The following is a 98,591-nucleotide window of genomic DNA, read 5'->3' as shown; positions in this document are numbered from 1 at the left end:
CCTACCATAGAAATATGATAAGGCGCTGGGTGCTTAGCCTACACAAAGAAAGACTAATAATAGAACCTCTTACGAGATAAAAGAAAGATTTCACTTTGATAGTCAACATATAACATTGGTTTCTTGGGAACAACAATAGACCAACAAAAATCAATTACAAGGGCTAAATCCTGCATTTAGTTTTAGTTATCCAAGGTATAAGAAAACAGAAATCCCTCAATAATCAACTGATTATCAAGGGATTTTTCTGTGACCCCGGTGCGATTCAAACGCACGACCTTCAGAACCGGAATCTGACGCTCTATTCACTAAGCTACGGGGCCATTCTTTCTAAATGCGAGGACAAAAGTATAAAAAATCTTCTCATCTTCCTAATGATTCTCCTTTTTTTATAGTTCTTAAGGTACTTCCCTATATTAGAAGACTGTTATTTTGAAATGCTTTAGAGCATTTACTTTATCAAATTGACAATCTTTTAGAGAATATCCATTACATATATCAATTTTATTCCTATCTTTGCCGACAATTAACATTTAACAAACCTATGAGTTACTTGATAAAACCTAAGAACTATAAGCCGCTACTCGACCTCAAACAGACCGAGCTGGGAATCAAGCAAATAAAAGAGTTCTTCCAATTAAACTTGTCATCCGAACTACGCCTTAGACGTGTGACTGCCCCTCTTTTCGTATTGAAAGGAATGGGTATCAATGATGATTTGAATGGAATAGAACGACCTGTTTCTTTCCCAATCAAAGATCTGGGCGATGCGCAAGCCGAAGTGGTTCATTCATTGGCTAAATGGAAAAGGTTGACCTTAGCTGACTATCACATCGAACCGGGATATGGTATTTATACGGATATGAATGCTATTCGGTCAGACGAAGAACTGGGCAATCTGCATTCTCTCTACGTAGACCAGTGGGACTGGGAACGTGTTATCACCAATGAAGACCGGACTGTGAACTTCCTAAAGGAAATCGTCAACCGTATTTATGCGGCTATGATCCGTACAGAATATATGGTATATGAAATGTATCCGCAAATCAAACCTTGCCTGCCACAAAAGCTACATTTCATTCATTCAGAGGAATTGCGCCAGCTTTATCCGAACCTGGAACCTAAATGTCGCGAACATGCCATCTGTCAGAAATATGGAGCTGTGTTTATCATAGGAATAGGCTGTCAACTTGGTGATGGCAAGAAGCACGACGGACGTGCACCGGACTATGACGACTACACTACCAAAGGACTGAACGACCTGCCCGGACTAAACGGCGACCTCCTATTGTGGGACAATGTACTGCAACGCTCCATCGAATTATCATCGATGGGAATCCGTGTAGACAAAGAAGCCTTGCAACGTCAGTTAAAAGAAGAAAAAGAAGAAAAAAGACTGGAACTTTATTTCCACAAGCGATTGATGAATGACACCCTTCCCCTGTCTATCGGAGGAGGTATCGGACAATCCCGCTTGTGTATGTTCTACCTTCGCAAAGCTCACATCGGAGAAATACAAGCCAGCATCTGGCCCGAAGATATGCGCAAGGAATGTGAAGAACTTGAAATACACCTTATATAACAAACTATGAATGTACAAATTGAAGAAAGCTGGAAAGCACATTTAGAACCCGAATTCGAAAAAGACTACTTTCGCACACTGACCGATTTCGTCAAAAGCGAATATAGCCAGTATCAGATCTTCCCTCCGGGAAAACTGATCTTCAATGCTTTCAACCTTTGTCCTTTCGACAAAGTGAAAGTTGTAATTATAGGACAAGATCCTTACCATGGACCGGGACAAGCGCATGGTCTCTGTTTCTCTGTAAACGACGGAGTGCCTTTTCCCCCTTCATTAGTGAATATATTCAAAGAAATCAAAGCCGACATCGGCACAGATGCCCCTGCTACGGGAAATCTGACTCGCTGGGCAGAACAGGGAGTATTGTTGCTCAACGCTACGCTGACCGTACGTGCTCACCAAGCTGGTTCACACCAGAACCGTGGCTGGGAAACATTTACTGATGCTGCAATCCGTGCCCTGGCAGAAGAAAAAGAAAACCTGGTATTTATCCTGTGGGGATCATACGCTCAAAAGAAAGGAGCGTTTATCGACCGCAACAAACACTTGGTACTCACTTCCGCCCATCCCTCTCCTCTTTCTGCTTACAACGGCTTCTTCGGAAACAAACATTTCAGCCGTACAAACGACTACCTGAAAACCCATGGAAAAACAGAAATCGCATGGTAGTTGGAGAAGTTGAGAATGGAGAGTTGAGAGTTAAGAATAAAGAGTAAAGAGTAAAGAGTAAAGAGTAAAAAAAATGGCTGCACTATTCGTCGAATGATAGCGCAGCCATTTTTCTTTTCTATATTGTAGCAAAACAATTACACGTCCGAATTTCCACTCTCAACTCTCCACTCTCAACTTATCCTAGTACCACTGAATGTTACTTTGCGTTTGGCTTCTCTGCTCATACTTCAAGTCTTGCAGGATGCTTGCATTCGCACGGATGGTAACATTGTAATATTTCCAGCGTCCGAAAGGAGAAAGACTGGCGGACAGGTTGAAACAGTGCAAGTCACGGGAGATTGTACAAGAAGTCTGCGTAATCTCTTTTGCCTGAAAATCATAGCCCGAGTTGAACGAGAGCGACCAGTTATTAGAAATCTTTATATTTCCGTTTGCATTGATGTTATGCGTATACGTATAAGGATATCGCATGGAATAACGGTTAATAGGCTTAGACCTATCTTCACGGATATTAAACGAATAGCTAAGGCTCAACGACCAAGGCATCTTAAACACCTGATAACCATCCGGGTCTGCCTGTGCTTTCTCTACTTTCTTAGGTGTAGTACCATCTCCTTCCGTTCCGTCAGATTCTTCATCGTCACTATCCTCCGACTTCTTATCTTTTCCTTTTTCATCCTCCTCTTTCGGACCGAACCATTTCTTCCATGTGTCATTATTAAAGGTATAGTTGAAAGAAGAACCATATCCTTGGAAACGCCCAAAACGACCATACGACCATTCTGTACGGTTACTGGTCACTACATTACCGCTTTTATCGAATGTATAAGCATACGTAGCGAATTGGGCATTCATATTGAAAGTATAATTCTTGGTCAGTTTCAGACGGAGGTTCATACTTAAGTCACTCCACGGTCTTTCCTTTGCCGCCATATTATAGGACATATTGGCACTCAAATCATCAATAAGGCTAACTTTCTTGACTGTATCATTCTTTGCGTCATAATACTTCATCTCCAAGTTATTAGCTATCGAGAAACTAACCGTTCCCGACCCCTCACGAGAAGGCACGCCATAAGGCTGATTGGTAAAAGGAGAATAATATTGTGTATTACCATTATAATCGGTATATTCTTCCCAGTACTTGCCAAATCCCGGAGCACCACTCAAACTCACCTGCGGTGTGAATACGTGACGAATCTGTATCTCCTTCTTCTTCGCAAAGATCGGTTTATACATACCATACAATTTCGTACTTAGAGCCAAACTAGCCGAGTAATTGGATACACGATAAAAGCCGTTAAGAGAATCGCCCGGCAATGATTCCAGCCTGTGAGTATCTTCGTTATAATGCTGATTGATTTTACGGGTGTACCATCGTTCTGTATAATTCACAGAAGGATTGACCTGCAAATATTTGAACAGCGTAAAAGTAGCACTGATAGGAATGTTATGGTTCATCGCATTCTCCCATGAGCTTAGTCCGGCTTTGAACAAATGGTCATCTTTAGTACGGATACTGTTTGTCAGACGTCCCGTATAACCAATGGAAATCTTCTCGTACCAACGTTCGGCTCCTGCCGCTTTCTTGCGCTTGAACGGAAACAGACGGCTCAACGTAATATTCAAGTCAGGCAAAGTGACCGCAATAGAAGAGTCACGCATTGTCTGTGCGATATTGGTAGTTCCGGATAAGGTCAGACCGATATCGGGAAAACTACGAGAATAACTAATACTTGATGTTTTGGTATTTTGAGTCAACAACTGCGAATTATAAAGGTTGTTGATATTAGAACGTTCATAACTACTGGTCGAGAAGTTCACACTGGCAGAGAATGTAGTGTTCGGACTGGCTTTAGCATCCTGTCGATGGTTCCATACCACCTTAAAGTCCTTAGCAACTGTATAGTCCGGCATCCCTTTATCTCCAGTCTTGGTGACCTGATAGTCCGCTTGCAGCGTACCGGAATATTTATAGCGTTTATTATAGTTTGTCAATCCAGACAATCTCCATGAACCTTTCGTGAAGATATCTCCCGTTATTTTCAAGTCCATGATATCACTCATGGCAAAGTAATATCCTCCTTCTGCCAAACCGAAACCACGACTGGAGTCATCCATATAAGTCGGCATAATGAAACCGGAAGAGTAACTGCTGGAGAATGGGAAGAAGAAGAACGGCACAGCCAACGGCAGAGGCACATCTTCCACAACCAGATAGGCAGGTCCTGTCACTACATTCTTTTTAGGGCGCACCTTAGCTCTCGTCAGCTGCATATAGAAGTGGGGATGATCGTGATGATCGCAGGTTGTATAACGCCCATGCTCCATGAAAATTTCATCATTGGCCCCTTTCTTCGCCTTGCTTCCGGTCACATATCCTTCTCCCTGCTGGGTGACGATATCAGTAATTCCCGCTTTCTTGGTTTTGAAGTTATATCGGATTGTTTCCGTATCATACGAGGTTTCACCTTCTTTAAATACCGGTTTACCTTTTTCCACTCCGGTAGTATCCTTGATACCATAAGCATGCACAGTACTACTATCCAGATTCATCGAAATAACTTCCGCAGCCAGTTCGATGTTCTGATAATTCACTTTTCCGCTACCATAAAGTGTAGCGGCTCCTCCCAAAGTAAAGACAGTGGAGTCGTTGGATTCATAAACAACCGGTGCATCGAGTGGTTGTTTCTTCTTTACCGGTGCGATGGAATCAATGCGTACCGTTACCGTATCTGCTTTCAACGAATCATTTCCCTGAAGGGAATCCGTTTGTGCGGTATTGGAGGCAATCATTCCTCTTCTTCGACGCTGAGACGTAGCCTCATCGGGAAGCATCAGTAAGACAATCAGCAGTATGAATGATATAAGTATTTTTGCTTTCAATGGCGCCATTAACTAATAGTTTACGCTTGAAGTGGCAAAAGTACACAATCTTCACCAAATATGAGTTAGAATCTTCGTTATTTAATTATTTTTTAGTGCTATAAAAAGAGAGAACACCATCTATCAAAGCGGCTTAGGCCTTCTTCACCATATTTTGCAATACTTTGCCGCGCTTTTTCCACAGTTTTCTCTTCATCCAGATGGGTTTTAGAAAAGAATTTATCCGCAAAGCAAATCAATTGCTCTTCCAGGGTAATGGGCAGCATCTCACGATGAGGAACGGGGAGCTGCTGGGCAATGATATCTTCCAACGAGAGTCCGGCTCCCGTATGGCGTTCGCACACCAATGCGTGTTGGGGGAAACCTTCCGCCCGCAAGATTTCAGCTCCCAAATATCCGTGGGCGATATAAGGATGAGTGCCAAAGCACTGAATGGTGGGAGCATCGGTCTGAAAAATTCCAATATCATGCAACAGAGCAGCTTCTTTCACAAAACTCCGGTTTAAACGCAATTCGGGATGAGCATCCAGCATTTTCATTGCCTTTCCGGACACCGCCAGACTATGAATTACTAAGATTTGTCTCTGCTGCGTATTTTCCGGATAATATTTATCAATGATTTCGTATGGATTCATGTGCTTTATTTTTTGCTCTCTTGATGAGAAATTAATATTTTTGTGCAATATTACAAAAAAAATTACCGATATGCAAACTCGAGCTTCCTTCATTCTTATATTTCTATTCATTATGTTGTCACCAATGCGTGTAAGCAGTCAAATTGTCACGGGAGCAGAACAAATGGATCAATATATGCCGTTGCTGAAAGGAAAACGCATCGGAATGGTAGTCAACCACACTTCTGTCGTGGGAGCAAAGCGGGTTCATCTTCTCGATACCTTATTAAGGAGAGACGTCCGGGTAGTCAAAGCATTTGCCCCCGAACATGGTTTCCGCGGTAACGCGGATGCAGGTGAAACGGTGAAAGACGGAAAAGATTCCCGCACCAGTATTCCTATCGTATCGCTTTATGGTGATAACAAAAAGCCGTCTGCCACCCAACTAAAAGATGTTGACGTGATCTTATTCGACATTCAGGATGTAGGGGCACGCTTTTATACCTATATAAGCACGATGTATTATGTGATGGATGCTTGTGCAGAGAACAAGAAAGAAATGATTGTACTGGATCGCCCCAATCCGTGCGACTATGTGGATGGTCCGATACTCAAATCTGCTTACCGGAGCTTTGTCGGCATGCTTCCCATTCCTGTACTTCACGGATGTACTATCGGCGAACTGGCACAGATGATAAACGGGGAAGGATGGATTGCCAACAAGAAAAATCCTTGTTCATTAAAGGTAATTCCAATGACCGGGTGGAAACATGGAGAGCCTTATTCACTCCCCATCAAACCGTCGCCCAACCTCCCGAACGATCAGTCTATCCGATTGTATGCTTCACTCTGTCCTTTTGAAGCTACCCGCGTCAGCGTGGGACGGGGAACAACTTTTCCTTTCCAAGTATTAGGCGCACCTAATAAGAAATACGGAAGTTTCACTTTTACTCCCCGCTCCTTACCCGGTTTTGACAAAAACCCGATGCACAAAGGTATCACCTGCTATGGGGAAGACCTCCGGAATGTAACCGATGTGAACGGATTTACACTCCGCTACTTCTTGAACTTTTATCGCTTATCCGGTGAAAGCGCAGCCTTCTTCTCCCGTGCCCGATGGTTTGATTTGCTGATGGGAACTGACAGCGTACGCAAGGCTATCCTCAAAGGAGAATCGGAAGAGGCTATCCGGAATAGTTGGCAAAAGGAGTTACAGGATTACAAAGAGATTAGAAAAAAACATCTTCTCTATGAGTAAAAAACTAGTATCATACTCTCATTCATTTTTATAAACCACTTATAATTAAAAGAATAAGTATGATAGATACCCATATTTCATGAAGAAAGTATGATAGATACAAAATTTCAGAAACATCTATCATTCTTATTCATCAGATAATAACTATATTAGCAAAAAGAATGAGAGTTATGATAGTTATTTTCTACTCTAAGAACAATCAGTTAATAACACAATAATGAAAGATAAAACACAAAAAAGTTTCAGGGGAATAGTCCGGATATTACTTCTTGTTTTCTGTTATACCTTTGGTAGTCATGCTTTTGCATTGGCTTTAGAGCACGAACAAACAGTAGATATTTATAAAGTAACAGATGTCCCCAATCCGCGTAATGAAAGCTCTTCCAATTGGGTCAGCAATCCGAATCAGATATTGGATGAAAGTTATGTGTGGGAAATAAATAATATGTTGTCACAGTTAGAAGATTCATTGAGTATTGAAGTGACAGTTGTTGCACTCCCTTCTATCGGTGAAGATATTCCGGCAGAGTTTGCCCACAAGCTTTTTGAACACTGGGGCATCGGAAAGAAAGCGGACGACAACGGATTACTGATTCTTTTAGTGCTCGATCAACGTAAAGTCACTTTCGCAACCGGATACGGTTTGGAAGGAGTACTTCCCGACGCTTTATGCTTTCGCATTCAACAGAATGAAATGGTTCCGTGGTTTAGAAAAAACGACTTTGACAGAGGAATAACAGAGGGAGTCCGGGCTGTAACATTGGTGCTTTATGGAAGTGACTATGAGCCCGTTTCTCAAGGCACTTCTGATAATTACTGGAAAAGTGCCAGCAATACGTTGTGGAATTTTCTGGCAAATCAACCGCTCATGCTTTGGATATTCTTGATACTGGTAAATGTTCTCACTTATCGCATGAAAGTAAACAAAGCTCGCCCCAAAGACAGTTCAGCATTAGCAGCAATCAAAGTCCTGACACATTACAGCCCACTTGGATGTCTTGTATTGTTTTTTCCGGTCTGGCCTGCACTTATTGCGGCATCCTTATGGTACAAGTTCTACCAAAAACAACGTGTTATTTTGCAGAGTAAAACCTGCGATTCTTGCAAAGCTGTGGCTTTACAACTTTTACCCAATGAGCTTGCAACCCCTTTATTATCTGCTTCCGAACAAATGGAACACAAACTAGGTTCTGCTATCCACCGTATTTATCAATGTACTTCCTGCGGCTGGCTTTTACGGTATAAATCTATCACCATAAGCGAATATAGGATGTGTAATCAATGCCATACCATTGCTTCCAAGCGTATCAGCCCGTGGAAAACAATTAAAGAGCCCACATATTCCGATGCCGGATTGGAGGTTGCCGACTATCTTTGCCTGATGTGCGGAGATAAAAAGCAGACAACACAGAAGATCCCCCGCAAGACACCCCCCAATAGTGACAGTTCTAGTAATAGTCACAGTAGTAGTGGCAGAAGCAGTAGTAGAAGTAGTAGCGGCAGTTTTGGTGGTGGACATAGCGGTGGCGGTGGAGCGTCAAGTAGTTTTTAAGATCAACTATCCATCCGAAGAAGTCGACTAACCAAATAAAGGACATGAAAACACATCTCACCTGAATATTTTCATAGAAAGATGGTTGTCCACTCCCTTATTCTAACTATTTTTGCATAGATAACCGAACATAAAAAAGTGAAATGAATATAGAAGAATTTAGAGAATATTGTCTGTCTTTTAAAGGAGTTCACGAGAAGATGCCTTTTCCCAATGTACCCGACCAATATAGCCGTGACGTTCTATGCTTTTATGTTGCGGACAAATGGTTTTGTTTCGTTAACATTGAGATTTTCGATTTTTGTTGCATCAAATGTAACCCTGACGAATCTGGAGAACTGCAAACTGAATATGCCGGTATAAAACCAGGCTGGCACATGAATAAGAAATATTGGATCAGCGTTTATTTCAATCAAGACGTATCTGATGATAAGATCAAAGAACTCGTAAGCAAATCCTATGATATTGTAGTCAAAAGTCTGACAAAGAAAGAACGGGTTTCTGTTTGAGATTGCAAAAAGTCTTCCAGTGCTTTCAGGTCTTTTATTTCAAATATTCTTTCCATCGTTTTCATTTTCAGCTCCGATGTCTTGTGTTGGGGAATGTTTTACATTTTTCACAGCGTGCACTATTCAATTGCGCTCCCAGACAAGTTTTTTTTTGCCGTGTATAGGTAGGACACCCACCACAAAACACGCCACATGCCGGGACACGACCATTATAAATTTTCATCATACAAGGCTTTTGGCCATCCAATAGTTAGTAAGAGACAGCTGATTAGCCCTGCGTTTTTGCTCTACTTCTACTATATACCCTCGCTTTTCAAAAAATGGACGGGCTGTTATACTCACTTCAGAGGTAATCCGCGTAATCCCGGCTGCGACGGCATAACGTTCTATCTCATTCAACAATAGTGTAGCAACACCTTTGCCCTGAAAATCCTTATGAATAAACATTGAATGCAAATAGCCCTGAGGTGTAATGGATGAAAAACCGACGATTTCAGATTGCCGATTAACAGCAACAATAAAATAGTGAGTTTTTATCATACCCTCTATTTTAGAAGGATCATCTCCGCACGATGCCCAATCTTCAACCTCGGCCTGTGAATAGTCACGCCTGTTTATCACTAACACTGTGTTTCGATATAGAGACTGAATTTCCTCTATATCCGTATTTAAAGCTATCCTTATAGTAATCATATAATCCCTAATTATTCACTATTTTATCTCTTTCTCTTTTTCCACAACTGCCACGAATTGATTATATTCTGCCACAACACATACGAACCGGGAGCCACAGAAGACAATGGATTCAAATAAGTATGTGCCATCCAAATAGCCAGAATCGTATTCTTTTGTCCCAACGCCTGCCCGCCACTGATACGGTCATTATAAATTGAGCCGATTGTCTTCCCCAAAAAGAACTGCAAACAGCAGGCAATCAGTGCTCCGACAGCAATCATGATTTCCGTAAAACCATCCGCTGGGTCATTGAGCAAGGAATACAATGTCTGCGCTGTTACGATAGCTAAAGACACAGCCCACAAATAAAAAGCAAGTTCATGATAGCCCAATAACTTCTGATGCACTTTTGGCAAACACTTACTCAACAACCAGGCAGCCAAAAAAGGACAAATCAACAACGGAAATACCTTACCTAAAATAACAAGAAACGCCTCCCAAAAAGTGACATCAGGATGGACCTCCACCAAAGGAAAAAGAATGGGCACAGCAATAGCCGCTCCAATATTTGCTATCAATGTATAAGTAGTCAGACTGGCCGCACTCCCTCCCAACTTGGAAGTAATCACCGCAGCAGCCGTAGCCGTTGGACAAATAATGCAAACCATCACTCCTTCTGCTACAATTTTATCAAAGCGATAAAGCAACAGATAAGCAGCCAACGCTCCACCAATCTGAATCAATAACAACCACAAATGGAGAGGTTTAGGCTTCAAATCACGAGGAGATACCTTACAGAAGGTCAATAGCAACATCGTAAAAATAAGATAAGGAGTCAGAAAAGAAAGGCTGATAAACAGCGGATAACCTATAGCACCTACCAGCATAGCAATAGGTAACGTCCAATTCTTCAAAAACTTAAGCATCGTCGTACATTTTAACTTCGAAGCACAAAGTAACGGAGATTTCAGGAAAAAAGCTACCATTAAACCGAAAAAAACACAAAACTTAATGGCAAATAATGAGTTTTCTACAAATTTCTACTACATTTGCACCGTATTATAGATATGAAACTGAATAGACCGTACATATTATACATATTCATTTGCCTCTGGCTACTTTTTCTACCCTCATGTACTAACCACTTATGGGGGAAGGATTTTGTAGTAGTTATCGACGCAGGACATGGCGGACATGACCCGGGCGCCATCGGCAAAATCTCGAAAGAGAAAAATATCAATCTGAACGTTGCCCTGAAAGTGGGAAATCTGATTAAAAGGAATTGCGACGACGTCAAAGTGATTTACACTCGTAGCAAAGATGTATTCATCCCTTTAGACCGACGCGCAGAAATTGCCAACAACGCGAAGGCTGACCTCTTTATTTCCATTCACACCAACGCATTGGCTAACAACCGTACCGCAAAAGGTGCTTCAACCTGGACACTGGGTTTAGCCAAATCAGACGCTAATCTGGAAGTTGCCAAGCGAGAGAACTCCGTAATCCTCTACGAAAGTGACTACAAAACAAGATATGCCGGTTTCAACCCGAACTCTGCCGAGTCATATATTATATTTGAATTCATGCAAGATAAATATATGGAGCAGAGTGTACACCTGGCTTCGCTGATGCAGAAACAATTTCGCCAAACTTGTAGAAGGGCAGACCGTGGAGTGCATCAAGCCGGATTCCTTGTCTTAAAAGCGAGTGCCATGCCGAGCATTCTGATAGAACTAGGATTTATCTCTACGCCCGAAGAGGAGCGCTATCTGAATTCTGAAGAAGGGGCCGGCACCATGGCAAAAGGCATCTACCGTGCTTTCTTAAATTATAAGAGAGAACATGAACTGCGCCTAACGGGAGTCAGCAAAACGATCGTCCCAACCGAACAGGAAGAAGACAATGCCCCGGCAATTACCCAAAAGGATACCGAAAGCGTGAACACAGCTCCCCAACAGGAAAAGCTATTGGCCGAAGCAAAAACAAAACCTGCCGCGACAGCAAAAACAGCACCGAAACGCCCAATTGTAGTAGAGAGTGCAACCAATGACAGTGAAATTACGTTTAAGATACAGATACTTACTTCTTCCAAACCTCTCGCCAAAAACGACAAACGGCTGAAAGGACTGAAAGAGGTAGGTTATTATAAGGAAGGAGGAATATACAAATATACGTATGGAGCCTCCGCCGATTATAACAAGGTGTTGCGTACGAAGCGCACCATTACGGCACAATTCAAAGACGCCTTTATCATCGCTTTCCGGAACGGCGAGAAAATGAACGTCAATGAAGCAATTGCCGAATTCAAGAAAAGAAGAAATAAATAAAAAGATAAAATGAAGTACATTACAAAAGAAGTCAGAATAGGTATTGCAGGTATCGTTGCACTATGTGTGCTTATATACGGAATTAACTGGCTGAAAGGTATACACATGTTTCAACCTTCCAGCTATTTCTATGCCAAATTTGAAAACGTAAACGGACTCACCAAATCAAGCCCGGTATTTGCCGACGGTGTTCGTGTAGGTATCGTACGTGACATCTATTATGATTATGCCAAACCCGGAAATGTAATTGTCGAAGTGGAACTGGACACGGAACTACGGATTCCCAAAGGAAGTAGCGCCGAGCTTGTATCCGAACTTATGGGAGGCGTACGCATGAATATTCTTCTGGCAAACAACCCGCGCGAAAAATATGCCGTAGGAGATACGATCCCCGGCACACTGAACAACGGAATGATGGAAAGCGCGGCGAAACTGATCCCAAAGGTAGAAGAAATGCTTCCGAAACTGGATTCTATCCTCATCTCTCTGAACAATATATTAGGAGACAAGAGCATCCCTGCCACCCTGCACTCGATAGAGAAGACAACCGCCAACCTGGCAGTAGTCAGTTCGCAGGTAAAAGGGCTGATGAGTAATGACATACCTCAACTCACCAGCAAGCTGAACACCATCGGAGACAACTTTGTTGTCATCAGCGGAAATTTGAAAGAAGTAGACTATGCAGCCACTTTCAAAAAAATAGACGAAACGCTGGCTAACGTAAAAATACTTACAGAAAAATTAAACAGCAAAGATAACACTATCGGACTGCTCTTCAACGACCCGACTTTATACAATAATCTGAATGCAACAACTGAAAATGCAGCCAGCTTATTAGAAGACCTGAAAGAGCATCCGAAACGGTACGTTCACTTCTCATTATTCGGCAAGAAAGACAAGTAGCAAATTATCGTTATATAGATTTTATCTAAATAACGAAGGGCTTTCAAAAGAAAGTAGATTGCTCTTCAAATGTCTATCTACAAACCGAAATAATATTCCCGTACAAACGTACAAAAGTGAGAAAAAAGGCTAAAATTATATATATAAGACATTAACATACAGATACTTACAAAACTGCAAGAGAGGGTAAACAGAGTGTGTCCGACAACAAACGCATAAGTCATTGAAAGTAAACACATTATTGTTAGCATGAAAAAAACAAGAAAAAATAGATTTGTTTTTTCCGAATAAGATTCCCAATTTTGCAAACGTAGAAGTTTTGCTTAATTAATAAATGTATTAAAAGTTACTATGATTGAATCAAATCATGTCGTACTTTGGAACCGCTGTCTCGACGTTATTAAAGACAATGTTCCCGAGACGACATATAATACTTGGTTTGCCCCTATTGTTCCGTTGAAATATGAGGACAAAACGTTGATCTTACAGATCCCGAGCCAGTTTTTCTATGAAATACTGGAAGAGAGATTCGTAGATCTTATACGTAAGACATTATATAAGGTCATTGGCGAAGGAACCAAGTTGATGTACAATGTCATGGTGGACAAGACTTCGATTCCGAATCAAACCGTGAATCTCGAAGCAAGCAATCGTTCTACGGCTGTTACTCCCAAAAGCATAATCGGAGGAAACAAAGCTCCCAGCTTCCTACAGGCCCCTGCCGTTCAGGATTTGGACCCGCATTTGAATCCCAATTATAATTTTGAGAACTTCATTGAAGGATACAGCAATAAACTTTCAAGAAGTGTGGCGGAAGCCGTAGCACAAAAACCGGGAGGGACTGCTTTCAATCCGTTATTCCTTTATGGAGCATCCGGAGTAGGAAAGACGCACCTGGCAAACGCAATAGGCACGAAAATCAAAGAAATTTATCCAGAGAAAAGAGTATTGTACGTTTCGGCACATTTGTTCCAGGTACAATATACGGATTCTGTACGCAATAACACGACCAACGACTTTATTAATTTTTATCAGACGATCGATGTATTAATCATTGATGATATTCAGGAGTTTGCCGGTGTCACCAAGACGCAGAACAACTTCTTCCATATCTTCAATCATTTACACCAGAACGGCAAACAGCTTATATTAACTTCAGACCGTGCTCCTGTATTGTTGCAAGGTATTGAAGAACGCCTCCTGACCCGTTTCAAATGGGGTATGGTAGCCGAGCTTGAAAAGCCGACGGTAGAACTTCGCAAAAACATTCTACGCAACAAGATACACCGCGACGGGTTACAATTCCCGCCGGAAGTGATCGATTATATTGCCGAAAATGTGAATGAAAGTGTACGCGATCTGGAAGGTATCGTCATTGCTATCATGGCTCGTTCCACTATTTTCAACAAAGAAATAGATTTGGATCTGGCACAACACATTGTACATGGCGTGGTTCATAACGAAACGAAAGCGGTTACCATCGATGATATCCTCAAAGTGGTATGCAAGCATTTTGATCTGGAACCGTCTGCCATACATACAAAATCCAGAAAAAGGGAAGTCGTTCAAGCACGACAGATTGCCATGTATCTAGCTAAAAACCACACAGACTTTTCAACTTCTAAGATAGGTAAGTTTATCGGTAACAAAGACCATGCAACGGTACTTCACGCCTGCAAAACCGTAAAAGGACAATTGGAGGTAGACAAAAGCTTTAGTGCAGAAGTACAGGAAATAGAATCGTTACTGAAAAAGAGAAACTGAAATTAAGTATTAAGTATAAAGTATTACCCTGGTGCGAAACCGTATAATAAAGCCTGTCCGCATGGATAATACTTTATACTTAATACTTAATACTTAATACTTGAAAAATACTTAATACTTATTTCAAGAATCCTTGCTGGCGAAGTACTTTCAATAGATTTTCGGACATAAATTCGTTATCTTTCTTTGTGTAACGCACGTCCGTAAAGACTTGAGCCAATGTTTCTTTTTTATTTTCTTCGATAAACTGCTTGTTTTCCGGCAATGATTCTTTGTAGGCATAAAGTTTATCTATTTCTTCCGGTGTATAGTCGTGATATTTTTCATCGTGCACGGCAGCTTCCAAAGACAAACGATCTACTTGTGCGGGAATACCATCCGGATAGCCTACCGTTATTGTGGTGAGAGGGAATACCAGTTCGGGGAGTTGGAGGGTATCAATAATCATTTGAGGATTATAAGTGGTAGTTCCCAAATAACAAATGCCGAGTCCTGCTTCTTCCGCCAGTGTACAAAAAGTCTGTGCAACAAGCAAAGTATCCATAGACGCATTCATAAAAGACATTAAATTATCGTAGCCCGGCACTGCTTTCCGCTGTTCACACCATTTGCTGAAACGACGGAAATCAGCACAAAAAGTCAATACGACCGGAGCATTTTTTACCATCGGCTGATTGAAGTGAGCAGGCGAAAGTTTCTCCTTCATTTCCGCATCGCGAGTCACAATCACACTATAAAGTTGCATCCCACCCATCGTAGAAGCACGGAAAGAGGTTTCAAGCAAATCATTTAACAAACTCGGATTTATATCTTTAGGCAGATATTTCCGGATAGTTCTTCTGTTCTTTACGGTTTCAAACATATCTTTTTTTTGCAAAGATATAAAAAGAAAAAAATATTCCACCACACTAGCGAAATAGAATAGTTTTCTTTTTGGAGAACTTTAACCTTTGAACAAATTTCAATTCCAACTGTTTATCAAAGACTTAGCATAAACAAATGGAAAACTTGCAACCTGTTAATAAATTAATTCATTTTTATTTTGATAGATGAAAAAACATTCTTAGCTTTGCGCCTACATTTGTTAACGATAAGTAAACTTCTACATATTACTTATTAAAAACGAGATTTAACACAAATTGAATCGTGGAAAAACAGATTTATTCTTACGACGAAGCCTATGAAGAATCTTTACGATATTTTCAAGGCGACGAGCTTGCTGCAAGGGTTTGGGTAAACAAATACGCAGTAAAGGATTCTTTCGGTAACATCTATGAAAAATCCCCGGAAGACATGCATTGGAGAATTGCAAATGAAGTGGCACGCGTAGAATCAAAGTATCCGAATGCGTTGACAGCAAAAGAACTGTATGATTTATTAGATCACTTCAAGTACATCGTCCCCCAAGGTAGCCCGATGACAGGAATCGGTAACGACTATCAGGTTGCTTCACTATCCAATTGCTTCGTTATCGGAGTGGATGGCGCAGCCGACTCTTACGGTGCTATTATCAAAATCGACGAAGAACAGGTGCAGCTGATGAAAAGACGCGGTGGTGTAGGTCACGACTTATCACACATCCGTCCAAAAGGCTCTCCCGTTAAAAACTCGGCACTGACTTCTACCGGCCTTGTTCCGTTTATGGAGCGTTATTCGAATTCCACTCGTGAGGTAGCTCAAGACGGACGTCGTGGTGCACTGATGTTGAGTGTATCCATCAAGCATCCGGATTCCGAAGCATTTATTGACGCTAAAATGACTGAAGGTAAAGTGACTGGAGCCAATGTTTCTGTCAAGCTGGACGATGCTTTCATGCAGGCTGCCGTAGACGAAAAGCCGTATGTACAGCAATATCCTATTGACTCTGCCAACCCAACATTTACCAAAGAAATCAACGCTTCTACCTTGTGGAAGAAAATCGTTCATAATGCATGGAAATCGGCAGAACCGGGTGTTTTATTCTGGGATACGATTATCCGTGAGTCCGTGCCTGATTGTTATGCAGATCTGGGTTACAGAACTGTATCTACCAACCCATGCGGAGAAATCCCTCTATGTCCTTACGATTCATGTCGTCTATTGGCTATCAATCTATATTCCTATGTAGTGAATCCGTTCAAACCGGATGCATCTTTTGATTTTGACCTGTTCCAGAAACACGTGGCTCTTGCTCAACGTATCATGGACGATATCATTGACCTCGAACTTGAGAAGATCGAACGTATCATGACCAAGATTGACGAAGATCCGGAAAATGAAGAAGTAAAACATGCAGAACGCGCACTTTGGGAGAAAATCTACAAGAAGAGTGGACAAGGTCGCCGTACCGGTGTAGGTATCACTGCAGAAGGTGACATGCTTGCTGCATTGGGATTGCGTTACGGAACGGAAGAAGCGACAGAATTCTCTGAAAAAGTACACAAGACAGTCGCCCTCGGCGCATACCGTTCTTCAGTGGAAATGGCCAAAGAGCGTGGTGCTTTCGAAATATATAATAGTGAACGTGAACAGAACAATCCGTTCATCCAACGCCTGGCAGCAGCCGACCCGAAACTGTATGAGGATATGAAGAAATACGGTCGCCGTAACATTGCCTGCCTGACAATTGCTCCAACCGGAACGACCAGTTTGATGACACAGACTACTTCGGGTATCGAACCTGTATTCCTGCCTGTTTACAAACGCAGAAGAAAGGTAAACCCGAACGATACAAATGTACATGTAGATTTTGTAGACGAAACAGGAGATGCATTCGAAGAGTATATCGTATTCCATCACAAGTTTGTGACCTGGATGGAAGCTAACGGATACGATCCGGCCAGACGCTACTCTCAAGAAGAAATTGACGAACTGGTTGCCAAATCTCCTTATTATAAAGCAACTTCCAACGACGTCGACTGGTTGATGAAAGTGAAGATGCAGGGAAGAATCCAGAAATGGGTAGACCACTCCATCAGCGTAACGATCAATCTGCCGAATGATGTAGACGAGGATTTAGTAAACCGCCTGTATGTAGAAGCATGGAAATCCGGCTGTAAAGGCTGTACCGTATATCGCGACGGCTCACGCTCCGGAGTTTTGATTTCCACTAAATCGGATAAGGAAAAGAAAGAAGACCTTCCTCCTTGCAAACCGCCTACGGTTGTAGAGGTACGTCCGAGAATATTGGAAGCAGATGTTGTCCGTTTCCAGAACAACAAAGAAAAATGGGTGGCTTTTGTCGGATTATTAGATGGACACCCTTATGAAATATTCACAGGTTTGCAAGATGATGATGAAGGTATCTTGTTGCCTAAGAGCGTGACTTGCGGACGTATCATCAAAAATGTGGATGAAGACGGTACCAAACGTTACGACTTCCAATTCGAGAACAAACGCGGATATAAGACGACCATTGAAGGATTGTCAGAGAAGTTCAACAAAGAATACTGGAACTATGCAAAATTGATTTCCGGCGTACTTCGCTACCGGATGCCAATTGAACAGGTTATCAAACTGGTTGGCTCTCTCCAATTAAACAGTGAAAGTATCAACACTTGGAAAAACGGTGTGGAACGTGCATTGAAGAAGTATATTCAGGATGGAACAGAAGCTAAAGGTAAGAAATGCCCGAACTGCGGTAATGAGACATTGGTTTATCAGGAAGGCTGTCTGATTTGTACAACTTGCGGTGCTTCCAGGTGTGGATAATAGTCCTACGTATGTTAATTAATATATAAACAAAAGATTAAAAGGAGTCCGGTGCGGCTCCTTTTATTTTTTATTCAAAAAAATGTCTTATACTTGCAGTGTCTTACATATACAATTAAAATCTAATATATATGATTCTATCATTTAATATTGAATACCGCACCAACTGGGGAGAAGAAGTAAGGATTTCCGGCTTATTTCCGGAATCAATTCCTTTACACACCACCGATGGTATCTATTGGACGGCAGAAGTTGAACTTGAAATCCCTTATGAAGGGATGACTATCAATTATAACTATCAGATAGAACAAAACGGAATAGTTATCCGCAAGGAATGGGACAGTTTTCCGAGATCTATTTTCCTATCGGGCACTTCCAGGAAGATATACAGAATCAATGATTGCTGGAAAAACATCCCGGAACAATCGTATCTGTATAGTTCAGCTTTTACAGAAGTTTTATTGGCACATCCCGAGAGAGAGAGTATCCCGCAAAGTTATAAGAAGGGACTGGTTATCAAAGCCTATGCCCCACATATCAATAAAGATTATTGTCTGGCGATTTGTGGCAACCAGAAATCATTAGGGCACTGGGACCCGGAGAAAGCGGTTCTAATGAGTGATGCCAATTTCCCGGAGTGGCAGATAGAGTTGGATGCCAGCAAACTAAAATACCCGCTAGAATACAAATTCATCCTCTACAACAAACAAGAAAAGAAAGCGGACTGCTGGGAGAAAAACCCCAACCGTTATCTGGCAGACCCGGAACTGAAGACAAACGAAACGCTCGTAATCTCCGACCGGTATGCCTATTTCGACATTCCCGCCTGGAAAGGTGCGGGGATCGCTATACCTGTATTCTCCTTAAAATCGGAGAAAAGTTTTGGAGTAGGTGATTTTGGTGACTTGAAACGTATGATCGACTGGGCAGTGAGCACCCATCAGAAAGTTATTCAGATTTTACCGGTCAACGACACCACCATGACTCATGCGTGGATCGACTCTTACCCCTATAACAGTATTTCCATTTATGCCTTCCACCCGATGTATGCGGATATCAAGCAAATGGGAACTCTGAAAGATAAAGAAGCCGCATCAAAATTCAGCAAAAAGCAAAAGGAGCTGAACAGCCTGCCTGCCATTGACTACGAAGCAGTCAACCAGACTAAATGGGAGTTTTACAACTTACTATTCCGACAGGAAGGAGAAAAGATTTTGGCCTCCAAAGGTTTCAAAGACTTCTTTGAAGCCAACAAAGAATGGTTGCAACCCTATGCAGTCTTCAGTTATCTGCGCGACGCCTACAAAACGCCCAATTTCCGTAAATGGCCACGACACTCTGTTTATAATGCGGAAGATATAGAAAAAATGTGCCAGCCGGAAACTGTAGACTATCCTCATATCTCATTGTATTACTATATTCAGTATCACCTGCACCTGCAATTACTGTCTGCAACCGAATATGCCCGTCAACACGGTGTCGTATTAAAAGGAGATATTCCAATCGGTATCAGCCGCAACAGTGTAGAAGCCTGGACAGAGCCTCATTACTTCAATCTCAACGGACAAGCAGGTGCTCCACCTGATGATTTCTCCATCAACGGGCAAAACTGGGGATTTCCTACATACAACTGGGATGTCATGGAAAAAGACGGCTACCGCTGGTGGATGAAGCGTTTTCAGAAAATGGCAGAATACTTCGATGCCTACCGGATCGATCATATCCTCGGTTTTTTCCGTATCTGGGAAATACCGATGCACGCCGTACATGGATTGTTAGGTCAGTTCGATCCTTCCCTCCCTATGAGTCGGGAAGAAATCGAAAGTTATGGTTTCACGTTCCGGGATGAATACCTGCTCCCATCTATTCATGAATCTTTCCTTGGACAATTGTTCGGACCACATACCAATTTAGTAAAACAAGACTTTCTCCAATTAGTTGACGACTCCGGTACCTATCGGATGAAACCGGGATTCGAGACGCAAAGGGAAGTAGAACAATTCTTTGCCGGCAGGAACGATGAAGATAGTATCTGGATTCGGGAAGGGCTTTATTCATTAATCAGCAATGTTTTATTTGTTGCGGACAAAAAGGAGGAAGGGAAATACCATCCCCGCATCGGCGTACAGCGGGATTTTGTATTCCGATTGCTAAACGAAGAAGAAAAGAATGCTTTTAACAAACTATACGACCAGTATTATTATCACCGGCACAATGAGTTCTGGTATCAACAGGCCATGAAGAAATTGCCCCAACTGACACAATCAACCCGCATGTTGGTTTGTGGAGAAGATCTGGGGATGATACCTGCTTGTGTATCGTCAGTGATGAATGATCTCCGTATTCTCAGTTTGGAAATTCAGCGGATGCCCAAAAATCCGATGTATGAATTCGGGCATTTAAATGAGTACCCATACCGGTCTGTCTGCACAATCTCCACCCACGATATGTCTACCCTGCGTGGCTGGTGGGAAGAAGATTACCAACAGACCCAACGTTACTATAATGCAACATTAGGACACTACGGCACCGCACCAATCACTGCTACTCCGGAGTTGTGCGAGGAAATTGTACGCAATCATCTTAACAGTAATTCTATTCTCTGTATCTTATCTTTCCAAGATTGGTTATCAATAGACGAGAAATGGAGAAATCCGAATGTGGCGGAAGAACGGATTAATGTTCCATCAAATCCACGAAATTATTGGCGATACCGGATGCACCTCACATTGGAACAGTTGATGAAAGCAAAAACACTCAATGATAAGATTTGTGAACTGATAAAAAACACAGGAAGAGATCCGGATAAATAAGATAAAAGAAACTAACTCTTTTTAAAGGACATTTTCCGAACACTACTGACGCGGATAACACTAGATTAAGAACTCTAAAATCAATGTTATCGGCGTCATTCGTTTTTTAAAGATATATTGCCAATAGAGGTAAAATAAGGAATTTCAAAATACAGCCAACGTTTTTTTTCGCAATAACAGTATTACCTTATATCATACTTTTTCGCTTTGCGTATCATTCGTTTATTTTTTCAATCTTCCTCCTTTTATTCCAATTTATGAAGTATCTTTGCGCCGAAAAAGTGAAATTGAAAAGAGATAATGGAAGGCAACCAAAGCAGACGTATTGATTTCGTGGACTTAACCAAAGGAGTCTGCATCATCCTTGTAGTAATAGCGCACGTTGGAGGAGCCTTCGAACAGCTGGATACCAACTCCATGCTCTCCTGTTTTCGCATGCCGCTTTACTTCTTTATCTCCGGAGTATTTTTCAAATCATACGAAGGCTTGTTCGGATTTATCCTGCGAAAAATAAACAAGTTGATTATCCCTTTTCTTTTCTTCTACCTAAGCGCATTTCTAATGAAATATATCGTTTGGAAAATAGCACCCAGCGTATTTCAACTGCCTGTATCATGGAATGAGCTCCTGGTAGTGTTTCATGGACATGACCTTATCAAGTTCAATCCTCCGATTTGGTTTCTACTTGCACTATTCAACTGCAATATCCTGTTTTATCTGATCCACTTTCTGCGCGAGAAACACCTGCCTATCATGTTTGCTGTCTCACTCCTGATTGGTTGCACAGGATTTTGTCTCGGAAAGTTACAGATAGAGTTGCCTTTGTATATAGATGTTTCCATGACCGCCCTCCCTTTCTATGTAGCCGGTTTCTGGATTCGACGATATAACTTTTTTCTGTATCCCAGTCATCGTTTCGACAAGTTGATCCCGGTTTTCATTCTGTTGGCACTGGTAGTCATGTACTTTACCGCTACCACATTGGGTATGCGCACCAACAACTATGCGGGAAATATTTTTCAAGTATATATCGCTGCATTTGCAGGAATATTTATGATTATGTTACTTTGCAAAAAAGTGAAAAAAATAAAGGTTATCTCTTACTTAGGGCGATATTCGATCATCACCTTGAGTATTCATGGACCGATACTTCATTTTTTAGGTCCATTGGTCAGCCGTTATATTCACAATAGTTGGGCACAGGCAAGTGTACTTTTGCTTATAACACTAAGCATCTGCATTTTGCTCACCCCCGTCTTTCTAAAAGTGATTCCACAAATGGTTGCACAGAAAGACCTGTTAAAAATCAAACATGATCACACTAAAAAGACAGTATATGAAGATAAACAGTAGCTATATTCTTTTGAAAGAAATTCGTTGTTACGCCTATCACGGAGTTGCACCGCAAGAAAATCTGATTGGAAATGAATATATCATTGACCTGAAACTGAAAGTGGATATCAGCAAAGCTACCCGGACAGACGAAGTTGCCGACACCGTCAACTACGCCGAAGTACATCAAGTGATAAAAAATGAAATGGCCATTCCCTCAAAATTGCTGGAACACGTTAGCGGACGGATTATACAAAAACTCTTTGACCAATTCCCCTGTATTGAAGAAATCGAACTCCGGCTTTCCAAACGAAACCCACCGATGGGAGCAGATATAGAGTCTGCAGGAATTGAGCTACACTGCAGCAGGAAATAAGATAATCACAGCTGGAAATGAAACATAAATGACGAAATGCAGATAATACGATATTAATAAAGTAATCCGTATCATCTGCATTCCTTTTTAAGCAAGATCTGCTTCTATTTTCACAGCCGTAAACTACCGGCTTATTTTCTCTTCTTTTTTCTTCTATTTACCGATTCTACAGCCTCCGTCACCACGGGTTTATCCTGGAAACGTTTTGTATAGCTGGAATAGTCCGGATGAATGCGTTCGTAATCAGGATCCATAAATAACGGACTGGAAATTATATGGTCCGCCGTAGAACGGTTACAACAAAAAACAATATTTTCTACACCGGCCAAACGGGTTAATGCTTTTACATCCGTATCATGCGGTTGCAATGTCATAGGGTCTGTGAAGAAGAAGAGATAATCAATCTGCCCATCCACAATACGTGATCCCATCTGTTGGTCACCACCTAACGGACCTGATTTTAAAATCGTAAAATCCCACTCTTCATCAGGATGTTTCTCCTTCAATGCTTCCAATATCAAAGTACCCGTAGTACCTGTACAATAGAATTTATTACCCATCAACAGTTCCGAGTTCCACAGTACCCATTCGATGAGGTCTTTTTTCATTGCATCATGCGCTACCAGCCCGATGCCTCTTCTAACCTTTGATTCCATTTGCTATCCTTTTAAATCCGACAATTGAGAGAATCGTTTGCATCCCCTCGCATAAAACTGCCACAAGATACTACTTTTTGTCCGTTCAGGTATCGGATTCAAAGTTTTTTTTCTCATATTCTCTTCACGGGATAAAGAAAACGACGGACATAATCGTTTATACTCTTTCCGCGCACGCATCACAGCACTAGCATTATCCCAATGCCCTTGCAACAAGAAATTGAACGCCGCCAGATAATCGAGACAGGTCCGGATACGCATCACTTTATTTAACTCCTCCTGTGGAAGATTCTTATAGAGCATGACAAGATTATTACGGAAATTAAGAAAGGTTTTATGAGGATTCTCTTTTTTAAGAGTAGCTCCCCCCACATGATAGACAATGCTTTGAGGTATACAGACAATCTCACGATTCCGCGAACGGAGCCGCCAGCACAAATCTATTTCTTCCATGTGAGCAAAGAAACGTCCATCCAATCCTCCGACATTCACATAATCAGTGCGCCGGATAAACAACGCTGCCCCCGTGGCCCAGAAAACAGGAATTACCGTATCATACTGACCTTCGTCTTTCTCCACAACTCCCATGATACGCCCCCTACAAAAAGGATAACCGTATTTATCAATAAAGCCACCAGCTGCCCCGGCATATTCGAAATATTCTTTTTGCCGCTGGCTTCGTATCTTCGGCTGACAAGCAGCTACCTCCGGATGATTATCAAGATAAGCAATCATTGGTTCCAACCAATGCTCCGTCACCTCGACATCCGAATTCAAAAGAACTACATATTCTGCGTCGACCTGCTGCAATGCTAAATTATATCCATCCGCAAAGCCATAATTCTGGTCGAGAACAATCGTTCTGACAGAAGGAAATTCCTGTTGAAGCAAAGTAACGGAAGCGTCCGTAGAACCATTGTCAGCCACGCAGACCTCAATCCCCTCCCCTTCCGAATACCGGACGACGGACGGAAGAAAAGTACGGAGCATATCACATCCGTTCCAATTTAAAATTACAACTGAAACTTTCATTGTTATTCCTTCTTCTTGTTCAATTCTTTCTCTTCTAATCGGTCAGCTTCTTCACGAGTCATTTTCCAACGTTTATGAGACCACAACCAATATGCCGGTTCTTTACGAATCGTCTGTTCTAATCTATGAGCAAACATTTCCGTGATTTCTCCTTCTCTTGTTTCTTTCGGTGTTTCCGTCATCAACTTGAACTCCGCTTCACAGTATCCTCTGCACTTCTTACTAAGTTCACAATAGAAAACAGGGAAATTCATCATTTTGGCAATTCGCTCCGCACCATTCAGAAAAGCAGTTTCCTGTCCTAAAAAGGTAGTCCAATATTTATCATATCCACTGGGCCATTGATCAGTAATCAAACCGACTACCATCTTTTTTCCATCATGTTTGAGCTTAATAATTTCACGGGCTGTAGAATGTTTCGGAATATTATACCCCCCAAAACGAGAACGAATACGTTTAAACAACTCATCCAAATATTTATCCCTCAACGGTTTATAAACCTGCACGGGAACATCCCCCGGTTTCATGATTGCTCCCATACCTATCAACCACTCATAATTGGCATAATGAGGAATCATTACTATAATACCTCCATACTTTTCTGTCAGTTCAAGATATTGTTCCGTATTCTTATAAGTCATTCTCTCACAAAGTTCTTCGGCAGACATGTGCAACAATTTCAAATCTTCAAGCATATAATCCGACAAATAGCGATAAAACTTGCGTTCTATCTGTAATCTCTCCGCATCAGTTTTTTCCGGAAATGATCTCAATAGATTTCCCCGAACTACTTTCCGACGATATTTTCCAACACGATACATCAGCAGATAATTAAAATCCGAAAGCATATATAAAACCCGGAAAGGAAGAGCTGAAAACAGCCACATTCCACTGTATACCAACCAATAGATAAGTTTTGATCTCATAACTTATATCAAAATTGTACCTTTAAGTGCTGTCATCTCCTCATTAAACTCTCCCAGACGTACATTAACCACCTGATTATCCAGCGAGTCATCACTTTCCACCTCTACACGAATATAATTCTCCGTAAATCCATGCATCGGAGCACCAGCTTTCGATTTTTCCATCAACACCGGCATTGTCTGCCCGATATGACGTGCATAAAAAGCCTGTGTCTTTTGGTCCGATAGTGCCAACAGACGCTGACTACGCTGATGCTTCTCTTCCGGAGAAACCACATATTCTATTTTTAAGGCTTGCGTTCCGGGACGTTCGGAATAGCTAAACACATGTAACTGCGTCACATCCAGACCATCAATAAACTGATAAGCCTGTTCAAAGTATTCGGGTGTTTCTCCACGGGTTCCCACAATCACGTCCACTCCGATAAAAGCATCCGGCATCACCTCTTTTATCTTCTTCACTTTCGAAGCAAAAAGAGCAGTGTCATAACGACGGCGCATTAACTGCAAAACTTCATCGCAACCGGATTGCAAAGGGATATGAAAATGAGGCATAAAACTGCGGGAATGAGACACAAACTCAATAATCTCATCAGTCAACAGATTGGGTTCTATGGAAGAGATACGATAACGTTCGATTCCCTCTACCTGATCCAGCGCCTTTACCAGATCAAAGAAACTCTCTCCTGTTGTTTTACCAAAATCTCCGATATTCACTCCGGTCAGAACGATTTCTTTTCCACCTTCAGCAGCTGCCTGCCGGGCCTGCTCAACCATGGAAGCAATAGTCCCGTTACGACTTCGCCCGCGGGCAAAAGGAATCGTGCAATATGAACAGAAGTAATCGCATCCATCCTGCACCTTCAAGAAGAAACGGGTACGGTCTCCCCGTGAACACGAGGGAGAAAACGAACGGATATCTTTGGTTGTAGTGGTGATAGCCTCTCCTTTTTCATGCTTTTGGAGGTCGCCCAGATATTGAAGTAGTTCTCCCTTCTGTTCCGCTCCCAGCACTACATCTACTCCATCAATCTTTGCCACGTCGCCGGGCCTCAATTGCGCATAACATCCGGTCACCACCACAAAAGCACCGGGATGCTGCTTTACCAGACGATGAATGGCTTGCCGGCATTTTTTATCCGCCATCTCCGTCACCGAACAGGTATTTACCACACAGATATCTGCTTTCTCTCCTTTGCGCGCAGTCCGAACTCCTGCCTCACGCAGGATTTTACCGATAGTTGAAGTCTCTGAAAAATTTAATTTGCAGCCTAAAGTATAATAAACGGCTGTCTTATTTTGAAATACAGTGGTATCTATCATAAGCTGTTATAAACACATTAACTTTGCAAAGTTACACATTATTATCAGTAAAACACTTTAGGATACGAAAGTTTATTCCTATTTTTGCACAATTCACTAAAAAACGTGCAATGATTAAAGAGAATTTCATTAAACTATACGAAAATAGTTTTCGTGAGAATTGGGATCTGCCTTGTTATACTGATTATGGAGAAGATACCCAATACACATACGGTGAGGTAGCTGAAAAAATCGCCCGTTTACATCTGTTATTCAAACATTGTAGCCTTCGCAGAGGAGATAAGATTTCAGTTATCGGCAAAAATAACGCTCATTGGTGCATCGCCTATATGGCAACGATCACATACGGAGCGATCATTGTCCCTATCCTTCAAGATTTTACGCCTAATGACGTTCATCATATCGTCAATCATTCCGAATCTGTATTCCTGTTCACCAGCGACAGCATTTGGGAGAATCTGGAAGAGGAAAAATTAACGGGGCTACGGGGAGTATTCTCATTGACTGATTTCCGGTGTCTTTATCAACGCGACGGGGAAACCATACAGAAGTTTCTGAAAAATACCGATAAAGAGATGCATGCTTTGTATCCGAAAGGATTTACCCGTGAAGATGTTCAGTACACCACTTTATCCAATGACAAAGTGATGCTGTTAAATTACACTTCCGGAACCACCGGTTTCAGTAAGGGTGTGATGCTGACAGGAAACAATCTTGCCGGCAATGTCACTTTCGGTATTCGTACCGAACTCCTTAAAAAAGGGGATAAAGTGCTGTCTTTCCTTCCCCTCGCTCACGCATACGGTTGTGCATTTGACTTTCTGACAGCGACCGCTGTCGGCACTCACGTCACTCTGCTTGGTAAAACTCCTTCTCCGAAGATTATAATGAAGGCTTTTGAGGAAGTGAAACCCAACCTTATTATTACTGTCCCGCTAGTGATCGAAAAGATATATAAGAATATCATCCAGCCACTCATTAATAAAAAAGGTATGAAGTGGGCACTCAATATTCCGCTGCTCGACACACAGATCTACAACCAGATACGCAAAAGACTGATTGATGCACTGGGAGGTCGGTTTAAGGAAATCATTATCGGCGGCGCCGCTATGGACAAGGAAGTAGAAGAATTCTTCTACAAAATTAAATTCCCTTTTACTATAGGTTACGGTATGACGGAATGTGGGCCACTAATCAGCTATGCCCCTTGGGATGAGTTTGTACTAGGCTCTTCCGGAAAGATTCTGGATATAATGGAAGCACGTATCTATAAAGAAAACCCTGAAGCAGAAACCGGAGAAATCCAGGTTCGGGGAGAGAATGTGATGGTGGGCTATTACAAGAATCAGGAAGCAACGCAGGAAGTATTCACGCAGGACGGCTGGCTACGCACCGGTGATCTCGGTTCCATGGACAGCAACGGAAATATTTTCATCCGGGGACGCCTCAAGACCATGATCTTAAGTTCAAGCGGACAGAACATCTTCCCCGAAGAGTTGGAAACAAAACTGAATAACCTGCCTTTCATTCTTGAAAGTCTCGTTATCGAACGCAACAAAAAATTAGTAGCACTCGTTTATGCCGATTATGAAGCGTTGGATTCTCTCGGATTAAACAATCCGAATAACCTGAAAACAATCATGGATGAAAATCTTAAGAATCTGAACAGCAATGTAGCCGCTTATGAAAAAATCAGCAGAATCCAACTTTATCCTACGGAATTTGAAAAAACTCCCAAAAGAAGCATAAAAAGATACCTATATAACAGTATTGCTGTCGATTAGCATGTTCTAAAACATACGAAAAAGGGAGAAAAGTAGCTAGTTACAAAAAAAATTATAAAAAAAGTTGGTATTTCGAGAACAACATATTGAAAAAGTACATAACTTTGCAGCGTTTTAATAAAGCAATTGATTGTATTACGTTTTTAAAAAGCAAAGAAAATGAAAAAATTAGTTTTGATGGCCGTAGCTATCGTAGCAGTATCATTCGCATCATGTGGTAACAAAGCAGCTGACGCAGCAAAAGCAACTGCAGATTCTATCCGTATCGCTGACTCAATCGCAGCAGTAGAAGCAGCAGCTCTTGAAGCTGAACAAGCAGCAGCCGCAGCAGCAGATTCTTTGAATGCTGATAGCACTGCAACTGAAACTGTAGCTGAATAATTCAGAAACAGCTTAGAGAGAATTGAAAGTCTGCCATGCAAAAGCATGCACAGACTTTTTTTATGCTTCAATTTTAGCAATTCACACGCTATTTAGCGTATGAACTCTTCACAAAAGGAGCGTCCAACAAATAATCCAAGCTCACTTCCACACTCTCTTCTACCGGCATACTATAACCCTCGATTTCAGCAACGAGATAGTTAACACCTGCAGTTTTTGCATTCTTAAAGATAGCGTCAAAACCTACCATTCCGCTTTGTCCGATCTCTCTGTGATCCTTAACATGGAATATCTTGAAGCGGCCGGGATATTTATTAAAATAATCAACAGGACTGTTTTGTCCGCGAACTACCCAATAAAGGTCCATCTGGAAGAAGACATATTCAGGATTCGTATGTTCCAGCATATAATCATACATTACTTTATCTTCTACTTTCTGAAATTCATGAGCGTGATTATGATATCCAAATGACAAACCTTGTTGTTTGCAACGTTTGCCTATCTCATTAAAATAAGTGCAATATGTATTCAAATCTTTAAGCGTTTTTGGAACATCCATCCAAGGAGCTACGATGTACTTCATTCCTGCAGCTTTATGATCGGCAATACACTGATCCCACCATTGAAGAGACTCTGACAAGTCACCGGAAGCCAATTCTTCTTTGGACAATTGTCTGGTACAATGTGAAGACAAAACTTTTAATCCTGCCGATTCGACATCTTTCTTAAACTGTTGGGGAGTCCGGTCATAAAATTTACCGTTGTTATAATTGGCAGCTTCAACACCGGTATATCCCATGTTTGCCAATTTCTTCAGAAGAGCAGTATAAGTGGGGTCACACTTACCATTTTTATTGTCTACCTTATTCAATATATCTCTGACAGAATAGAGTTGAATAGCTACTTCTTTTTTAGCTTTCTTCTTAGTTTGTGCCGTCATTGCCTGTGGAATCATGAAAAGAGCAGCCAACGCACATAAATAAATTTTTGTTTTCATATAATAGATATCAGGGGATTACAATTATTAGATTTATATAGAAAAAACAGGCACGGATTACACAGACTTCACGGTTACTCTATGGCAATCGCCATTCAAAAAAACGTGAAATACGTGTAACCCGTGCCTTCTTATTACTATTTGATTAGTCCAAAACCTTCACACGGATGTTGCGGAACCAAACATCATCACCGTGATCTTGCAAACCGATGAAACCTTCGTGATTTTCGCCACCACAGTTATTCAGCAATTCAAATGCCAAAGGCCATTTATCTTCGCTGAACTTACTTGCCTGCAACATATCAGTCCATTGTTTTGTCCACAAATGATATTCAAGTACGTTTTCATCGTTTTGTCCATGAACCACTGTACCTTTATAAACCATAATCTTAGCCTTGTTCCATTCGCCAAACGGTTTAGAGTTTTGAGGAACTGCCGGAATCATGTCATACAAAGAAGCCGACTGACGATTGTTATCTTTACCCAATTTAGCATCCGGATGATTGGCATTATCCAGGATCTGATATTCAGGTGCGGAAATATAAATAGGTTCAAGCACATCATTACCATCTTTGTCTTTAGAAGTAACTTCCTGAGCTAAATACAGAATACCTGAATTGCTACCTTTAGCAACCTTCCATTCCAATTCCAACTCGAAGTTTTTAAATTTGTGAGCAAAGATCAAGTCACCACCATCACCGTCTTGAGCTTCACCGCCGCCAGAACCGTTGAATTTGATACAGCCATCTTCGATTGTCCATTTAGTAGGAACACGGTCTTTTCCATAACCACGCCATCCGTTAAATGTTTCACCATCAAAGATTGTGATATAACCATTTTCGTCAACAGGCAGATTCAAACTATCAGTTTCCGGTGCTTTCAATGATTTAGAGTAAGACAATGCAACTTTGCTCGGTTCTTCCTGAGCATTTGCTTTTTTCTGACCACCGCAAGAAGCAAAAACTCCTGCAGCAAGACAACAACAAGCTAATGGATAAAATACTTTTTTCATGATAATAACGATTTAATTTTTTATCTTTAATTTCTAATTTATCTCGGCATATCAGGCAGTCTCCAGCCGTCACGATAAGTATGTTTCACTAATTCAGCAGCAAACTGTTTCGCATTAATCGGATCAGTCCATGTCTTGTCAAATGTCGGATGACCATCATGAATCTTGAATCCGTCTTTGATAACGGTACGGATCGTTTCGTTATCACCGATATTCGTAAAGCACATGTTAGCTCCATCCCATTCAAGAGTCTTATTCAGCGCTTGCAAACGAATAGCCAATACACCCATTGCCACCATTTCATTCATTGGTCCGGCTTCTGAGAAATCAGACTTAGTCATGATACGGTTAGATTTATTTTCTTTACATGCACGTACCCAGTCCATCTCGTGACCACCGTTCATAGCATTGGGAACACGACGACAAACCTTTGGCGCATTTGGTTTACGACCAGAAAGCAACCAAGGATTCTGTCCATAACATCCGCAAATCAAAGTATCTTTCGTTCCGTGGAAAATAGTCAAACCACCACCACTCTGCATCAGTTGTTTTCCTTCCGGGAATCCTTTCGGACGTTCAGGCATCATACCGCCATCGTACCAATGTACTTCCACTTCAGGCATAGCTACTTTCGGCATATTTTCACGAGCAGGGAAAATCATTTTCACATGCTGTGCCTGCGGAGCACAAGCATTCAACAATAAAGTAGATGACCCTTCCACTTTAGTAGGATATTGCAATTTCAATGCTCTAAACGGCTGATGCAAAATATGGCAAGCCATATCGCCTAATGCACCTGTTCCATAATCCCACCATCCACGCCAGTTCCAAGGATGATAAATAGCATTGTAAGGATTCATTTTAGCAGGACCTGTAAACAAATCCCAATTCAATGTGCTAGGAATTTTATCAACCTTTTCAGGAACATTCAATCCTTGCGGCCAAATAGGACGGTCTGTCGCACATTCCACCTTAGTTATATCACCGATTTCACCATTCCAAATCCATTCGCATACCAAATCCGTACCTTCATCCGATGAACCCTGATTACCCATCTGAGTAACAACACCTGTTGAAGCAGCTAAATTTGTCAATAAACGAGATTCATAAACAGAGTGGGTCAACGGCTTCTGACAGTACACGTGCTTTCCCATTGTCATTGCATCAGCAGTGATGATAGCATGAGTATGATCGGCAGTTGCAATAATCACACCGTCGATAGATTTACCCATTTCTTCATACATCTTACGATAGTCCCAGTATTTTTTAGCCTTGGGGAATTCGTCGAACACACCTTTTGCATACTTCCAATCCACATCACAAAGAGCCACAATATTTTCAGTGCCCTTTACGTGATTAATATTGGCATGTCCCATACCACCAATACCCACGGCTGCAAGATTCAGTTTGTCAGTAGGCGAAATATGCCCGTGGCTCATACCTAAAATAGTACTGGGAGCAATAGTAATGCCGGCTAAAGCAGCAGCCCCCGTTTTGAGAAACTTTCTCCTCGAAATGTTTGACATGATTTTATTTATTTAAGGGTTAATAATCTTTGGAAGGTTGCCATGCAACAATCCATATCCATTTTTCATGTTTCTTCTTCGCTCGCGTATTTGCTCCAGAGTGCGCAAATTACCAATAGCAGGCAAATCGTGTTTGCGTGTGTCTTTCAAGAATGTCCACGCATATTCGGATGCAATGGCCGAATCGCGCATGGACGGTAAGCGGGAACTGCGTTTTCCGGTTTCTACCGAATCAGCAAACAGGTCGCACAATACGTCTATATTCTTGCCACCGAAAGGCTTCTCCACACGAATGGTCTGATTGACACCGTGCAGATCGACAACAGCAGTATTGAAGTCATGCGTCATACGCACAACTCCTTTTGTACCTATAATATCCACATACGAATTATGTGTCTGGTCTTTAGATAATTGTCCATAAACAAAACCCTGAGTAATATCGAAGACTACGCCATTTTGGAAAGTTCCGTGACATTGTACCCACCAAGGATCTTTATAATTCCACATATTCACTCCCTGAGCATTCCATGTTCTATAATCACAGCCTGCATACCAACGGGTAATATCGACATAGTGCATTCCACAATCATGGAAAGCCGGCCCCTCATACTCATGACCTTCGCCCGGCGCCAAACCGGGAGTCATGTGGCAAATACGGATAATAGCCAATTCTCCGATTTCTCCTTGCTCGATATACTCTTTCATTAGATTATGGTACCAGGAATTCCGCAGATACAAGTTTACCGCAGAAATGAGGTTGGCATTTTCTGTCATTTCCACGACCTTCCACTCATTTTCCATGGTATCTGCAATAGGTTTTTCTGAAATAATGTGCTTGCCGTAGCGAATAGCTTTTTCTATTTGTTCCATCCGCGAGTCGGCCAAAGTGAAAAGACCGACTACCTGTACACTTTCATCCTCAAAAACTTTTTGATTATCTTCTACTATAAGAGATTCAGGAGATAACTTCTTAGCCAATTGACGTGATTCCGGATCTGTATCGCAAATATAAGCAATATTCCATCGCCCACTTTTTGTCATCGCTTCCCAATAGAATCTTCCCATTCTACCGAAACCGATAATTCCAACTTTAATTCTCGTGTCTACTGAAGATTGCGTGTTCATAATAAAACATAGTGAATTTAAGTACAAATAATAGATGAAGTATCAATTTTCACCATCAAGCTGATGAGTAAAAAACTGATATTGCAAATCTAGCCAAATAAATAACGGCTTATTTGACTTACACTACTTTATGTAGATATTAAATTAGCGTTTTATCCTATTAATCAAATACTTAGCACTTCAAGTATATCCAAAAAATGTAGATGATTTGGAAAGGGGCGCAACAGTAAAATGATAATTATGTCTCTTGAGTTGAACTAATTTTCATAATTTCGTTCTCAAATTCATCTCTGTCGACAGCAGCTTTATTTCTCATCTTCGTACGATAATTATAAACCGTACTTGTAGAGCACCGGAGGAAGTTCGCTATCTTCCCACTATCCGTAATACCCAAGCGTAATAAAGCATAAATACGAAGTTCCCTATTCAATAAAGCATCCGGTTTTAAAATAATCTTCTCTTCATCTTTCAATAAAGCATTAAAATCTGAAACAAAAGTAGGATACAAACCTAAAAAGACCTTATCGAAACGGGCATACAGTGCACTAAGCTCTTCATCAATAAGCGCAGACGACTTCAGCTTCTTAATCAACTCGTCATAGTACTTATTAATAGCTATTTTATACAGCATATTCTGGTATTTCTCCATTTTGTGGATATAACTAAAGCACACATCGAAAAATTCGGCTATATAATATTCCTTTATGCCATTAATTTCATACAACTGATTATTGGTGTCATTCAACTGGCTGTTCATATTATTCAGTTTATTGTTCAGCCGCAGAAGTTCTTCATTACTTTGCGCCAATGCCTGCTTTATTTTCAACGTTTTCTTCATCTGAATATAGATAAAAACAACGAGCAGAATCAAAAGGAAAAGGATAACGCTTGTAGAAATAAGAAAAGTAGTCAGATGCGATCTTGATTTAGCCTGTTCCGCCTGATAGGCAGTGTTGATAATAGAATTAAATTTATAGATTTCAATTGCGCGGAAATGAATACCAGAAGAAATTACATCATCAATAGCGGATTGTGTAAACTTAAAAGCATCGGCTAGATTCTTTTCTTCGTATTGTATCAACGCAAGAGATTGAAGAGAGGCATTTTCACGCGTTGCATTCCGTGTATCGGCAATCGCCGACAATATCAGATATTTTTTTTCCTCATCATATTTCTTCTGATGGTGGCATAACCTGGAATACGAATGAGTAATCATGGCATAATTAGGCGTTCCCACCTCCTCAATATCCAACAATTCTTTAAAAATTTCCTTCGATTTTAAGGTATCACGCCAGATATAATAAGAAGCTTGTGACATCCGGTAATCCCAAGAAGTGTGATCTATGAGAGCAAACAGTGAATCCTGATAAGCAGATTGTTGCTTTCCATACAGATTGTTGGCAACAGAAATAGAATAATGCCCCCAGAAACTGGAATAAGTTTGATAATAGTTTATTAATAAATCTCTGGGAAGTTCTGAAGTCTTTATACTTTTCAAAATAATCTCCGCTTCACGGAACCTGCCACACATCGAATATAAAAGACTAAGATGTAAAGACGACTGGTTGGTGAAATAAGGTCTATTCAACTGACGGGAAATCTCAATATTGCGATCAACATAATGAATAGCGGAATCAATATGAAATTTTTTATATTCGTTATATAACCGTAGATTGATTCTATATTCTCCTTCAAGAGTCAAACCAGGACTTTTCAACATACATTTTATCCGGTTTATCCGATCCTCTTTCTCTTTAACAAAGACATGCTTTTCATCTATCACTCTACGCAAAGAATCCGTCAATAATTTCAACTCATCATTCGCATAAAGAACACTGCCAATTCCCAAAGCAATCAGCAGAAGCAAAAACCTCTTCTTCAGAAAACAACAGTTGAATTTCATAATAGTAATAGCAAAGATAACAAAAAAAGCGATTCATCCATTCAGAACAAATCGCTTTTTGTATATGAAGTAAATTTGCTCTTATTCAGCAACTACTTCGAAAGGAATTTCTACCGAAACTTCCTTGTGAAGCTTAACAATAGCCTTATAGCTACCAACTTCTTTCACAGCGTCTTTTACAACGATGATCTTTCTGTCAACTTCATGACCCAGCTTAGACAAAGCTTCAGCGATCTGGATGTTACCAACAGAACCGAAGATAGTACCGGTTGAGCTAACTTTAGTTGCAATAGTCAAAGAAACGCCTTCCAACTTAGCAGCCATAGCCTCAGCATCTTTCTTGATTTTCTCAAGTTTGTGAGCGCGCTGTTTCAGTTCTTCAGCCAACATTTTCTTTGCAGAAGGAGAAGCGATGACAGCTTTTCCAGTCGGGATCAGATAATTACGACCGTATCCGGATTTCACGTTTACGATATCGTTCTTATAACCCAAGTTTACTACGTCTTCTTTCAATATAATTTCCATACTTTTCCTCCTTCTTATTTCATCATGTCAGTTACATAAGGCAGCAATGCCAAGTGACGAGCTCTCTTCACAGCCTGCGCGATACGACGTTGGAACTTCAAAGAAGTACCTGTAATACGACGCGGAAGGATTTTTCCTTGTTCATTCAAGAATTTCTTCAAGAATTCAGGATCTTTGTAGTCGATATACCTAATACCACTCTTTTTGAAACGGCAGTATTTTTTCTTCTTAACATCTACTGACGGCGGAGTCAAATATCTGATTTCTGATTGAACTTGTTGTGCCATGATTAATCCTCCTTTTTGTTTGATTTAACACTTCTTCTTTTTGCAGCGTATTCAGCAGCATACTTATCCATCTTGAAAGTCAAGAAACGGATTACGCGTTCATCACGACGGAAATTAAGTTCCAGCTTGTCAATTACAGTAGGATCTGCATTGAACTCAATCAGTTGGTAAAAACCTGTAGACTTCTTCTGAATTGGGTAAGCCAATTTCTTCAGTCCCCAGTTTTCTTCATTGATAATCTCAGCACCTTCAGCTTGAAGAACGCCTTTGAATTTTTCTACCGCTTCCTTCATCTGAACATCAGACAAAACGGGAGTTAAAATGAAAACGGTTTCGTATTGATTCATACTTCGTTTAATTAAATAAATAAATTATTTGATTTTAAATGCGGGTGCAAAGTTAGACATTTTATTTTGAACTACAAATATTTAATCTTTTTTTGTATCCGAAGATAGGATTTATCCGGGAAGTGACTTAACTTTGCAAAGTTGTTTAAACAATAATTTCATGATAGAGCAATTTAATTTCGATATCCGGCTTATATTCGCCATATTAAATGGCAAAGTTTCCGCGGCAATCAACCGTAAGCTGTACCGTAACTTCCGTCAGAACGGGCTGGAAATCAGTCCGGAGCAATGGACGGTACTCATTTTTTTGTGGGAAAAAGACGGTGTTACACAACAAGAGTTGTGTAATGCAACTTTTAAAGACAAACCCAGCATGACCCGCTTGATAGACAATATGGAACGGCAGCATCTCGTTGTGCGCATTTCCGACAAAAAAGATCGCCGTACCAATCTGATTCACCTGACTAAAGACGGGAAAGAACTGGAAGAAAAAGCGCGTATCATTGCCGGACAGACCCTGAAAGAGGCTCTTCACGGTATCACTCTCGACGAATTGAGCATTGGACAGGAGGTACTGAAAAAGGTATTCTACAATACAAAAGATTAGGTAGAAGAACTTCTCTTCAAATCATAAAATCCACTAAATCGTGCATTTATAATGGAATTTTTATCCAAATAATTTCGCCCGTTAAAGAATTATGCTTTAATTTGTGACTGGAATATTATAATCTATTAAAATACACACGCATGAAAGGCTTATTAAAGAACTTAGGATTGATATTAATCTTGGCCGGAGTAGTCATCCTGTTGGGTTGTTCATTTACAGGTAATGTAAATAACAACGCCATTCTGGGTACTTCTGTAGTACTTGTAGTACTGGGACTCATTTCTTATATTGTTATTAATAAGAAGATCGCTGATTAATTTCGCAAAAATCAATAAAAAATCCCGGAAACGAATGTTTCCGGGATTTTTTATTTGTAGTCATCTCAAATGCGATTATTAAGATTCAACTTCCGGGGTAATCAGCTTATAGCCTTTTCCGTGGATATTGATAATCTCGATAGAATCATCTTCTTTCAGATGCTTACGTAGTTTCGTGATATACACGTCCATACTACGGGCATTGAAATAGTTATCGTCGATCCAGATCGTTTTCAAAGCAAAGTCACGTTGCAAAATCTCATTTGCATGCGCACAAAGCAATCCGAGCAGTTCAGATTCTTTGGTAGTCAGTTTAGTCTGTTTGCCTTCTGACGACAGAATTTGTTTCTGTGTATCGAAAGTAAACTTACCAATCTTATAGATATTGCTTTCTTTGTTCTTCTTTCCACGAACACGTCTCAAGATTGCTTCAATTCTGAACGTCAATTCTTCCATACTAAACGGTTTGGTGATATAATCATCCGCACCGATTTTAAATCCTTCCAGGATATCTTCTTTCAGCGTTTTAGCAGTCAGGAAGATAATAGGAATTTCAGCATTTGCTGCACGGACATCCTGTGCCAGTGTGAAGCCGTCTTTTTTAGGCATCATTACGTCAAACACGCACAAGTCATATTTATTCTTCAAGAAAGCCTTATAACCGGCTTCTCCATCAGGATATAACTCAGCAGAATAACCTTTTGCCTGTAGATATTCTCTTAAAAGCATGCCAAGATTTTCGTCATCCTCGCATAATAAAATACGCAGTTTCTCGTCCATATCAATTATTTTTTAATAAAGGTAATGCAATAATAAATTTAGTTCCCACGTTCAGGTCGCTTTCCGCCCGGATGGTTCCCTTATGATCCAATATAATTTTTCTCACATAAGCCAATCCCAGTCCAAAGCCCTTCACATCGTGCAGATTACCCGTATGTACACGATAGAACTTTTCAAATATCTTTTTCAGGTTCTCCTTTTTGATACCAATACCGTTATCCTGTATCGAAATCATCAGTTTACCCGACTCATTCCACGTTCTCACTTTCAGTTCCAGATCCTCTTCCGGTTTCTTATATTTCACCGCGTTATCCATCAGATTAAAGATTACATTCGTGATATGCATCTCATCTGCAAATATAACAGGATCGGTGGCCTCAAGGTTCGATGTTATCTTACCATTATACCGTTCCACTTTCAGCGCAAAGGTATTGACAACTCCTGAAATTAATTCATTCGCATCAATCTCCTTCATCTTCAAAGTTGCCTTCTGACGTTCGAACATCGACATCTGGAGCACCTTTTCCACCTGGAAGCGCAAGCGCTTGGTTTCATCATTAATCACTCCCGATATATGCTGGAACATCTGCGGAGATTTTCCCACCGCGGGATCTTTCAACATCTGCGCTGCCAATGAAATGGTAGATATCGGTGTTTTAAATTCGTGCGTCATATTATTGATAAAGTCATTCTTCATTTCCGTCAGTTTCTTTTGCCGGAATACGATATAAATCGTAAAGATGAATGTCACTAACAATACCAGCGTAAATATCAACGACGGAATCATGAAACTAATTGAGTCAAAGATATAATCTTTCTTACCAGGAAAGTGCACTTTCAATATGCTCATTTTTGCAGGCGGATCATTCTTGAACAATGCCTGCTGATAAGCGTCCTCACTTCCCTTTGCCTCATAATCCGCACAACGATAGACTTCCCTACCGTCTTTGTCAATCACCGTAAAGTGATAAGGCAAGTCTATACTATTATTATATAAGCTCGATTTCAGATAGTCATCCAGTTCTTTGAACCGTACTCTGTCTCCAATCGATTTGTCACTTCCCCGATAAATCATCTGCCAGGCCACTTCATCGAGTAACGCCCGTTGATACATATACCGATTCTTGATGGCTTCCACTAATGAACGCGAAGTTTCCGGAATAGTCTTTGTTCCCCTGTAAGGAGAAATCATAGCCTTTGGAAGCTCGGAGGGCTTGGTGGTCATCACTTTCAGCTCAAAATCCGAATATACCTTTCCATCCTTAGACTTCACCGTGAACCGTTGCGTTTGCTGAATCAAGTTGTCTTGTTGTATGGAAGCGTTATTCGCAATCAGTGCTTTTCTTTCCGCTTCTGAAATATCTTCGATCAACCAACGTCTGGTCTCTGCATATTCCACATCCTTGGAAACCTGATCCAGGCTATTGCGTACAGCCGAATCAAACTGTTCCTTACGGGTTTTCATCATTTCCTCGATATAACTAACCTGCAAATACAGCAGGCTAAGGAAGGAAAGCCCCATTACAATACCTAATATCCAAATTGTTGACTTCTTCATAGCAACAAAATTAACACTCCCTAATTAACACTCCTAATGCATTAACTTGATTTAACCGGAACTTCCCGGAAATTAACCGTAAGGAGCTATTTAGGTTGTATTCTGATTACTACAACAACAAAACCCCTCCTTTGGTTTGCAAATTTAATAAAAAATTAAATCTTTTCCTTGCGTTTTTCTATCTTTATTAATCATAGTTAAACAAAAACTGTCCCCTTTTACTTAAAAAAGGGAACAGTTTTAACGTTTAAGTTGATAGTTTATAACCAACAGATAGTAAATAGCGAATTTTCAATCAACTATCACATATCATTTATCTTTATTCTTCTACTTGCTTAGCCTCAAAGTCTTTCATCAACTTATCCTGAACATCTGCCGGAACAAGCTCATAACTAGAGAACTTCATAATAAACGAAGCACGTCCGCCGGTGAGTGAGCTAAGAGCTGTAGAGTAGGACGACATTTCTTTCAAAGGAACTTTAGCAACCAGTTTCTCAAAACCTTTTTCGCTACTCATACCCATAATCATGGCACGACGTCCCTGAAGATCTCCCATCACATCTCCCATCCTATCAGACGGAACAAACACTTCCACATCATAAATCGGTTCCAGAATTTTCGGACCGGCGTTCTTGAAGGCTTCACTAAAGGCGTTACGTCCGGCAAGCATAAAGGAGATTTCATTAGAATCTACCGGGTGCATCTTACCATCGTAAACAATGACACGCACGTCACGAGCATACGAACCCGTCAACGGACCTTGCTCCATACGAGACATAATACCTTTCATAATAGCAGGCAGGAAGCGCGCATCGATAGAACCACCGACGATACTGTTGATAAACACCAGTTTACCACCCCATTCCAATGGTATTTCTTCCGTACCTCTCACGGTAATCTTAAATTCCTGTCCATTGAACTTATACGTATCGGGCACAGGCATACCTTCTTTATAAGGTTCTACAATCAGGTGAACTTCACCAAACTGACCGGCACCACCGGATTGTTTCTTATGACGATAATCGGCGCGAGCGGCTTTTGTAATCGTTTCACGATACGGAATCTTCGGTTCTTCGTACTTCACCGGCAGTTTTTCGTTATTTTCCAAACGCCATTTCAATGTACGAAGATGGAATTCTCCCTGTCCGTGTACCAAAGTCTGTTTCAACTCCTTTGACTGTTCGATCACCCAGGTAGGATCTTCCTCACGCATACGGTTCAGAATACTCATCATCTTTTCCACATCCGCTTCATTCACTGGCTTGATAGCACGGGTATATTTAGAATTCGGATATTTGATAAAGTTGAATTTATAGTCGCAATCCTTACCGTTCAGCGTATTACCGGTTTTCACATCTTTCAGTTTCACAGCAGCACCGATATCACCGGCTTGCAGTTCTTCCACCTTGACGCGGTTACCACCGGCTACCACATAAATCTGCGCAATACGTTCTTTCGAACCACGGTCGGCATTCAGCAAATCGTCTCCTTCATGAACTTTACCGCTCATCACTTTGAAATAGGAAACTTCACCGATATGCGGCTCCACGCTGGTCTTGAAGAAATAAAGGGATTCCGGTCCGTTAGTATCCGGAGCCACTTCTTTACCTTCGGTATTCTGTACCTTCGGCATTTCAGAAACAAAAGGAACAACGTTACCCAAGAATTCCATCAAGCGGCGAACGCCCATATCCTTACCTCCACAAACGCAGAATACGGGGAACATACCTCTGGCGATCAATCCCTTACGGATACCTTCGCGCATTTCATCTTCTGTAAGAGAATCTTGTTCGAAGAATTTCTCCATCAGATTTTCATCATTCTCGGCAGCAGCTTCTACCAATGCTTTGTGCATCTCCATAGCCTTATCCATTTCTTCTGCCGGAATATCTTCGATAGTCGGAGCCCCTCCTTCGGGTTTCCACGAATATTTCTTCATCAACAGCACGTCAATCAGTGCATTAAAGCCCGGACCGGTAGCTATTGGATATTGGATAGGAACAACCTTAGAGCCATAAGCTTCTTTCAACTGTTCGAGGATATTATCATAATCGCATTTTTCATTATCAAGCTGGTTGACTAGAAAAATAACAGGTTTATTCAGCTTTTCTGTATAACGGAAGTGATTTTGTGTACCGACTTCGACGCCGTATTGGCCATTAAGAAGAATGATTGCTGTGTCGGTCACATTTAGTGCAGTTACTGTACTGCCTACGAAGTCGTCCGATCCCGGACAGTCAATAATATTAAGTTTTTTGTTATTCCATTCTACATGGAGAACGGTGGAGAAAACGGAGTAACCATACTCTTGTTCAACAGGGAAATAATCGCTAACAGTGTTTTTTGCGGCAACAGATCCGCGACGTTTTATAACACCACTCTCGAAAAGCATCGCTTCCACGAGAGTGGTTTTCCCAGAGCCAGAACTTCCCAACAAGGCAATGTTCTTGATTTCATTAGTCTGATATACTTTCATAATATATAAGATTTTAGTAATTACTCAGTATGTTTCTCACATACCATTAATTTTGTGATGCGCAAATTAGGGATTAATTGGGGGAAAAGCAACACTTATGACGGTGTTACTAAACAATGTTATGTAACACATCTTTAACATAAACATTTTTTGCTTGCTCATAATTTAATTTCTATACGAACCGCCATTCAATAGTATATATGCATATAATATTTAGACTGCACAAACGGATTGTCCAACACCCGGGTCTCAGGCATACCGACACCCGGGTGTTGATAGTGCTGACACCCGGGTGTCAATACCAATGAGACCCGGGTGTCAGACAACTTATCTATGCAACGCCTCATAAGAATGATTTCAGTCAATAAGATTTTTTGTTATATCTGATAATAATCTTACTTTTACAGCCACTAAACTCAAACGGCACAACTATGGCAGGTATCTATCTTCATATTCCTTTTTGTAAAACACGGTGCATCTACTGCGATTTCTACTCGACCACCCGTAGCGAGCTCAAAACCCGTTATGTACGAGCACTTTGCCGGGAGTTAGCCATGCGGAAAGACTACCTGAAAGGAGAAGATATAGAAACCGTTTATTTCGGTGGCGGAACCCCGTCTCAATTGGAAAAAGAAGATTTCGAACAGATATTTGATACGATCCGGACACATTACGGATTAAGCCATTGCCAGGAAATCACATTGGAAGCCAATCCCGACGACCTGACAAGTGAATATCTGAAAATGCTTTCTTCGCTCCCTTTCAATCGTATCAGCATGGGAATACAGACTTTTGACGATCCCACTCTCAAACTATTGAAACGCCGTCACAATGCCCATACAGCTATCGAAGCTGTTCACAGATGTCGGGAAGCCGGTTTTCAAAATATAAGCATCGATCTTATCTACGGATTACCGGGAGAAAACAAGGAACGATGGGAAAACGATCTTCGTCAGGCTATCAGTCTGAACGTGGAACATATTTCCGCTTATCATCTGATTTACGAGGAAGATACACCTATATATAATATGTTAAAACAACATCAGATATCGGAGGTGGACGAAGATTCCAGTTTAGATTTTTTCACGTTACTGATAGAGCATCTGCAGAAAGCGGGATTTGAACATTATGAAATTTCGAATTTCTGCCGTCCGGGCAAGTACTCTCGTCACAACAGTTCCTACTGGAAAGGAATACCTTATCTGGGGTGCGGACCGTCGGCACATTCCTTTGACGGGATGACACGGGAATGGAATGTTTCTTCCATCGATACATATATAAAAGGTATAGAGGAAAACAGCCGTGCTTTCGAAATAGAGTATCTGGATCAGACGACCCGCTACAATGAATTTATTATCACTACCATACGTACTGTATGGGGAACACCTATAGAAAAGCTGAAACAGATGTTCGGCAATGAGATGTGGGAGTATTGCCAGAGAATGGCTGCGCCTTATCTGAAAAATGGGAAACTGGAAGAACACGATGGAGCCTTACGCTTGACTCGTGAAGGTATTTTCATCTCCGACAGTATAATGAGTGATTTACTTTGGGTAGATTAACAAAACAAACAGCAAGCCGATGACCGAATCAGAAGTTAGAAAGTTATTGCGGCAAATGAAAGAACTGGATTCACAAACTGCTTTCCGGGACTTTTACAACATGACTTACGATCGCCTCTTCCGCATAGCCTACTACTATGTGAAGCAGGAAGAATGGTCGCAGGAAATCGTTCTCGACGTATTTCTGAAACTATGGAAACAGCGTAGCAATTTACTTGATGTGAGAAACATTGAAGATTATTGTTTCATTCTCGTCAAGAATGCTTCGCTCAATTATCTGGAAAAAGAATCAAAACACACTTACATTCATCCTGATTCTCTGCCTGAGCCACAGGAACAGAGCTATTCACCGGAAGAATCACTCATCAGTGAAGAATTATTTGCTCTTTACGTAAAGGCACTCGACCGGCTTCCGGAACGTTGCAGGGAAGTATTCATTCGCATCCGCGAAGAAAAACAAAGTTATGCACAAGTAGCGGAAGAATTAGGTATCAGCATGAATACAGTGGATGCACAACTTCAGAAAGCAATCACACGACTCAAAGAAATGATTAGCCGGGCAGAAATAGATTAACAATTATTTAGAAAAAGAGCGTAGGGAGTTTCTGTCACCCTCCGGTCTTTATCAACAAATAAATCAATCACTAAAAAAGACAGAAAAATGAAAAAGCTAAATGACGCAAACATTGGAATCCTTGTTCTTCTATCAACTTGCCTGTGCCTGTTCTCATGCAACAATGACAACGACAATTTGCCCAAAGACTATGCAGGATTCGAACATTCGAAGGAAACAGTAGAATGTGAAGGAAACAAATCAGAGTGTGAATTGGAAATTAAAATTGTGGCGATGGAGAAAGCGAAAGAAGACCGGACGGTAGTACTTGCCGCACCTCCTCCGGTAACAGGGCAAGCAGCAGTCATACAACTGACGGAAAAGAAAGTAATCATCAAAGCGGGTAAGAAGTCGGCTACGACTATCATTAAAATCTATCCCAAACAGATGGTATTGAATAAACAGAATGTCACTTTATCCTGCACTCCCCAATGGAAAGAAGGAGGAATCAGCAAACTGACCATTCTGTTGAAACGAAAATAATGGATCAAGAGTAATACAGAAAAAAATATGAAACACACCGATACGGAATTAGAAGAAATACTGAATCAGCTCATTGCTTCCACGCGTTCACCGCGAGGGCGTTTTTCAGCAGCAGCCAGTTACCCGGAACTAAAAAAAAGACTGAAGTCGCATACCCGGCATCTGACTTTGATACGCACCTTCTCGGCAGCAGCGGCAGTAGCTCTACTTTGCCTATCGGTATGGACAGCTTATTTATATATGCAACCTGCTGCAATACAAACGATTTCCACTCTGGCAGAGACACGTACTGTCCGCCTCCCTGATGGTAGTTCCGTCATGCTCAACCATTATTCTTCGCTTTCTTATCCGGAAAAGTTCCAATCGGACAAACGGGAAGTGGAGCTAAATGGAGAAGCCTATTTTGAAGTAAGCAAGGACCCAAAACATCCGTTTATCGTGCAGACTGAAACGATTGACGTTCAGGTGCTGGGAACCCATTTCAATGTAGATGCATATCATGACAATCTGGATGTAAAGACAACGTTATTGTCCGGCTCGGTAGCAGTCAGCAATAAAAGTAAATCTGTTCGTATGGTTTTGAAGCCTAACGAGATTGCTATATATAATAAGATAGAAGAAAAACTCACCCGCAAGGTTTTAGAGAATGCAGAAGATGAAATTTCCTGGCGACAAGGAGAGTTTATATTCGACGACCTGCCTTTACAGGAGATTGCCCGCGAACTGTCCAACTCATTCGGAGCGACGATCCAAATAGCCGATACAACTTTGCAAAATTACCGGATCACAGCACGATTCCGCGATGGAGAAGATCTGGCAACTATTTTATCTGTATTACATAATGCCGGTTATTTCAACTACTCACAAAACAATAAACAGATTATTATCACTGCTAAACCAGACTAAGATGAATATAATATTCCAAGGTCGCTTCCCTGTCAGAACCATTGTTCTGATAGGGGTGGCACTCCTTATCACTACTCAAATATATGCACAAAATGCGGAAGCCCGGCTTTCGCTGACACTACGAAACGCCACACTAAAAGAATTCGTCAAGCGGATTGAAAACTCAACCGGATATTCTTTTATCTATGGCGAGGAAATTATCATCAAACATAAAATCAATTTGCAGGTAAAGGATAAGCCATTGCGTGAAATACTTGACCTCGTATTCAAGAATGAGCAGATCAGTTATCAGTTCACCGGCCGCCATATTCTACTGCAAAAGAAAAAAGAATCAAAAACCGTAGGCCGTAAGTTCACTATCAGCGGATATGTCACGGATGGAACGTCTTCCGAGACGTTGATTGGAACCAATATCATTGAGAGTCATCAGAATCAAGGAACAACCACCAATCCTTACGGTTTTTACAGCATCACTTTGCCCGAAGGAGAAACCGAACTGCGTTTCTCCTATCTGGGTTATGCCACAGAAGCGCATCATTTTACGCTCTCACAAGATACATTGCTGAATATCCGTATGCAGGGAAACACGCAGTTGCAGGAGGTAGTGATCGTTTCCGATAAAACTGAAACGGGCACCATAGCTACCCAGATGGGCTCTATCGAAATTCCGATGACACAGATTAAAAATACGCCGGGCATACTGGGAGAAGCAGATGTCATGAAAGCCATCCAGCTGATGCCCGGCGTACAGGCAGGAGTAGACGGTTCAGCCGGACTGTATATACGCGGCGGCAGTCCGGACCAGAATCTTATTCTACTGGATGGAACTCCTGTATACAACGTAGACCACATGTTCGGATTCTTTTCGGTTTTTACTCCGGAGGCCGTCAAAAAGGTAACACTATTCAAAAGCTCCTTTCCGGCACGTTTCGGCGGACGTCTTTCTTCCGTCATTGATGTCCGCACCAATGACGGAGACATGCAGAAATACCACGGTACCCTTAGTATCGGATTACTAACCAGCAAAATCAATCTGGAAGGCCCGATTGTGAAAGGAAAAACCTCTTTCAACATTTCCGCCAGACGTTCGTATGTCGATCTCATCGCTAAGCCATTTATGCCTAATGATGAAGAATATGGTTATTACTTTTATGACATCAATGCCAAAATCAATCATAAATTCTCCGACCGGAGCCGTATCTATCTAAGCGTTTACAACGGGAAAGATCATTTTTCCGCCAATTATGATGGGGATACCGACTCCAAAGATGGAAGTACAATGAATTGGGGAAATACCATTGTTTCCGCCAGATGGAACTATATATTCAACAACCGTCTGTTCAGCAACACGACTATCTCTTACAACAACTATTTATTCGACGTCAACTCATACAACAACAATAAATATGCTAACAGTATGGGAGCTTCGATAATCAACCGATATTCAGCCGATTATCGTTCTGGGATCAATGACTGGAGCTATCAGATTGATTTCGATTATAACCCGTCTCCCACACACCACATTAAATTTGGTACAGGATATATCTATCATCGGTTTCGTCCGGAGGTCATGACATCCAAAATCTCCGAGAAAACAGGAGACAAAGTAGATCGCGACACCACTTACCACAGCATCGCCAACAGCCGGATTTACGGGCATGAGCTATCGGCTTATCTGGAAGACAACATCAAGGTGAATGACCGTCTGCGTCTGAATCTCGGATTACACTTCTCCTTGTTTCAGGTACAGAAGCAGAGTTATTCTTCTTTGCAGCCACGAATTTCCGCCCGTTATCAACTAGGAAAAGACGTAACTCTGAAAGCCTCTTATACACAAATGAGCCAATACGTACATCTGTTATCATCCATGCCAATCGCAATGCCTACGGACTTATGGGTTCCCGTGACTAAAAAAATCAAACCGATGCGCTCTCACCAATATTCATTAGGCGGATACTATACGGGAATCGAGGGATGGGAATTCTCGGTAGAAGGCTATTATAAAGATATGTATAATGTATTGGAGTATAAGGAAGGAGTCAGCTTCTTCGGTTCTTCTGCCGGTTGGGAAAATAAAGTGGAAATGGGCAAGGGACGTTCGGCAGGTATTGAGTTTATGGCACAGAAGACACTTGGAAGAACGACGGGATGGCTGTCCTACACTTTGTCCAAAAGTGATCGTCAGTTTGCCAAAGGCGGTATCAACAACGGTGAACGGTTTCCATATAAATATGACCGAAGACACAATATCAACCTGACAATCAACCATAAGTTCAGCGAACGTATCGACATCGGTGCTTCCTGGGTGTTTTATACAGGTGGAACAAGTACAATCCCTGAAGAGAAAACCGCTGTCATCCGTCCTAGCGATGGCACAAACAACGGATTTGGAGGAGGATATGGAGATTATTTTGATTCAGGCATAACTTCACCCACCATCGGAGAAGCTTCGTATGTGGAGCATCGTAATAATTACCGGTTACCAGCCAGTCATCGGTTGAATGTGGGAGTCAATTTCAACAAAAAGACCAAACATGGTATGCGTACCTGGAATATCAGTCTGTATAATGCATATAATGCGATGAATCCTACCTTCGTATATCGCAGCACCAGCAAAAACGATCCCTACAAACCGATTATCAAGAAGTATACTATACTTCCATTAATTCCATCATTCACTTACACTTATAAATTCTAAACCCATTATGAGAACTCGTATATATTATCCATTTATCCTGTTAATAGCATTACTGACAACAGTATCTTGCGAAAACGAACTCCCGTTTAGTGTAAAGGACAATCCCCCCAAACTAGTGATGAACGCACTAATCAACGCAGATAGTCTGACCAATGTTCTTTACCTCAATTTCACGGGAAGAGGATACGCCACTCATGCAGAAAAAGCCACCGTGGAAGTACGTGTTAACGGACAGTTGTCAGAAAGTTTACGTCCGCTCCCACCCCAGGCGGAAGGAGATATGCAATGCCGCTTCAATATTTCCGGCAAGTTCTCTCCCGGAGATGTAGTACGTATCGACGCTCTCACTGACGACGGGCAGTATCACGCATGGGCTGAAGTTACCGTTCCACAGCGTCCCAACGAAATAACTGATATCGATACGGTCACTGTTCCACTGACACAGTATTATTATACACAGAATTATCTTCGATATAAAATCAACATCAAAGATCGCCCCAACGAAAATAATTTCTATCGACTTATCATGGATAAGCAAATGACAGTGAAAGACTATAATAATGAAATAGGCGAATATGTCACTCAAACCACACACCGTTATCATTTTATATCTCGCGAAGATGTTGTGTTGACAGACGGACAGCCTACCAACAGCGATGACGAAGATAATGGCATGTTCGACACTGTAAAGAATATATATGGGGTGTTTGACGACTCACGATTCAAAAATACATCTTATACCATGACAGTTTACAACCAGACAAATGTTGAGGGGCTTTCCAAATATGGAACGAATGTAAAGATGGATATTATTGTGCGTCTGTTAAGCATTACAGAAACCGAATATTACTATCTGAAAGCACTCAACCTGGCAGATTCCGACGCTTATGATGAGACAATAAACGAACCAATCAAATATCCCGGCAATGTGCACGGAGGGGTCGGGATTGTCGGGATCAGTACGGAGACAAGCAAAATCATTCATATAGAAAAGCCATGGATATGAAAACTCATCACCTACTATTTATACTCATCGCATTACCGCTGTTCTGTTCCTGCCGAAGCAGCCGGAGTATGCTAAGGGAGATACAAGCCTTAAAATCCAGCTTGTATTACGAGCTCACTTCTCCTATCTATCAGGAGAAAGCAGATCAAACCGTATATCTGGACTTCATCGACTACTCCAACATGGATTATTACACCAGCGTGAAACGAAAAAAGTCTGCATATATTCCGCTACTGCTATATAACTATGAGGGTGAGCTTTTCCATCTTCGGTTAGGAGAGTCTTCTCTTACCCAACTCTATCGGGAATTTCTGACGGAGGCACTGCTTACCGAATGTAACAGTAGCACCTGCTGTCATCTGATAGATAATCAGAAAGGAAAAATGATTCCCGATTCCGCCTATCGGCTGGAAGTAAAAATCAGAAAGAATGAGACGTGTGCCAGAATCAAACTCAACCAGTCAAGTATCCCTTGGTTTGAGGGAGAAATGTTGGAGGTTGTCAATAACAAAATTCGCCCGGCAGCTTCCAGTCTTGCCATTTCTATCCGCCTCACTCAAAAGGAAGATTGCCTACTTGATAAAACCTACTCTACAGAATATCAGCAAACTACCAAAGCGCAAAGATTCGAAGATTCACCGTCCGCCAATGCCGCTTGCCTGGATGATATGACCGAATGTTTGTCAATGGCTACGAAAGAAATCGTGGAGGAGATTAGTCGGGATATACATTTAATACTATCTTTGCAGCCAAAAAGCAGACACTAACTATGTTTATCATTATTGGAATTATGCTGACAGGCATGCTTCTTGGCTACTTGTTGCGCAGTAAAAGACTATCATGGATACACAGGATAATTACTCTTCTTATATGGATTCTCCTCTTTCTTCTCGGAATAGATGTAGGAGGTAACGAATCTATTATCAAAGGTTTGCATACTCTCGGACTGGAAGCTATTATCATCACGGTAGCTGCCGTTGCAGGAAGTACGTTATGCGCCTGGGGATTATGGCACCTATTATATAAATGGAATGGAGGAAAGGAGACAAAAGCATGAAAGGTAGTTTGATTATCATCTCTTTCTTCATTATCGGTACTCTTTGTGGAGTTTATCATCTTATTCCATACGACTTCACCGACAGCAAGCTCAGTTACTATGCCCTCTGCGGACTCATGTTCTGCGTAGGCATCAGTATCGGCAACGATCCGAATACTTTGAAGAGTTTTCGCTCCCTGAATCCGCGGCTTGTATTCCTTCCCATCATGACGATCATTGGCACATTAGCAGGTTGCGCCGTAGCAGGAGCCTTTATGAGCCAACGAGGTCCTTTAGACTGTATGGCAGTCGGAGCCGGATTTGGCTATTATTCACTTTCCAGCATTTTCATTACCGAATACAAAGGTCCCGAATTGGGAACTATTGCGTTACTTTCCAATATCATGCGTGAAATCATCGCTTTGCTGTGTGCGCCATTATTAGTGAAGTATTTCGGAAAGCTAGCCCCTATTTCTGTTGGTGGAGCCACTACAATGGATACCACTCTTCCTATTATTACCCGATATTCGGGAAAAGAATTTGTAATCATTTCCATTTTCCATGGTTTTGTTGTTGATTTCAGTGTTCCTTTCCTAGTCACGTTCCTTTGCTCAATATCATTTTAATAGGAATAAATCCTAAAAAGCAGATTATTTCCACTATCGTTTTCGCACACGTATTACAAATATGTTTCATAAAGAACCGTTTTTGTATCATAAAGCATATCATCTCTTGACTTACATCAAGAAATGAGGCTAAATAGAATCTTTTCCTTTTCTTTATTTTTATGCTATAAAACATATTCTTATATTTGCATAGGTAAAAAGAAAAAACTAAGCGCTTAGACTAATTTTCAATAGGTATTAGATTTGTTTTTAGGAATAGTTTTTAGGTATAACAATTAAAAAAGTAGGTATTATGAAACGTTTAGGATTAACATTAGTGGCAGCGCTCTGCCTTGCTGCTACAACATTTGCAGCCGGAAATCAACCTACAACTGCAAAATGGGAAGGTAACATCAATGTTAGTAAATTAGGTAAATATTTGAACTTGAATTCAGTTCAGAGTGAAGAGGTTGCAAACATCTGCGATTATTTCTCCGAACAGATGTCAAGAGCCACAACAGCAAAGAAAGATAAAGAAGCTAAATTGCGTAACGCTGTTTATGGTAACTTGAAGCTGATGAGAAAGACTCTTAGTGCTGAACAGTATGCCAAGTATGCCGCATTGATGAACATCACTTTACAGAATAAAGGTATTGAACTGAATAAGTAAAATGAGTAATATGCAAAAGAGAGAGAGGGTGGAAGCCAGTTTGGGCTTCCACTTTTTTTATCCCATTATTTAATAGTCACCATCGTAGCTCCAAATCCATATTCCTGGAAAGAAGCATCCTGATAACGGCAATTACTATATTTCCGTTTCAATTCATCAACGATAGCTTTCCGAAGCACACCATCTCCTTTGCCGTGAATAAAGACAATCTTCTGCTCACGTTTGTTCTTATAGACTTCCATCACTTCGCGAAACTTATCCAATTGATAGTTCAGTATTTCAGCATTACCCATTCCTTGAGTATCATCCAGTAGAGAGTCGATATGAAGATCTATTTCAACAATCTCACTCTTTCCACCATGAGCATGATTCGGTTTCACAATAGGTTGTGATCTGGGCTTATCTACAGATTTCTTCTGCAGCAAAGCCTCTTGAAGTTCTTCTGCCGAAACATATACTTGCTTGGTAGGCATATCATCTTTCACAATGTCATAAATCAACGCCGGTTCTTCGAAGAAATCAGAATTGCTAAATGTATGAAGTTTATAGAACTTCACGGTATCGATCCGTATCTCCACACTAACAGCCGGTTTGATAGCCGCAGGCTTACCGTCCTTGAAAGCTATCAACTGAACAGCCACCCGCTCCATATCATTCAGTACATCCTTGGTGAACTCTTCCAACAGCAATTTTGTATTAGGCTCCACCAAACCGTGCGAACGGTTCTTCCATGCTTTTCCTTCTGCACTCAAATAAGTGTAATACAAATAATAATTGCTATCATTTACCAGATAAGTTTCAAAAGGAGTAGTCATCATCGCTTTTGCATCTTCGGGCACATAAGCCAGAAATACATTCAAAGTATCTCCTCCACGCACCTCCGCCTGACGTTGAATGACAGGCATCTCCGGTTTTACCGGTTTAACAGGTTCTTCCGGTTTCGGCACAGACGAACCGGGTTTACGCCTCATATTATAGTCATCTGTTTCAATCACTACACACTCACGTATCGGCATCGGAATATCAAATCCATCCGCATCTTCCACCAACACAAAATCCTTTCCCTGGAATCCAGTGACGATTCCACCGCCTACCTCACTAAGAAAGCGTACTTTATCTCCTATTTTCATTATTGTATATCCAATTAAAATTCAAACTCAAAAAAACGAGTAACAAAGATAGAGATTTCTATGAAATTAAATGGAGATTCGGTTCTAAAAACAAACCGTCTGCCTTTATTCTTCTTTTTATTGTAACTTTGCATACGAAATATCAAACAGATGATCTAAAATTCACCATTAACGACGAAAACCGATGAAAGAACTTATTAAAGTCATTGCTTTTGATGCAGACGATACCTTGTGGAGCAATGAACCTTTTTTCCAGGAAATAGAGAAACAATATACAGACCTATTAAAGCCTTATGGCACTTCTGAAGATATTTCAGCCGCTTTATTTCAAACAGAAATGAATAATCTGAAATATCTCGGCTATGGAGCCAAAGCCTTCACCATTTCTATGGTAGAGACAGCTTTGCATGTGAGTGGACAAAAGATTTCAGGTACAGACATCCAACATATTATTGAATTAGGCAAATCATTACTGAAAATGCCTATTGAACTATTGCCGGGAGTAAAAGAAACGCTTAAAGTGTTGAAAGAGAAGGGTAAATACAAATTAGTAGTTGCCACTAAAGGAGACTTACTCGATCAGGAGAATAAGCTGGAACGTTCCGGATTAGCCTCTTATTTCGATCACATTGAAGTGATGTCCGATAAAACAGAGAAAGAATATCAACGAATGTTGAATATCTTACAGATTGCTCCTTCCGAATTTGTCATGATTGGCAATTCTCTGAAATCGGACATTCAACCTGTTCTATCGCTGGGAGGATATGGCATACATATTCCTTTTGAAGTGATGTGGAAACATGAAGTAGTAGACACATTCACACATGACCATCTGAAACAGGTGAAAAGATTTGATGAGTTGCTGCTTTTGTTTTAAATAAGTTCTGTTCTTTCTTCAGATAAGCTTCAAATCTGAAGAAAGAAATCAGTAAACAATGCCATCTTATTGAATTACAAATCCAACAGTTTCATCAATTCAGCAGCCCGACACGCTTCTATCGAATTACCGACAGAGAGTTTCTCCAAAATATTCTGCCGGTGTCGATTGACTGTATTCACACTAATATAAAGGGCAGCTGCAATTTCTTTACTAGATAGTCCTTTACGTATACAGCGAAGTATTTCCTTTTCGCGTTCGGATAGGATATTGCGATGTTCTTCCGAAAGAAAGAGCATTTCGACTTCTCCACGTTCCATATGGGTAATAGTGGGATATATCCCCTGCTCCGTTCGTTGATCTGCAGACAAGATATAAAGACAAAAAATCAACCATACACTTCCGGAAGGAGTATTTTCCATAATCTGCACTAAATTATCAATATACTGATAGACTCCTTTCTCATTCATCATACGTATTCTGCATCTTCCCCGGTACTTCAACCGTTCTTCGGAAGACATCGAAAAGGTCTTCTGAAAAAACTGATACTCCAATAACCGCTTTTCTACCAAGTCTTCAGGATGAATACGCCGATAAATACAATCTTCATCCATAGAATCAATCACACTTAAAGCAGCTTCTTCGGGAGTCAACCCTAGAAAATGCGCCCAAGGATGAACGGCAATGTAACTTTTCCTATTCGAAAGATCTGAAATAACAGCACATCCACCATTAATCTCCGTCAATGAATGAATAAAGCGTTGATGTTGCTCTACAACTCCATTGTCCAATATTTCATCGGCTATCAGTTGTGTCGCATAAACTTCATCTATTTCCTTTTGTAATACGTCCATCTTATAAAATGGTTATTATTCAATATTGTTGCACACGGAGGTATGACCTATCTTTGCACCACAAAGATAAAGATAATCAAATTAGAAATGATCATGAAACATTTAAAAATCAAAATCATGTCAATAGCCTTTATGGCAGTAGCAACTTCTTCTATGGCACAAAGTTTGAATAAGATGAACTGGCTGAACGAGCCTCAACAGTGGGAAATAAAAGATAGCAAAACCTTAGTGATGGATGTTCCTGCAAAAACAGACTTTTGGAGGATTTCTCATTATGGATTCACAGTGGACGACGGACCTTTCTATTATGCGACTTATGGTGGAGAATTTGAAGCCAAAGTAAAGATAACCGGCAACTATGTCACTACCTTTGACCAAATGGGATTAATGCTGCGCATCGACCATGAGAACTGGATAAAAGCAGGTGTGGAATACGTCGATGACAAACAGAATGTAAGTGCCGTAGTTACGCATCGGACTAGCGACTGGAGTGTAGTACAATTGCCGGATGCCCCCCGCTCTATATGGATAAAAGCAGTCCGTCGCTTGGATGCAGTAGAAATATTTTTCTCACGTGACGACAAAGAATATATCATGATACGCACGTGTTGGTTGCAAGATAATTGTCCTGTCATGGTTGGATTGATGGGAGCTTGTCCGGACGGCAAAGGTTTCACTGCTACATTCGAAGAGTTTAAAGTGACTCCATTAGCCGATCAACGAAGACTGGAATGGGCAAAAAGGCAAGTGAACAAATAAAAATCAGTCCTGATGCTATTTATTTAAATAAGGAGAAAGCTCTTTATAATATAAATGTGGTAGTATATCTTACTCTAAATGTTCCATTTTTAAGATGTTTTCTCCAACAGATTATGACTTTTCGTATAGAGTTCTTCAGAAATTTCCAAGTCATGACCTTTCGCATAAGACTCATTAGCAGATATAATACGCCCGGCGGAAAGTTTCAACATCCATCGGATATCTTCTGCCGCAACGAGATGCCATGTCGGACGCATTACATGAGTTCGCAGGATTTCACCATCACGAAGCGCTTTTTCCACTGTCTCAATCGTTGCTGACTTCAGACGCATTCCCACTGCCCATTTCACCATAGAATAATTCTGTGCCTGCATAGCTCCCATCCAGGACACGAGTTCCTTTGGTTGAGAGAAAAGAGGACTTAATAACTGTTGATTAAGTAAACGTATATTCGATATTTTCATTTTAATTTATTGCTATTTTTATCAATATAAAACCAATCATCACTTTGCCAGGTCCAATGCTCTCCATAATCATCCAGTTCCTTTCTTTTTCCGGTATAGGTCACTTTAGCCTTACCATCCTTGAAAGGACAAACGAAAGCAAACTGTGGTTTGATGATAACATTCCCCAATGTATCGGCAAACCCCATCAGCATCTCATCATTTATGATACGAAAAAGTCCTTCCTCTACATAATCCGGTCCATTATCAAAACTAAAGGCATAAAAAAGTTTTTCTCCTTTGTTATTGATAGTTGTCCATCCGGGTTTATGGGGTTCCATTACAAAACCGATATGCCGTATGGTATCACTTCCTCCATAATGATATTTACCAAAAGGAATCACCGTATCACCTTGTTCATTCAAATAACAGACAGAAGATCCTAATTCCGGATATTCAGTTGACATATAAGCAATAAGGATTGAATGATCCGACTGTTTTTGACCGTCCAAACAACCAGTCATAAAAATGCAAAACAATAAGGCATACAAAGATTTTAGTTTCATGAGCTTATTATTAGTATATTGCAAATATAAAATTTCTTTCCATACAAATCATTGTTAATGATAAAAAGAATAAATAAGAAGATACAGATATTGCCTCAACTCCTTAGCCAAGAGTCAAAACCAGTTGGAAGTCTCCGAATAAATCTCTACTTTTGTACTCCATAACAAAGAATAGATCAAGAAATGATGCTCTATAAACTCATCCCTCCTTCAGTAGTAACAGCAACTATCCAGTTGCCGGCTTCTAAAAGTATCAGTAATCGTGCATTAATCATCAATGCGCTGGGCAAAGGTATTTATCCTCCTGAAAACCTGTCCGATTGCGACGATACACAGGTGATGATAAAAGCTCTCACCGAAGGGAAAGAGACGATTGACATTATGGCTGCGGGCACTGCTATGCGTTTCCTTACCGCCTATTTAAGTGTGACTCCGGGGGAACGGACAATCACAGGAACAGCCCGTATGCAGCAACGCCCGATACAGATATTAGTCAATGCGCTCCGGGAATTAGGAGCTGAAATAGAGTATGTCCACCATGAAGGATATCCTCCCTTATGTATCAAAGGGGCAGAGTTGAAAGGAAATGAAATAACCTTGAAAGGAAATGTAAGTTCCCAATATATATCTGCTCTATTGATGATAGGTCCGGCACTCAAAGACGGTTTGACTTTGCATTTAAGCGGAGAGATTATTTCCCGCCCTTATATCAATCTTACATTGCAACTGATGCAGGACTTTGGAGCCAAAGCCGCATGGACTTCTCCCAATAGCATATCCGTTGCTCCACAACTTTATCAGAGCATTCCTTTCAAAGTGGAAAGTGACTGGAGCGCAGCTTCCTATTGGTATCAGATTGCCGCCTTATCTCCCAAAGCAGAAATTGAATTATTGGGGTTGTTTCATAACAGTTATCAGGGAGATAGTCGGGGAGCGGAAGTTTTCTCACGCTTAGGTATAACTACCGAATTTACATCGCAAGGTGTGAAACTGAAAAAAACAGGCAAAGCGCCGGAAAGACTGGAAGAAGACTTTGTCGACATTCCGGATTTGGCACAGACATTCGTTGTTACCTGTGCCTTGCTGAATATCCCTTTCCGTTTCACCGGATTACAAAGCCTGAAAATAAAAGAGACTGACCGTATTGCCGCCCTGCGAGCCGAGCTTAAAAAACTGGGATATGTGATCGAGGAAGAAAATGACAGTATATTAATGTGGAATGGCGAACGATGTGAACCGGAAGAAACTCCGGTGATTGAAACCTACGAAGACCATCGGATGGCAATGGCATTTGCACCGGCAATTATCCGCCATCCCAATCTACTTATTGCCGATCCGCAAGTCGTTACCAAATCATATCCCGGATACTGGGAAGATTTGAAACAGGCCGGATTTCAGGTTATAAACGAAGGCTAATTTTCATACGCTGTGGAAGATTTCAACAAATATACTTCCCACATCAACTACTCCCCTATTGTAGATTTTGTATTACAACAGGGGAAGCAGACCTATTATAAGAAAGGAGACTACTTTTCCCGCCAGGGAGAAGTATGCAAAACAATGGGGTTCGTCAGTTCCGGTTCTTTCCGGTACTGTTGCACCAACAGTGTAGGCGAAAACAGCATTGTAGGCTATACTTTCGATCATTCTTTTGTTGGCAACTATCCGGCTTTTCAGTTACAGGATAAATCAAATGTAGATATACAAGCCTTGTGTGACTGCTCGGTATACGTAATCAATTATCAGCAAATGGCAGACTTCTACGATACCAACGACGCTCACCAAAAATTGGGACGTCGCATTGCAGAAACTTTGCTGTGGGAAGTCTACGACCGGATGATTTCAATGTACAGCCTGACACCGGAAGAACGCTATCTTGAAATTATCAACCGTTGTCCCGACTTACTGAAACTGATAACTTTAAAAGAACTGGCTTCCTATCTTCTGATTCGTCCCGAAACATTAAGTCGTATCCGAAGAAAAGTCGTACAAAAATAAATTCTTGATTTCAATCAAGAGTTTATTTATTCCCTACCCTTACTTTTGCGGGCAAACAAAGTATATTGTATTTCATGAAAAAAATTATAATTATAGGTGCAACTTCCGGCATCGGTCGTGGATTGGCAGAAGTCTATTCTCAAGAAGATTATCTTATCGGCATTACCGGTCGCAGAGAAAATCTATTAGAAGAGGTATGCGCCCGGGACAAAGACAAACTATTCTATCAAGTGTGCGACATCACCGATACACAAGCTACCATTTCATCCCTCGAAACTCTCACTCAAAAGATGGGTGGAATGGATATATTGATTATCTGTGCCGGGACCGGAGAACTAAACCCCGAACTCTCCTACCAATTGGAAGAACCTACCTTACTAACGAACGTGATAGGATTCACCAACATCGCAGACTGGGGTTTCCGATATTTCGAACAGCAAAAAAGCGGACATCTGGTTACTATTTCCTCTGTTGGAGGTACACGCGGCAGTGGCATCGCTCCGGCCTACAATGCGTCGAAAGCCTATCAAATCAACTATATGGAAGGATTACGACAAAAAGCAACTAAATCTCCTTATTCTATTTACACTACCGATATTCGTCCCGGATTTGTAGACACCGCTATGGCAAAAGGAGAAGGATTATTCTGGGTTACTCCCGTTGATAAAGCTGTGAAACAAATTAAAAAGGCTATTTCTAAAAAGAAAAAAGTAGCTTTCATTTCCAAAAGATGGAGGTATGTAACTATTCTGTTTCGTCTGTTGCCATCTGCTATTTATTGCCGGATGTAAAGTTCTACCTGTTCTCCACCTCTCTATATAGTAAGAAAAGAAACTTTCGTGAATTCTACAACCTGGCAAGAGAGATTATCTACACAAATTCACTATCTTTGCAAAGATAGCCCGTCAACAGACCAACAAAGGACTATTATTGCTACATGGACCGACTGATAATACCTAACTTGAAACAAAGGTGTATATGAATACTAATTTTGTTAACTTAACAACAGAAAATCTTTCTAATGAGCATTTATGCTGCATTATCCGCAGCAAAAAGTCCCATCCTGGTATTGAAGCAAAGCGGCAATGGCTTTCCGACCGACTGAATGAAGGCCATGTCTTTAGAAAGTTAAATGCAAAAGCTACGGTTTTTATTGAATATGCTCCTCTTGAAACAGCTTGGGTTCCCGTCATCGGCGACAACTATTATTATCTGTATTGTTTATGGGTGTTAGGTAGCCCCCGAGGAAACGGATATGGGAAAGCATTAATAGAGTATTGTATAACTGATGCCAAAGAAAAAGGTAGATCCGGCATTTGTATGCTCGGGGCAAAAAAACAGAAGAGCTGGCTTTCCGACCAATCATTTGCAAAGAAATTTGGTTTTGAGGTGGTTGACACTACCGATAACGGATATGAATTGCTTGCTCTTTCTTTTGACGGAACAGTACCGAAGTTCGCGCCAAATGCCAAGAATCTGAAAATAGAAAGTGAGGAACTGACGATTTATTATGATATGCAATGTCCCTATATCTATAAATACATTGAAATGATCAAACAATATTGTGAAACAAATGATGTCCCTGTTTCTTTTATTCAGGTAGATACGCTACAGAAAGCAAAAGAGTTACCGTGTGTTTTTAATAATTTTGCTGTATTTTATAAAGGAAGTTTTGAGACTGTGAATTTGCCACCTATCGACTATTTAAAAAGAATACTCAAAAAATAAGAAATACAATCCTGACTTTTCCCGTTAATTATCAGGATTGTATTTTATCTGCTTCATTAAAAGGACTTCTCATTTGCCATCTTCCACATATTGAGAAAAGAGGCTTTGGTGATTTCTACTATCTTATCCCAATTCAATCGGTCGGCATGATCGGAAGGCTGGTGATAATCAGGATGCCCGTCCGTATGATACCAGATAATCGGAATACCTACTTTGGCAAACGAACCATTATCACTTCCTCCTATCGGATTTTCCCAAGCGCGGTAATCCGGTTCCAATTGCAAACCGTATTTTCTGATATCCTCTTTCAACCAATCCCCAAAGACCGGGTGGGCGGATGTATAGAAATAAACGACCTGTTTGGGTTGTTGAGGTTTGTTGTTACGGCCAATCATGTCAAAGTTCAGATAGCCTTTGATTTGAGATAGGAAAGAACAAGTTTGTACAAAATATTTAGAGCCAAGCAGTCCTTTTTCTTCTCCATCCCAAAAAGCAAAGATTACATTTCTTTCGGGTTGCTGTCCACTGGCTAAAAAGGCTCTTGCTATTTGCAGCACTGCCGATACACCGGAAGCATTATCGTCAGCACCATTGTATATTTGGTCGCCATCGAGTGCAGGATCAATACCTAAATGGTCGAAATGCGCCCCCACAATCACATATTCTTTGGTATTTTTACCAGGAATCATTCCCAATACATTCCTCATGGAAAGCTTCTGATGAACTTCCTGTTTCAGTTTAGCTATGGAATCAGGATGCACTTCCAGACGTCCTTTTTTCTGACGTTCTTTACGGTAAGCATCAAAAGGCTGGAAATAGCTGTCAGCCAAAGGTGATACTCCCATCCATTGTAATAAAGAAGCAATATACTCCGAGGTCACACGTGAACCATGAAAACCTGCCTCACGGCCTTGCAATTCATCACTAGCCAAAAAGTTGATAGTAGCTTCGGCAGAGGAACGGTTGATACTCTGCAACCCTTTTTCTACGTTAGTTTGGGCAGATAACAACAATGAAAAATTACACAAAAAAGAGAGAAGCAGAATGTTTTTCTTCATGATGTATATAAGATTTAAGAAACAATCGTCCATACTTTACTTATTTTCAACTATCCAGTTTTTATCATTCAAGATATTTCTATTACAATCATCTGCTCCCGGATTATCATTAAAAGAAATCCGATATTGGCGGGGAGGAGTCGGATAATAAATAGCAGGTTCCAGCACTTGCCCCAAGGAATCAAACAGTGTATTCAAGGCATCCTCATCCAATTGATTCGAGTGACAATAAAGATGTTCTAACAGACTTCCTTGCGGTACCATTAAACGAGTTAGCTGATTATGTTCACAACGCAATTCACTAATATTAGAGTTATCGGACAGATCAAGTTCGGTCAATTTGTTGTATGAGCAACTTAATTCCCTTAAAGAAGGGCAACATTTCAATATATCAGTAATTGATTGGAAAGCACATCCTTGTATCAATATCGCAGAAATTGAAGTCTTCTCGTTCAATTCCAGATGTGACAATACTTCATTAGAACTCAAATCAATATCGCGCAATGCCGGCAAGCTTTTAAGGGAAAGGGAAGAAAAACCATTATAAGAACAATATAAACTTTCCGCTTCCGGATGACTACCAAACTCTATTGAAGTCAATTTTGGATTAGAATAAACTTGTATAGATCGCAATCGGAAACAATCCTCAATCTCCAAATGCTCCAAATCAGCGAAACTACCGATATTAATACTTTCCACATTAGGACAGAAGGTATTCAAGTCCAATTCGCGAGTATCAGAAATGCTATTCAAAGCCAGTGATTTCATTCGCGGCATATTTCCCAAATAAAGATGACTCAAAGGAAGAAGCAAACCACTTATATCGATAAGCTGCAGCTCTTCAGCCCAAATCCTCACTTCATATAATCCTTTATTTCCATATCTATATACCACTCCGCCACTCATTGAAGAAGGATCTTCTATTTTCTGTATACGACCGTTTCCCCAATCTATCACCATTCGTCCCCCACTTGCTACAATGTCCAACTGCCGCCAGTCTCCTACAACATTCACTGTAAAGCGAATCGTGTTTTCATCTGTCAATGCCGGAAATTCAAAATCATCTCCAAACACTCTGTTATCCGTATCTTTACAGGCAGCAAGGGTAGTGAATAAGATAACCACCCACATACTCCGAACGAATAATATACTCTGTCTTTTCATCTTATATTTGAGTTAGTAACATACAAAAGTACGAAAGAAATAGATAGCATACACGATAGAATACAAATTTATAAGTAACTTTGCACAAAATTGATTGGTAACTGTTATATTGTCATGTGGATACTTATTATAAGTCTGGTGTTGCTGGGTGTCATTGCGCTGATAGCCGGAATTATCCGCAACAAAAGACTGCAAAAGAAAATAGAAAAGGGCGAACTGGACCGTATGCCGGAAGTGAAGGAAGTAGATGTGGAATGCTGCGGACAACACGAAGTATGCGAACGGGATAGCCTGCTGGCAGCTGTCAGCAAAAAGATAGAATATTACGATGACGAAGAACTGGACCAGTTCATTGGCAAGGCAGGAGATGCGTATACAGAAGAAGAAACAGAAATGTTTCGGGATGTATTGTATACGACACTGGATGTAGAAGTGGCCGGATGGGTACGTAGCCTTCAGCTCCGTGGCATTGAACTACCGGATGATCTCAAAGACGAAGTTTTTCTGATTATCGGAGAAAGAAGAAACATAGAAGTAAAAAAGGCAGATGACAGGTGATGTGATGGATTTACTACAATATACATTCTTTCAACACGCCCTATTGGGAAGTCTGCTGGCAAGCATTGCCTGTGGGATTATCGGTACATATATTGTAACCCGCCGCCTGGTATTTATCAGCGGAGGAATCACTCATGCTTCTTTCGGAGGAATCGGGTTAGGATTGTTTGCCGGAATTTCCCCGATACTATCGGCAGCCGTATTCTCGGTATTATCTGCTTTTGGCGTCGAATGGCTTAGCAGACGGAAAGATATGCGCGAAGATTCTGCCATTGCAGTATTCTGGACGTTAGGGATGGCACTCGGAATTATGTTCAGCTTCCTGTCACCGGGATTTGCGCCCGACCTGTCGGCTTACCTCTTCGGCAATATACTGACCATCAACCAAATCGACTTATGGATGCTCGGCATATTGGCACTCATACTGACCGGATTCTTTTATCTGTTTATCCGCCCTATCGTATATATTGCCTTTGACCGTGAGTTTGCACGTTCGCAAAAGATTCCGGTAGAGATTTTTGAATATGTACTGATGATGTTCATCGCACTGACCATTGTAGCCTGCCTGCGAATGGTAGGCATCGTATTGGCCATTTCTCTTCTCACCATTCCACAGATGACAGCCAACTTGTTCACCTATAGTTTCAAGAAGATTATCTGGTTATCAATCGGCATCGGTTTCTTGGGCTGCTTGGGTGGATTATTTATTTCTTATCACTGGAAAGTCCCTTCGGGAGCTTCCATCATATTCTTCTCTATCCTGATTTACGCTGTTTGTAAAATCGGAAAGAGTTGTTGCAGGAAAAAGTCATAATAATAGATAGTATATGGAAATCAAAATTCAATCACTGGAAAGTATCCATGAAGCAGCCCGTGAATTTATCGCTGCTATGGGCGACAACACTGTATTTGCTTTATACGGAAAGATGGGTGCCGGCAAAACGACATTTGTCAAAGCACTTTGCGAAGCATTGGGCGTAACGGATGTTATCACTTCTCCTACTTTTGCTATTGTCAACGAATACCGTTCGGACGAAACCGGAGAGTTAATCTATCACTTTGATTTTTACCGCATCAAGAAGCTAAGCGAAGTGTACGACATGGGTTACGAAGACTATTTCTACAGTGGCGCTCTCTGCTTTATCGAATGGCCGGAACTGGTAGAAGAACTACTTCCGGGAAATGCCGTAAAAGTAACGATTGAAGAACTGGAAAACGGAAATAGAGTAATCAGACTATGACCGGACAATATATCGTACAAGGAATCTTTGCGCTGGCAGGAATCGTCTCCCTGCTGGCGTCATTGCTGAACTGGGACTGGTTCTTTACAACGCGCAACGCACAAACCATTGTCCGGAATGTAGGACGCAACCGGGCAAGGCTCTTCTATGGAATACTGGGAATTATCATCATTGGAATGGCTGTATTCTTCTTTGTGGAAACACGGAAAGCCATAGGAGGATAATATGTTTTTAAGAGAATCCTTTTGTTTTCTTCCCATTTTTTACTATTTTTGTATGAAAGGAGGATAGAAAAGTGAAAACAACCAATGAATATCTTACAAAAATTCGCCAATTCAAACAACAGTTTGCCGAGAAATATGGAATTATTTCTATTGGTATTTTTGGTTCTGTTGCCCGTGGAGAGCAACATGAAGAGAGTGATTTGGATGTTTTTGTTGAACTAAAGGATCCGGACCCTTTTATTATGTTTGATATTAAAGAAGAACTGGAACGTATATGTAACTGCAAAATAGACCTCCTTCGTTTGCGTAAAAACCTCCGTTCACTTATTTCCCAAAGAATAGCAAGAGATGGAATATACGCTTAAAGAAGAAAACATCTTCCTCCTTTAAAAGAGACAGTTGAACAAATTATAAAAGACTTATCATAGTAGTTGTCGTGACTTCATCTCCAGATACTTATTAATCACATCAATCGAAAGATTCTCCGGTGTAGTTAATAAAGAATAGATTCCATGTTGTTTCAAAGTAGATACAATCAGCCGCTTCTCGTAAGCGAACTTTTCTGCAATCACGTGACGATAGTAGCTTTCCGTATCTTTTGCCGGTTGGGCGATATATTCCTTCAAATCGACATCTTCAAAAAAGACTACGAGCAAACGGTGTTGGCGGTTTAGTTGTTTCAGGTAAGATAATTGACGGTTCATTCCTCCTATGCTCGAGAAGTTAGTATATAGTACCAGCAGGCTACGCTTACTGACATGTTTGTTCAAATGAACGCAAAGAGCCGAGAAGTCTGTCTCCCCGAAAGTGGTCTGCTGGCTATAAAGACTTTCCAGCAATGTCTGCATATATCCCGGTTGCTTGGAAGCAGGCACGAAAGTATCGAAGTGTTCATCGAAAGTCACTAATCCGGCTTTATCTTCTTTCCGCATGGCAACATACGAAAGCACCAGCGAAGCATTAATTGCATAATCCAGCAAGGTCATTCCACGGAAAGCTTGCTGCATCACTCTACCTTTATCGATCACATTATAAATCTGCTGTGAACGTTCGTCTTGGTACACATTCACCATAAGTTCATGCCGGCGGGCACTTGCTTTCCAGTTAATCGTACGGTAATCATCCCCCTTTACATACTCTTTAATCTGCTCAAACTCCGTATGATGCCCAACCCGGCGAATACGTTTTATTCCCAATTCTGTCAGATTATCACTTATTGCCAGCAATTCATATTGATGGAGCATCAGATATGACGGGTACACTTTGATATCCAAAGGTTCTGCACAAGTATAGCGCCGGGATATAAAGCCGATTTTTCCGGTCACAAAAACTCTGATATGACCGAAAGAGTAAACGCCACGATGAGTAGGTCGAAGACGATAGGTAACTGTTTTTCCCTCGTTTGCTCCAAGCTTCACCTGAAAGTCGACATCACGTTTCTGAAAGATAAAAGGGATCTCATCTATGATTTCTAAAGATACAGGATGCGGATAACTACTTTCTACTCGAATACTTACTTCATTTTCGTCGCCATTAGAGAAACGGTCGGCACACTGACGGAAAGCACGGATTCCACGAATACGATAAAGAGAATATACGTCTGCCAGTACCACCAAAAGCAAGACAAAGAGTGCCCACTGCCCGATAACAAAGAACGGAGCAAAAACATATCCGCTACCCAACAACAGGATAACCAGGACAAGGGCAATATAGAAACGACGAGTTAGAAACAAATGATTTATGAATTATGATTTATGATTTATAATTTCTTGGATTTACGATTTCTTCAACTTACAATTTACAATTTACGTACAGTTTATAATTTACGATTTATGATTTCTTCGATTTATGTTATGAATAGGGTCAGACATCCAACGCGCAGCCCAAATCATAAATCAGAATTCATAAATCATAAATCTTTTCATTTCGGGACTTCCACTTTATCAATTAAGCGTTGTGTCACTTTCACCGGTGAATAGCCTTCCATTTCAGCTTCCGCAGTCAGGATCAGACGGTGCTGAAGTACATAAGGAGCTACAAACTTGATATCTTCCGGTGTCACAAAATCACGTCCCTGCAAAAGAGCATACGCTTTTGACGATTGCAGCATGGCTACAGATGCACGTGGAGAAGCTCCCAAATATACGGCCTTACTGGTACGGGTCTGCTGTACAATCAATGCGATATATTGAAGTAACGTGCGGTCTACGAATACTTGATTCATGAAAGCACGAAGCGACAGCAGTTCTTCCTTGGTAATAGCGGGAGTGATGTCGTCCAACTTCACCAATGCGGCATTGGTATGATGACGTTCCAAGATATTCACTTCCTCTTCCAATGAAGGATAATCCATCGTTATCTTCATCAGAAAACGGTCGAGTTGTGCTTCGGGAAGTTTGTATGTTCCCTCCTGCTCTACCGGATTCTGGGTAGCCAAAATCGTATAAAGATCTCCCATCCGGTGAGTCGTTCCATCAATACTGATCTGGCGCTCTTCCATTACCTCAAACAAGGCAGCTTGTGTCTTGGCAGGAGCACGGTTGATTTCATCGACCAATACAATATCCGCAAAAATCGGTCCCTGATGAAAATCAAAACCATTCGTTTTCATATTAAACACAGTCGTACCTAATACGTCACTTGGCATTAAGTCCGGAGTGAACTGAACACGACTGAAGTCTGCATCAATCAGACGAGCTGTCAAACGGGCCAACAGTGTCTTCGCAACTCCCGGAACACCTTCTATCAATACGTGTCCATTCGCCAAAATCGCCGTCAGTACCAAATCGACTGTCTGCTCCTGCCCTACTATGACGGAAGCAATCCGGTCTTTCAACTCTTGTATCTTCTCGGAAAAGAGAGTTAAATCTACTCGCTGTTCTGTATTCTCTTCCATAAATTTCTTCTTTAGATATGATTGATTATTTCATTCATTTTATCGATATATACCTTCATCTGCTCCGCATCAATAACACGTCCTCCGTAAATCACAGGTCTGACTTCGCGGATAAATTTAGCAATCTCTCCGGCATCCATTCCGGTTTTCCGGGCAATCCGGTGGAAAGAGCGTTCATCGTCGGCCACTTCCTCAATATCCACCTGAATCTCTCTCCGCAGTTCTTCGGCCAAATAGGAAAACTTCTTGCGAACTAAATCCGCATGGTCTTTCTTCTGAAAGTAAAGCGTGCCTATCAGTTCGGTAAATTCAAGAGATTTATTCGCCGGCTCGTGAATAACAGGGATCACCCGTTGCCGCCTCTTCGCTGTGAATATCATAAAGAGCAGGATGGTAATCATTGTCAGATATAGAGCCCAACGAAGCGGCTGGTGTGCCAGAAGATAGCGGAAAGGTGATTGCTGCACCTGTGCCGTCTCCTTCATGTATCCCTCTGTACGAACTATAGGCAGTTTTCCCATCTGCGACAACAGACGGAAAATATAGGTTGCATTCTTGCCATCCAATATACCGTAATTGGTGAAAATCAACGGAGTGGAAACTAAAATCACCTCTCCTTTACCCCACTGACGGGACATCGCTACAGGCATATAAGTAACACTATCTGTTACCAGTGAGTCCGCCTCGGTTTCGTATTTAAATTCATTCGACTCAAGGACTTTCTGTGCCAGTACCCTTTCAGGAAGCGAATCTCCCCAGAAATAAGAAGAGCACAACTGGGGATAAAAATAAAAAGTCTGACGGGGATAAACCGCCGAATCTCCCACCCAGCACAGACTGTCTTTTAACAAGAATGAAGTTGCATATTTCTTCAAAGCCATCGGACTGAAGTAGGAATAATAAGACCTGAAGTTCAAAGTATCTTCCATATATCTGCCAAACAAGGTACTCACCAGCATGATCTTATCTCCGCGTTCCGCCATTTTCAACAGAGCGTTTACATCAATATCCGACAATCGCAAATTATCAGAGATTACCAATATCCCTCTGCGCTGCGTCGTATCTTCCTGCTCCAACTGATAGAGACTTTTTTTCGAAAAGGTGTAGCCCTGTGGCAAAGAAGAAGATAACAGACTATCGAATATCGCGCATCCGAAAGGTTGCTCATCATAATGTCCGAAAGTGGGCTTCCACACAAAGTTCTTCGGCAAATGATATTCTATTGCAAACATGATGAATAGAAAGGCGACAATAAAGATAATGAACCAGCGACTTCCTTTCATGAGACGCCTCCTTTCTCTATTTCTCCCTGCAGAGACTGCATGGTTCGGAAGAGTTCTTCCGTCGCCTCAAAGTTACCATAACGCACCCGCAGGAAATGATTGGTCAGTTGCCGGAAAGCCGGCATCCGTACTTCATTGATATATTGGGTAGGTGTTTTATAAAGTTGCCAGTCAATACGTTCAGCGTCACTAAGTTGTTTCAAAGTTTGCAGATAGAGCAAACGTACTGCTTCCCGGTAATTCTGACGGGAAAGCGCTTCCGCAATCCCTCCCGGAAAATCTACTCCGTAAATGGTGTCTTCTTCAACTGTATAAGGCAACGCATTTTTATGCGAGACCATAAACAATTCCGGGCGTTTCCGATAGACAAACCAAACAATCAGCAACAAAAGAAGAATGGCAATACATACCAGAATAAGCCCTGAATACTCTTCAGCAAAATGACTGCCGAATATTTTGCGCAACAACTCCCCAAACTGCCGACTGATCCACTCAAAGACATTCATCTCCGGAGTAATCAGTTCACAATTATAGTTGTATGCCGGATCAGACTGCCAGAGGGCAATCTGCACCGTATCACAGACTAGTGTATCAGCCGGGGAAGTGAGATTCATCTAGTAGAGGTTTGGTTTAGAGTTTATCAAAATTGTCAATATCACTTTCTACCGTTATGCTATCCACCACTTCCGATGCATGACCATACTGATAAACCAGACCGACGATACCGAATATAGCCGATAAGTAAGAACCATACAACATCAGGATAGAGAACAAATATTGCGCAAAGTTCAGTCCGACTGATGAAGAGGTTGCACCTCCGTCACTCATCGTAAAGATCATTTTTACAATATAAATCACATACCAGGGTATAGAAACGATTCCTTGTAACACACTGGCAATAATCCCCATCACAATTAAAATTAGAAAGACGCCTCCCCAGGTAGCAAATCCCAACCGGAATGTTTTTGCAAATGCCTCACCCAACGAAATGTCTTCAAATAAGTAGATGGGAGCCATTAATGCCAAAGGAACCATAAAGGCGAATAAAAGCGGGATGGTCAGAATGAGTGTGAAAGGTGTCAATACAGCCAATAAGACAATAAAGATCACCGCAAAGATGAATAAAAAGCTACAGGCGATCCCCATCAAAAACAGTCTTTTAACATTACGGAGCAACAACGATTTTATATCGCCGAATACAACCCCGTTCAGGCGTTCTTCCCGTTCATTATACAATCGTACCATCGCATAAATCAAGGAAGTCATCAACAAAGCTCCCAAACATGAAAAAAAGATAACTCCTGCATAATTCAGTGCAAATGAAGGTCCCAGAGCAGCTAAAGGATTATCACTTATTCCTCCGGACGCCTGCATAGCAGTAATATCTGTCATACTTCCCATTAAACCGCTAAAATTTGCGGCTTGAATTAAGCATATAGGGAGTATCAGATAAGTTGAATACTTAAACAATTGTTTCCAATTCTCTTTTATAAAATCAAAAGAAGCGTTCAACTTCTCACCGAAAGGACGTTTCACATACATCGCAATCTTAGGTTTCTGTGATTCCATGTTTTTTTCTATTTGGTAAATAAATATAGTAGAATATAATAAATGCCAGAGAAGTGAATATCACGCCAAGCCTCAACACATCAGGAAGCTCTGTGTGCCGGGTAAGAAAACCTTCTATAAAGCCTGCCATAATGAATACCGGAACAGTGCCGATCACTATTTTCAAGCCTCGCTTCGCTCCTCTCCTAAAAGATTCCAAGCGGGAATAGGTGCCGGGGAACAACCAGCCGTTGCCCAAAGCCAATCCGGCGGCACCGGCCACGATAATTGCCCAAATCTCAAGCGTTCCGTGCAACCAGATGGCAAGACTGGATTCCCACAACAAATCGTGTTGATAAAAGAATGTTTGAAAAGCTCCTACCATGATACCATTGGAGAGAAGCATATACCCTGTTCCAAAACTAGTCAGCAATCCCATTGCAAAGCAGTTGAAAGAGACCATCACGTTATTAAGTGTAATGCCCAAGAACATCGGTACTTCGGAAGAACCATTATATACGGCCATCGGCTCACCATTGGCAATATTGTCGAGTGTCATATCCACATAACCGTTTCCCAATATCAGCCGGACAAAATCCGGGTCATTTGCTGCTGATAATACGCCGATTAATGCGCTGGCAACAAAAATCAAAAAGGAGGTCAGTAATTCGCGCCGTGCATCGTGCATGGTTCGTGGCACTTCCTGTGTCCAGAAGGTAATAATCCGTGTCCACTTCTCGCGTTTATTGCGGTAGATTTCGTTGTGCAACGCTGAAGCCAGATTATTCAGATAAATAGTAATACGGGAAGTTGGGAAATGTGTTTGGGCAAATGCCAGGTCAGCTGTCAAGTCCGTATACGCATCGGCTAGTTGGTCGGGGGACAGACTTGCCGCCCGCTCCACAACTTTCTCTGTCTCCTTCCATTTTTCAATGTTCCGACGAATAAACGTTACTTCTTTCATGCTTTTCAATAGATTTCGGATAAGTTTTGTCCGAAACCGGAAGCAAAAATAAGAGAATTATGATATATTTGCAACGGAATCCTAAAAATGTTTAACCTGAAATGGCAGAATCTACGATAATAACCGGACAATTCGTTCGTATCAGCCAAACGCCCGCCAGTATCGGCGAACGACTGATGGCTTTAATCATCGATTATTTTCTGATCGGGCTTTACATCTTGTCCACTATTACGCTCTTGTCTAAATTAAGTTTACCGTCAGGATTCAGTTTGTTCTTTTTTCTGTGCGTCGTTTATTTACCGATTCTCGGTTATTCTTTTCTTTGCGAGATGTTCAATCACGGACAGAGCTTTGGCAAAAAACTCATCAATATCCGTGTCGTAAAAGTAGACGGTTCTACTCCAAGCATCGGCTCTTATCTGTTACGATGGCTTCTTTTCCCAATTGATGGTCCCATCACAAGTGGCCTTGGACTTCTGGTCGTTTTATTGAATAAGAACAACCAACGATTAGGGGATCTAGCTGCCGGCACTATGGTAATTAAAGAGAAAAACTATCGTAAGATACATGTCAGCTTGGATGAATTTGATTATCTGACCCAAAATTATCATCCGGTATATCCGCAGTCGGCTGATTTATCTCTCGAACAAGTGAATGTAATTACCCGGACTTTGGAATCCAGCGAAAAAGACCGGGCAAGACGTATCACGGCACTTGCCAAAAAAGTACAGGAATTACTTTCCGTTACTCCCCGTGAGGGTAATCAGGAGAAATTTCTTCAGACGATACTTCGCGATTATCAGTATTATGCGTTGGAAGAAATATAACCAGAATACGCTGTTTCAGACTATTCAGGCAAGGGATTATTCTCACCGTAGTGAGAATTAATTCTCATCGCAATGAGTATTTTTTCTCATTGCAGTGAGAACTTTTTCTCATAGGCATAAGAATGTTTGAGAAAAAGCACCGCACAAAAAAGGGGTATACTCACAGAGCACACCCCTTATCTTAATTTTATCTGCAATGAGACCGGACGTCGTTTAGTCCACCTGTCCCAGAGAGTTTCCGTATTCCATTTCTCCCTGAACCACAAAGAGGACTTCTTCAGGATCGTATTCCCCTATTTCATCCTTTTTGGCTTCTTTTACAATGTAAGCCACAACCTCTTCCAAATCGATGTTGACATAGCCGTCTTCATCGGGTTGAGCGTCAAGAATGCCACTTTCAGAGTAATACTCGTCGATTAAATCGAGAAAATAATACAATTCATCGTCCGAGAACTTCTCTTTCAGTTCTTGAGGCAGATAGTTTTTGATAAACTCGATGGTCTTTTCGTCATCGGCATCTGCTAATAAAAAATCGTCTTCCAGTCCCATTTTTTTAAGTATTAAGTGATAAGTATTAAGTATTATCGACTATAAAAGCTTCTTCACCTTTTCTGCGAATACCGGTTTGCCAACTGCACCTACCTGTTTGTCTACTATTTCACCGTTCTTGAAAAACAATACAGTAGGAATATTACGGATACCATATTCAGCAGCCATATCACCATTTTCGTCTACATCGCACTTACCAATGATTACTTGTCCTTCAAACTCCGCAGCCAATTCTTCAATGATAGGAGCCACCATCTTACAAGGGCCACACCAAGGAGCCCAAAAATCTACAACAACCGGTTTTCCTTCTGCAAGAACCTCTTTATAGTTGCTGTCTGTAATTTCTAAAGCCATTTTTTTAAGTATTAATTATTAAACGTTATTTCGTTAGCTTATTCTCGCCACAAATATAATCAATTTATCCTATTGTGATAGACTTTAATTGGAAGTTTTATAATAATCATTGAGAATCATCCATTTACTGGAAAAGTCTAATTTCGCCCCTAAAAATGAACCTTAAATAATTAACTATTATGGTAAATATGAAGCAATGACAAGCATATCATTCAGATATCAGTCAACTATCACTGAAATAATAAATCAATCCTTTCTACAACAACTCCCTTATTCTTCTGATTTCCGATATTGTACAATTCCTCTCGAAGTGAAACTTGAACAAAGTCGATAATCTTCCAATCCAACGCAATACCATTATTCTCTTGTGCAGAAGCCGGATACCAATAAGGATTCACTCCCGGCCAATCCTGCGGTAACATAGCCGCCTTCGTCGGTACAAGGTCGGATACCGGAATCAGGATATCCGATGCGTCAGCTTTCAAATTAAACACAGCACCATATCCTCTTCCCTCTTTATCGACAAAATTGCAAATGGCTTTATCAGTATTGTTCAATCCATAAGCGCGAATACAAATATATGCAGGAGCCGTCTTACTTTTACTCCGACAAGTTATCCGATCACCTATATAATAGGAAAAAGTCACATCACAAGGAGCTATATAATCTTCCTTTTTCTCCAAATCAGGAACAGAAAGCTGAAAGGCAGGCAACAATTCCGGTCCTGATACTACCGAGCTGAATTGTGATTCGGGGCTCCTGAACGTGCGTGTACGACGGATATGCTTCCAATTGTCCTGTGGTCCTAAAAGAGACAAAGGAGTTGTTTCGTTTATCAGACGCATGGCGTAAGTAGCTTGTTCATAATAGTCCCACCGTTCGGGAGTGCAATACGTCTTTTCCGGAAACAAGATTGTATCATCTCCCGTATCTATGCCGAAATGATACTCATAATCCCCCTTAGCAAGCCAGCTTATATCGGCTTTCGCCGTATAGAAGAAGCCGTCTTCCGCCGTCATCGGTATGCGCTTGCATCCCCAAGGTTTCAGCATCAGATAAACATCTACCTGTTGAGGACGTTTGGGGCCGAACACCTCACACCGGAATGTCACCTCTTTATCAGCAGTAAACTCCGGCCATGTATGATTGGCTATTTTCCACTCTTTCATCGGAGTCTGATAGAAATCTTTGGCAGGAAGTTCTTCCCTGCTAACTATCTTTCCATCTGATAGCAGATATTTTCCGGGCAATAGAACCATTTCAGTTTCCAGACCGGGAAGCTGTATTTGAATGTTCCGTTCATTGTACGCTGATTTTCTTGACACCCTGTGTTTATTCAGCATTTTATAAGGATCATCTATATCCATTATATCAGGGTAGATTTCCAGTTGCCAAGTATTATCATCCTGTTTGTCAAGAAAATAAATACCTGTTCCCGAATAACGGACTACCGGAGAAGAACCAACCCCAGCAATATGCTTCAATGCTGCCAGATTTTTGGGACGGGTAGACGTAGTATTTGAATAATAGAACATATCTCCGGAGTTCAATTCACTCAACTGTTCATCGTAACTCACCCGAAAATCGCCGAAAGTCTTGTTATCCGGATAATACCCGAAGTGTTTGCCACGCGGGATACGACGCATCACTTCAGCGGCAATCATACTGCTTACCGCCTTTGAAGGAGTAAAGACCATATTGAAAAAATGAGTCTGCCAGCCTAAATTCATCGGGGCTGTACGCAGCATATCATAAGAAAAGATGGCAGCAAACTGGATACCGCCCCTACGGAACTCACGCGCCATAGCCGGGAACATAAAACCGGAAGCCATATCCGTTGCGTCAAATTCATAAACGATTTTTGCTTTTCCGCGTAAATCAGGATGAAGCATCTGCTCGTAATGGTCTACGAACAACAAGCCGTTTCCTTCAATAGAATAATTGTTATTCAACGCACTCGGATACCAAGCATGAGTAGAACCTTGTATATCCGATTTCCGAATAGCAGGAGCCACACGGAAGTCTTGGCTGACATTATAGAAAGTCAACTTCTTACAACCGGTACTCCGGATTGCCTTGCACATCCGGTTGATATAACGCACCATACCTGGAATGTCTTCCGGAAATTGGGTAGGTTCGTTGATTAGCTCGACAAACAATATGTTCGGCTCATCCTTCAGGCAGCGACCAGTGTAAGGATTACGATGATTGAGCAGTTGCTTCATGTAATTTTCCTGTGCACGAATAGCTTCCTCGTCGTGTATAAGTGTATTTTTAGGATAATATTTGGCCAGACCGGTATTTGTTGTATCACTCATTTCCGGCCATTGTGAATTATAGGTCACGATAGGGCTAAGCAACATATAAATATCCCGTTTATCCGCTTCGGCAATCAGATAGTCCAACAGATGCAAATGTTCATTCTCCAGCAAATTTCCCTCACGATCCGTATTCTGATAGTCTCCCCAAAAGCAGAGACGTAATCCGTCCCAGTTCATTCGCTTGAAATGTTCCAGGTCTTCCACAATCATTTGCTTTCGATCACCGCCCACATAATCTGCTGCACGAAAATCGCAAGCAGAAGGCAGGCAATAATTGGCACCGAACAAGGCTACTTCCTTACGGTTTTCCGTCCAACGTATCACGCCTTGTTTGTCCATATAGACCTTCTCGGCACAATATCCCATTGTGCCGAGAAGAGTTATTAATAATGTAAATAAGCTTTTCCTCATAAAATGATAAACTAGTTATTTATCCTCAATTGATATTGGGGGATAATTTCCACGTTCTTAATCTCAAGCACCTGGTTATTTCCTTTAAAATCAGGAATGGCAGACTGGGGCAAATCTTGCAGACAGGTAGCATCCGAACGTAAAGGACGGAAGTAGAACGACATAGCTTCTTTGTTCATCATCTCTTTATGGCGGTTAAGACCAATCATCCATGGTTGGGCATGCCAGAATTCATCCTGTACCATTTTTCCACCGAGGAAGGCCATTGCCACATCACCCGTGTAATCTATCTTCATGAAGTATTCATTCACTTGCGGGGTATGAACGGTATCACTGAAAGCTACGGTAATACGACGAGTGGTTATCTTCTCTACACGACATTCGGGGCTGACAGGCTGAACCTGCACTGTTTGTGATTGCCATCCTTTTGCCGAAGGGTACAAGATATAATCAAAGGCGTTATTTCCAAGTTGTTGCAGGGTGATACCTTCTGCCGTCGGTAATACGGTAGCTGTCGTTATCAATAGTTGCCCATCCACCTTGATGGCATTGAGTGCCTGTTCATGATTCAGTGTCGTAATTTTTATTTTCTTACCGTTGCGAGGTGTGACAGTAATAGTACTTTTCAGACCGCTTGTGACGGCGTATTTAGCCTTACCTTTGACGGTGCGGGCATCAAAACAATACTCCGGTTTCATACCTTCCGGGGCGAAGAAAATATAATGGTCGATACCGTTATCATTGATTTTCATCAGAGGTTGTGCCGTAGCATAACGGAGTCTGGCACTTCCGAGCATCAAGTTGAATGGCAGAATCATGCTTTCATCTTTCGGCAATGTAAAAGTTCCCTGTTCAGGTATGCGCAGTGTTTCATTCCGAAGATTCAATTGCAGTTGCAGACCGTCCATATCATGCCGCAATGTATCATGGTCCTGAAAGTTTATCATGAAAATGAATCCGCTGTCATCTTTCATCCGGGCAGCATAACGCAGGTCATCACGATTTTCGGATGTCATCTTTTCCCAACCTTCCGGTAATACGGTTTCCATGGGAGCAAGATTACTGCCGAAATCGGCAAGAAACGAATGGATGGTGCGCAGGTAACGATAAGACGGATGTTCCAGTCCGAATTCGCCAAGAGGAGCCTGGAAATCATAGGAGATTTTGGGCATCCCCATCGGTTCGTCCTGATAACTTCCTATATTATCCTGACGTAGCGGAGTGCTTCCTCCGTGATACATATAATATCCGATGCCGTTGCTTCCGCTACCGAGCGTACGAATCATCAACGCCTGTGCTGCACGTGCCGTAACGATAGGTCTGCGTCGGTAAATCATCTGTATTCCTGCACCCATTTCCGCACAGAACGAGGGGAATCGTTCCGCATCATAACGCACCGGAGCATAATCAGGCACACGGTGTATATCTTTGAACATACAGAAAGGCGACATTCTCGGTTCTTCCCAAAAAGGATAGGTGTAGGCGGATGTCACAGGAATTGCTTCATTGTCAATAACAGCTGCGTTTCCCCAGCCGGTGGCTGTATAGAACGGAGTGATAATACCTTCTTCCTGTGCCATTCTTTTAAGGGTACGCATGTGTTCCTCCCCAAGTTCGGCGGTAGTGACTTTCTTATCCATTACACTTACGCCAATCATAGCATAGTCAATGTCATAACTTGCCACAGTAAAATCCAACGGTTCACCGGGATAATTCACTCCCCAAGGAGATGCAGAATGCTGCATCTCATTTTCCAACTGGCAACCGATGATCGGACCGCCATCCTTATAATACAATCCTTGCAGTTGCCGGCCTATCTCTCCATAAAGTCTTTTTACATAAGAGAGGTATAGAGGCTGATTGCTGCGTACATCCACCGGACGGGCGAAAAGCCAGTCGGGTATGGAGCCGTTACGTATTTCACCGTGACAGAAAGGGCCGATACGTACGATGACCGGCATGTCATGTTTCTTGCAAAGTTCTATAAAATGGCGTAAGTCTTTATTGCCGCTCCAGCAGAACTTGCCTTCCTCTTCCTCATGTAATCCCCAGAAAATATAGGTTGGCAATACATTCACCCCACCGGCTTTCATCTTTACAATCTCCTGTTCCCACTGTGCACGGGGATAACGGGTAAAGTGGAACTCTCCCATAACAGGTATCACAGGCTTTCCGTCGATAGACATATAATAGCTGTTTACGGAAATATTTCCACCCGACGGGTTACTGCCCCCCATCTTGAGGTGTCCCGTATATATAGTCTTCTCTTTCGCCGGAGCGGAAAGCTCATAAATCTGCTGTGCATGAAAAGTGGTTGCATATAGAGCAAACGCTAAAGCTGCATAAATTTTCTTCTTCATAATATGTGTTTTTAATGATGTAATTCTTATTTAATCAGAGTCAATACTTGATTCGCAATTGTTTCCATTCCTTTTACAGTAGGATGCCCGCTTTCTTTCTCGATTCCTTGCAGTTGTACGTATTTTATTCCGTAATGTTCGCAAACAACCTTGGTCGATTCCACAATCTCCGTTTTCAAGTCATCACTGATGATAAAGTAAAGCGTCACATTGGGATAATGCTCTTGAGCCAACTCTATCAATTTAGCCAATGCAGGACGATAGGTATACAGATCGGCACGCTTGAAATCTCCATATTTGTACTCACCGATAGGAGTGTCTGCCCAATTGTCATTGATTCCACCGAAGATGAGGATGATATCAGGATTCCCCAAACGGGGAACCCTTGTAATAAATGAACGGTCGGCATAGTCCTCGTCATTATATCCCGAATAGGATACAGTAGCCCCGCTATAGGAGTCGTTTGCTCCCAACTTGAAACCGGCTTTCTTGATGACCTGCCACCACCACGTCTGTTTCACATTCACTACCCCTGTCTTAGACCAATCGGTAGTTGTGTAATACGTTTTATTGGTGTCCGGTATATACTTTTCAAAGGTAGAATATGAATCGCCCAAGACCGCAACAGTCGGTTTGATACTTTGCGCTACCGCATTTACCGTAAACAGGCAGGCAAGGATATATAAGAATATATATTTCATGGTTTATCTACTTACTACTATTTACTATCTATCATAATCATTTTGCTTGATAGCCCCTTTGGACTCATCAATGAAACTCTGCGGAATCCAGAAACGGTTGTGTCCTTCGTGTACATTGAAGTAGCCGCGTCCTTCGGATTTATTAATGGCATCAATGCGGTTATTGGCATATTCCACATACTTTCCAAAGCGAATCAAATCTTGACGGCGAAGCCCTTCGAGATAGAACTCATGACCGCGTTCCAGAAGGATGGCTTCATTGAAGGCTCCACCGGAAGCTGTTTGAGCGTCATCCAGTTCCGGCAATCCGGCACGCTTGCGTACACGGTTTACCAAACCGACGGCTTCCGTTGTAGGACTGCCCTCATTACGGTTGATACACTCGGCAAGTGTCAACAGCACATCAGCGTAGCGATAGATAACCACGTCAATGCCGCTTTGCCCGTCTTTCATATCCGGATCCATACCGTATTTCAAGGGTAGCGCACCCTTTGCCAACTGACTGCTATTTGAGCGGTCTATCTTTTCTCCATTTTTATTCGTATAAGCAGTAACTACGTTCTTCAGACGCAAGTCTCCTTCTTCAAATGTGCCATAAAAATCCCAAGGCATTACATAGCCACCCCAACCGGTAGCCTTTTCAGCCCAAGGATAATCGGCGGGAAGCACTTCGGCAGTCATGTAGTTGGAGTACCAACTGGCAGTATTATTGCAAGCCAGTTGCAGAATCACCTCATTGTTACCTATTCCCTCTTTGGAGAAGATATAGTTATAATCAGGTTGCAGGCTGTACACACGTCCTTCCATCTCCAACAATTCACGAGCTAAAGTTTCCGCTTTATCAAAGTAGCCTTTTATCATGTAATATTTCAACAGAATCATACGTGCCGCCCCTTTCGTCATACGTCCGCGTGCCTCCGCCACTTCGGGTAAATCACGAATTGCATCCCGCAAGTCCGCTTCCATCATTGCGTCATATTCTTCTTCCGTCAGACGGGGAAGATAAACAAAAGTCTGCGGGTCGTCCAGTACCTCATCCGAAGCCACCGGCACAGGACCGAACATATCATAAAGGTAAAGCCCCATCCATCCGCGCAAAGCCTTCGCCTCACCCGAATAAAGCGTTTTTGCGTCTTCACTCACCGGAGAGTTCTCAATACGACGAATGGTATTACGTGCTTTCGAAAGAAAATTATAACGCTCGAAATTCGAATAAGCATGATTCTGAATACTGCCTCCCACAGTAGCATACCACTGTTGGAAATAAAGTTCATCTGACTCCCACGCCCAGCAACACCAAAGCACATCAGTCGTCATATCACCTATTACTTGATATCCCATATAATCCGCTGAATAAACAGCTTTGAAATCACCGGGGTTAAAATCATAGTAGAGCGAATTTACCGCCAGTTTCAAGTCAGTCTCCGTCTTAAAGAAGTTTTCCGGAGAGATTTCGGTATAGTCCAAACGTTCCAGTTCACAGGAAGTCATCGATAACAGCATCAAGACTGTTGCTATATATTTCATTGTTTTCATACCCAGTATATATTAGAATTTCACATCCAGACCAATAGCAAATGAAGACTGATTCGGATAAGCTCCGATACCATTTCCAGTTTCAGGATCCATTCCCTTATAAGGAGTAAATACGGCCAGATTGCGCCCCGCGGCATACAGCCTGACTGAACGAATCTTATTCTTAAGCCATTGGGCAGGGAAAGTATAACCGATTGACACATTATCCAAACGCAGATACCAAGCCTTTTCGAGGAAAAAGTCACTTTTCTTGGGGTCAACGCCCGAAGAAGCTTCCGCCACACCCGGCAATGTACCCATAGGATTGGCAGGCGACCAACGGTTCTTCACCTCATCCAAAACATTGACGCCATACGTTATGTCTTCGATACCATAGATGGACTGTAACTTAATGTCGTTCACCTTCCATCCATTCAGTGAACCATAGATGTAGATGTTGGCATCCCAGTTTTTCCAGCGGAAAGTATTATTGATACTGAAAGGAATCGGGGTACTATTTGCCAATACCACCATGTCAGCTTCGTCGAGCACGCCATCCTCTCCCGTTGTCCGGATATAACGTCCTTCACTATCCCGCATCTTTTCGCCCTTCTCATCAAGTTGGTAACCATTCAAATCCTGATACAGAATAGCTCCGGCACCGGATTTCTGGAGATGGTTGTAAGTCCGATCCATCTGAATCAGGCCATTCGTCCTGTATCCGTAGATGTTGTCCCATCTTTCCACATAGTCCTGATAGACAGCAGGAATGAAGTCCGGATCACGTTTCGTTGTGTGATTGCGGTAATAGGAGAAATTGATGTCAGTAGTCCAGCCAAAGTTCTTATTGTCGAAATTTACACTGTGGATACCGATATCTATACCACGGGCACGATAAACGGTCGCCGAATTGTAATCTATCTTCTTCACTTCCTGATAGGACATCAAATTTTTCTCCAGAATGACATCCTTACGCAGACGTTGGTAGAGGTCGACAGAACCGGACAGACGGTTGTTGAAGAAACCGAAATCAATACCGAAGTTATAGTCGGTCAGTGTCTCCCATTTCAATTTATCATTGCCCAGTTTGGAGATAGCCATACCGTTTACCAGGCTTCCGTTAGGGGCAAATGCGCCTTGCGAAACTTTATAATAGGTATTGATACCGGTGAGATTGCCCGCATTACCGGTTTGTCCCACACCTGCACGGAGTTTCAGGTTGCTCAACCAACCGATATCCTTCAGCCAGTTTTCTTCATTCATACGCCAGGCTGCCGATATTCCTGGGAAAGCGCCCCATTGATGCTCCTTCGAGAAGTTGGACGAACCATCTACGCGGAGATTGACAGTCAGGATATATTTGGATGCCAGCGAATAATTCAGACGTGCAAGGAATGAAGCCATCTCACTGGCTCCCTTATACGAGCTGATAGTCGGTTTTTCCTGCTCACTTGTCCCGATATTGTTCATCAAAGAGCCGTCGTATGGGAATTGTGAAGCGACGATACCCATCCCTTCCCAAGACGACTTCTTGTATTCAAAACCAGCCATCAGGTTCACATCATGTATTTCATTGAATACTTTCGCGTAATTGGCAATCACATTGAACAGGTTCATTTGCGATTTCGCATTTTGCTTGGAAGCCTGACCGTCCACACTATATCCCTTTTTGGTCGTGGTGGGAATGTATTGGTCGGCCTGCACATCTTTCATATCGAAACCGACAGTAGCCTTCAGCAACAAATCCTTGATAGGCCGGAACTCCAGATAACCACTGACAAAAAGATCGCGGCTCACTGTCTGGTCGGTAATATCCAATAACGAAACGGGATTCGGATAGATGTCACGAATCGGATTTACGGAGTATTTACCTTCTTCATCACGCACCGGTACGGTAGGAATAAATGTCATAGCCGAATATATCAACGCTGAATTATCCTGCCGTCCATCACCCAACGGTACATCGTGATACTTAATCTGTGAAAAAGTGGAATTGATACCGGCTTTCAACATACGGTTGATGGTCTGGTCAACATTCAAACGTCCGGTAATACGATTCATCGAGTTATTTTTGGCAATTCCCTGATGGTCATAATAACTCAATGAGAACAAGTATTTCGTGGCGTCCGTACCGGAAGAAACCGAAAGATTATGTTCATTTACGATACCTACACGGGTTACTTCATCCATCCAGTTTGTTCCGTCACCTACGAAATCAGCAATTTGCCTATCGGTATACTTCTTTTCATCCCCACGTCCCAGTTCATCAAACACTTTATTCTGTTCAATCATAAAATCACGTGCCTTCAGGAAATCCGGTGCATCCTTGATATACTGGAAAGCAACCGAACCGGAATAAGAGATATCGGGCTTACCTGTTTTTCCTCGTTTGGTGGTAATCAGAATCACCCCGCCCGAAGCATCCGAACCGTAAATAGCCGCCGCCGATGCGTCCTTCAGAATATCAATCGTCTCAATGTCATTGGGATTGAGATTAATCAGGGCATTGTCTTTTTCACCGCCACTATATGCCGTTCCTGCTGTCACTGTTTTTGTTGACAACTGCGGCACACCGTCAATGACAATTAACGGACTCTGTCCCGAAAGCCCACCACGAATGGAGATATTCATCGAACCGCCCGGATTGGCACTGTTTTGTGTGATATTCATTCCTGATGAACGTCCACGCAACATGGAACCTACCGAAGCTGATGCAGCCGTCGGCAATTCATCGGCTTTTACGGAAGCCACCGCACCGGAGATACTGCTCTTTTTAGTCGTACCATAGCCGACTACTACAACCTCATCCAATGTTTTAGTGTCTTCTTTCAGTATAAACTCCATCGGTGCAGCAGACGCTTTCTTCTCTTGAGAAATGTAACCAATATACGAAACGGTAATCGTTGCTCCCGAGGGTACGTCAGACAGGCTGAACTTACCGTCCAAATCGGTAATGGAGCCGTTGGTAGTACCTTTCACGACTACACTCGCACCAATGATAGCTTCACCGGCCGGATCTTTCACCAATCCTTTCACTTGAATGTTCTGTGCCATCAGTGAAGTAGCCAACAACAGGAAGGTAAAAAAGAATCCTGTCCTCACACATATTGAATATATTGTTTTCATAGTTGTTCTCTTTTTATTCTGTTACTTTCTTGATTGTAGCCCAAAGAATAGCTGTATCGAAGGTGATTTGCACTGCACCGTCATAGTCGCTCGCATAGCTTGCCACACTGCCACCTGCACTTGTAGTATCTTCCCACCAGCCGCATCCGGTCGCATCGCCCCAATAGCGGAGAACATATCCCCAGTCGGACACACGGGCTGCATAGTATTGGCGCGTACTTGAATAACTGCCGATTTGGTGCAAGGTAGAAGTATAACGATATCCATTGCGCGCCATCTCTGTAGCAGGCGTACCCCAATCGGCAAAATCACTGAAGCCACAGCCGGACACGGTGAGCGATCCTGTATAGGTTGTCGCTGAAGGTTCCAGTTTCCACATGCTATAAGTATGTGCCTGTAAATCAATCCAAACACCATAATAGCCTGACTCAGCAACCGTAACAGGCACCACATAACCATTGTTATTCATCAGTTTTGAATTAACGTAAGGACTTACACCGAAAAGGTCACCGTCCATCGTCTTCTCCGCCGTAAAGTAGATTTGGAAGTTCGCCTTGTCTGCATAAATTTTTCCTTCATATTGGTACTCTCCCTTGCGGGTCATCGGTGCATAGTAGCCGTCGAGGTAGTCGTCAGCTTTCTCGGAAGCATTAACCACCCACATTACAGGGTAATCTTCGAATGGATCTTCCTCCTCTGCTAGCATAACAACAACCGTAGTAGTGACAACAGTTTCATTGCCTCCGGCATCCGTTATAGTCAAAGTGACAGGAAATTCTCCCGTAGTAAAATCAACAGTACGTTTCAATTCTCCATTACGCCCGGTTACTTTTACCGTCTCATCTATTTGCATACTGGGGATTTGAAGACGAATATCTTTCAACTCGCGGTCATCGGTGAACTTCACATTCAGATTCCAACTTCCTTTATTTGCGGCTGCATCGAAATCTACTGCTATCCGCGACGGAAGTTGGGTTTGCATAATCGGACTCTCCATATCAGCTACATAAGTCAGCAGCACATTTTTCTTGCTTTCCCGACTGTCTACGTCACGGATAGTAATCAATAAATATTCTTCAAAACTAGCGTTTTTCGGTACAATGAGCCGATAATCATAATTAAAGACTTTGGGCTTCTGCCCGCCCAGTTCATATACTTTATGAATCCCCCATTGTTCACAACTTAACGTGACGCTTTCCAATCCTACATAATTAGATGCGGTTCCTGATACCAAAACGGTGTCACCGGGAAACGTCTCTATCTCATCACTCATTACATAAAGACCGGGAGCCACATCTTCCTTATCATCATCGCAACCGACAACAAAATATATAAGTGCCAGCAACAAACTGATTTTTCCGAATCTACTTAAAATATTCTTCATGGTATCTTCCTTTTAGTTGTTATATTTGAATGCATCCAATACTTCCAATCTATTTCCTTCATAACCAAACAAGGTGGTATTGCTTACATAATTCTTGGCACCCAGTTCCCATCCCATGCCTTCCACTTCGATAAAGATAGGATCCCAATAAAGAAAACCAAGTATGCGGCAGTCTTTCGCTTGCTTTATTTCTTTTATTTGTTCAAGCATGAAGTTTTTCTGTCCAAGCGGGGAAAAATCCAAATACGGCCCGTTGTCCGACAGTTGCCCCTGAGTTCCGTCAGGCAAAGTCTTGTCCCAGCTATATCCAGTTTCCATAATTAAAATATCCTTATCAAATTTAGCTGTGATATAATCCGCCCATTCACGCATTTGTGCTGCCGTATTTTTCGTCCAGAAAGGATAATAAGAAGTACCGATTATATCATATTTCGTATTTCTTTTTTTCAGTTCACCATAATACCAGTTATACAAGTCTTTATCTCCGGCACCTGCCGAGTGAATAATGACCTTTGAATCCGGTGATACAGCTTTCACCGCATCATAACCTGTATTGAATAGTTCGGAAAGCTGCGCAAAATTGTCACAACTTCCATCCGGATATAACATGCCGGCTTGTACTTCATTACCCAACGAGACAAATTCGGGAGTCGTCCCCTGTGCTTTCATCTTATTCATGAAATCAAAGGTAAAATCGTAGAGTGCTTTTTTCAGTCCATCAAAGTCGAGCCCTTCCCATTCATGCGGTTTGTTCTGGTCTTCTCCATTTGTCCAGTAATCACTATAATGGAAAGTCAACTGTATCTGCATACCGGCTTGTTTGGCTCTTTTTGCCAGCCGCAAAACATCTTCCGGGCCTGAAATGCCTGCGGGCAAACGGTTGGAAGGAGAATAGTCCGGATTTCCCGGGTCATTGTACAGACGGAGACGGACAATATTGAAACCATTATTCTTCAAGATTTCGATGCAGTCCTTTTCTTCTCCGTTTTCATAGAATCTGCCACCCATCTGCTCTACGTAAGTCAGTTGTGAGATATCACCGCCTTTCAGCAGATTATATTCCTTCTCTGTTTTCTTCAAACGCAGCCCGTCAAAGCGGCTCCAGTTTGCTTCAGCCGATTCGCTATGGATTTCAATATCACATTTACCGCCTTCCACTTTTATCCCGCGCACATAGGAGCGAATCCAGGTAGAAGGAGATGCTTGTAATGAAGTCATTTTCTTAGTATCGGTGCCTGCTGCTACATAACAAGACGTTTGTCCTCCGGTACTCTTATAATAAAATTCAAGGTCATAAATACCATCTTCCAAACCGCTGACAGTTTGACAGGTGGATACCGTATATGACGAAGCTGCTCCATAATGTAAAGCATAGTTGCCTTCACATCCCCCTTGCACTACTTTTGCGGCAGAATAGTCCCCGCTTACTGTCCAGCCTTTAGGAGAAGCTGTTTCGGCAGCGTCTTCTTCAAAACTTCCGTTAGGCACTTTCACCACTGTAACAGCAGGTTCGGGGTTAGCGACTGCTACCGGGTCGTCCGAACAAGCAGCCGTACTGCACACAATGGAAAAGCTAATTGCAATAAAGCCTGTAATTTTCATGATTAAACTGTTTTTAATATTTCTCATGTCATTGCTATTTAAGGTTTATATAAAAAGGAGCTTGTGACGATGCTTAAAATTAAACATCGCCACTAAGTTGTCCTACCCTATCAGGCTTCTGAAAGCCTGAATACCCTGATGATTAATATCCAATCTTTCTACCTCACTTAATAACCGGACGGATTTCTCCTTCTGATCCAGTCCCCAATATCCTAATGCCATCATATATTTGCAGTGAATTACGTTCCTTATCGTCAAGTCATCCTCCCAAATCAACAAGTCGGGTAGCGACACTGCAAAATAATCCATTTTAATCTTGTCAAACAAATGTTTTTCTCCATAAGAAGTCAATTTATGAAAGCGGCCGTTAGCCTCATCCATGCGCCCGAGTTTCAATAACGCCAGACCTTGATAGAATATTTTATCAGGTTTCGCATCATTGTAGTACATGGCGGCAGCCGGTTCGGTAGGTCCGATGATTGCCTGTTCCCAACATTCCACAGCCTTGTCATGTTGTCCCAATCCTTCGTAAGCACAACCCAGGAAGTAATAAAAATCATTCTCCTGTGCACCATACAATTTGCCTTCACCAAGATGATGCGGATATTCCAGACATTCTTCCAATAATGATATTGCTTCTTTATTCTCACCGGCAGTTAATGCTTTCTTTGCCAATTCCACACGAGCCAGTTGATATTGGGCAGGCACTTTTCCTTCGCCACCCTCCCAGGGATGGAAGTTATGTGCATCCAATACCGTTTTCGCCTTTTCGTACTCTCCTGTCTGATTCAACAAGGTGATTTCTTCCAGTATCAGGTCATCACGCTGCTTAATAAGTTCAGGATATTGTTGCAGGAAAGCTAGGCGCTCTTTGTGCGAACGACGGACACGCTTGTAAAGTTGATCGAGTTCCATCAAGATACGTGCATCGGTTGTGTCAAGGCGGAAAGCACGTTCCATACATTCGATGGCTTTCGCTTCCTCATTTTTCTTGTTGAAGAATGCCAAAGCCAGGTTACGCCATACGGTCGGAAAGCTACCGTCCAGTCTTGCGGAAGTTTCCCATGCTTCCATAGCCAGGTCGTACTGGCGCTTGTCGTAATACAGATTACCCAAATAGTAAGGAGCTCTTGCATCGTCCGGATTCTGTACCATGGCACATTGCAAGGCAAGAATTGCTTCCAAACGGTTGGGAAAACAGTAGTCGGGGCAAGCTTTGACTACATCGGCAAACGCCTGTTTCACTCCGGAGAGTCCCCCCTGGTGCAGACACCAGCCCAGATAATAGTAAGTCATTGGTGTAACAATACCTTCGGCAATGGCTATATTCCATAAGGAAGCAGCTTCCTGCCAACAACCTGCGGCACAATAGTCAAGAGCTATTTCATCATAGTTGTGAGGTTCTCCACGCATCATCTCTTTCATGACAGACAATTCGTCGACTACGTTCGTTATCAGATACTTCTCATAACGACAACCAAAGTTGAATTTATCAATAGCCAATGAGTCTTCAATCAGTTGCAGGGCTTCTTCGGTTCTGCCCATCCGGCGGAGAATAGCAGTTTTCAGAGCGCGGGCTTTATGATTATGCCAGTTGCGGATAAGCGAACGGTCTATTTCGTCTAAGGCATCTTCCAAACGACTTTGCATGGTAGAAATCTGCGCGCAGGCAAAGTATCCCGCATCCTGCCAGGCGGCATTCCAACAAGATTTATAGAAACGGTCGTAAGCCTCATTGTATCGTCTCTGGTATTTCAAGGCAAGACCGAGATTATAGATCGGTTCTCCGTCGTATGGATTCGGATTACGTTTCTGTAAGGTCTTTACGGCTGTAAGCAAGTATTGCTCCGCTTTATGGAAACGGCCTTTACGGATATACCACAGACCAAGCGCATTGTTATTACGCACATCAATCGGATCACGGCGCAATGCTTCTTCGTAGTATTCTACGGGATTGTATGTGGCATGTCTGTACTGTTCCAAGTGTAAGCCGGTCAGATAAAGCTGTTCAGTAGTCTTTATTTCTTCCGGGAGCAGGGCTGCTTCAGCAGCGTCGGGAATAGGTTTCACTTCTTCCGGTTCTGCATGCCAATAAAGTAATTCCCTTCCGTTTGCCGTGATTTCAAGAATCAGTTTGTCGAGCTTCTCACCATTCACATTTACCGTTTCATCCAGCAATTTTTCCGGAGTGATAGTCACTTCCTTGCTATAATATATTTTCCCGTCTTCACCTTTCAAGACAACATTTACCGTTTGGCACGAAGTAGCAAATATCTTGAAGCGAACGCTGTCCTCCCCTTCCGGTTCAATATTCATCAGCAAATCTCTGCTGGCATTCTTCACCACTCCCAATTCCCGGTAAGGCAGGAAATATTGAACGAAGCTCTTTTCTTCGTAAGGTTGGAGCCAGGTAAAGTCCGGTTGATTTTCGGTATAGACACCTGCCATCAGTTCAATGTACGGCCCGTCTTCGTCTGTCAGGTTGCGGTCCCATGCGCGGCCAAAGTCGCCGTTTCCCCACGTCCACTGTTTCTTGCCCGGAGAAATGTGGTGGTTCGCTACATGAAGCATGCCGGCACGAGTATCATTCTCATATCCACCCTCAAAGTTAAAGCGGGAGTTGACAGCCATATAGGAAGTAGGAACCTTGATATTCTTATAGTTCGAGATATCTACTCCGGCAGAATAATCCATCTTGTAGTAAGTACCCGTTGCGATGGGGAAACTGGATACGGCACGCTTTCCATGGTCGAAAACGGCATTGATATCGGGCGGGAATACGCTCTGATAGTAGTCGTTCACCGCTACGGCAGGGTTTGCCCACCACAGGAAGGTCTGCGGTACTTCAGTACGGTTGTAAAGTACTCCCTTGATTTCAAGAAAAGCATGTCCCGGACGAAGCGTAAAACCTGCCATTCCTTTCTGATGAAACATACGTTCCATTTCATTCACCCATACCGTGACACTTCCGTCAGCATTTTCCTCAATAGTCGTATCTACAGGCATGTAGGTGCTGGGGCGGTGATGTTGAGGCCAGTTAAACTCAATGCCGCCTGAAATCCACGGTCCGGCAAGCCCTACCAAAGCAGGCTTTATCACATGATTATAATAAATGAAATGACGTTCTCTAATTTTATCGTATGCCATTTGTACACGTCCGCCCAGTTCGGGCAGAATCATGACCTTAATGTATTCGTTTTCGATAAAAATAGCATTGTATTCCTTATCCACTTTCTCATCAGACATCGATTCAATCACAGGATAAGGATAGACCACCCCGCTACTGCCTTGATATACGCGTTTCTCCAAGAATATTGGATTCTTCTCCGGTTTGCCTACTTCATAAGTAGGTATAACCACCTTTTCTTTCCATGCTTTTACCATCGTATTATTGATTATAAATTTGTTTTTGTATTCGTTGACAAAGAGATCAAGAGACAAAGAGGGTCAGGGACAGGGAGATTTTACATTCTCCCTGCCTGATTGATGATGTTATCCAATACCTATTTACTTACTTGTTAATTTGCCAACCTGTTGTTTTTTTTATTTGATTAAATCCTTTTCCAATGCTTCCAGTGATTTGCCTTTCGTTTCGGGCAACGCACGGAAGAAGAACAAATAGCCGACAGCACAAATGACTGCATAAATCCAGAATGTACCACTGCTTCCCAAGAAATTATTCAGTAACGGGAAAGTGTATGTCAGCGTGAAACTACCTACCCACAAAGCAAATGTACAGGTTGCCATTGCAACGGCACGCACCCGGTTCGGGAAGATTTCGGCAAGCAGCACCCAAGTGATAGGCCCCAGGGACATTGCATAGCAAGCGATAGCCAGCACAACAAGTACCACCATAAAGAATCCGCTTACCTCGAAGAAATAGCAAGTGCCGAGAATGAGATAAATGCCAGCCAGCCCTCCGGCACCCAAAAGCATCAGAGCGCGACGTCCCAAGCGTTCGACTGTATAGATAGCCACAAAAGTAAAAACTACATTCGCCACACCTGTCACCACAATATTAAAGAGAACATCTCCCAACGAATACCCTGCAGACTGGAATATCTCCTGCGCATAATTGAAGATTACATTCGTACCGCACCATTGCTGGAATACAGCCACAATAATGCCTAAAACAAGTACCTTGCGGAACGGACGGCTAAACAATAACCGCAATCCTCCTTCCGACTTCGAAGAACCGGTTTCTTCCACCAAGCGAAGTTCCTGATCGGCATAATCATCACCACCTATTTTACTAAGCACATTCCATGCTTTCTCTTCTTTTCCTTTCATCGCCAGCCAGCGGGGACTTTCGGGGATGAAACATGCCAACAACAAGAATATCGCAGCAGGGAAGGCAGCCGCCCAAAACATCCATCGCCATCCCATCTGCCCGTTCCATGAAGCACAAATATCCACAGGAGAAAAGTCTGCAGGAATAGGTTCTGCAATCAGCCAGTTAGTGATTTGAGCGCCCAGGATACCGAGTACAATCGTCAATTGATTCAGCGAAACGAGTTTTCCCCTAATTGACGTAGGAGCTACTTCGGCAATATACATGGGAGAAAGTCCCGAAGCAATTCCGATTCCGATGCCACCTAAAAAACGGGCTGCCAAAAACCAACTAAATGCGGAAAACGCTCCGGTAGCATAAGCTGAAGACAAGAATATGAAAGCAGAAATTATCAGGAGAGGCTTACGTCCATAACGGTCTGCCATCATGCCTGCCACCATAGCGCCAATCAAACAACCGAGCAAAGCCACGCTCATGGCAAGTCCCTGCATGGCGGGTACATCGGCAATATCGAAATAGAGTTCATAGAAAGGCTTCGCTCCCCCTATCACCACCCAGTCGTAGCCAAAGAGAAGTCCGCCCATCGCAGAGACTAAACATATAAAATAGACAAACTTTTTATTATAACTTTTCATACCATTAGAAGATTGATTAATTGATACTGCAAAGATAGAGCATGTCAAGAGCATAAAAAATAGAATTTCATTCGATAAAGATGGACAATCTTATTTTTTGCAGTTTATTTGATAGATAAGATACATTGTTATATATTTGCGCAGAACAGTCGAATCATATACTATGAGATTATGGTAAAGTTGAAAGATGGATTTACCGGAGAAAGAGCTTTAGTGCTTCCCCGCATTATCGTTGACAAAATGGAAGAAGACCCTCTTACCTCCATGCTACACATTACTGACATCGGATATTATCCGAAAGCCAAGCATCACTTCCGGGAACGGAAAGAGCCTATCAACCAGTATGTATTCATCTATTGCATAGACGGGGCCGGATGGTATCGCATCGGCAATCAGGAATATACCGTATCCGCCAACCAGTATTTTATCCTCCCTGCGGGAGTTCCCCATGCCTATGCTTCCGACAAATCGTATCCATGGACTATTTACTGGATACACTTTAAAGGTATTCTCGCTCCCTTTTACGCTCAAGAGGCAAGCCGCCCAATGGATATCCAACCTGAATCGCATTCACGCATCAGTACACGAATCAATTTATTTGAAGAGATATTCAATACTTTGAAGAATGGTTATAGTAATGAGAACCTGCGTTATGCATTCTCTATGTTTCATTTTTATTTGGGAACATTGCGATATATACAACAATTTCGCAATGCAACTGCAAATAATGATGCAGCAGAAGATGAAAATGTAAGCGAACTGGCTATTCATTATATGAAAGAGAATATGGAAAAGCATCTTAGCCTACAAGATATAGCCGATCAGATCGGATATTCTCCTTCCCACTTCTCCCTGTTGTTCAAAAAGAAAACAGGCCATAGTCCTTTGACCTATTTCAACTTATTAAAGATACAGCAATCCTGCCAGCTACTCGACACTACTGATATGAAAATTAATCAGATATGCTATAAAATAGGTATAGAAGATACCTATTATTTCTCCCGGTTATTCAGCAAAATCATGGGGATGTCTCCACGTGAGTATCGTAAATCGAAAAAAGGATAACAAAGATTGAAAAAATAGCACACAACTATATAAATAAAAAGAGACTATGTTTTCTACAACATTGTCTCTTTTATTATTTTTCTAAATTTTAAATTAACCTCCTTATCTTTGTTCCATAAAGAAATAGACAAAGCAAAATTCTTATTTCAAAACGCCATAAATCACCAATAATCAATTTATATGAAATCCCAGTTCCGGACGTTCCTTTAAATATGTTATTAAATCCCGCCCCACCGAAAGCTTAATCGGACGGGAAATCAAATCAATTGACATGTGGCTTACATCGGCATCATCCGTCACTTTAAAATACAATTCCGTATTTCCCGGATGTTCCTTAGTCAGAGTGGCAAGTTCAGTAACCAAAGCCGAGTTCAAGACTGACAGAGGAATGATAATCGTGATCTTCTGCACCAGTTCTTCTTTCACATCGGGAAGAAGCTCCATAGAGGTGATTTTCACTTCCAATTCATCCTGCCGCCATTGTTTGGCTTGGCAACGAGCTTTAATATATAAGAACGTTCCTTCGTTGAGATATCCCTGATAAGTCACCCAGTCATTTCCCCAGAATGGGATTTCAGTAGAACCGGAATAATCTTCAATCTTAGCAATGCCATACGGATTTCCGTTCTTGCTGACTCCGCGACGAACACTAGTTACAATTCCTCCCATCGTTATTTCACGACCAACAAGTGCAGCTTTATCTTCCAAATCCGCCATCCGTGTATTGCAGACATGTTCCAATACGATAGAAAATTCATCCAACGGATGAGCAGAAAGATAGATACCGACCAAATCACGCTCACGATTCAGACGATCAAGATCACTCCAACGTTCTACACCTTGAGGAATTTCAGGAGTTGCAACATCAATAACGTTTTCACCACCGAACAAAGAATTGACAGCAGCTGCCTTATCTGCCTGATAGCGGTTACCATAACGCATCAATGTTTCCAGAAATACCTCACCTTTAGAATTTACAGCAAAATATTGTTCCCGTTTCAGTTCAGGAAAACTATCAAACCCTCCGGCTAATGCCAGACATTCCATATTCTTTTTGTTGCAGGCATTCAGGTTGACACGTTGCACAAAGTCGAATATACCGAGAAAAGGACCATTCTTACGCCGTTCCTCCATTATGCTTTGTACAGCAGCTTCACCTACACCTTTGACAGCACCAAGTCCGAAACGAATATCACCGTCATGGTTTACGGTAAACTTCAGGTTACTTTCATTCACATCCGGTCCCAGCGTCTGAATACCCATTGCTTTACATTCGTCCATCAGTTTCGTGATATCAGTAATGTTCGACAAGCTTCGGCTCATCACAGCAGCCATATATTCAGGAGGGTAATTTGCTTTTAGATAGGCTGTTTGGTAAGCTACCCACGAATAACAAGTAGCATGTGATTTATTGAAAGCATAAGACGCGAATTTTTCCCAGTCTGTCCAAATCTTCTCAAGCACTTTCGGGTCGTGTCCGTTCTTACGCCCACCTTCAATAAATTTAGGTTTCATGTGATCCAACTTGTCACGCAACTTCTTACCCATCGCTTTACGGAGCGCATCAGACTCACCACGAGTAAAGTCTGCCAATAAACGTGACAGAAGCATCACCTGTTCCTGATAGACCGTAATTCCATACGTATCCTTCAAGTACTTTTCCATTACAGGAATATCATACTCAATCGGCTTGCGTCCATGTTTGCGGTCGATAAAATCAGGTATATAATCCATTGGCCCCGGACGATAAAGGGCATTCATGGCAATCAAATCTTCGAATGTAGAAGGCTGCAATTCGCGCAGGTACTTCTGCATACCGGCAGATTCAAACTGGAATGTACCAATCGTACGTCCGTCACTATATAATTTATAAGTAGCCGGATCAGAAATATCTATCGCATCGACATCCACTTCAACATTACGACTTAAACGGATATTTTCAACAGCTTCTTTGATGATAGACAAAGTTTTCAGACCGAGGAAGTCCATCTTAATCAATCCGGTATCTTCAATCACCGAACCTTCATACTGGGTAACAAGCATTTTTTCGCCCGTTTCCTTGTCATCAGCAGTGCTGACTGGTACCCAATCGGTAATATCATCACGACAGATAATCGTACCACAAGCATGTACACCTGTACCACGCACGTTACCTTCAAGCATCTTAGCGTACTTGATCGTATCCCGCAACAGTGGATCGGATGACGCTTCCGCAGCTTGCAATTCAGGAACATAAGCTATAGCATTCGGCAAATTCAGTTTCTTGTCAGGGATCTTGTCAGGAACCAATTTACACAAACGGTCAGATTCTGACAAAGGCAGCTTTTGCACACGCGCAACATCCTTGATAGCCATCTTTGTCGCCATGGTACCATACGTAATAATATGAGCAACCTTTTCCTGACCATATTTATTCGTCACCCAACGAAGCACCTCACCACGACCGTCATCATCAAAGTCCACATCAATATCAGGCAGGGAGATACGGTCCGGATTCAAGAAACGCTCAAACAGCAAATCATATTGGATAGGGTCAATCTTCGTAATCCCCAAACAGTAGGCCACTGCCGAACCGGCAGCCGAACCACGTCCCGGACCAACTGATACACCCAATTCCTTACGTGCCGCATTGATGAAGTCCTGTACAATCAAGAAATATCCGGGAAAACCCATGGTTTTCATGATGTACAGTTCGAAGTTCATCCGCTCTTTGACTTCTTCGGACAGAGGTTCACCATAAATTCTCTTGGCTCCGTCAAAGGCCAGTTTTGCCAGATAGTCTCCTTCAAGTTTAATACGATAAAGTTTATCATAACCACCCAAACGTTTAATTTTTGCTTTCGCATCCTCTTCACTTAATACCACATTACCATGTTCATCTTGAGTAAACTCGTCGAACAAGTCTTTTTCTGTAAACTTCGCCCGATACCCCTCCTCTGTTCCGAAATCTTCGGGAATGGCGAAAGTCGGCATGATAGGTGCATGGTCGATCGAGTAGTATTCTACCTTATCAAGAATCTCCAGTGTATTGCTCAATGCTTCGGGCACGTCGGCAAAGAGTTCGTTCATCTCTTCGCGTGTCTTCATCCATTCTTGTTTGGTGTAAAGCATACGGGTAGGATCATCCAAATCCTTACCGGTACTCAAACAAATCAAACGGTCGTGCGCTTCCGCATTCTCTTCATCTACAAAGTGAACATCATTCGTACAAATCAGTTTGACATTGAATTTCTTAGCATATTCTATCAAATGTTTGTTCACATTCACCTGCAACGGATAACACTCATGATTGGCACGGGGAACAGTCGCTTTATGGCGTTGTAACTCCAGATAGTAGTCATCGCCAAACAAGTTCTTATACCATTGTATTGCTTCCTCCGCTTCGGCAAATTGCCCGGCAGTAATCCGCTTCGGCACCTCACCACCGAGACAGGCTGAACAAATAATAAGTCCTTCGTGATATTTTTCGAGTTCGCTACGGTCAGTACGCGGACGCATATAATAACCGCGCGTCCACGCGTGCGATACTAATTTAATAAGGTTGTGATAACCAGTTTCATTCTTAGCCAATACAATCAGGTGATAACCACTCTGGTCGGGCTTGCCTTCTTTCAGGTCCATGGTACGGCGTGCCACATACATTTCACAACCGATGATCGGTTTGAATAGTTTGTTTTCCGCTTCCACGATCTTAGCTTTGCAAGCAGCAATCTCCGCCTCTTTATCCTCACACTCTATCGTGCCGGCCTCAATTCCTGCAATTCGCTTCTTCAGGTCCTTGACTTCACCTTTCGGACCGCTGTTCTTCTTATTGACGTAGTTCGTAAATTCCTTGATACCGAACATATTTCCATGATCGGTCACGGCTATACCCTTCATCCCATTCTTCATAGCTTTATCAACCAGACGAGCTACGCTAGCCTGACCATCCAACAAAGAATATTGAGTATGGACATGTAAATGAACGAAATCCTGCATAATGATAAGTAGTTAATTTGAAGGCATAAAATTACTACCTCCCGGGTTATAAACAAAAATAATCCTCAAAAAGTTATCAACATTCGCATTTCTATGCTCATTTACTTGCTGATTTTTTAAATTAAGTATATTTTTGCAGACAATATCATTAAACAGCATTCATGGGCCGACTAAAGAAATTGAAGAAAATACGTATTCACCGCGAAGGAACACATATATTATGGGCTAGCTTCTTGCTATTGCTATTGATTAATGCGGCTCTTTATTGGGGGATCGATTGCAAAATACCTTTTTATGTGGTAGCAGTAGCGAGTATATCAGTCTATCTGCTGATGGTGAACTTCTTTCGATGTCCGATCCGTCTCTTCGGACAGGACACTGAAAAGATTGTCGTAGCACCCGCCGATGGAAAAATCGTCGTTATCGAGGAAGTCGATGAAAACGAATATTTCCATGACCGCCGGTTAATGATATCCATCTTCATGAGCATTGTGAATGTACATGCCAACTGGTATCCGGTGGACGGTACCATTAAAAAGGTAGCACATCATAATGGAAACTTCATGAAAGCATGGCTGCCGAAAGCCAGCACAGAAAACGAACGTTCTACGGTAGTAATCGAAACTCCGGAAGGAGTGGAAGTACTCACCCGGCAAATTGCCGGAGCAGTGGCACGCCGTATTGTCACCTACGCTGAAGTAGGAGAAGAATGTTATATTGACGAACACATGGGATTTATCAAATTCGGTTCCCGTGTGGATGTGTATTTACCCATTGGCACAGAAGTATGTGTCAGCATGGGACAATTAACGACTGGTAACCAAACGGTTATCGCCAAACTTAAATAATTCTGTCACAATGACAAACGTTATTAAAAACAGTATTCCGAATACCGTAACCTGCCTGAACCTTTTCTCCGGTTGTATTGCCTGCGTCATGGCTTTTGAAGCCAAATATGAGCTGGCTCTACTTTTCATTGCTTTAAGTTCCATTTTCGATTTCTTCGACGGATTGTTGGCTCGTATGCTCAATGCACATTCCATTATCGGAAAAGACTTGGACTCATTGGCAGATGATGTCAGTTTTGGAGTTGCTCCTTCACTGATCGTATTCTCTCTGTTCAAAGAAATGTATTATCCGGCAAGTATGGAGTTCATCGCTCCTTACCTACCCTATTTAGCATTCTTGATTTCTGTTTTTTCAGCATTGCGCCTGGCTAAATTCAATAATGACACGCGACAGACCAGTTCTTTTGTGGGACTTCCGGTTCCCGCCAACGCTCTGTTCTGGGGTTCTTTAGTGGCGGGTGCACATGACTTCCTGATATCAGACAACTGCCATCCTGTCTACCTTCTTATACTTGTCTGTCTGTTTTCCGGACTGCTGGTATCAGAAATACCGATGTTTTCGCTGAAATTTAAAAATCTGTCATGGAATGACAACAAAATCAGTTTTATATTCCTGATTATCTGCATTCCTCTTCTTATATTTCTTGGAATCAGTAGCTTTGCCGCCATCATTGTATGGTATATTTTACTTTCACTTTTTACAAGAAAAAGTAAATAAACAATCTCTTGGCACGTTTGTTGTACTATGAGTTTTATCGAAGTAACAACATAAAAATCATAGCCCGATGCATATACTTTTATTCATACTCATTTTTATTATTGCCATTTTCGTATTTGGCCTTTCTATTATCGGCTTCATACTAAGAACGATTTTCGGATTAGGACGTGGTTCTTCTTCATCACGCCCGAAACAAACGGAATCGGGACGTACAAGCCAACAGGACTATGGCCAAAGAGATCGCCGTTCAAATGATGATGAAGAGGAAATATATTCCGAGAATGTTCCGGAGAAAAGACATAAAAAAATATTCACCCAGGACGATGGTGAATATGTAGATTTTGAGGAAATCAAATAAAACAGGATACTGCTTTTATTTTCGTTTCGCAGCAAAGAACTCTTTCATTAATGTAGCGCATTCGTCAGCCATTACCCCTTTTACAACCACCGTTTTAGGATGTAGAGCCGAACCGGCATATTTCTGATAGCCGCGTTTTTCATCTTCGGCGCCAAATACAAGC

Annotated in this window: 86 protein-coding genes, 1 tRNA gene and 1 pseudogene (1 of these 88 only partly in view); 42 read left to right on the top strand and 46 right to left on the bottom strand. The window is 41.8% G+C overall.

Annotated features, from left to right (window positions below; translation table 11 throughout):
- Positions 1–250: 250 nt before the first annotated feature.
- Positions 251–323, bottom strand: a tRNA-Arg gene (locus DXA54_RS09540).
- Positions 324–544: 221 nt separating this feature from the next.
- Here DXA54_RS09540 and asnA point away from each other — a divergent pair.
- Positions 545–1,582, top strand: coding sequence for an aspartate--ammonia ligase (asnA, locus tag DXA54_RS09535; RefSeq protein WP_004306648.1), 1,038 nt, complete (start codon positions 545–547; stop codon positions 1,580–1,582).
- 6 nt (positions 1,583–1,588) lie between these two features.
- Positions 1,589–2,251 (top strand): uracil-DNA glycosylase, encoded by a 663-nt coding sequence (locus tag DXA54_RS09530; RefSeq protein WP_004312349.1) that lies wholly within the window; start codon positions 1,589–1,591, stop codon positions 2,249–2,251.
- A 183-nt stretch (positions 2,252–2,434) separates the two neighbouring features.
- Here DXA54_RS09530 and DXA54_RS09525 read toward each other — a convergent pair whose 3' ends face one another.
- Positions 2,435–5,149 (bottom strand): putative LPS assembly protein LptD, encoded by a 2,715-nt coding sequence (locus tag DXA54_RS09525; RefSeq protein ID WP_008650153.1) that lies wholly within the window; start codon positions 5,147–5,149, stop codon positions 2,435–2,437.
- Positions 5,150–5,238: 89 nt separating this feature from the next.
- A complete protein-coding gene (locus DXA54_RS09520) occupies positions 5,239–5,775 on the bottom strand; it encodes an HDIG domain-containing metalloprotein (RefSeq protein WP_004312347.1) in 537 nt (178 codons plus the stop codon).
- Between the two features lie 70 nt (positions 5,776–5,845).
- Between DXA54_RS09520 and DXA54_RS09515 the strand changes: the two genes are divergently transcribed.
- The 3 genes from DXA54_RS09515 to DXA54_RS09505 all read left to right on the top strand — a co-directional run bounded on the left by DXA54_RS09515 (position 5,846) and on the right by DXA54_RS09505 (position 9,073).
- Complete coding sequence (locus tag DXA54_RS09515) at positions 5,846–7,012, top strand: exo-beta-N-acetylmuramidase NamZ domain-containing protein (RefSeq protein WP_032852831.1); 1,167 nt, start codon at positions 5,846–5,848, stop codon at positions 7,010–7,012.
- Positions 7,013–7,229: 217 nt separating this feature from the next.
- Entirely contained in the window at positions 7,230–8,564 is a 1,335-nt protein-coding gene (locus tag DXA54_RS09510) for a TPM domain-containing protein (protein ID WP_004312345.1), read from the top strand.
- Positions 8,565–8,707: 143 nt separating this feature from the next.
- The gene (locus DXA54_RS09505; RefSeq protein WP_008650146.1) at positions 8,708–9,073 is read left to right on the top strand and encodes an MmcQ/YjbR family DNA-binding protein; all 366 of its coding nucleotides are present in this window, start codon (positions 8,708–8,710) and stop codon (positions 9,071–9,073) included.
- A 222-nt stretch (positions 9,074–9,295) separates the two neighbouring features.
- On the opposite strand, the gene DXA54_RS09495 is transcribed toward DXA54_RS09505, so the two are convergent.
- Both DXA54_RS09495 and DXA54_RS09490 read right to left on the bottom strand, forming a co-directional pair.
- A complete protein-coding gene (locus tag DXA54_RS09495; protein ID WP_004312343.1) occupies positions 9,296–9,766 on the bottom strand; it encodes a GNAT family N-acetyltransferase in 471 nt (156 codons plus the stop codon).
- 23 nt (positions 9,767–9,789) lie between these two features.
- On the bottom strand, positions 9,790–10,734 hold the full coding sequence (locus DXA54_RS09490; RefSeq protein ID WP_008650145.1) for a bile acid:sodium symporter family protein: 945 nt from the start codon (positions 10,732–10,734) through the stop codon (positions 9,790–9,792).
- Between the two features lie 81 nt (positions 10,735–10,815).
- Between DXA54_RS09490 and DXA54_RS09485 the strand changes: the two genes are divergently transcribed.
- The 3 genes from DXA54_RS09485 (at position 10,816) to dnaA (ending at position 14,742) form a co-directional block, all read left to right on the top strand.
- Positions 10,816–12,075 (top strand): N-acetylmuramoyl-L-alanine amidase, encoded by a 1,260-nt coding sequence (locus DXA54_RS09485; protein WP_008650144.1) that lies wholly within the window; start codon positions 10,816–10,818, stop codon positions 12,073–12,075.
- 9 nt (positions 12,076–12,084) lie between these two features.
- On the top strand, positions 12,085–12,978 hold the full coding sequence (locus DXA54_RS09480; protein WP_004299349.1) for an MlaD family protein: 894 nt from the start codon (positions 12,085–12,087) through the stop codon (positions 12,976–12,978).
- 351 nt (positions 12,979–13,329) lie between these two features.
- Positions 13,330–14,742 carry a chromosomal replication initiator protein DnaA gene (gene dnaA, locus DXA54_RS09475; protein WP_004299347.1) on the top strand — a complete coding sequence of 471 codons (1,413 nt, stop codon included), beginning with the start codon at positions 13,330–13,332 and terminating at the stop codon, positions 14,740–14,742.
- A 118-nt stretch (positions 14,743–14,860) separates the two neighbouring features.
- On the opposite strand, the gene DXA54_RS09470 is transcribed toward dnaA, so the two are convergent.
- Positions 14,861–15,604 (bottom strand): NADPH-dependent oxidoreductase, encoded by a 744-nt coding sequence (locus DXA54_RS09470; protein ID WP_004306625.1) that lies wholly within the window; start codon positions 15,602–15,604, stop codon positions 14,861–14,863.
- Between the two features lie 284 nt (positions 15,605–15,888).
- Here DXA54_RS09470 and DXA54_RS09465 point away from each other — a divergent pair, with 284 nt between their 5' ends.
- From DXA54_RS09465 to folB, 4 genes are all read left to right on the top strand, one after another.
- Positions 15,889–18,432, top strand: coding sequence for an adenosylcobalamin-dependent ribonucleoside-diphosphate reductase (locus DXA54_RS09465; RefSeq protein ID WP_120079318.1), 2,544 nt, complete (start codon positions 15,889–15,891; stop codon positions 18,430–18,432).
- Positions 18,433–18,563: 131 nt separating this feature from the next.
- Positions 18,564–21,245 (top strand): 4-alpha-glucanotransferase, encoded by a 2,682-nt coding sequence (locus DXA54_RS09460; RefSeq protein WP_120079315.1) that lies wholly within the window; start codon positions 18,564–18,566, stop codon positions 21,243–21,245.
- Positions 21,246–21,545: 300 nt separating this feature from the next.
- A complete protein-coding gene (locus tag DXA54_RS09455; protein WP_120079313.1) occupies positions 21,546–22,598 on the top strand; it encodes an acyltransferase family protein in 1,053 nt (350 codons plus the stop codon).
- Positions 22,582–22,953: a dihydroneopterin aldolase gene (gene folB, locus DXA54_RS09450; RefSeq protein ID WP_120079311.1), complete on the top strand. Its 372-nt coding sequence runs from the start codon at positions 22,582–22,584 to the stop codon at positions 22,951–22,953. The genes DXA54_RS09455 and folB overlap by 17 nt, the downstream gene beginning before the upstream one ends.
- A gap of 131 nt (positions 22,954–23,084) precedes the next feature.
- Here folB and DXA54_RS09445 read toward each other — a convergent pair whose 3' ends face one another.
- From DXA54_RS09445 to mtaB, 4 genes are read right to left on the bottom strand one after another with little or no spacing between them, the layout of a single operon-like run.
- Entirely contained in the window at positions 23,085–23,609 is a 525-nt protein-coding gene (locus tag DXA54_RS09445; protein ID WP_004306620.1) for a methylglyoxal synthase, read from the bottom strand.
- 3 nt (positions 23,610–23,612) lie between these two features.
- A complete protein-coding gene (locus tag DXA54_RS09440) occupies positions 23,613–24,641 on the bottom strand; it encodes a glycosyltransferase family 2 protein (protein ID WP_120079309.1) in 1,029 nt (342 codons plus the stop codon).
- Between the two features lie 2 nt (positions 24,642–24,643).
- Positions 24,644–25,567 (bottom strand): lysophospholipid acyltransferase family protein, encoded by a 924-nt coding sequence (locus tag DXA54_RS09435; RefSeq protein WP_120079307.1) that lies wholly within the window; start codon positions 25,565–25,567, stop codon positions 24,644–24,646.
- Between the two features lie 3 nt (positions 25,568–25,570).
- The gene (mtaB, locus tag DXA54_RS09430) at positions 25,571–26,890 is read right to left on the bottom strand and encodes a tRNA (N(6)-L-threonylcarbamoyladenosine(37)-C(2))-methylthiotransferase MtaB (protein ID WP_120079305.1); all 1,320 of its coding nucleotides are present in this window, start codon (positions 26,888–26,890) and stop codon (positions 25,571–25,573) included.
- A 110-nt stretch (positions 26,891–27,000) separates the two neighbouring features.
- Here mtaB and DXA54_RS09425 point away from each other — a divergent pair, with 110 nt between their 5' ends.
- Positions 27,001–28,674 carry a long-chain fatty acid--CoA ligase gene (locus DXA54_RS09425; RefSeq protein ID WP_120079303.1) on the top strand — a complete coding sequence of 558 codons (1,674 nt, stop codon included), beginning with the start codon at positions 27,001–27,003 and terminating at the stop codon, positions 28,672–28,674.
- A 159-nt stretch (positions 28,675–28,833) separates the two neighbouring features.
- Entirely contained in the window at positions 28,834–29,055 is a 222-nt protein-coding gene (locus tag DXA54_RS09420) for a hypothetical protein (RefSeq protein ID WP_004306615.1), read from the top strand.
- An 88-nt stretch (positions 29,056–29,143) separates the two neighbouring features.
- Here the strand turns inward: DXA54_RS09420 and DXA54_RS09415 are convergent, their stop codons facing one another.
- The 8 genes from DXA54_RS09415 to rpsF all read right to left on the bottom strand — a co-directional run bounded on the left by DXA54_RS09415 (position 29,144) and on the right by rpsF (position 36,777).
- Entirely contained in the window at positions 29,144–30,052 is a 909-nt protein-coding gene (locus DXA54_RS09415; protein WP_004299335.1) for a sugar phosphate isomerase/epimerase family protein, read from the bottom strand.
- 145 nt (positions 30,053–30,197) lie between these two features.
- Positions 30,198–31,064: a DUF1080 domain-containing protein gene (locus DXA54_RS09410; protein ID WP_004299334.1), complete on the bottom strand. Its 867-nt coding sequence runs from the start codon at positions 31,062–31,064 to the stop codon at positions 30,198–30,200.
- 38 nt (positions 31,065–31,102) lie between these two features.
- On the bottom strand, positions 31,103–32,590 hold the full coding sequence (locus DXA54_RS09405; RefSeq protein WP_004306613.1) for a Gfo/Idh/MocA family oxidoreductase: 1,488 nt from the start codon (positions 32,588–32,590) through the stop codon (positions 31,103–31,105).
- 12 nt (positions 32,591–32,602) lie between these two features.
- The gene (locus DXA54_RS09400; protein ID WP_004306612.1) at positions 32,603–33,715 is read right to left on the bottom strand and encodes a Gfo/Idh/MocA family protein; all 1,113 of its coding nucleotides are present in this window, start codon (positions 33,713–33,715) and stop codon (positions 32,603–32,605) included.
- A 238-nt stretch (positions 33,716–33,953) separates the two neighbouring features.
- Positions 33,954–35,618, bottom strand: a complete 1,665-nt coding sequence (locus DXA54_RS09395) for a DUF6377 domain-containing protein (protein ID WP_004326213.1) — start codon at positions 35,616–35,618, stop codon at positions 33,954–33,956.
- 81 nt (positions 35,619–35,699) lie between these two features.
- Positions 35,700–36,143, bottom strand: a complete 444-nt coding sequence (gene rplI / locus DXA54_RS09390; protein WP_004299330.1) for a 50S ribosomal protein L9 — start codon at positions 36,141–36,143, stop codon at positions 35,700–35,702.
- A gap of 14 nt (positions 36,144–36,157) precedes the next feature.
- Positions 36,158–36,430 (bottom strand): 30S ribosomal protein S18, encoded by a 273-nt coding sequence (rpsR, locus tag DXA54_RS09385; protein WP_002562536.1) that lies wholly within the window; start codon positions 36,428–36,430, stop codon positions 36,158–36,160.
- Positions 36,431–36,432: 2 nt separating this feature from the next.
- A complete protein-coding gene (gene rpsF / locus DXA54_RS09380) occupies positions 36,433–36,777 on the bottom strand; it encodes a 30S ribosomal protein S6 (protein WP_004306610.1) in 345 nt (114 codons plus the stop codon).
- Positions 36,778–36,937: 160 nt separating this feature from the next.
- Between rpsF and DXA54_RS09375 the strand changes: the two genes are divergently transcribed.
- Together DXA54_RS09375 and DXA54_RS28180 are read left to right on the top strand one after the other, a co-directional pair.
- The gene (locus tag DXA54_RS09375) at positions 36,938–37,384 is read left to right on the top strand and encodes a MarR family winged helix-turn-helix transcriptional regulator (RefSeq protein ID WP_004306609.1); all 447 of its coding nucleotides are present in this window, start codon (positions 36,938–36,940) and stop codon (positions 37,382–37,384) included.
- 140 nt (positions 37,385–37,524) lie between these two features.
- A complete protein-coding gene (locus tag DXA54_RS28180; protein WP_004326214.1) occupies positions 37,525–37,701 on the top strand; it encodes a hypothetical protein in 177 nt (58 codons plus the stop codon).
- Positions 37,702–37,779: 78 nt separating this feature from the next.
- Here DXA54_RS28180 and DXA54_RS09370 read toward each other — a convergent pair whose 3' ends face one another.
- The 3 genes from DXA54_RS09370 to DXA54_RS09360 form a co-directional block, all read right to left on the bottom strand.
- Positions 37,780–38,481, bottom strand: coding sequence for a response regulator transcription factor (locus DXA54_RS09370; RefSeq protein WP_004299326.1), 702 nt, complete (start codon positions 38,479–38,481; stop codon positions 37,780–37,782).
- A gap of 1 nt (position 38,482) precedes the next feature.
- Positions 38,483–40,039: a sensor histidine kinase gene (locus DXA54_RS09365; RefSeq protein WP_004306607.1), complete on the bottom strand. Its 1,557-nt coding sequence runs from the start codon at positions 40,037–40,039 to the stop codon at positions 38,483–38,485.
- A gap of 319 nt (positions 40,040–40,358) precedes the next feature.
- Complete coding sequence (locus DXA54_RS09360; RefSeq protein ID WP_004306606.1) at positions 40,359–42,515, bottom strand: elongation factor G; 2,157 nt, start codon at positions 42,513–42,515, stop codon at positions 40,359–40,361.
- A 431-nt stretch (positions 42,516–42,946) separates the two neighbouring features.
- On the opposite strand from DXA54_RS09360, the gene hemW reads away from it, so the two are divergent.
- The 10 genes from hemW to DXA54_RS09305 all read left to right on the top strand — a co-directional run bounded on the left by hemW (position 42,947) and on the right by DXA54_RS09305 (position 52,094).
- Positions 42,947–44,077, top strand: a complete 1,131-nt coding sequence (hemW, locus tag DXA54_RS09355) for a radical SAM family heme chaperone HemW (RefSeq protein WP_008650132.1) — start codon at positions 42,947–42,949, stop codon at positions 44,075–44,077.
- Between the two features lie 19 nt (positions 44,078–44,096).
- On the top strand, positions 44,097–44,651 hold the full coding sequence (locus DXA54_RS09350; protein WP_008650130.1) for an RNA polymerase sigma-70 factor: 555 nt from the start codon (positions 44,097–44,099) through the stop codon (positions 44,649–44,651).
- 87 nt (positions 44,652–44,738) lie between these two features.
- Entirely contained in the window at positions 44,739–45,173 is a 435-nt protein-coding gene (locus tag DXA54_RS09345) for a hypothetical protein (RefSeq protein ID WP_004299320.1), read from the top strand.
- A gap of 27 nt (positions 45,174–45,200) precedes the next feature.
- A complete protein-coding gene (locus DXA54_RS09340) occupies positions 45,201–46,079 on the top strand; it encodes a FecR family protein (RefSeq protein WP_120079301.1) in 879 nt (292 codons plus the stop codon).
- A 1-nt stretch (position 46,080) separates the two neighbouring features.
- Positions 46,081–48,777, top strand: coding sequence for a TonB-dependent receptor (locus tag DXA54_RS09335; RefSeq protein WP_120079299.1), 2,697 nt, complete (start codon positions 46,081–46,083; stop codon positions 48,775–48,777).
- A 7-nt stretch (positions 48,778–48,784) separates the two neighbouring features.
- A complete protein-coding gene (locus DXA54_RS09330; RefSeq protein WP_032844020.1) occupies positions 48,785–49,783 on the top strand; it encodes a DUF4249 domain-containing protein in 999 nt (332 codons plus the stop codon).
- Positions 49,780–50,550: a hypothetical protein gene (locus DXA54_RS09325; protein WP_008025024.1), complete on the top strand. Its 771-nt coding sequence runs from the start codon at positions 49,780–49,782 to the stop codon at positions 50,548–50,550. The genes DXA54_RS09330 and DXA54_RS09325 overlap by 4 nt, the downstream gene beginning before the upstream one ends.
- Before the next feature lie 2 nt (positions 50,551–50,552).
- Positions 50,553–50,840, top strand: a complete 288-nt coding sequence (locus tag DXA54_RS09320) for a LysO family transporter (protein WP_120079297.1) — start codon at positions 50,553–50,555, stop codon at positions 50,838–50,840.
- Entirely contained in the window at positions 50,837–51,445 is a 609-nt protein-coding gene (locus tag DXA54_RS09315; RefSeq protein WP_004299314.1) for a lysine exporter LysO family protein, read from the top strand. The genes DXA54_RS09320 and DXA54_RS09315 overlap by 4 nt, the downstream gene beginning before the upstream one ends.
- 292 nt (positions 51,446–51,737) lie before the next feature.
- Positions 51,738–52,094, top strand: coding sequence for a hypothetical protein (locus DXA54_RS09305; RefSeq protein WP_004299310.1), 357 nt, complete (start codon positions 51,738–51,740; stop codon positions 52,092–52,094).
- 65 nt (positions 52,095–52,159) lie between these two features.
- Here DXA54_RS09305 and DXA54_RS09300 read toward each other — a convergent pair whose 3' ends face one another.
- Positions 52,160–53,224, bottom strand: coding sequence for a DUF2027 domain-containing protein (locus DXA54_RS09300; protein ID WP_120079295.1), 1,065 nt, complete (start codon positions 53,222–53,224; stop codon positions 52,160–52,162).
- A gap of 184 nt (positions 53,225–53,408) precedes the next feature.
- Here DXA54_RS09300 and DXA54_RS09290 point away from each other — a divergent pair, with 184 nt between their 5' ends.
- Complete coding sequence (locus DXA54_RS09290) at positions 53,409–54,101, top strand: HAD family hydrolase (RefSeq protein WP_004316267.1); 693 nt, start codon at positions 53,409–53,411, stop codon at positions 54,099–54,101.
- A gap of 74 nt (positions 54,102–54,175) precedes the next feature.
- On the opposite strand, the gene DXA54_RS09285 is transcribed toward DXA54_RS09290, so the two are convergent.
- Positions 54,176–54,955 (bottom strand): response regulator transcription factor, encoded by a 780-nt coding sequence (locus tag DXA54_RS09285; RefSeq protein ID WP_008650115.1) that lies wholly within the window; start codon positions 54,953–54,955, stop codon positions 54,176–54,178.
- Between the two features lie 87 nt (positions 54,956–55,042).
- Between DXA54_RS09285 and DXA54_RS09280 the strand changes: the two genes are divergently transcribed.
- Positions 55,043–55,714 (top strand): DUF1349 domain-containing protein, encoded by a 672-nt coding sequence (locus tag DXA54_RS09280; RefSeq protein WP_207903497.1) that lies wholly within the window; start codon positions 55,043–55,045, stop codon positions 55,712–55,714.
- 98 nt (positions 55,715–55,812) lie between these two features.
- Here DXA54_RS09280 and DXA54_RS09275 read toward each other — a convergent pair.
- Positions 55,813–56,178, bottom strand: a pseudogene (locus tag DXA54_RS09275) (DNA glycosylase AlkZ-like family protein); the annotation flags it as partial.
- Positions 56,175–56,723: a WG repeat-containing protein gene (locus DXA54_RS09270; protein WP_120079293.1), complete on the bottom strand. Its 549-nt coding sequence runs from the start codon at positions 56,721–56,723 to the stop codon at positions 56,175–56,177. The gene DXA54_RS09270 and the pseudogene DXA54_RS09275, both read right to left, overlap by 4 nt.
- 186 nt (positions 56,724–56,909) lie before the next feature.
- Here DXA54_RS09270 and DXA54_RS09265 point away from each other — a divergent pair, with 186 nt between their 5' ends.
- From DXA54_RS09265 to DXA54_RS09250, 4 genes are all read left to right on the top strand, one after another.
- A complete protein-coding gene (locus DXA54_RS09265) occupies positions 56,910–58,139 on the top strand; it encodes a 3-phosphoshikimate 1-carboxyvinyltransferase (protein ID WP_032846805.1) in 1,230 nt (409 codons plus the stop codon).
- A 12-nt stretch (positions 58,140–58,151) separates the two neighbouring features.
- Positions 58,152–58,721: a Crp/Fnr family transcriptional regulator gene (locus DXA54_RS09260; protein ID WP_004306591.1), complete on the top strand. Its 570-nt coding sequence runs from the start codon at positions 58,152–58,154 to the stop codon at positions 58,719–58,721.
- 74 nt (positions 58,722–58,795) lie between these two features.
- Positions 58,796–59,512, top strand: coding sequence for an SDR family NAD(P)-dependent oxidoreductase (locus DXA54_RS09255; RefSeq protein ID WP_004323455.1), 717 nt, complete (start codon positions 58,796–58,798; stop codon positions 59,510–59,512).
- 187 nt (positions 59,513–59,699) lie between these two features.
- Positions 59,700–60,449, top strand: a complete 750-nt coding sequence (locus tag DXA54_RS09250; RefSeq protein WP_004306589.1) for an N-acetyltransferase — start codon at positions 59,700–59,702, stop codon at positions 60,447–60,449.
- A gap of 56 nt (positions 60,450–60,505) precedes the next feature.
- Here the strand turns inward: DXA54_RS09250 and DXA54_RS09245 are convergent, their stop codons facing one another.
- Both DXA54_RS09245 and DXA54_RS09240 read right to left on the bottom strand, forming a co-directional pair.
- Entirely contained in the window at positions 60,506–61,507 is a 1,002-nt protein-coding gene (locus tag DXA54_RS09245; protein ID WP_032848958.1) for a M28 family metallopeptidase, read from the bottom strand.
- 36 nt (positions 61,508–61,543) lie between these two features.
- Positions 61,544–62,671 carry a leucine-rich repeat domain-containing protein gene (locus DXA54_RS09240; protein ID WP_004323465.1) on the bottom strand — a complete coding sequence of 376 codons (1,128 nt, stop codon included), beginning with the start codon at positions 62,669–62,671 and terminating at the stop codon, positions 61,544–61,546.
- A 114-nt stretch (positions 62,672–62,785) separates the two neighbouring features.
- On the opposite strand from DXA54_RS09240, the gene DXA54_RS09235 reads away from it, so the two are divergent.
- The 5 genes from DXA54_RS09235 (at position 62,786) to DXA54_RS09215 (ending at position 65,059) form a co-directional block, all read left to right on the top strand.
- Positions 62,786–63,229 (top strand): hypothetical protein, encoded by a 444-nt coding sequence (locus DXA54_RS09235; RefSeq protein ID WP_004299271.1) that lies wholly within the window; start codon positions 62,786–62,788, stop codon positions 63,227–63,229.
- A 4-nt stretch (positions 63,230–63,233) separates the two neighbouring features.
- Positions 63,234–64,043, top strand: a complete 810-nt coding sequence (locus DXA54_RS09230) for a metal ABC transporter permease (RefSeq protein WP_004307944.1) — start codon at positions 63,234–63,236, stop codon at positions 64,041–64,043.
- Positions 64,044–64,056: 13 nt separating this feature from the next.
- Positions 64,057–64,470 carry a tRNA (adenosine(37)-N6)-threonylcarbamoyltransferase complex ATPase subunit type 1 TsaE gene (gene tsaE / locus DXA54_RS09225; protein WP_004323470.1) on the top strand — a complete coding sequence of 138 codons (414 nt, stop codon included), beginning with the start codon at positions 64,057–64,059 and terminating at the stop codon, positions 64,468–64,470.
- Positions 64,467–64,694: an immunity 17 family protein gene (locus tag DXA54_RS09220; RefSeq protein WP_004299265.1), complete on the top strand. Its 228-nt coding sequence runs from the start codon at positions 64,467–64,469 to the stop codon at positions 64,692–64,694. The genes tsaE and DXA54_RS09220 overlap by 4 nt, the downstream gene beginning before the upstream one ends.
- Positions 64,695–64,765: 71 nt before the next feature.
- Positions 64,766–65,059: a nucleotidyltransferase family protein gene (locus DXA54_RS09215; RefSeq protein WP_004299263.1), complete on the top strand. Its 294-nt coding sequence runs from the start codon at positions 64,766–64,768 to the stop codon at positions 65,057–65,059.
- A 57-nt stretch (positions 65,060–65,116) separates the two neighbouring features.
- Here DXA54_RS09215 and DXA54_RS09210 read toward each other — a convergent pair whose 3' ends face one another.
- From DXA54_RS09210 to DXA54_RS09185, 6 genes are all read right to left on the bottom strand, one after another.
- Positions 65,117–66,427, bottom strand: coding sequence for a DUF58 domain-containing protein (locus DXA54_RS09210; protein WP_004299260.1), 1,311 nt, complete (start codon positions 66,425–66,427; stop codon positions 65,117–65,119).
- A 188-nt stretch (positions 66,428–66,615) separates the two neighbouring features.
- Positions 66,616–67,590 carry an AAA family ATPase gene (locus DXA54_RS09205; protein WP_004306583.1) on the bottom strand — a complete coding sequence of 325 codons (975 nt, stop codon included), beginning with the start codon at positions 67,588–67,590 and terminating at the stop codon, positions 66,616–66,618.
- Between the two features lie 11 nt (positions 67,591–67,601).
- Positions 67,602–68,873: a DUF4350 domain-containing protein gene (locus DXA54_RS09200; RefSeq protein WP_120079291.1), complete on the bottom strand. Its 1,272-nt coding sequence runs from the start codon at positions 68,871–68,873 to the stop codon at positions 67,602–67,604.
- A complete protein-coding gene (locus DXA54_RS09195; protein WP_120079289.1) occupies positions 68,870–69,487 on the bottom strand; it encodes a DUF4129 domain-containing protein in 618 nt (205 codons plus the stop codon). The genes DXA54_RS09200 and DXA54_RS09195 overlap by 4 nt, the downstream gene beginning before the upstream one ends.
- Positions 69,488–69,503: 16 nt before the next feature.
- A complete protein-coding gene (locus DXA54_RS09190; protein WP_008025062.1) occupies positions 69,504–70,442 on the bottom strand; it encodes a hypothetical protein in 939 nt (312 codons plus the stop codon).
- Positions 70,423–71,385 (bottom strand): stage II sporulation protein M, encoded by a 963-nt coding sequence (locus DXA54_RS09185; RefSeq protein ID WP_004306579.1) that lies wholly within the window; start codon positions 71,383–71,385, stop codon positions 70,423–70,425. Before DXA54_RS09185 ends, DXA54_RS09190 begins: the two co-directional genes overlap by 20 nt.
- Before the next feature lie 101 nt (positions 71,386–71,486).
- Between DXA54_RS09185 and DXA54_RS09180 the strand changes: the two genes are divergently transcribed.
- Complete coding sequence (locus tag DXA54_RS09180; RefSeq protein ID WP_008025064.1) at positions 71,487–72,212, top strand: RDD family protein; 726 nt, start codon at positions 71,487–71,489, stop codon at positions 72,210–72,212.
- A gap of 213 nt (positions 72,213–72,425) precedes the next feature.
- Here DXA54_RS09180 and DXA54_RS09175 read toward each other — a convergent pair whose 3' ends face one another.
- The 11 genes from DXA54_RS09175 to DXA54_RS09125 all read right to left on the bottom strand — a co-directional run bounded on the left by DXA54_RS09175 (position 72,426) and on the right by DXA54_RS09125 (position 91,461).
- Positions 72,426–72,761, bottom strand: coding sequence for a hypothetical protein (locus DXA54_RS09175; protein WP_004306577.1), 336 nt, complete (start codon positions 72,759–72,761; stop codon positions 72,426–72,428).
- A 39-nt stretch (positions 72,762–72,800) separates the two neighbouring features.
- Positions 72,801–73,115 (bottom strand): thioredoxin, encoded by a 315-nt coding sequence (gene trxA, locus DXA54_RS09170; RefSeq protein WP_004306576.1) that lies wholly within the window; start codon positions 73,113–73,115, stop codon positions 72,801–72,803.
- Between the two features lie 230 nt (positions 73,116–73,345).
- Complete coding sequence (locus DXA54_RS09165; RefSeq protein WP_120079287.1) at positions 73,346–75,847, bottom strand: hypothetical protein; 2,502 nt, start codon at positions 75,845–75,847, stop codon at positions 73,346–73,348.
- Between the two features lie 11 nt (positions 75,848–75,858).
- Entirely contained in the window at positions 75,859–78,207 is a 2,349-nt protein-coding gene (locus DXA54_RS09160) for a beta-galactosidase (RefSeq protein WP_120079285.1), read from the bottom strand.
- Between the two features lie 26 nt (positions 78,208–78,233).
- Positions 78,234–78,908, bottom strand: coding sequence for an SGNH/GDSL hydrolase family protein (locus DXA54_RS09155; protein ID WP_004306573.1), 675 nt, complete (start codon positions 78,906–78,908; stop codon positions 78,234–78,236).
- Between the two features lie 24 nt (positions 78,909–78,932).
- Positions 78,933–80,444, bottom strand: coding sequence for a RagB/SusD family nutrient uptake outer membrane protein (locus tag DXA54_RS09150; protein WP_120079283.1), 1,512 nt, complete (start codon positions 80,442–80,444; stop codon positions 78,933–78,935).
- Between the two features lie 12 nt (positions 80,445–80,456).
- Entirely contained in the window at positions 80,457–83,549 is a 3,093-nt protein-coding gene (locus tag DXA54_RS09145; RefSeq protein ID WP_120079281.1) for a SusC/RagA family TonB-linked outer membrane protein, read from the bottom strand.
- 13 nt (positions 83,550–83,562) lie between these two features.
- Complete coding sequence (locus DXA54_RS09140) at positions 83,563–84,933, bottom strand: hypothetical protein (protein WP_120079279.1); 1,371 nt, start codon at positions 84,931–84,933, stop codon at positions 83,563–83,565.
- 12 nt (positions 84,934–84,945) lie between these two features.
- Positions 84,946–86,562 carry an arabinogalactan endo-beta-1,4-galactanase gene (locus tag DXA54_RS09135; protein WP_008650093.1) on the bottom strand — a complete coding sequence of 539 codons (1,617 nt, stop codon included), beginning with the start codon at positions 86,560–86,562 and terminating at the stop codon, positions 84,946–84,948.
- A gap of 75 nt (positions 86,563–86,637) precedes the next feature.
- Positions 86,638–89,919, bottom strand: coding sequence for a DUF5107 domain-containing protein (locus DXA54_RS09130; RefSeq protein ID WP_120079320.1), 3,282 nt, complete (start codon positions 89,917–89,919; stop codon positions 86,638–86,640).
- Between the two features lie 159 nt (positions 89,920–90,078).
- On the bottom strand, positions 90,079–91,461 hold the full coding sequence (locus tag DXA54_RS09125; protein WP_004307928.1) for a sugar porter family MFS transporter: 1,383 nt from the start codon (positions 91,459–91,461) through the stop codon (positions 90,079–90,081).
- 171 nt (positions 91,462–91,632) lie between these two features.
- On the opposite strand from DXA54_RS09125, the gene DXA54_RS09120 reads away from it, so the two are divergent.
- The gene (locus DXA54_RS09120) at positions 91,633–92,526 is read left to right on the top strand and encodes an AraC family transcriptional regulator (RefSeq protein WP_004306566.1); all 894 of its coding nucleotides are present in this window, start codon (positions 91,633–91,635) and stop codon (positions 92,524–92,526) included.
- A 171-nt stretch (positions 92,527–92,697) separates the two neighbouring features.
- On the opposite strand, the gene dnaE is transcribed toward DXA54_RS09120, so the two are convergent.
- The gene (dnaE, locus tag DXA54_RS09115; protein ID WP_120079277.1) at positions 92,698–96,504 is read right to left on the bottom strand and encodes a DNA polymerase III subunit alpha; all 3,807 of its coding nucleotides are present in this window, start codon (positions 96,502–96,504) and stop codon (positions 92,698–92,700) included.
- A 161-nt stretch (positions 96,505–96,665) separates the two neighbouring features.
- Between dnaE and DXA54_RS09110 the strand changes: the two genes are divergently transcribed.
- The 3 genes from DXA54_RS09110 to DXA54_RS09100 all read left to right on the top strand — a co-directional run bounded on the left by DXA54_RS09110 (position 96,666) and on the right by DXA54_RS09100 (position 98,428).
- Entirely contained in the window at positions 96,666–97,352 is a 687-nt protein-coding gene (locus DXA54_RS09110) for a phosphatidylserine decarboxylase family protein (protein WP_087320655.1), read from the top strand.
- A 10-nt stretch (positions 97,353–97,362) separates the two neighbouring features.
- Positions 97,363–98,070, top strand: a complete 708-nt coding sequence (gene pssA, locus DXA54_RS09105; protein WP_004306563.1) for a CDP-diacylglycerol--serine O-phosphatidyltransferase — start codon at positions 97,363–97,365, stop codon at positions 98,068–98,070.
- Positions 98,071–98,137: 67 nt separating this feature from the next.
- The gene (locus DXA54_RS09100; RefSeq protein WP_004306562.1) at positions 98,138–98,428 is read left to right on the top strand and encodes a DUF4834 family protein; all 291 of its coding nucleotides are present in this window, start codon (positions 98,138–98,140) and stop codon (positions 98,426–98,428) included.
- Between the two features lie 15 nt (positions 98,429–98,443).
- Here the strand turns inward: DXA54_RS09100 and DXA54_RS09095 are convergent, their stop codons facing one another.
- Positions 98,444–98,591 carry the 3' portion of a nucleoside deaminase gene (locus DXA54_RS09095; protein ID WP_004299216.1) on the bottom strand. 290 nt of this gene lie beyond the right edge of the window, so the window shows 148 of its 438 coding nt (coding positions 291–438); the start codon falls outside the window, past its right edge — the gene reads right to left on this strand; its stop codon occupies positions 98,444–98,446.

The organism is Bacteroides sp. OF03-11BH, assembly GCF_003604005.1.
GTDB lineage: Bacteria > Bacteroidota > Bacteroidia > Bacteroidales > Bacteroidaceae > Bacteroides > Bacteroides ovatus.
The sequence above is the reverse complement of the archived record's forward strand: the minus strand, read 5'-3'. Positions and strand labels throughout refer to the sequence as shown.

Coding starts and splice junctions, on each gene's coding strand:
- asnA (WP_004306648.1), top strand. CDS start 545: ATGAGTTACTTGATAAAACCTAAGAACTATAAGCCGCTACTCGACCTC.
- DXA54_RS09530 (WP_004312349.1), top strand. CDS start 1,589: ATGAATGTACAAATTGAAGAAAGCTGGAAAGCACATTTAGAACCCGAA.
- DXA54_RS09525 (WP_008650153.1), bottom strand. CDS start 5,149: ATGGCGCCATTGAAAGCAAAAATACTTATATCATTCATACTGCTGATT.
- DXA54_RS09520 (WP_004312347.1), bottom strand. CDS start 5,775: ATGAATCCATACGAAATCATTGATAAATATTATCCGGAAAATACGCAG.
- DXA54_RS09515 (WP_032852831.1), top strand. CDS start 5,846: ATGCAAACTCGAGCTTCCTTCATTCTTATATTTCTATTCATTATGTTG.
- DXA54_RS09510 (WP_004312345.1), top strand. CDS start 7,230: ATGAAAGATAAAACACAAAAAAGTTTCAGGGGAATAGTCCGGATATTA.
- DXA54_RS09505 (WP_008650146.1), top strand. CDS start 8,708: ATGAATATAGAAGAATTTAGAGAATATTGTCTGTCTTTTAAAGGAGTT.
- DXA54_RS09495 (WP_004312343.1), bottom strand. CDS start 9,766: ATGATTACTATAAGGATAGCTTTAAATACGGATATAGAGGAAATTCAG.
- DXA54_RS09490 (WP_008650145.1), bottom strand. CDS start 10,734: ATGGTAGCTTTTTTCCTGAAATCTCCGTTACTTTGTGCTTCGAAGTTA.
- DXA54_RS09485 (WP_008650144.1), top strand. CDS start 10,816: ATGAAACTGAATAGACCGTACATATTATACATATTCATTTGCCTCTGG.
- DXA54_RS09480 (WP_004299349.1), top strand. CDS start 12,085: ATGAAGTACATTACAAAAGAAGTCAGAATAGGTATTGCAGGTATCGTT.
- dnaA (WP_004299347.1), top strand. CDS start 13,330: ATGATTGAATCAAATCATGTCGTACTTTGGAACCGCTGTCTCGACGTT.
- DXA54_RS09470 (WP_004306625.1), bottom strand. CDS start 15,604: ATGTTTGAAACCGTAAAGAACAGAAGAACTATCCGGAAATATCTGCCT.
- DXA54_RS09460 (WP_120079315.1), top strand. CDS start 18,564: ATGATTCTATCATTTAATATTGAATACCGCACCAACTGGGGAGAAGAA.
- DXA54_RS09455 (WP_120079313.1), top strand. CDS start 21,546: ATGGAAGGCAACCAAAGCAGACGTATTGATTTCGTGGACTTAACCAAA.
- folB (WP_120079311.1), top strand. CDS start 22,582: ATGAAGATAAACAGTAGCTATATTCTTTTGAAAGAAATTCGTTGTTAC.
- DXA54_RS09445 (WP_004306620.1), bottom strand. CDS start 23,609: ATGGAATCAAAGGTTAGAAGAGGCATCGGGCTGGTAGCGCATGATGCA.
- DXA54_RS09440 (WP_120079309.1), bottom strand. CDS start 24,641: ATGAAAGTTTCAGTTGTAATTTTAAATTGGAACGGATGTGATATGCTC.
- DXA54_RS09435 (WP_120079307.1), bottom strand. CDS start 25,567: ATGAGATCAAAACTTATCTATTGGTTGGTATACAGTGGAATGTGGCTG.
- mtaB (WP_120079305.1), bottom strand. CDS start 26,890: ATGATAGATACCACTGTATTTCAAAATAAGACAGCCGTTTATTATACT.
- DXA54_RS09425 (WP_120079303.1), top strand. CDS start 27,001: ATGATTAAAGAGAATTTCATTAAACTATACGAAAATAGTTTTCGTGAG.
- DXA54_RS09420 (WP_004306615.1), top strand. CDS start 28,834: ATGAAAAAATTAGTTTTGATGGCCGTAGCTATCGTAGCAGTATCATTC.
- DXA54_RS09415 (WP_004299335.1), bottom strand. CDS start 30,052: ATGAAAACAAAAATTTATTTATGTGCGTTGGCTGCTCTTTTCATGATT.
- DXA54_RS09410 (WP_004299334.1), bottom strand. CDS start 31,064: ATGAAAAAAGTATTTTATCCATTAGCTTGTTGTTGTCTTGCTGCAGGA.
- DXA54_RS09405 (WP_004306613.1), bottom strand. CDS start 32,590: ATGTCAAACATTTCGAGGAGAAAGTTTCTCAAAACGGGGGCTGCTGCT.
- DXA54_RS09400 (WP_004306612.1), bottom strand. CDS start 33,715: ATGAACACGCAATCTTCAGTAGACACGAGAATTAAAGTTGGAATTATC.
- DXA54_RS09395 (WP_004326213.1), bottom strand. CDS start 35,618: ATGAAATTCAACTGTTGTTTTCTGAAGAAGAGGTTTTTGCTTCTGCTG.
- rplI (WP_004299330.1), bottom strand. CDS start 36,143: ATGGAAATTATATTGAAAGAAGACGTAGTAAACTTGGGTTATAAGAAC.
- rpsR (WP_002562536.1), bottom strand. CDS start 36,430: ATGGCACAACAAGTTCAATCAGAAATCAGATATTTGACTCCGCCGTCA.
- rpsF (WP_004306610.1), bottom strand. CDS start 36,777: ATGAATCAATACGAAACCGTTTTCATTTTAACTCCCGTTTTGTCTGAT.
- DXA54_RS09375 (WP_004306609.1), top strand. CDS start 36,938: ATGATAGAGCAATTTAATTTCGATATCCGGCTTATATTCGCCATATTA.
- DXA54_RS28180 (WP_004326214.1), top strand. CDS start 37,525: ATGAAAGGCTTATTAAAGAACTTAGGATTGATATTAATCTTGGCCGGA.
- DXA54_RS09370 (WP_004299326.1), bottom strand. CDS start 38,481: ATGGACGAGAAACTGCGTATTTTATTATGCGAGGATGACGAAAATCTT.
- DXA54_RS09365 (WP_004306607.1), bottom strand. CDS start 40,039: ATGAAGAAGTCAACAATTTGGATATTAGGTATTGTAATGGGGCTTTCC.
- DXA54_RS09360 (WP_004306606.1), bottom strand. CDS start 42,515: ATGAAAGTATATCAGACTAATGAAATCAAGAACATTGCCTTGTTGGGA.
- hemW (WP_008650132.1), top strand. CDS start 42,947: ATGGCAGGTATCTATCTTCATATTCCTTTTTGTAAAACACGGTGCATC.
- DXA54_RS09350 (WP_008650130.1), top strand. CDS start 44,097: ATGACCGAATCAGAAGTTAGAAAGTTATTGCGGCAAATGAAAGAACTG.
- DXA54_RS09345 (WP_004299320.1), top strand. CDS start 44,739: ATGAAAAAGCTAAATGACGCAAACATTGGAATCCTTGTTCTTCTATCA.
- DXA54_RS09340 (WP_120079301.1), top strand. CDS start 45,201: ATGAAACACACCGATACGGAATTAGAAGAAATACTGAATCAGCTCATT.
- DXA54_RS09335 (WP_120079299.1), top strand. CDS start 46,081: ATGAATATAATATTCCAAGGTCGCTTCCCTGTCAGAACCATTGTTCTG.
- DXA54_RS09330 (WP_032844020.1), top strand. CDS start 48,785: ATGAGAACTCGTATATATTATCCATTTATCCTGTTAATAGCATTACTG.
- DXA54_RS09325 (WP_008025024.1), top strand. CDS start 49,780: ATGAAAACTCATCACCTACTATTTATACTCATCGCATTACCGCTGTTC.
- DXA54_RS09320 (WP_120079297.1), top strand. CDS start 50,553: ATGTTTATCATTATTGGAATTATGCTGACAGGCATGCTTCTTGGCTAC.
- DXA54_RS09315 (WP_004299314.1), top strand. CDS start 50,837: ATGAAAGGTAGTTTGATTATCATCTCTTTCTTCATTATCGGTACTCTT.
- DXA54_RS09305 (WP_004299310.1), top strand. CDS start 51,738: ATGAAACGTTTAGGATTAACATTAGTGGCAGCGCTCTGCCTTGCTGCT.
- DXA54_RS09300 (WP_120079295.1), bottom strand. CDS start 53,224: ATGAAAATAGGAGATAAAGTACGCTTTCTTAGTGAGGTAGGCGGTGGA.
- DXA54_RS09290 (WP_004316267.1), top strand. CDS start 53,409: ATGAAAGAACTTATTAAAGTCATTGCTTTTGATGCAGACGATACCTTG.
- DXA54_RS09285 (WP_008650115.1), bottom strand. CDS start 54,955: ATGGACGTATTACAAAAGGAAATAGATGAAGTTTATGCGACACAACTG.
- DXA54_RS09280 (WP_207903497.1), top strand. CDS start 55,043: ATGATCATGAAACATTTAAAAATCAAAATCATGTCAATAGCCTTTATG.
- DXA54_RS09270 (WP_120079293.1), bottom strand. CDS start 56,723: ATGAAACTAAAATCTTTGTATGCCTTATTGTTTTGCATTTTTATGACT.
- DXA54_RS09265 (WP_032846805.1), top strand. CDS start 56,910: ATGCTCTATAAACTCATCCCTCCTTCAGTAGTAACAGCAACTATCCAG.
- DXA54_RS09255 (WP_004323455.1), top strand. CDS start 58,796: ATGAAAAAAATTATAATTATAGGTGCAACTTCCGGCATCGGTCGTGGA.
- DXA54_RS09250 (WP_004306589.1), top strand. CDS start 59,700: ATGAATACTAATTTTGTTAACTTAACAACAGAAAATCTTTCTAATGAG.
- DXA54_RS09245 (WP_032848958.1), bottom strand. CDS start 61,507: ATGAAGAAAAACATTCTGCTTCTCTCTTTTTTGTGTAATTTTTCATTG.
- DXA54_RS09240 (WP_004323465.1), bottom strand. CDS start 62,671: ATGAAAAGACAGAGTATATTATTCGTTCGGAGTATGTGGGTGGTTATC.
- DXA54_RS09235 (WP_004299271.1), top strand. CDS start 62,786: ATGTGGATACTTATTATAAGTCTGGTGTTGCTGGGTGTCATTGCGCTG.
- DXA54_RS09230 (WP_004307944.1), top strand. CDS start 63,234: ATGGATTTACTACAATATACATTCTTTCAACACGCCCTATTGGGAAGT.
- tsaE (WP_004323470.1), top strand. CDS start 64,057: ATGGAAATCAAAATTCAATCACTGGAAAGTATCCATGAAGCAGCCCGT.
- DXA54_RS09220 (WP_004299265.1), top strand. CDS start 64,467: ATGACCGGACAATATATCGTACAAGGAATCTTTGCGCTGGCAGGAATC.
- DXA54_RS09205 (WP_004306583.1), bottom strand. CDS start 67,590: ATGGAAGAGAATACAGAACAGCGAGTAGATTTAACTCTCTTTTCCGAG.
- DXA54_RS09200 (WP_120079291.1), bottom strand. CDS start 68,873: ATGAAAGGAAGTCGCTGGTTCATTATCTTTATTGTCGCCTTTCTATTC.
- DXA54_RS09195 (WP_120079289.1), bottom strand. CDS start 69,487: ATGAATCTCACTTCCCCGGCTGATACACTAGTCTGTGATACGGTGCAG.
- DXA54_RS09190 (WP_008025062.1), bottom strand. CDS start 70,442: ATGGAATCACAGAAACCTAAGATTGCGATGTATGTGAAACGTCCTTTC.
- DXA54_RS09185 (WP_004306579.1), bottom strand. CDS start 71,385: ATGAAAGAAGTAACGTTTATTCGTCGGAACATTGAAAAATGGAAGGAG.
- DXA54_RS09180 (WP_008025064.1), top strand. CDS start 71,487: ATGGCAGAATCTACGATAATAACCGGACAATTCGTTCGTATCAGCCAA.
- DXA54_RS09175 (WP_004306577.1), bottom strand. CDS start 72,761: ATGGGACTGGAAGACGATTTTTTATTAGCAGATGCCGATGACGAAAAG.
- trxA (WP_004306576.1), bottom strand. CDS start 73,115: ATGGCTTTAGAAATTACAGACAGCAACTATAAAGAGGTTCTTGCAGAA.
- DXA54_RS09165 (WP_120079287.1), bottom strand. CDS start 75,847: ATGAGGAAAAGCTTATTTACATTATTAATAACTCTTCTCGGCACAATG.
- DXA54_RS09160 (WP_120079285.1), bottom strand. CDS start 78,207: ATGAAGAAGAAAATTTATGCAGCTTTAGCGTTTGCTCTATATGCAACC.
- DXA54_RS09155 (WP_004306573.1), bottom strand. CDS start 78,908: ATGAAATATATATTCTTATATATCCTTGCCTGCCTGTTTACGGTAAAT.
- DXA54_RS09150 (WP_120079283.1), bottom strand. CDS start 80,444: ATGAAAACAATGAAATATATAGCAACAGTCTTGATGCTGTTATCGATG.
- DXA54_RS09145 (WP_120079281.1), bottom strand. CDS start 83,549: ATGAAAACAATATATTCAATATGTGTGAGGACAGGATTCTTTTTTACC.
- DXA54_RS09140 (WP_120079279.1), bottom strand. CDS start 84,933: ATGAAGAATATTTTAAGTAGATTCGGAAAAATCAGTTTGTTGCTGGCA.
- DXA54_RS09135 (WP_008650093.1), bottom strand. CDS start 86,562: ATGAGAAATATTAAAAACAGTTTAATCATGAAAATTACAGGCTTTATT.
- DXA54_RS09130 (WP_120079320.1), bottom strand. CDS start 89,919: ATGGTAAAAGCATGGAAAGAAAAGGTGGTTATACCTACTTATGAAGTA.
- DXA54_RS09125 (WP_004307928.1), bottom strand. CDS start 91,461: ATGAAAAGTTATAATAAAAAGTTTGTCTATTTTATATGTTTAGTCTCT.
- DXA54_RS09120 (WP_004306566.1), top strand. CDS start 91,633: ATGGTAAAGTTGAAAGATGGATTTACCGGAGAAAGAGCTTTAGTGCTT.
- dnaE (WP_120079277.1), bottom strand. CDS start 96,504: ATGCAGGATTTCGTTCATTTACATGTCCATACTCAATATTCTTTGTTG.
- DXA54_RS09110 (WP_087320655.1), top strand. CDS start 96,666: ATGGGCCGACTAAAGAAATTGAAGAAAATACGTATTCACCGCGAAGGA.
- pssA (WP_004306563.1), top strand. CDS start 97,363: ATGACAAACGTTATTAAAAACAGTATTCCGAATACCGTAACCTGCCTG.
- DXA54_RS09100 (WP_004306562.1), top strand. CDS start 98,138: ATGCATATACTTTTATTCATACTCATTTTTATTATTGCCATTTTCGTA.